Genomic DNA, 115,343 nt, shown 5'->3' with positions numbered 1-115,343 from the left:
AAGGCATTGGCGAAATCACGGTACGTTCTTCTCTTACCGATTTTACTTTTGCCGTAAGCGACACCATACTAAGCAAACAGGCCGAACTTATAAACAACATCAACCAGAATCCGGATGTGTTTTATACTTCGTCACGTGGCGTAAACGAAACCAATATAGTGGTAAGCAGCAGCATGAACCATATTGTAGACCGCCTTTTTGCAGAAGAAAAAAAGATAGAACGCAATGACAACCTTGCTTCTATTACTGTAAAGCTACCTAAGGACAACATTAATACTCCTGGTATATATTATTATATCTTCCAAAGGCTTGCATGGGAAGGTATAACCATCATTGAAGTGATTTCTACATCATATGAATTTACCATACTGGTAAACGAAGACGAGGTAGACTTAGCATTTAAGGTAATAAAAGACCTTAAAACCACACACTAAAATTTTTAGTTTAGATTATACGGCGCCTTAATGGCGCCTTTTTTTATGCGATTTATTAGAAAAGTATTGAAAAACAGTGACTACTTTGTTAAAGACTTCTTAATATATTACAAATAACTATACATTTGCTTTTCTGAACTTAAGATAATAAAACTCGCTAATGAAAAGAATTACCCTGCTTATGGCGCTTTTATGTGCCGTAACATTATTTGGGCAGCAACGTATCCCTGCACATGTACAGCAGCTCATAAATAACAAAACAATATTCAGGCCGGTAAGTCCGCTAAGCGTTTCTGCCACAAGAAATGCTAAAGCTGATGCCGTAGTAACTGAGGCTACCTATGCCTCATTAAACACCGCTGTAATAAAGGACATTGCCAAAAACAAGTATGCAGCAATAGAACTGAGCATACCCTACAACAACAGTACTGTAACTATGCAGCTGTATCGTGTGGAAGTTACTGCAAACGGATTTCATATAGATACAGACAAAAAGCAGAATATAGCCTACGCAGGCGGCGCATATTACAGGGGTATTGTAAAAGGTGATCCTAAATCAGTTGCAGCGTTTAGTTTCTTTGATAAGGAAATGGCCGGTGTGGCATCATCTGAACAATTACACAACCTTGTTGTAGGCAGGCTTCGTACAGCTGACAACTTTAGCAACTACATAGTGTATTCGGACAAAAACATGACTGTAGCCAATAACTTTGTGTGTAATACCGAAGACAATAATGTAGTACCGGGCTTTATGCCTCATGGAAAATCAGTGCAGGAAGTAGAAAGTACACGTTGTGTTACTGTGTATTTCGAAATCCGTTACAAGCTGTTTGAGCAAAACAACTACGACACCACACTTACCAGCAACTGGCTTACGGCGATGTTTAACAATGTACAGACCCTGTACGACAACGACGGCATAACCACAGCCATTAAATCGGTTTATATATGGACAGAGCCCGACACCTATGATGCCACTTCATCGGGCGATTACCTGATGCAGTTTTACTACACCAGGCCGGTTTTTGATGGCGATGTGGGTCAGCTTATGGGTGTAGACGATGGCGGCCTGGGTGGTGTAGCCATTTCTATAGACGGCTTGTGTACCGATATGAACGTAAGCTATGCTGATACGTACCTTTCTTATGAAACCGTACCTGTGTTTTCATGGACCATAGAAGTGGTAACACATGAGTTAGGCCACCTGTACGGCTCACCACACACACACGGCTGCTACTGGAACGGTAACGACACCGCTATAGACGGCTGTGGCACGTCGGTAGGTTATGTAGAAGGTACCTGCGAAGAGGGTTACATACCTTCTGCCGAAGAAGGCGGCACCATAATGAGCTACTGCCACCTTGTAAATGGAGTGGGTATTAACTTTGCTAATGGCTTTGGACCGCAGCCGGCACAACGCATACTGGATAATATTGCAAACTCGCAGTGCTTAAGCACCGACTGTATTAATACCTGTATCAATACGGTAACAGCGCTGTATGTTATGGACAGCTCTATGACTACCGCTACCCTGCAATGGGAAGACGGTAACAGCGGGCCATGGCAGGTGGGCTATGCCCCTCTTGGCGAAGATATAACTTCATGGACTGAGGTTACAACAACATCGTATACTATTGAAGGCCTTGATGCCGATAGCTACTACACATTCTCGGTGAGGCCAATGTGCAACGAAACACAGATACCGGCAGATACCGGCATTACCTTCGGCACAGAAGCTGATGACTGGTGTAATGGTGCTTCGTGGACAGATACCGGAGGAATTTTGGAAGATTATCCAAACAAGCAGCACCTGGTACGTATTATTAAGCCGGGCGTGGCAGGAAATAATATACAGGTTTCGTTTGATAGTTTCGAACTGGAAAACGACTACGATTTTATGTACGTATACGATGGTATAGGCACCACAGCTCCGCTTTTGGGTTCATTTACCGGTAGCGATATACCGGGCCCGTTTGAGGCTACAAACGCAGACGGAGCACTTACATTTGAATTCATTTCAGACGAATACCTTACCCGTTCGGGCTGGGAAGCTACCGTAAACTGTACACTTGGCACTCAGGAAAACACGTTTAGTAACCTAAGCTACTACCCTAACCCTGTAAACGGCAACCTTACCATAACCGCAAGTGAAGGCATTACCCATATAGCCATCTACAACATTGCAGGGCAACTGTTAGCAGAAAGGCAGTTAAACGCTACAACCTCTGTTACAGATATGTCGGGTTATGCTACCGGGGTTTACTTTATAAAAGTGGACAACGGCCGCAACACGGCAAACCTTAAAGTTGTAAAAGAGTAATTACTATATAATCTCACAAAAATGCGGCGCAAACAGCGCCGCATTTTTTATTTATGTCCGTCCTTTATAATCAGTACGGGTATTTTTACTTTGTGTCGTACAGCATCTACCGTAGTACCAAACACAAGATCTTTAAAAAAGTGATGACCATGTGCTCCCAGTATCAGTATATCAAACGTGCCGTTATCATTAACAACCTTAGGAATCTGCTTTTTAGGACTACCAAAGCTTAACTGAGTATCTACAACATAGCCTCTTTCAGAAAGGCTGGTTTTATAGCGGGTAAGGTACTCCATATCAGTATTAGTTTCATAATCCTGTGCCTGGTCTCCGTGCAGCATAGCGCCCACGGTTTCCACTATGTGTATCAGTGTATACTTCGCCTCTTTTCCGCCAAGCTGTAACGCGCTGGAAAGTGTTTTTTCATCAGTACGGCTAAAGTCGAGCGCCACGGCTATGTTACGGTACATTTGCTTTTCGGGCAAAGTGCGTATTGCAGCCGGGGTAAGGTGCGGCACTATACTTTCTACCGCCCTGCCCTTGCGCACTAATGGTTCTATGGTTATGTAAAGCAGTAAAACAGCCGCTGCAACAGCTATTGGCACCACAAACACCCATATATATACCGGGTGGGCAGAAGTTTCGACCCAGCCCTTTATTTCATCAAAGACAAGCTTTACATTCAGTCCTACAATAACCAGCGCAATACTCCACGAGGCTATTTTTGTAACCGTGCCAATGGCAAACTCATTCATGCGGCTTTTATCGCTTACAAAATGAATCAGTGGTATTATGGCAAAGCCGAGTTGCAGGCTCAGCACCACCTGGCTTAAGACCAAGAGCTCTCCTGTAGCCGAATCGCCAAAATACACTATGGCTATAAAAGCCGGTGCTATAGCTATAAGGCGGGTTACAATACGGCGCACCCACGGCTGTATACGCAGGCTCAGGTAGCCTTCCATTACTATTTGCCCGGCCAGTGTACCCGTTACGGTACTGCTTTGCCCTGCGGCAATAAGCGCCAGCGCAAACAGTACGGCTGCACTGCTGCCCAGCATGGGTTCCAGTAGCTTGTGGGCGTCCTGTATATCGGCTATTTCATGCAGACCGTTGGTAAAAAAGGTAGCCGCAGCAAGTATAAGTATCGCAGCGTTTACAAAAAATGCAAGATTAAGTGCTATAACCGAGTCGATAAGATTATAACGTATGGCCTGTTTTATTCCCTGAAACGACCGGTCGAACTTTCGGGTTTGTACCAATGATGAATGCAGGTACAGGTTGTGCGGCATTACCGTAGCGCCTATAATACCTATGGCTATATACAATGCAGCGGTATTAGGCAACGAAGGTACCAGCCCTTTTACAATCTCGGCACCATCGGGTTTGGCAAAGAACATTTCTGCCAAAAATGAAAGCCCTATAATACTGATTAGCCCTATAATAAACGCTTCCATTTTTTTAATGCCCTTATTCATAAGGAACAGCAGCAAAAATGTATCAAACATGGTAATGCCTACTCCCCACAGCATGGGTAGTTTAAACAATAGGTTAAGCCCTATGGCCATACCCAGTACTTCGGCAAGGTCGCAGGCAGCAATAGCCACTTCGGCCAGCAGGTAAAGGAAAAAATTAATGGCTTTAGGATAGGTTTCCCGTGATGCCTGAGCCAAATCGCGACGGGTAACAATACCCAGGCGTGCACTGAGGCTTTGCAGCAGCAGCGCCATAATGTTGCTCATAAGCAAAACCCATATAAGGGTATACCCAAATTGGCTGCCTCCGGCTATATCAGTGGCCCAGTTTCCGGGATCCATGTACCCCACGCTAATCATGTAGGCGGGGCCAAAAAAGGCAAGAACTTTTTTCCAGCCTGTAACATTCTGGCCTGCGTTTACCGACTCGTGTACTTCCTCAAGCGAGTGAGAGTTTTTGTTTGGCATAAGCTAAATGTTATACGGGTTTTACAAAAAGGTTTCCGGCAATTTTATTAGACACGGTAAGTTCCCGGTCTTTAATCCGGATGTTTACCGAAAGGTCGAAATCCTCGCGCCCCAGCACATGTATGGTTGCGCCAAGGGCTATCTGCTGCTTGTCCAGGTATTGCAAAAACGGTGCTGAGCTGTCCTTTACCCCCACACAAATCACGTTTTTACCTGCTGCAACTTCAGAAAGCAGTTTCTTTTCTACCGATTTTATATTTCCTCCGGCATCGGGTATAGGATCGCCATGCGGGTCTTCGGTAGGGAAATCCATAAACTCATCCAGCCGGTTTATCAGCTTGTCCGATTTTATGTGTTCAAGCTGTTCGGCCACATCGTGTACTTCATCCCAACTAAAACCTAATTTTTCCACAAGGAAGAGTTCCCACAGGCGGTGTTTGCGCACTATCATCAGCGCGGCAAAGGTACCTGCCTCGGTAAGCTGTACGCCCTGGTATTTGACGTAGTTTGCCAGGCCTTTTTCGGCCAGTTTTTGCACCATATCTGTAACCGATGACGGCTTGCTTTCCATAAGGCCGGCAATGGCATTGGTGCTTACTCCTTTTCCCGTTTGTTGAGAAAGGTGGTATATTATCTTTAGGTAATTCTCTTCAGAATGTGTCATTTATAATAATGCAATAAAAACAAATGTACCTAAATATTTTCTGCTTTAAAAATATTTTTAGATTAAACTAAAAATATGTTAGTGCCATAAAAAAAGCAGCTTAAAGCTGCTCTTTGATTTTTTTAATATCCTTTTTATTTATCCAGCCTATTTTTTCATCTGCCAGTTGTATCTTATCCCAGTTATCTTCGCTTTGCAGAACATTCACTTTCGTTCCCGAATGCAGTATAAAAGCATCCTGTGCATTTTCTCTTGGCTCGGCCTTAACCGAAACCACTTCGGGGAATACTACAGCGTAATTCTCACGGTTCTTCTGCGATTTAACGTATATGGCAGATATAACACTCAGTACCAGCAACCCGGCTGCCACAAACATTCCCACAAAGAAAATACGCTTAAGCAGTGTACTACCCGAAAAGTAATACCCTATAAACAGTGCAAGGCACAAAAAGGCAAAACTCACCGCTATCCACCCCCAGGTATTGTAATGATAGCTGCCGGTAGCATTGTAAATCATTTTAGAAAAGCCCACCCGCGGTGTAGCCTTTATGTCGTCTATGGTCATTTTCTGGGCAAAGCCAAGATTTATTTGGGCATCTTTATTACCCGGATCCAGCAGCAATGCCTTTTCAAAATAATAAACAGCCGGAGCCACCTGGTTCAGCTTATAATAAGCATTACCCAAATTAAAATACACCTCAGCCGATTCTTTACCCTCTTTTAGTATACCCTCATACTGAGCCGCAGCGCCTTTGTAGTCGCCCTTTTTGTACAGGGCATTACCCTGGTCAAAGCTTTGCGCCATAACCAACTGGGTTATAAAGAGTATTATGTATGCTATATTTTTCATGCTATAATGTCCCGTTAATTACTCTCCTCAAACCATCTTTGAGTAATATAACATTAAAATTTATTAAAAAACCTAATTTACAGCCCGATAACTTCAGATAAGTCAGTAACTGTGCAAGATGGATGTCATGGACTTCTTCAACAGATTTAACTTCGATAATAAACTTGTTCTCTACTATAATATCTGTGCGGTATCCGGTATCCAGCTTTATTTCTCCATATTGAAGCGGCATTGGCTTTTCTTTTTCAACATATAAACCTGACTTGTATATTTCATAGCACAAACATTCGGTATAGGCACTTTCCAGAAGTCCCGGGCCAAGAGCCTTGTGAACTTTGAGCGCACAATCAAAGGCTATTTTTGCTATTTGGTTTTCTGTCATAAACATTCTTGTTAGCCTTACTCTTTATTTTTTTACCACAAGGTGCACAAAGTTTTTTCACTAAGCACACTATGTTATTGACCACAAGTACCGACTTCGTCAGCGTACAAAGTACACAAAGCTTTGCGGTGCAGAGCTTGGAGCTAGGCTCCAAACCTTTGTGAACTTTTAAGTACTATATTTTGTTATTCATTTACCTTGTGAACTCCGTGAAAAAACTTTGTGCATCTTGTGGTAAAAATATCACGAAAAAGCCCTATCACTTCGCACTTAATTCTATCTAAGAAACCTGTTTTGCTAAACTCGTTATTACACTCACCGCACTTTCGTAATCCTGGTTCATAGCCGTATCTGACGATGGTGCATAACGTGCAAACTCACAACTGTCCATAATACGGCTAAACGCGTCTACCGTATCCGGGTTAGCATTGCGCGAAAGTAAAAGCTCGCGTATGTTATCGCGACTCAGCTCGGCAGTTTCAATGCGCAGTTTTGCTTTCAGGAAGTTGTGCAGGGCTTTTTCAAGCGCCAGGTAGAACGGCTCTTTGTTGCCCAACTCTTTCCGTGCCGCAGTAAGGTACTTTTTAGCCAGCTTATTGTTGTTTCGTATCTTGCTGCCTTCCACATCACTATCGTAGGCTTCTTTCTTCTTACGTGCCAATACAATTACCGGGATGAATGCAAACGGTGCAGCTAACAGCACATAGAAAAGCGTAGAACCGTAAAAATCCTCATTGGTCTGCGCCCTCAGCGTTGTCTGGGTAGCTATGTAGCGGAAGGTTTCACCCGCGGCTACTTTCTGTTTGCCACCCTGTGCTTTGTTAGATGCCACTGTGCCTTCCGGTACGCTAAGCACATCTATCATTATCTCATCGCTGGTTTTGCTGTAGTATTTGCCTGTAGCAGGGTCAAACCACGAGAACGTCATGGCTTTTATTGGGTACTTGCCTTTATTGTTTGGCACTATCGTGTACACATCGCTTATACTACCTGTCATACCTGTAAGCGGCGTTTGAACATCTTCTTTATGTTCAGGGTCATACATTTCCAGTGCGGCAGGCACTTCGGGCTTCGGCAGGCTAAACAGTTTCAGGTTACCCTTACCGTTAACGCTTACCGTAAGCTTAATCGACTCACCATTTTTGCTTGTGGTTTTATCTGGCGTAACCTTAAAATCGAATTTACCTACAGCTCCGGCAAAGTCGGCCGGCTTACCCGCTTCCGGCAACGCCCTTACGTTAATATACTGCTTGCCGGTACTCACCGTCATTTTAGTCTCCTTCATCTGCACACGCCCAAAGAAATCAGGGCGGCCAGCTACTATCTCTGCGCCAATTTCATCAATCAGCGGCTCTAATAGTAATTTCCCGCTTTTCTGCGGATACAATACCGCCTTACGCACTACTATATAATGCGCAGGTTTGCCTTTGTAAGTACCCTCTTTCAGTTGAATTTTCTCTCCTTTAAGCAAGTCCACCTGGCTCCAGAAGTCGTTATATTTCGGGGTAGTCTTTTCCTGCCACGATATATTACCCACATTACCACCTATGTACAACTTGTATACTACATTAACCGGTTCGTTTACATACGGGTTTGTATTTTGCACTTCAGCTACAAGATGTACCTCGTCTTTCGGATCTATATTGATGTTTTGCTGCTGTTGTTGCTGTTGCTGCCTGCGCCCAAACGGGTCAAACGGATTGAAAGGGTTGTATTGCGGCGCCTGCTGATCCGGATCGGGTTCTGCCACGGCGTTGCCCACCGTGATTTTAAACGGTGTTGTTTTGTATTCTACCCCCGCTATTTCTATAGTAGCCGAACCAATGGTAAAAGTACCTTTAGCAGTAGGCGTAAGCAAGTAATTATAGCTTTTGCTAAAAGTATGTTTACCGTTTACCCAAGAGTTATTAATGCTTTGCCCCGGCCCCGAAACCTTAAATCCCTGAAACGATGGCGGCACAAAGTTATCACCGTCTTGGTTCATGGTAAACTCTACACGTACGTGCTCATTCACCCCTATCTTGCTGCGGCTGGGTGTGGCTTTAAACTCCACCTGGGCGTATAGCCCCTGGAGTGCTAAAAGGAATAATAAGATTAAATACTTTTTCATTACGTTCGTTATTCCGCTTTCAGGCGGTCAGTTTCCTTTTTTGCAAAAATAGCATTTGTGGTGGCTATTACCAGTCTTTTTCAGGTTTTACCTGCTGGCCACGCACTTTTTTACCGTTTTTCAGTTTATCCTGAACTTTTTTCTCTTCGTTGTTCATAGCATCGAGCATGCGTTCCATCTGGTCTTTGTTAGGGCTGGCACCGCTTGGTTTAGGGTCGCCGCCTTCATTCTTATCCTTGCCGTTACCGTTCTTTTTATCTTTATTATCGCCTTTATCCTGGTTGTTATCCTGTTTATCTTTTCCGTCTTTCTTATCCTTGTCCTGGTCTTTTTTATCGTCACCTCCACCTTTGTTAGGATCCTGGTTTTTGTTGTCCTTGTTTTTATCCTGCTGGTCCTTTTTGTCCTTATCGTTGTTCTTTTGCGGTGGTGGCGGAGGGTTTTGCTTCAGCATTTTCTTAGCCAGGGCAAAGTTATAACGCGTTTGCTCATCGGCCGGGTTATTGCGCAAAGCATTTTTATAGGCTTCCACCGCGTTTTGATAATCCTTTAATTCCATAAGCGCATTGCCCATATTGTGGAAAGCACGGTGCTTGTCCTCCTTGGTCTTAGCCATTTCTATGGCACGGGCATACGCAAAAGCCGATTCAGCCGGTTTCTTCTGCCTGTAAATGGCATTACCCAAGTTGTATGAGGCTATCGACTTGCCCGGTTCATTACTACCCGAAATGCGGTATTCTGCTTCGGCAGTGGTATAATCTTTACTGTCAAAGGCTTTATTACCCTTCGGCAGGTTCCTGTCTTTTACCTGAACCTGTTGTGGCTGCTTTTCCTGCGAAAAAGCCGTAATGGCACCAAGCAGCAGGCATACTGTAAGTACTCTTTTCATTATTCTTTTTCGTTAAACAGGTTAAGTTTTGTAATCCAGGCCGTTTTCCTGTCCAGCAGAAAGATGTCTATAAACAGGAGCAAAAACGCTGCTCCTAAAAACCACTGGAACTGCGACTCGTATAGCGCTACCTCTTTAGAATCGAATTCCTTTTTTTCTATGTTGTCCAAAGCCTTTTTTACATACTCGGTTACCTCGCGGGTTGTACCACCGTATACATAACCACCATCGGTTTTTTCGGCTATGGTTTTCAGGGCTTCCGGGTATAGCTTTGTAATTACTGTTTCGCCTATATTATCCTGTTTATACCCCTGAAGCTTGCCGTTTTCACGCAGTGGTATAGGCCCTCCTTTTTCGGTACCCACACCTATGGTAAGTATCTTAATGCCTTTTTCTTTTGCCTCAGCAGCCGCGGCTTCACTATCCTCTCCGTGGTCTTCACCGTCCGAAATCAGTATCAGCAACTTGCTGGTCTGGGGGTCGTCATAATACGTTGAAGCAAGATGAATAGCATCGGCTATAGCAGTACCCTGACTCGAAACCATATCGGTATTCATGTTCTGCAAAAACATCTTTGCCACACTGTAGTCAGTAGTAATGGGCAGTACCGGATAGGCACTACCAGCATAACCGATGATACCAATGCGGTCGGCACCCAGGCTGTTGATGATTTGCGATGTGATTTGCTTCGCCTTTTCCAGCCTGCTTGGGGCTATGTCTTCGGCAAGCATACTTTTACTTACGTCTATGGCAAAAACAATATCTACACCCTGGCGCTTCACCGTTTCGGTACGGGTACCCACTTTTGGGTTTACCAATGCAAGGATTACGGCAGCAATGGCCAGTGATACCACGGTTAGTTTCAGTGCCGGTTTAAATACCGAACTGTCGGCGCTGAGCCTGCGTACCAGCGTAGGGTCGCCAAACTGGCGCTGCTTCCTTTTTTTCCACCACAGGTTGAATAAAAAAAGCGCTACAAGCACCGGGATAATACCCAGCAGGTACAAATATTTTGGTTCGTCTAACTCGTACATAGTTTATATAAAGCTTCTGTAAAGTGTTTTACGCGCAGCTGCCTCCAGCACAAGCAGCCCCAGGGCGGCCCATACCCACAGATGGAACTTTTCGTCGTAATTATAAAACTTTTGTTCTTCTATCTCGGTTTTCTCGAGCTTGTTTATCTCTTCATAAATAGCCTTAAGCCTGCTGTTACTGGTAGCCCTAAAGTAGGTACCATCGGTTTTCTTGGCTATTTCTTTCAGCAGCGCCTCGTCTATTTCTACCGGCATCATCTGGTACACAAGCTTACCCGTACGCGGATCTTTAGCATACGGCATCATGGCGCGGCCGTTGCTGCCTATACCTATGGTGTACACCTTTATGTTGTGCTCCTTAGCAAAGTCCGATGCCATACGCGGGTCTATAAAACCCGAATTGTTTACACCGTCTGTCAGCAGTATAATGATGCGGCTTTTTGCCTTGCTTTCCTTCAGCCTGTTTATGGCAGTAGCAAGTCCTACGCCTATACCTGTACCGTCCTGCAGCACCTGGTCGTCGTATTGTATTTCGCTTATCGATTGTTTTACAAGCTCCTTATCGCTGGTTACAGGTACACGGGTATAGCTTTCGCCTGCGTAAACCACCAGGCCTATACGGTCGTTAGGGCGATTGTCTACAAAATCCTCTGCTACTTTTTTAAGTGCTTCAAGGCGGTTTGGTTTAAGGTCTTTGGCAAGCATACTGCCCGAAACGTCTATAGCCATAACAATGTCTATACCCATGGTAGAGCGTATCTTGTTGTTGATGTCTACCTTACGCGGACGGGCAAGCCCCACAATAATACAGCTTAGTGCCAATAGCCTCAGTGCAAACAACACCGGCTTTAGCTTAGCAAGCATAGATGGTGCCGCCTTAAAACCGTTTAGTGAACTAACCGTAAGTGCTGCGGTTTGTTTTTTCCTTTTCCAGATGTACCAGCCAATAGCCACAGGTATTGCCGCAAACAGCCAGAAGAAACCGGGATTTAAAAATGTTACTTCGTTCATATTATTGCGGTTGCTCTTGTTGCTCTTGTTGTTGCTGATTCGGGTTCAGGTTCCTCATTTCTATCGAATTCTTTATGCGCTCCATTATTTTAGGGGCATACTCGTCGCCTTCTTTATGCAGTATGGTTATTTCCTGCAAGCCCTGTTGCTGCCCAAAAACATACACCTCATAATACAGCCTGCGCGACTGCTTGGTAAGCGGATCAGGATAGGCCATGGTACCGTAAGCACGCTTTCCGGTAATACCGTTTGGTGTTCGGAATTCTTCATCCTTAACCAGGATATCTTCTGCGCCGTTTCCTTCCCATGTTTTTATAACGCCTTCTATCACCGTACCCAGGTCTACATCCTTAGGCTCTTTCATGTTTAGGGTAGCTACCGCAATATAAAAATCACCAAAAGGCTTACCGTCGCCAAACATGGCCATATCCTTAAACAGCGCATAGCTGTCTTTTGGCATCAGTGTCGATGGATCAAGGCGTTTTAGTACGTGTGGGGTTTCTATAGTAACACCCGGCACACCATATTCGCTTTTTACCCAGCTGCCTTCCAGCATTTCTTTGGTAGACTCACCGTACAGCAGGCCTCTCACAAAAGTGTAACCAAAATATCCGGACACGGCAAAAACCACTACACAAGCACCTACAATGACCATATTGCGCCTTTGTTTTTTGCGTTTGGCTTCTTCCTTTAGGCGTTTGGCTTCCAGCCATGCCTGTGTGGTATCTTCTTCATCCGGCTTATCTTCCGGAATACTTCGGTCTATAACCACTATGGTTTGTTCTATACGGCTGCGGTCGTCGGCAATTTCAAAATCCAGCGGTCGCGATTTGGCAAACTTCACCATATCGGCAGTCCGCAGTACTTTCTCAAGCTGCTCAAAGGTTTCCTGCTTCAGTACCATTTTGCGGCGTTTTATGGCTTCGCGCATGGCTTCTATCAGTTCGCCTGTGGTGCTTTCCATAGCCGGTACGTGTATGGCTTCTTCTATATACATACGGGCTATATCGGCCAGTTCGCTATAGTATTCTTTTACAGCCCCCTGTTGCAGTAGTTCTTTCTTTTCAAGATTTTGCAGTTCGGCAGTAGCCTTTTCTATTGGCGAAACAACAACCTCAGGTTTTTTCTTCTCTGCCGGTTTCTTGTTACGAAGGAAAAACCACCATCCGGCAAAGCCCAATGCAGCCAAAACCACTATGCCCAATAGTATCCATACCCACATCGGGGTAAAGGATTCGCCAGTAGCTACAGGTTTAATGTCGTACATTTTTTGCTTCAGGGTATCTACCTGTACAGGTGCTACCTCAAGCACTAATGAATCGGTTTGCAGGGTTTTGTTATTTATAACTACCGGAAGGCGTGGTATTACATATCTCCCGCTGTCAAACTGGGTAATGCCGTATTTTTTTACCAGCTCATAGATGCTGCCTTTTTTCACAGTATCTACCGGGTACGACTCCAGTACTTCCAACTGTCCGAATACTTTACCTTCGGGGAAGTTTACCCTGTCTTTGCTGTTTACGGTAGCCTTAAGGGTAAGGTTAGCCTGCGCCCCTATTTTTATCTTAGCTGAATCGATACTGGTTTGTATAGGATTTTGCTGCGCAATGGCGGCAAACCCTATAAACAGCGCCAGTAAGGCATACAGATAGTTGTTTTTTGTTACTCTCATGGTTTTAACCTGCTTATGCCCGGGCCTTAAAATAGCCCAACAGTTTGGTTACATACGATTCGTCTGTGCGGGTGCTTACCGTACCGGCACCGCATCGGCTAAATGTTTCCTGGAAATATTTTACCTTTTCCTGATAATACTTTTCATATTGCAGGCGTACCTTTTTGCTGCCGGTATTAACCAGCAGGGTCTCACCGCTTTCGGCATCGGTCATTTGCACCATACCCAGGTTAGGCAACTGTTCCTCACGGGTATCATACACGCGCACCCCGGTAATATCGTGCTTTTTAGCAGCTATTTTTAAGGTATGGTCATAACCATCGGCCATAAAATCAGAGATAAGGAATACAATAGCCCTCTTTTTCAGCACGCCCGACAGGAATTTAAGCGCCTGGCCTACATCAGTCTTTTTGCTTTTCGGCTGAAACTCTATCAGCTCACGGATGATGCGCAGCACGTGGCTCTTCCCTTTTTTGGGAGGGATAAACAGCTCTATCTGGTCTGAGAAAAGTATAAGGCCTATTTTGTCGTTATTCTGCGTAGCCGAAAACGCCATGGTAGCCGCAATTTCGGTAACAATATCGCGCTTAAAAGCGTTTTGTGTACCAAAGCTTTCGCTACCGCTCACGTCGGCCATAAGCATCATGGTAAGCTCGCGTTCTTCCTCAAAAACCTTAATGTACGGTTCGTTATAGCGCGCCGTAACGTTCCAGTCAATGTTACGCACGTCGTCGCCAAACTGGTACTGGCGCACCTCGCTAAAGGTCATACCCTTACCTTTAAACGACGAGTGGTACTCACCGGAAAATATGTGGTTGCTGAGCCGCCGGGTCTTTATCTCGATCTTGCGGACCTTTTTTAATATATCTTTTGTATCCATTTTTTTAGTTTCAAGTTTAAAGTTTCAGGTTTTTTTGCCGTTCTGTACATCTTTCTTCAGGTTCCACAACTTGAAACCTGAAACCTGAAACAAGTAAAACTAATTGCTATGGCACTTCTACCTCGTTTACAATTTTGTTGATAATATCAATCGAAGTGATGTTTTCGGCTTCGGCTTCGTAGGTAATACCTATACGGTGGCGCAGTACATCATGCACTACAGCACGTACATCTTCAGGTATTACATAACCACGACGTTTAATGAAGGCATAACACTTGGCAGCAGTGGCCAGGTTAATACTACCCCTTGGCGATGAACCAAAGCTGATAAGCGGCTTAAGGTTTGCCAACTTATATTTTTCAGGATAACGGGTAGCAAAGATGATATCAAGAATATATTTTTCTATTTTTTCGTCCATGTATACCTCACGAACTGCTGCCTGGGCACGCAGTATCTGGTCGGTAGTAACTACAGGGTTTACTTTTTCGAAAGCCCCTTTTAGGTTGGCACGTATTACCAAGCGCTCGTCTTCCATTTTAGGATAGTCTATAACCGCTTTCAGCATAAAACGGTCTACCTGCGCTTCCGGCAGCGGATAGGTACCTTCCTGTTCTACCGGGTTCATGGTAGCCATTACAAGGAATGGTTTTTCCAGCTTAAAGGTTTCGTCGCCTATAGTTACCTGCTTTTCCTGCATGGCTTCAAGCAGCGCCGACTGCACTTTTGCAGGGGCACGGTTAATCTCATCTGCAAGCACGAAGTTAGCGAAGATAGGCCCTTTTTTTATGGTAAAGTCATTTTGCTTAATGTTGTAGATAAGGGTACCCACCACGTCGGCAGGAAGCAGGTCAGGCGTAAACTGTATACGGCTAAAGCTGCCCTGGACCGCCTGGCTCAGTGTATTAATAGCCAGCGTTTTTGCAAGCCCCGGAACACCTTCCAGCAATATGTGGCCCTGGCCTAATAAACCGATTAGCAGACGCTCTATCATGTACTTCTGTCCTACGATAACCTTGTTCATTTCCATTACCAGCAGGTCTACAAAAGCGCTTTCCCTTTCTATCTTTTCATTAATCGCCCTTATGTCTAAGGCGGCAGTATTTCCTTCCATAATTTATGTCGTTGTTTTAAGGAGTGTAATTTAACAAATGCTTTTAACACCACAAATTCATTGCCGAATTTATACAGTTTACCGCGCATAGCGTGTTAATATGTTGTTAACGGGTTTTATAGTTGATGCAATTTACTGAATTTCAAAAACATAAAAACAAAACTATTATTAACTACATTGTTTTCGCTATGGTACAGGCAGTGTTAAAACGGAATTATCCCGGTTTAAGTATATTTTTGTTAATTTTGCCGGCAAATTTAATGCACAAACCAATGAAGCAATTATTATTTATTATTACCTGCCTGTTTATAACTACAGCGCAGGCGCAGGAACATTGCGGTACAGATACCTACCACCAAAATTTAGTGGCAACTAATCCTGAATATGCAAAAAGAATGCAGGAATTTGATGCAAAACCCCATAGCCGGGTAGCCTCTAAAAATGAGTCTGAAAATCCAATTTATGTTATTCCGGTTGTTTTCCATATTATGCACAAAGGAGAACCTGTGGGTGAGGGGGTTAATGTAACTGACGAGGCAATAAAGCTAAAAATTAAGCAGTTAAACGAGTCGTACAGGAAAGTCGCCGGGTCTTTAGGCGATGGAGACGGTGTAGATACCGGACTGGAATTTGCTTTGGCTGTGCGCGACCCGCAGGGAAACTGTACTAACGGTATTGTAAGGGTAGACATGACCCAAAATACTGAGTATATGAACAATGGTGTGGCTTACGACAGTTCTGGTATAGGTATAACCAATGCAAGCCTTAAAGCCACAAGCTTTTGGGATTCTAACCAGTACTACAACATTTGGATAATTTCAGAAATTGACAACGGCACCTCGCCATTGGGAGGGTATGCCCCATACGCTTCTGCACACGGTACAGCCATTGACGGCACTGTAATGCTATATTCACAAGTATTATCAACTACTGGTATAACCCTTCAGCATGAATTGGGGCATGGGCTTAATCTTTATCATACATTTGAAGGTGATAATGACGGTGCATCTTGCCCTCCGGTAGAAAATGGTTGCGGAACAGGAAGCGGCGATTGCTGTGCCGATACAGCGCCGCATATACGGTTTGCTTCATGCGATGCCTCGTTTAACGCTTGCGCCCCTAATAGTAATAATTTTAGTTTTGCTAAAAATTACATGACCTACGCACCCCAAAGTTGCCAGAATTCGTTCACGCAAAACCAGAAAGAACGCATACAGGATGCTTTGATAATACGCCAGTCTTTATTGGCAGAAAATGGTAATCTCAGTCTTGTATCTCCTTTAGTTCCACAAGTTGACTTTAAGCTTACTAGCGATGTTTTCTGTGAAAGTGAAACCGTACGCTTGTTGGATGATTCTGCATGCTCTTCAAATACTTTTATTTATAACACCGTAATGCCAGGCACTACGTTTTTATGGACTATAAGTAGCGCAGAAAACACGTATACATCAACCTACCAGAATCCGGAATTTACCGCTGCCGCAGGTACTTATGATGTATCGCTTACCGTAACAAATGCGCAGGGAAGTGCTACTTTAACAAAAAATGACTTTTTTATAGTATCGCCCGCAGGCCCACAAACTTTTTGTATTCCTACAAGTGTTGCTAACGGTTTTTTTGACCTTACCATAAGTAATGTTAGCTTTAATACTATTAACAGGGCAACAGACAAGAGGGTAGGCGGCCCTTATGTAAACTTTATGTGTACAGATAATACGGTTGTTACGGCGGGGCAAACCTATCAGCTGCATGTAACAACAAAAGCGTATCCGCAGGAAAGGATGACATTTGCAGTGCTGATAGATTTTAACAACAATGAGCTTATTGAAGTAGAAGAAATGATATTTTACGGGCAGAATGAAGATAATTATGAACAAACATTTGATATAGATGTTTTAATTCCGGAAACGGCTGTAACAAATACGCTTTTGCCTATGAGGATATGCGGAAACGGATCTCAACAGTATCTTACTTGGGAGCAGATTACATGTGAGAACAACCTATTGATTGGCGATGTGGAAGACTACGGTATTTACATTACGCCAACATTAGGTAACGAGGACTTTGAACAAAATAAAGTTGTTATTTCGCCTAACCCGGCAGCCGATATCATAAACATTAGCGCCGGTAAGCCTGTAGACAATATCATTGTTTATAACATGCTGGGCCAGGTTGTTGTGCAGCAAAACATCAACGCCGCTTCGGGGACTGTAAATATTTCAAAGCTGAGTAGTGGTACTTATTTGGTGTCTGCCACATCAGGGACGGAAGTTTACAAACAAAAAGTTATAAAAAAATAAAACTTTCAAGCCTCGCGAATGCGAGGCTTTTTTTACAAATTATGCAACGGATTTATGTGTAATTTTACAACGTTTGTAACCCTACAGAAAATAAAATGGACGTACATCTTTCGCCTGTAATAGCCGGAGCCATGAACTGGGGCGACTGGCATGCGAAATTCTCCCCTGCACAAATGGCTGCGCTGATAAACGACTGCGTAAGCTATGGCATCACCACCTTTGACCACGCCGATATTTACGGGGGTTATACCACCGAGGCTGATTTTGGACGAGGCTTTGCCGAAAGCGGCGTTAAGCGTGAAGACATACAGCTGATAAGTAAATGCGGCATACAGCATACCGTTGGCAACCGCGAAAACAAGGTAAAACACTACGATTACAGTAAGGAATATATTATTTGGAGTGCAGAAAACTCGCTTAAGTTCCTGCAAACCGACTACCTTGACGTACTGTTGCTGCACAGGCCAAGCCCGTTAATGCACCCGGACGAGATAGCCGAAGCGGTAACCAAACTGAAAAGCGAGGGTAAGATCCGCGCCTTTGGTGTAAGTAACTTTACCAACAGCCAGACCGACCTTATACGCAGCCGCACCGAGGTGTTTTGTAACCAGATAGAATTTTCGGCGACTGCTTTTCAGCCGATGCTGGACGGTACGCTGGATTATATGATGGTAAACAACATTAAGCCATTGGCATGGAGCCCTATAGGAAGCGTGTTTAAGCAGGGTAACGAACAAAGCCGCAGGTTAAAGCTGCTGCTTATGGATATGGTGGTAAAATACAGTGCCCCGGTAGACGTAATACTGCTGGCCTGGATTATGCAGCACCCGGCGGGCATTATACCGGTATCGGGCTCTACCAGCAGCGACAGGCTGAAAAGCCAGATGAAGGTTACCCAGATAAAACTGGAACTTACCGACTGGTTTGCCATTTGGACGGAGAGCATGGGGAATAAGGTGCCCTAAGCAGTTATAAAGTTAAAAGTCATAAAGTTTGAAAGTTGTTGATGTCACAAATCCGGCAATCCAATAATCTAAAACTCCAAAATAACCATCAAATGAAGAAAACAGTATTGATAACAGGCGCTACAAGCGGTATAGGCAGGGCCACAGCACGACTGCTGGCACAAAATGGTTACCGCCTTATTATATGCGGGCGCCGCGAAGACCGCCTTACCGAACTACAGGATGAATTTGCCGAGCTTACCGATGTAACAACCCTGAACTTTGACGTAAGGACTAAGAAAGCGGTGGCAAAGGCTATAGCATCGCTTCCTGCTGATTTTATAAACATAGACGTGCTGATAAACAACGCCGGTAACGCACACGGCCTGGACCCCATAGAAAACGGCGACGTAGACGACTGGGACAGCATGATAGACATTAACGTTAAAGGCCTGCTGTATGTAAGCAAAGAAGTTATACCAGGCATGGTAGAGCGCCGTAGCGGCCATATTATTAACATAGGCTCTATTGCCGGTAAAGAGGTGTACACTAATGGTAATGTATACTGCGCTACCAAGCATGCTGTAGATGCACTTAATCAGGGTATGCGCATGGATCTTAACCAGTACGGTATTCGCGTAGGGGCTATTAACCCGGGTATGGTAGACACCGAATTTAGCGAGGTACGATTTAAGGGAGACCGCGAGCGTGCCGAAAACGTATACAAAGGCCTGGAACCACTGCATGCTGAGGATATAGCTGATATTATTCAATTTGTAATATCGCGCCCGTACCATGTAAACATAGCCGACCTTACCGTGCTGCCTACTGCACAGGCCAGCGCTACTATAGTAAACAAAGCGTTGTAAGCTTACACTATAAAAACGATAAAGCGGGCTATGTTAGCCCGCTTTATCGTTTTATTCCATTTCGACGATAGGAGAAATCTCTTCAGATTAATATTTTGAGATGTCTCCGCTGCGGTCGACATGGAAATGCTTAATTACACTCGCCGTCTACTGAGCAACTGTCGCCCTCTATAACGGTAAGTTGCGGATGTGCTTGCTGCCATTCCTCAAAAGACCTTTCCAGCGTTTGTAAGAAGACTTCAGGGGTTTGTGCACCCGATACCGCATACTTACGATCGAACACAAAGAACGGCACGCCACGCACGCCTATGTGCTGTGCTTCCTGTATATCGGCTACCACATCGTTTACGTAAGCATCACTACCCATAGCCTGCGTAAGCGCAGCTACATCGAGTCCGAGTTCCTGTGCTATGGCCATCAGCGTTTGTGCATCGTCTATGTTTTTACCTTCGGTAAAATAGCTTTTAAACAATATTTCCTCCGCTTCGTTTTGTTTGCCGTGCTGCTTGGCAAAGTGCAAAAAGCGGTGGGCATTAAAGCTATTGGCCGGTATGGCTTTATCAAAATCATATTTCAGGCCTACAGAAGCCGCCATTTCGGTAACATAGTTATTCATGCCCTTGGCTTCCTCCAGCGAAATGCCCTTGTGTTCCGCCAAAAACTGGTGGATGTTCTTAGATGGATCGGTTTTCATATCCGGCGAAAGCAGGTAGCTTTTCCATTCAATCTCTATATTTTGGCTGTTGCCAAACTGTGCCAGCGATTCTTCAAAACGGCGCTTGCCGATGTAGCAGAACGGACACATAATATCACTCCATATCTCAACTTTCATAGTCGTACTGTTTTATTATGCAAAGGTACGGCAATTTATAGTAACGAGCTGCTATACTTGAGGTAAGGGGGCTTACGTTCTTTTGCTTTGTCTGTCATCGTGGTGGGGCGCTCCCATTGCGCCCTGTCTTTGCGAACGCAGCGCAGCGGAGTGTGGCAATCTCAACTCTTAATGAAATTAGATTGCTTCGTCGTGCCTCCTCGCAAAGACGGTACGTGAAGAAAGTAACCTAATCCGGTGTGATGTACGGGCGTTCCATTCCGGCCGCAGTGCAGCGGAGCGAAGGAATCTCACAGTTACGCCTTAAACTTACGGAAGGCCTGTATCATTTCGTAGATGCCGAATGCTATGACTATTTTGCCAAGAATGAGGACTATATTTAGATATTCTCAGTCAAATTGAATGGTTCAAATTTTTCAGGAAGTGATTGATTTGTGTTGATTATTTCTTTTATGTGATATTTCTCACGTAAGAATGACGAGGAGATATTTGATGTTGGTTTTGCAACTAAATGAAAACTCATATTGTCTTTATCTTCAATATTGGTTTTATCATAACTATAAAATCCTTTCCCAGCCATTTCTATAAAACTTACAAGATAATTATTTAATCCATCTTCTGTTAAATTTAATAATTGGCTTAGGTTAGGGTTTATCTCTATTTCAAATTCAGGATTAATGCTTGAGATAGACTCAAGAATTTGGTCGTTATAATTATCAGTTGCGGTTAAAAGAACAGGCAGGATACCTCCACCTGAGGCCAAGTGAATTAATTTTATACCATCAGAAAAGAAAATATCCAAATCTCTCGTTATTTGTTCAATTTCAGAATAAGCCATACTGATTAGATATTAAAAGTCAGTTTACAATTTTTACATGGCGGCATTTTTTGCATCGTTCTCGGTCTTATTGCACTTGAGAAATTTACTTCCTCAGGATTCAAATGTTTTAATTTTAGCATAACGTGATTTGCTGCATTTACTTCGGCACAATATCCTATAAGATTACCATTCTGTTTTGAATGAATATCCCCTATTGTTAATAGTCTTAATCTTAATTTATTTGAAATGCATTGCGAATCAAAGGGTTTTGATCTGTCGACTTTCTTGTAATAAGATTTTCCTGCACAAATTATTGCCGCAGGATATAATTTTCGCGTTTGGAGACCTAAGGCAAACTGATGGGCTCTTCTCTCTAAAACAGAGGACTTTCTATACATAAGCCATTTTTCTACTAAATTAAACAAAAAACCCGGCACAACTTGTACCGGGTCTTTCATTCAAAATTTATAATTTAAAATTCAAAACAGAATTTAATCGTTCAGCTTCAGTACCGCCATAAACGCTTCCTGAGGTATCTCTACGTTACCCACCTGGCGCATACGCTTTTTACCTTTCTTCTGTTTTTCAAGAAGTTTACGCTTACGGGAGATGTCACCACCGTAACACTTGGCGGTAACGTCTTTACGGAGTGCTTTAACCGTTTCGCGGCTGATAACCTTAACACCAATAGCCGCCTGGATAGGAATATCAAACTGCTGGCGTGGTATAAGCTCTTTCAGCTTTTCGCACATTTTTTTACCAATGTTGTAGGCGTTATCCTCGTGGATAAGTGCCGACAGTGCATCTACACCCTGGCCGTTAAGCAGTACATCCAGGCGTACCAGCTTAGAGGTACGCATACCTATAGGCGAGTAGTCAAACGAGGCGTACCCTTTAGATACGGTTTTTAGCCTGTCGTAAAAGTCGAATACAATTTCGGCAAGCGGCATATCAAAGTTAAGCTCCACACGCTCTGTAGTAAGGTACGTTTGATTGGTAATAATTCCACGCTTTTCTATACACAGGCTCATTACGTTGCCCACAAAGTCGGCCTTGGTAATAATGGTTGCTTTAATATACGGCTCCTCTACATGGCTCAGTTTGCTTGGCTCAGGCAGGTCGCTTGGGTTGTTTACAACAAGTGGTTTTTCCGGTTCTTTTTTAGTATACGCAAGGTAGCTAACGTTTGGTACGGTAGTAATTACCGTCATGTCAAACTCGCGCTCCAGGCGTTCCTGTATAATTTCCATGTGCAGCATGCCCAGGAATCCACACCTAAAACCAAAGCCCAGTGCCGCAGAACTCTCAGCAGCAAACACCAGCGAAGCATCGTTTAGCTGTAGCTTCTCCATAGAGTTGCGCAGTTCTTCGTAGTCCTCTGTATCTACAGGGTAAATACCTGCAAATACCATTGGTTTTACGTTTTCAAAACCGGCAATCATATTTGTTGTAGGCGTTTTGGCATCGGTAATGGTATCACCCACTTTTACCTCTTTTGCCTCTTTAATACCAGATATTAGGTAACCAACGTCACCAGCGCTTACTACTTGTTTTGGCACCTGGTTTAGTTTCAGTGTGCCTATTTCGTCGGCAAAATATTCATTGCCTGTAGCCATGAATTTAATCTTCTGGCCTTTTTTAATTTCTCCGTTTATAACACGGAAAATAACCTCAATACCACGGAACGGGTTATATACCGAGTCGAAAATCAGTGCCTGTAGCGGCTCTGCAGGATCGCCCTTAGGAGCAGGGATACGCTCTATAATGGCTTCAAGGATTTTATCTACACCAAGTCCTGTTTTACCCGAAGCCGGAATAATATCTTCCAGTTTACAGCCCAGCAGGTCTACAATATCATCACTAACTTCTTCAGGGTTAGCGCTTGGCAGGTCTATTTTATTTAGTACAGGGATAATTTCCAAGTCGTTTTCCAGCGCCAGGTACAAGTTGCTTATGGTTTGTGCCTGTATACTCTGGGCAGCGTCTACAATAAGCAGTGCGCCTTCGCAAGCTGCAATGGAGCGTGATACCTCGTAGCTAAAGTCTACGTGACCCGGAGTGTCTATAAGGTTAAGGATATATGTTTCGCCGTTGTGGGTGTATTCCATTTGTATGGCGTGGCTTTTTATGGTAATGCCGCGCTCACGCTCCAGGTCCATATTGTCCAGCAGCTGTGCTTGCTTTTCACGCGCCGTTACGGTTTGCGTAGCATCAAGCAGTCGGTCGGCCAGGGTACTTTTACCGTGGTCAATATGGGCAATAATACAAAAGTTCCTAATGTTCTTCATCTTCGTCAGTTATCATAGTTTGTGCCTGGGCACGGGTACGTATAAAGATACGCGTTTTAATCGGCAAATATAGTTAAAGTTAGCGTGTTTCAAAGCGCCATTTTATAAGTGGCATAAAAAACAAACGCCGGCACTCAGCGGCCGGCGTTTGTTATAATGATTAGCAGTAGCTAAAACTCTTTTTGTTTAGGGTATACGGAATAAGGATAGGGTCTTTCTTTTTCTTTCTTATCCTCATCCTTTTTTCTATTTTGCTTTCAGCAATTTCTTTATCTGTAAAATAGGCAATCAAAACATTATTTATGTTTTTTTGTGCTACAGCATTAAACGTAGTGTTTACGGCCTTTTCGGCAGGCTCTGTCACTTTATTCTCCTGCGCGGCAGCCTTACCGGCAGTGAGTGTTAAAACCACTAAACTTAATTCAAAAACTCTCTTATTTAACATTTCCATTTCTTAATACTATCTTCTGGTGGGTAATGCAAAGATAATGAGTTAGTTAAAATATTAATAATTAATTAACGACAAAATGCACTTTTTACCCGACGAACCGCATTTTACTGGGGGTTTCGCGTAAGTCAACCATTAAATATCAGGGATTTTACTTACAAAACACCTGTTGAACGGCGTTTTCTACCCGACGAAACAATTATTTATATTTTAAATAACTATTTAACATAAAATCTAACGCTCTTAACAGTCCTATATATATAATGGGATGCCCTAAAGCGTTATTATATTAATTTGTACTTTTGCACAAAATGTAGATGATGGTAAAGATTGGAAACATAGAACTGCCTGAATTCCCGCTGCTTCTGGCTCCGATGGAAGATGTAAGCGACCCGCCTTTCCGTAGGTTGTGTAAAACACATGGTGCCGACATGATGTTTAGCGAATTCATTTCGAGCGAAGGCCTTATCCGCGATGCTATAAAAAGCCGCCAAAAACTGGATATATTTGACTATGAACGCCCTGTGGGTATACAAATATTTGGTGGTGATGAGGAAGCCATGGCCATGAGTGCCCGTATTGTGGAAACCGTAAACCCCGATCTTGTAGATATAAACTTTGGCTGCCCTGTAAAAAAGGTGGTATGCAAAGGCGCCGGTGCCGGTGTACTTAAGGATATTGACCTTATGGTGCGTCTTACAAAAGCTGTTGTAAACAGTACGAGCCTGCCTGTAACCGTAAAAACGCGTTTGGGTTGGGACGAAAACTCTATTAATATAGACGAGGTAGCCGAACGCCTGCAGGACGTAGGCATAAAAGCCCTGAGCATACACGGACGTACACGCGCCCAAATGTACAAGGGTGAAGCCGACTGGAGCCATATAGCCCGCGTAAAGAACAACCCGCGTATACACATACCAATCTTTGGAAACGGCGACATAGACAGCCCTGAAAAGGCGCTGGAATATAAAAATAAATATGGTGTAGACGGACTTATGATAGGCCGTGCTGCTATAGGATACCCTTGGATTTTTAACGAAATAAAACACTTCTTTAAAACCGGGGAACACCTACCTGAACCTACTATAGCAGACAGGGTTGAAGCTGCCCGAAATCACCTGAAATGGTCTATAGAATGGAAAGGCGAGCGTGCCGGTATAAACGAAACACGCAGGCACTATACTAACTACTTTAAAGGGATACCTAACTTTAAGGAATACCGCCAAAAGCTGGTTACAAATGATGCCGCCGAAGATGTGTACGCTGCATTTGAAGAAATCCTGCAAAAATTTGGCGAAGGTCAACCGGTATAAAAAAGAACAAAGCCTCACATTGTGAGGCTTTGTTCTTTTTTATGGGTATGGTTTCTTAGTTCCTGCTTTGCAGTTTAGAAAGCAGCCTTAAAAACTCGACATAAAGCCATACCATAGTAATTACCAGCCCCATGCCTGCAAACCATTCCATATATTTTGGCAGCTGGCGGCGTGCACCCTGTTCTACAAGATCAAAATCAAGTATAAGGTTTAGGGCAGCTATTATGATTACAAATATGCTGAAACCAATACTGACCAGTGAATTTCCATGGTGAAATAATGAGATACCGAATATCCAGCCTAATAATGCCGAGATAAGATAGTAAGTGCATATTGCAAGGGTAGCCGCAATTACAACCGATTTAAATTGTTCGGTCACTTTTACAACCCCAAAGCGATACAGCGCCAAGCAAACACCAAATGTAACAAGAGAACCTGCAACAGCCTGTATAACTATACCAGGATATTTTGCTTCGAATATTAGCGAAACAGTACCAATAAAAACACCTTCAAACAGAGCATATGCAGGTGCCGTATATGGTGATAATTTTGGTGAAATACTACTAACAACCACCATAATGATGGCCACAATAACACTACCTACTGCTGCCGGATAAGGATTTATTCCCTGTAAAAGCATATAGAATGGAAGAATTGCACCAGCAAAAAGCAACGCAAACAAAATAAACGTCTTATTAACAGTGCCTTTCACGGTCATTATTTCATAGTCAGCCGCATAAACATCGGTTGCTGACTTGTACGACTTTCCTCCAAAAAATGGGTTTCTTGATTTTAGTTCCATTGGTTCAATTAATTTATGATGTAAATATACTTTTAAATTCAAAACTTAAAAAACACACTTACATTTTTGGCAATAAAAAAAGGGAAAACAGACCGTTTTCCCTTTTTTGCCCCCAAAAATACCGTAAAACTTAATTTTACTAATGCTATTTTACTGGAGCAAACTTATGTTAGTTTTTTTGTTGCTGCAAATAATTTAGACGTACTCTAAATAAATCCGATGAAATGCTTCATTTATACATAATGAGAACTTTACATCATCCTTTTATCTGTTTTAAGGAGGTTTTTATCCCCTTTATAAGCGACGAGCTAAAGCCTTCGTGTTCCATTTCATTCAGTCCGGCTATTGTACAACCCTGCGGAGTGGTTACCTTATCTATAAGCTGCTCCGGGTGGGCGCTTTCTTTCAGCAGCATTTCGGTAGCTCCCAGGGCAGTCTGCGCTGATATTGCTAAAGCAGTTTTGGCATCAAAGCCTATTTCTATTCCCGCCTGCATACTGGCACGTATATAGCGCAGTGCAAATGCAGTACCACAGGCGCCCAACACCGTAGCGGCATCCATCAGCTTTTCATCGATAATTACAGCCGTACCCACTTTATCAAACAGGTCTACAATTGGCTGTGCCTTACTTATATCTTCTGCCTTAGCCGAAACACAGGTAGCCGAAGCTCCGTATTGTGCAGCTATGTTTGGCATAATACGCACCACGGTATTTGTACCGGCTATTTTGGCGTGCAGCTGTTCCAGTGTTACCCCGCTTGCCGCCGAGGCTATAATTTTACCCGAAACGTGTGGCAATAGTTCACCCAGTACAGCATCTACCTGCCAGGGTTTTATGGCCAGCATTAAAATATCGGCATTGGCTATCCCATCGGCATTATCTGCCGATGTGTTTATACCATATTGTTTCAGGTTATCTATAAGCTTTACGTTTCGGCGGGTTACAGTAATAGTGTTTCCTGTAGTAAACTGCGCCAACCCTATGGCTATGGCGGCACCCAGGTTGCCTCCGCCTATTATATGAATGTTCATTGTCTATACTCTATTGATTATTGATTCTATTTTTAAAGATATGGAATTTAAGATATTGCAGTACCCAAATTTTACTATAAACAAAAAGGGGATAACCACAGATTATCCCCTTTACGATTTCTATGATTATATACGTTTACTATCTTCCCGGGAAATTAGCTTTTCTTTTTTCAATAAAAGCAGTAGTACCTTCCTTAAAATCCTCAGTACCGAAGGCTTCACCAAAAGCCCTTATTTCGCTTATAAAACCGTTCACTCCGGCTTCATAGCCTGCATTAACAGCTTTAATAGCCTTGCTTATCGCTACGGGCGAATTCTTCATTATTTTAGCTGCAATACCTTTGGTAAAGTCAAGCAGCTCTGACTGTGGCACTACGTGGTTTACAAGCCCCCACGCCTTAGCATCCTCGGCTGTAACCATACCTGCGGTCATTATCATTTCCATAGCACGACCTTTTCCTATAAGCTGCGGCAGGCGTTGTGTGCCACCATATCCGGGTATTACACCCAGCGACACTTCAGGCAGCCCCATTTTGGCATTGTCACCCGCTACACGGAAATGGCAGGCCATAGCCAGTTCAAGACCGCCGCCCAGCGCAAAGCCGTTTACAGCAGCTATTACCGGTGTACCCAGGTTTTGCACAAAGTCAAACAGCATGGCTTGTCCTTCGGCAGCCAGGCGCTCTCCTCCCTCTACCCCAAAATGGGCAAACTCAGCAATATCGGCTCCGGCCACAAAAGCCTTTTCACCGCTACCGGTTACTATGATTACTTTTACTGTAGCATCTGCATCAAGCACCTTAAACGCTTCATGAAGCTCACCTATGGTATCTTTATTAAGGGCATTAAGCTTTGTGGGCCTGTTTATGGTTATCTGTGCTATACCGTTATCAGTTTCGGTAAGTATGTTTTCAAAAGCCATGGTTATAGTATTTTGTTTTTTATTTTTCTTTGGTTATAGGCAACGTTACCGTAAAGATAGTACCTTTTGTGGGAGTGCTGTCAAAAGTTATAGTACCGTGGTAGCTTTCTACTATATTTCTGATAATACTCAGGCCAAGCCCCATACCGCTTGACTTGGTGGTAAACTTAGGTTCAAAAATACGGCCACGGTCTTCAGTGCTTATACCCTTACCATTATCTGCTACGGTAATTTTTACTTTTTCGCCTTCACGGATAATCTGCACCGCCACACGCGGATTTGGTTTATCTTCATCCAGTGCCTGTATAGCATTCTTTACCAGGTTAGTAATAATACGTATCAGCTGCGTACGGTCCATACGCGTAATAATAATGTTTTCCTCAGTATGAAAGCTTATGTAACTTTCATTAAATATGTCCAGTGCCAGCTTCACAATTTCTACAACATTCAGCGTTTCATTCTGCTGCGCCGGTAGCGAGGCAAAGTTGCTAAACGCCGATGCCACAGACGTCATGGTATCTATTTGCTGTATAAGGGTGTTTACAAACTCGCCCAGTTTCTCACGGATGTTCGGGTCAGCAGGGTCAAATTTCCTTTGGAAACTCTGCACCGTAAGACGCATGGGTGTTAGCGGGTTTTTTATTTCGTGTGCTACCTGTTTGGCCATTTCGCGCCAGGCCTCCTCACGTTCTTTTTGTGCCAAAAGCGCCGCACTTGCCTCCAGGTCGTCTACAAGGCTATTGTAAGCATCTACCAGCAGGGTAATTTCCTGCGGGGCTTCGTCCATGTGTATCTTTTCGTTTACCTCATTCAGGCTGGCTTCTTTTATACGGACACTGACTGCCTTAATACTCTGGGCAATGTAGCTACTGAGGAAGTAGGCAATAATTACCGAAATAATAAGCATAAACGAATACACCTGTATAAAACGGGCTATAAAGTTGTTTATCTCTTTTTCGTAATAGCCATCATCTTCCATGTAAGGAAGGTTAAGGATGCCCAGCGGTTTAAACTTAGTGTCTTTTATATAGCTGTATGAAGAGCGAAACTTTTTATTATCTGTAGTGGTACCTGCCTCTACATAACGCTTTTCGGGGTTGGTACGAATGGAGTCGAGAATTTTTACCGGTAAATCCTGGTTGATGGTATCTACCGAAAAAGCCGCTTTGCTTGACTTGAGTAATTGCCCATTAAGGTCGTAAATATTAATTTCGGTACCCTGAATGTTTGCCAGTTCGTGAATACGGTCGCGAAAAATGAGCGGAAGATTCTCGGTAGTAAGTGGATACGTAGTGTTGGCCAGCACATAGCTGATGTGTTCCTTTATGGAGTTTTCCTTGCGCTCCAGGCGGTCCTGGTGGTACTCTTTTGCCTCGCGGTTAAACTGGTAAATAGACACCAGCGCTATAAGAAACGATGCTATAAGGGTAATAAATATCATGGATATAAATATCCTTACCCGTAATGACCACCGTTTTATTCCGAATTTGTCTTTCATGCCTCAGGAGCCGTTTTTCTCCCTTATTTTTTTATAGAATTTATATCCCAACATCAGCAATATGCTAAACAGGATAATGCCCACCACACCGTAAATCCAGTTTACAGCATTTTTTAAAATTACCAAAAATACCACTGCAAACAAAATCAGGGTGGCACCTTCGTTCCACAAACGCATAAAGCCGGTAGTATATTTCACCTCATCGCGCTGTAATTGTTTAAATATCTGGTGGCACTTAAGGTGATACAGGTACAATAGGAACACAAAAGTAAGCTTTACGTGCATCCAGGGCTGGGTAAGCAATGCGTTACCCGTAGGGGTAAAAAACAGCATCCAGTACGCAAAAATGCTTGCCAGCACCGCACTGGGCCAGGTAATGATATACCATAGCCTGTACGTCATTAGCTTATACTGCTTTATCAGGATTTCCTTTTCGGGTGATGGCTTACTGTTAGCCTCTATATGGTACACAAACAGCCTTACAATATAAAACAACCCGGCAAACCAGGTAATTACAAAAATAAGGTGCAGTGATTTTATGTAGTTGTAGTCCATTTATTTCTGTGTGAGCCTTAGCCATTCTAAATCAATTCTATCCAAATCGTCCTGAGACAAAACCTTGTTGTTCTGAATGTCATCTTCACTCATATTGAGCATGAAGATTTGAGATTCTGAAAGCCGGATGATACTATCTTCAGCTGTCATGATGCAATTGATTTATACAAATTTATGTAATCTTATGTTTATTCCCACCGGTACTTGTGGTAAAGTTGAACGAATAACAAAAAGGAAGCCAATATTTTCGACTTCCTTTTTATCAGTGCTTTTATTTAAGAACGTTTTAGGCAGGCACCTCAGCATTAGCCCACTCATTTATCCAGTTGGCTACCACGTTTACCCATTCGTCGCCATCGTTAAGGCACGGTATAGCATGGAAGTTTTCGCCGCCGTGTTCCACAAAATCCTCATTGGCACGCATGGCTATTTCCTCCAGCGTTTCCAGGCAGTCTGATACAAACGCCGGGGTAACCACCGCAAGGTTTTTAATACCTGCTTCAGGCATTTTGTTTATTTCTACATCGGTATACGGCTCCAGCCATTTATCACCAGCAAGGCGGCTCTGGAACGTTAGCGAGTATTTATCTTCAGGCAACCCCAGTTGCTCCACCACAAGCCTGGTGGTTTCGTAGCACTGGTGGCGGTAACAAAACTTATGTGCCGCCGATGGTGTAACGCAGCAGGTACCGTTTATTTTACAGTGCGACTTGGTTACATCGGTCTTACGGATGTGACGCTCCGGTATACCGTGGTAGCTAAACAGCAGGTGGTCGTACTCAAAGCCTTCAAGCCCTTTTTTAATAGAATTAGCCAGCGCCGTAATGTAATCGGGTTTGTTGTAAAACGCAGGTACATCGGTAAAGCGCATGTGCGGGAATTTCTTTTTCCTGATTTCCTCGGCAAGTACCAGTATGGTTAGCGTAGAAGCCATGGCATACTGCGGATACAACGGAAACAGCAATACATCGGTAACACCCTGGTCAGATAGTTTTTGCAATCCGCTTTCTATAGACGGGTTGCCGTAACGCATGGCCAGCTCTACGGGTATCTCTGTTTTAGGAGCTACTTTTTCCTGTAGCCTTTTACTCAGTACAATAAGCGGTGAGCCTTCTTCCCACCATATTTTAGCATACGCGTGAGCCGATTCCTCAGGCCTTTTGCGCAGTATAATACCACGAACAAGCAATGCCCTTAGCAGAAACGGCACGTCTATAACGTACTTATCCATAAGGAACTCGTCCAGGTACGGTTTTACATCTTTTGCGGTAGGGCTTTCCGGTGAGCCCAGGTTAATTAAAAGTACTCCTTTCATTACTTTTATTTTTGTTTTATGGTGTCGCTGTTGGGTGCAAATATCGCACAACAGACTGTATATGTTTTTTATTTAACTATTGTTCAATGCAGATTACAGTGCAAATTTCGCGTCTTAAGCCCTGCTATATACACTTACTTAATACTTTTAGTTTATAATGGATTAGTTTAAAACTATTGTCCATTTGAGCAGATTTGTGTTTTAAAAACCTTGTAGGTTGTTACCGGTTTTAAAAATCACTACCGATTATACCTGATGGTGGAAGATTAAAAAACACTTTACCTGTTTTTATATCTTCATATAGACGATACACTACTGTGTTTAGCTCATCTTGTTCACAGGCATATGTGCCTATTTCTCCATACTTTGAATACGAAGAAACATTAAATCCTTCTTCAATGTCATTATACCAAAGTACTTGCCTGCCAAAAATACCCACCACCCAAAAACCGCTACCTTCATTTCCATATTCTGTTTCCTGCCATTTTTCAGGGGTAATTTTTATATAGTGCCATAGTGCAAGCTCTGTAATACTCATATTTGCAACTGCTTTACTAATGTTTGCATTAAGCGCTTCTAATGGTATAGGTTGCCAAGTTTTCATCTGTTTTCGCGTATTTATTCCATTTCCTACAAGGTTTTTAAAACCTTGCAGGTTGCTCGCCCCGTCTATTATCTTACGTCTATCATCTGTAAGTCTTCCTTACACCTTCTCCGTAATACTCATCAAGTACTTCTTAGGAGTGGTGCCAAATTTCTTTTTAAACGCCGCTATAAAGTGGCTTGCGGTACTGTAGCCTATGCGCAGGCCCACTTCGTTTACGTTATACGAACCGCTGTCCAGCAGTTTACGGGCGTAGTCCATTTTATAGTCGAACAGGAAACCGTACACACTATCACCATAAATCTGACGGAAGCCCATTTTCAGCTTTTTCAGGCTGATGCCCACCTGTTCGCTCAGTTCTTCAAGTCCCGGCGGTTCGGCCATATTGGCTATTACAATATCTTTAGCGCGGCGAATTTTCAACACATTGTCCTCATCTATCAAGAAAGGACATTGCTCAGCATTAGGGTCTTCCGCACGATTAAAGTAAAGACTAAGCAGTTCGTAAACCTTACCCTTAAAGTACAGCTTCTTTATAGAAGGATGCATATTAAAGTGGAACATCTGGCTCAGTACTATAGCCATAGATGGGTTTATGGTATCGTCTTTATAATACTTCCTGTCTATATTCCCGGGACTAAGAAACGGTATATGACCTGCCTGTTCTGAGAAAAATCCGTGAAACTTTTTGATGGAAATCAATACCGATATTACCCAGCTGTGCGGTGCTACTTCCAGCTGCATGGGAAGGCTGATTTGTGGATTATAAAGGAATAGCGAAACCTCCTCGCGCAGGTCAAGCGCATAGCGGCCTTCATTAAATATAAACTTACCCCGGCCCTTAATCCCGAAGTGGAATTGTATAAGCTCAGTGCCTGCTTCCCTTGTAAAATGGGAGGTTTCGTCGCTGTTGTTTTCAAACTTCAGCACATAAAAACCATCTTCAATCATTATCTCCTCATGCGAACCCATAGCGATATTTTTTCATCAACTAAAAACACAAACCAGTTTGTTTTTATTTAGAATGTTTCTAAACTATGTTTTTGTAAAGCATTGATATTAGTGCAAAGTTACAGGAATTCGGTAAAAAATAACGCTACAGGGTCAAAATATCCCACAGCGACACAATTAGGACGTAGAGCGTTATTTTTTAAAACTGCCTTGTTATACTTTTGTTAAACTTTTTAGGTAAAAGTGTATATGGACAAAAACAACATGCACAGGCATCAGTACTTTTATGCTGTGGGACTTAGTTTCAGGAAAGCTGACGCCGAAGTGAGAGGAAAATTCAGCCTTGACGCACAAGGCCGTGCAGCTGTATTAGCACAGGCTGCCACCGAAGGCATAGAAAGCCTTGTGGTAGTAAGCACCTGTAACCGTACAGAAATATATGGGTTTGCTCAACACCCATTTCAGCTTATAAAACTACTTTGCGATAACAGTAACGGCTCGGTGGAAGAATTTCAGCGCGCCGCTTTCGTATTTAAAGGCCCTGAAGCCATAGACCACGTGTTTCGTGTAGGCACCGGGCTGGATAGCCAGATACTGGGCGACTTTGAAATTATAAGCCAGATAAAATCCAGCTTTGTAGAAAGTAAAGAAGCCGGACTTGCCAACGCGTTTATAGAACGATTAGTAAACAGCGTAATACAAGCCAGCAAGCGCATTAAAAACGAAACCGAATTGAGCAGCGGTGCCACATCGGTATCATTTGCATCGGTGCAGTATATGATGGCCAATGTAGTAGACATCCAAAACAAGAACATACTACTTTTTGGAACCGGAAAAATAGGCCGCAATACCTGCGAAAACCTGGTAAAGCACACTAAGAACAACCACATTGTACTTATAAACCGTACACGCGAAAAAGCCGAACAGGTAGCCGGTAAGTTTAACCTTGTGGTTAAAGACTACGACCTGCTTCCGCTGGAAATAGAAAAAGCCGATATACTTGTTGTAGCCACTGGAGCACAAAAACCTACTATAGACAAAGATATCCTTGCCTTAAAAAAGCCGTTACTGATACTGGATCTTTCGGTGCCTATGAACGTGCACGAAAATGTACGCAGCCTTGAGGGTGTTACCGTAGTGCACCTGGACGACCTGAGCAAAATTACCGACAGCACGCTGGAAAACCGCAAAAAACACATTCCAGCAGCTGAGGCTATTATTACTGAGGTAATGGACGAATTTATAGACTGGACAAACGCCCGTAAATTTGCCCCTACCATAAACGCCCTTAAAGACAAACTGAACTCTATAAAAGAGGGAGAAATTGATTTTCAGCGCAAAAAACTCCGTAATTTTGATGAAGAGCAGGCCGAAATCATCAGCCAGCGTATCATCCAGAAAATTACAACGCATTTTGCCAATCATCTTAAGGACCACAATACATCGGTAGATGAAAGCATAGAGTGGATAGAAAAGGTGTTTAAACTGGAAACCAAAGAACAAGCTACTTAAACCATAGCTTTTACGATGTGATTTTTCGGCTGAATCAGTAACCTGAAACCTGTAAACCTGAAACTTGGAACAAAAAACAATACGAATAGGCACCCGTGACAGCGAACTTGCCCTGTGGCAGGCACACACGGTAGAACGTAAGTTAAACGACCTGGGCTACGCCACCGAAATTGTAGCTGTAAAAAGCACAGGCGATATTATACTCGATGTGCCGCTATACGAACTGGGCATTACCGGTATTTTTACCAAAACGCTGGATGTAGCCATGATAAAAGGCGAAGTGGACATAGCCGTGCACAGCATGAAAGATGTACCTACCGCATTGCCAAAAGGCATAGTTCAGGCGGCGGTACTACCACGTGCCAACACCCACGATATTTTAGTACATAAAGGCAACGACGGCTTTTTTGCCGATGCCGCAACCATTGCTACCGGTAGTCTTCGCCGCCAGGCACAGTGGCTGCACCGTTATCCTAACCATACCATTACCGACCTTCGTGGCAACGTAAACACCCGCCTGAAAAAACTGGCCGAAAGCACTTGGGAAGGTGCCATTTTCGCACACGCAGGATTGGAGCGTATTAACGTGCTTCCGGGTAATTACATTACGCTGGACTGGATGATTCCTGCCCCGGCTCAGGGTGCCATGGTAGTAGTTGCCATGGAAAACGATACCTACTGCCGCGAAGCCCTTGCACAACTAAACGACACCCCTACCGAAGTAGCCACGCATATAGAGCGCCAGTTTCTACGCAGGCTGGAGGGTGGCTGTACTGCCCCAATAGGCGCTTTGGCAACTTATGTAGATAATGAAATCCGTTTTGAAGGGGTATTGCTGAGTATAGACGGCAAGCAACGCCTGCACATAGAAAAGACCCTATCGGCAAGTGCCGATTACAGTAATCTGGGCAACGAATGTGCGGATGAGATACTACAAAACGGTGGTGCTGAACTGATGGAACAAATTCGTACCCAACTGAAAAAATAATGGCGTATAGAGTACTGTCTACCAAAAAACTGCAACCTAACCAGAAGCTGTATCTGCTTAATGCAGGGCTTTCGGTTATAGAAGCTGATTTTATTGGCATTCAGTACAAGCCTTTTGAAATAAACAACACTGCTGATAATCTTATCTTTACAAGTCAAAATGGCTTTAAAGGATTTTTACAGCATATAGCCAGTGGTGTATTTGCAGGCAGTAACGTGTTTTGCGTAGGCGAAAAAACAAAAAGCTTTATAGAGCGTCACGGTTTTAAAGTGGTAGAGGTGGCAAACGATGCTGAAAGCCTTGCTATTATTATCACAGAGAAATACGCTACAGAGCGTTTTATGTTCTTTAGCGGAAGTATACGCAAGGAAACCCTGCCCGATACATTGACCAAAGCGGGCGTAGCCTTTACCGAAACACAGGTGTACGATACAGTGCTTACACCACACAAAATAGAAACAAAACTGAATGGTATACTGTTCTTTAGCCCATCGGGCGTAGAGAGTTACCTGAAAGAGAATACAATTACCGATGAAGCCTGTTTTTGCATTGGGCAAACCACTGCAAATGCGCTTACAGGTGTAACAGATAAAGTAGTTGTGGCACACAAGCCGAGCATTGAAAATGTAATAGTGCAGGTGCGTAATTACTGGTCTCACAGAAACAATGAATAAAAATTAGTGCCATTCGTGAAATTAGTGGCAAAACATAAAAACAAACAAATGAGCATAAAAAACGACCTATTTTTAAAAGCATTACGAAACGAAACCGTAGAACGTCCGCCGGTATGGATGATGCGCCAGGCAGGCAGGTATTTACCTGAATTCCGTGCCCTGCGCGATAAATACGATTTCTTTACCCGTTGCCAAACGCCTGAGCTTGCTGCCGAAATTACGGTACAGCCCATCCGTATTGTAAAACCCGATGCGGCTATTTTGTTTAGCGACATCCTTGTGGTACCGCAGGCTATGGGTATAGAAGTGCTTATGAAAGAAAGCGTAGGTCCGTTTTTGCCTAATCCTATCCGCTCGGCTCAGGATGTAGAAAAAGTAATAGTTCCGGATATCCACGAAACACTTGGCTACGTTATGGATGCCATAAAACTGACCAAGGAAATGCTGAACGATGAAGTTCCGCTAATTGGTTTCGCGGGCAGCCCGTGGACGATTTTCTGCTATGCCGTGGAGGGTAAAGGCTCTAAGAGTTTTGATACTGCCAAAGGTTTCTGCTTTAGCCAGCCGGAAGCAGCACACGCGTTACTTCAGAAGATTACCGATACTACCATAGCCTACCTGAAAGAAAAAGTAAAAGCAGGTGTAAACGCCGTACAGGTGTTTGACAGTTGGGGTGGTATGCTAAGCCCGGTAGATTACCAGGAGTTTTCATGGAGGTACATCAACCAGATTGTAGAAGCACTTGCCCCGGAAACTCACGTTATAGTATTTGGTAAAGGCTGCTGGTTTGCACTGGGCGATATGGCACAGAGCAAAGCTTCGGCACTGGGTGTAGACTGGACGTGCAGCGCACGCAATGCCCGTTACCTGAGTGGTGGCCGCATTACCCTGCAGGGTAATTTTGACCCAAGCCGACTGCTATCGCCTATACCTACCATTAAAAAAATGGTACACCAGATGATTGATGAGTTTGGCAAAGACAATTATATCGTTAATTTAGGACACGGCATTTTGCCAAACATTCCGGTAGACCACGCTAAGGCGTTTGTAGATGCCGTGAAGGAATACAAGAAATAGTTTTTGGTTGATGGTTGTTAGTTATTGGAAAAACAAAAGCTGGCTAACAACTAACAACCATCAACTGACAACTAAAAACACACTAAAAATGAAAACGTGGTTTACCGACAGGATAAGCAATGTAAAACCAACGGAGTTCTTTTCGCTGATAGAAAAGAACAAGGTACATATTAACCACACTTTCCCGGTTACTGTTTCGCTGTGTGACACACTTGATAAGACTACTGCGTTTTTTATAAAGGCCACAAACAACGAAGAGCGCGGCGAAAACTATTATTTTTTCCTGCGCGATGCCTCCAGTAACTCGCTTATAGGGTATGTATGTGTAAAGAACATCATACTGAGCATTATGAAGGCAGAGCTGGCCTATTTTATAGATGCCACTTACCAAGGCAGGGGAATTATTACCAGAGCAGTATCGGAAGTAGCCGATTTTTGTTTTAACACACTCGGATTTAATAAAATATACATTTGCGCAAACCCCGAAAATCACGGCAGTAAAAAAGTAGCCCTTAAAAACGGTTTTATACAAGAGGGCATACTCCGCAATGAGTTTAAGAACATGCACGGCGTACTGGAAGATGTGGTATACTACGGGCTGTTGAGATCGGAATACAAAAACAATGAAAGATAAATTTTACGCATACATACAACAATTACAAGACACTATAACTGCCGGTCTTGAAGCGGTAGACGGTAAGGCAAAATTCCGTGAAGACCTTTGGCAACGCCCCGAAGGTGGTGGTGGCCGTACCCGTGTGATAGAAAATGGCAACGTGTTTGAAAAAGGCGGGGTTAACATCTCAGCCGTACACGGGCCGCTACCCAAAGCCATGCAGGCGTATTTTAACGTGGGCGATGTTGACTTTTTTGCCTGCGGACTTAGCCTAGTTATCCACCCGAAAAGCCCAATGGTGCCTACCGTGCATGCCAACTGGCGTTATTTTGAAATGTACGACAAGGCCGGGAATGTAGTAGACAGTTGGTTTGGCGGCGGTCAGGACCTTACGCCGTATTACCTGTTTGATGAAGATGCCGTGCATTTCCATCAAACCTGTAAAACAGCCTGCGATAAGCACGATGCTACTTTTTACCCGCGCTTTAAAAAGCAGTGCGACGAGTACTTTTGGAATGCGCACCGCAATGAAGCCCGTGGTATAGGCGGCCTGTTCTTTGACCATTGTAAGGCTACTGAAAATTTCAGTATGGAGCAGTGGTACAACTTTGTAACCGAAGTAGGTAACAGCTTCCTGCAAGCGTATGTGCCTATAGTAGAACGTAGGAAAGATATTCCGTACACGGATGCAAACCGTACCTGGCAGGAAATCCGCCGTGGGCGCTATGTGGAGTTTAACCTGGTGCACGATAAAGGCACGTTGTTTGGCCTTAAAACCAACGGCCGTATGGAGAGTATCCTTATGAGCCTTCCGCCACACGTGCAGTGGGTGTATGACCACCATCCGGAAGTGGGTAGCGAGGAGGAACGATTAATAAAGATTTTAGCGGAGCCGAAAGAATGGGTAAATTAGTTTACGGTTAACAGTTAACAGTTGCTCATAATAATGGTTAAGAATGATTGATTACAGGAAATATTTAGTTTGGCAAAAGTCACATCAGTTGGTGCTCGATATGTATCGGGTTACCGCAACGTTTCCTAAGTCTGAGCAATTCAACCTAATTTCTCAAATAAACAGAGCTTGTCTCTCAATCCCTACAAATATAGCTGAAGGCTGTGGAAGGGAAACTCAGAAGGAACTAATTCGGTTCCTATATATTTCATCTGGTTTTGCACATGAACTCGAATATCTTTTGCTTGTTTCTAAAGATTTAAACTTTATAAATGGCGATACTTATATTAAACTAAATTCAGAGGTTAACGAAATAAAGAAAATGCTGGCTTCACTCATACGTAAAGTAGCTCAAACTGTAAACCGTTAACTGTAAACTTAAAACTAAATTATGTTCCCAATACACAGAAACCGCAGACTACGTGTAAACGAATCCATCCGTTCGTTAGTACGCGAAACCATACTAACACCAAATGACTTTATGTTCCCGATGTTTATTGCTGAAGGAACCAATATAAAAGTGGAAATACCAAGCATGCCGGGTATTTACCGCCGTTCTATAGACCTTACCGTACAGGAAGTAAAAGAGCTGTGGAGTCTGGGTATTAAGGCAGTAAACATCTACGTAAAGGTAGACGACAGCCTTAAAGACAACGCCGGCGTAGAATCGTGGAACCCTGACGGACTGATGCAACGCACCATAAAGGCCATTAAAGACGCCGTACCGGGTATGATAGTAATGCCCGATGTAGCACTCGATCCGTTTTCTATATACGGGCATGATGGTATTATTAAAAACGGCGACATTGCCAATGATGAAACGGTAGACGCATTGGTACGCATGGCGGTTTCTCAGGCCGAAGCGGGAGCCGACTTTGTAGCACCCAGCGACATGATGGACGGTCGTGTTATCCGCCTGCGTGAAGGACTGGATAGTGCCGGTTTCCATAACGTAGGTATTATGAGCTACTCGGCTAAATACGCGTCTTCATTCTATGGGCCTTTCAGGGATGCACTGGATAGCGCACCTAAAGAGGGTGGAGAAACTGCACCTAAAGACAAAAAAACCTACCAAATGGACTATGCTAACCGCATTGAGGCCATTAAGGAAGCCCTACACGATGTAGAAGAAGGCGCCGACATAGTTATGGTAAAACCGGGTATAGCTTATCTAGACATAGTACGTGAGGTTAAAAATGCTGTAAACGTTCCGGTATCGGTATACCAGGTGTCGGGTGAGTACGCTATGGTTAAGGCAGCTGCCGAACGTGGCTGGCTGGATCATGATAAAATAATGATAGAACAGCTGCATTGCATAAAACGCGCAGGTGCCGATATTATCAGTACGTATTTTGCCAAAGAAGCGGCTATTTTACTGAATCAGTAATATATTTGCCCTGCCTTTCCGAAGGAAAGCTTAGTGGCCTCATTTTTTGTTCAACCAAAGATTTGTGTACTTCGTGAAAAGCGTTGTGAGCCTTGTGGTAAAACATACCTCGCAAAGCCGCGAAGCCGCAAAAATTTTGGCAATAAAAAATAAGGAAAAGGAAAAACAAACAACGATGAAAAAGCTACTGACTATAACCGCAGCCTTAAGCCTTATGGCGTGCGGTGGTAAAAAAGCCGAGGAAAGCACTTCGGGTACCGTTGAAGTTTCTGAAGGTGATATTGCAAAACTAACCCCTCAGGAAACCCTGGGCCAGGAGATATTTGACGGTAAAGGCAACTGCTATACCTGCCATAAACCCGACGGGCCGGCGATAGGCCCCTCGATTAAGGAAATAGCGAAAGTATATCGCGAAAATAACGGCGATATGGTTACGTTTCTTAGAGGAAATGGCAAGCCAATTGTAAAACCGGAGCAGTACGAGGTAATGAAAACCAATTTCTACCTCACAAAAACCTTCTCAGACGAAGAATTAAAGGCAATTGAAGCCTACATGCACACCTACAAATAAAAAACGCGGAGAAAGGCTTCTCCGCGTTTTTATACTTTATTAGCTACTGTTAATTCAGTTCCCGCCACCACTGCGGTGTGGTATTTACTTTATCCAGATAAATCTTCTCCCCTATAATGGGTGTTACTATAGGTTGTTGTTGCTTTTCGGCTTCGGCTACCGCCCTGTTTATAGGTTCGTCCCAATCGTGTAATGCAAGTGAAAACTTTGCCCAGTGTACAGGCAAAAGCATTTTGGCACGCAACTGTCTTGCAGCCGTAATATTCTCTTCGGGCATCATGTGTATGTAATGCCACGCATGGTTGTACTGCCCGCACTCCAGTATTACAAGGTCAAAAGGGCCATACTGCGTGCCAATTTTTTCAAAATGGGTATCAAAACCACTATCGCCGCCCAGGTATAGCCTGAATGACGGCGTTTGCCATACTGCCGAAATGAATAGTGTGCCGTTTCGTTTAAAACCGCGTCCGCTAAAATGTCGGGCAGGCTGCGCAATGAAAGTAAAACCATCAAGAGTAGCACTTTCATACCAGTCAAGTTCGGTTATACTGTTAGGGTTGTAGCCCCAACGCTCCAGATGTGCACCGGTACCCAGGCCTGTTATTACCCTTTTTACTTTGGGCAACAGTTTTTTTATGGTTTTGTAATCCAAATGATCCCAATGGTCGTGTGACAGGAACAGGAAGTCGATTTCAGGCATGTCTTCCGCTGTGTAGGCATCACTACCTTTAAACGCTTTTACGTTTCCTATAGGCGAAGCGTTTCCGCTAAATACAGGATCGGCAAGCAATGTTTTCCCATCTGCCTGAATGAAGTAAGAGGAATGCCCGAACCAAAACAGTATGTTTTCATCCTTTGACAGGTTTTTCAGGTCGTGCTTTACAGTTGGGATAGGTTGCGCAGGCGCAGCCCTTTTGCTTTTGTTAAAGAAAAACTCATACATCACCTTCGGCATAGAAGCACCTTCGGCGAGCTGGGGAGTGTGGCTTAGGTTTTCAAAAGCGCCATTTTTGTAATGAGGGGAGGCAAGCATGCGTTCAAGGCGTTTGCCGGTAGGTTTTGCACCAAACAGAGGTTGCTGCATAAACAGGTATACTGCAAGTACTAATACCGCAATAACCACAATAAAAATAATCATGATACGATGTGTGTGATGGTAATAATAATGTCAAAATTACCTAAAAAACTGACAGCTTTACTTTATTTGGCAATTTCTATAGAAACTGTAAGCTTGCCGTGCGTTTTTTTATCGGAAATTTCCATGAAAGCTTTTTTGGTCAGGTCTAAATCGTAGCCTTTAGTAAAAGGGCCACGATCGTTAACAGTAACCACTACCGACTTTCCGTTTACTTTATTGGTAACCCTAAGCTTGGTACCAAAGGCTAATTTGGGGTGAGCAGCTGTATATTTGTTATTGCTGAATACTTCTCCGCTGGCGGTCTTTTTACCGTTAAACTTATCGGCATAGTACGTGGCCACGGCACTTTTTTCATACATGGAAAAAGCAGCTTTTTTAGCACTGCCGCAACTTGCAAGCACAAGCGATACAACAAGGAATAAAAAAACTGCTTTTTTAGCCATATTATTTTTTACCGATGATTTCTATTTTCACCTTAAAGCTGCCGCTTCCTTTTTTAGAAGCAATTTCCATAAAAGCCTGTCGGGTAAGGTCTATCTCGTATTTTTTGCTGTACGGGCCGCGGTCGTTTACCTTTACATCTACTGATTTGCCGTTGCTTTCATTGGTTACCCTAACCATGGTACCAAAAGGCAGCCTCATGTGTGCAGCAGTGTATTTTGAATTGTGGAAACGTTCGCCACTGGTTGTCTTACGCCCGTTAAACTTATTGGCATAGTAAGTAGCCAACACGCTTGTTTTATACAACGTAAGGTTATCTGAAGTTTCTTTAACTTCTTCGCATGCCGAAGCCACCTCAGTGGTGTCGGGCGATTTTGCAGTAGTACTTACTTTAGCTGGTACCGTTTCGGGTACCGCAGTAAAGGCAGTCAGTATGAAAAGGAGCACTGCTGTACTGAAAATAATTATGCTATTCCTCATAGATAAAATATTTTTGTCCGTTAGTTACACAATTACCATACCAAAGAACATATACGGCCTGAAAAGGCCACAAAAAAGAGCTTAACCTATCCAGTTGCTCCACGGTATTCTGCTTAGCAGCAATACCAGTCCGATGGCATAAAGCACGGCTATCTTTTTAAATTTAGCCGCGTCGCCCTCTGCTTTTTTATGTTTAGACCAGCCTATGGTTATCAGCGCAAGCGCTATAATGTTTATGGCAGGGTGCTCTACAAGCAAAGGCCTGAACGTATCGTTCATAATACCGCCTTCAGCATGAGCTGCATTTGCCCAAAGAGGCGATATGGCAAGCATTATTAAACCAAGCAACAACTGTACGTGCGAAAAAATAAGTGCAAACAGGGCTATTTTACGGTCGTTAGCTGTAAACGGCTTCTTTCTGGAAAGCCCAACAAACGAGTTTAGCGATGCTATAAGCAACAGGCCCAACACTCCGTAGGCCCAAAATGAATGCAGTTCTTTAATTGAATCGTACATAGTTTTCTAAATATTCAGGAACGCAAATATAGGGATTAGAACGAGAAAAAACCGCAAACAATTGCCATGTATTCAGAAAAGTACGTTTTTTTATATTCATTCTAAATAATAACAAGTCTGTAAATCAACACTTTAACTAAATCAAGAAAGAATGTTAATTTATAGGATAAAAAAGCTGTTTTAGTGGCATTTACAGTCGTCATCGCCACAGCCGACTTTCTTTTTTTTGGGCAAAAAGAACTTTTTTACCAAAAAAGCAGCAGCCAAAACCACCAACGCGTATGTGATAATATCTTGTATCATAACTTAAAAATAAACGCCCCCTCCCAGGGATAAAAAATTGTAATGCTGCGAAGCAATAACCTGCTTCTCAAAACCGCCGTTCACGAAAAATCGTTTTATATGGTAGCGAACACCCAAATCGTAGGCATGCACCGGTTTACTATTAATCCACGACCATTTAGTAGAAGCCAGCAGGCTGATGTTTGCCGGCAAAAACATTTCGCCGTTAAAACCAAAACTGAAACCGCCACGGTCTACCCCACTACCTACATAACTCATGCCAATTGTCCAGCCCAGGTTAAGCTGTGCCATACGCAGGCGATCGTACCCAAAATTAAAATAATACAACGCCAGGTCGTGATTACCTGTAGCAGTCTGTTGTTCAAAGATATGATAATAATCGGCATCCAGGTGAAATGCATGGTGCGGCCTTACCTTAACCGCCAGATGGTTCGCAAAAAGATCACTGTTCCTATACAGGAAATTATCCTTTACATCTACCCTGAACCTGTATTTGGTTTCGGGCTCCACCTCATCAAAGTTACCCGTAAGTTCGGTGCAATATGGGTAAGCCGAAAGATTGTTGTACAAGTGGTCTTCGGTGCTGTATTTACCAATAAGCCCGTAACGAAAAATCCCCAGGGTAATATCAACAAACAGACTAACATTTTCAGGGTCTGCATCGTCGTCGCCATCTTCATCACTGCTTTTACGCGAAGTAGCAGTGTTTCCAGACGAAGAAGAGGATCCTCCCGATAGTTCTTTCTTTGAAGTTTCTACTTTACTCTGTGCTACAGCGCTGTATGGCGCACAGAAAAGCGCAAGTATTGCAATGAAAATGGTTGGTTTCATGGTTTATTTTAAGAATTGGTAGGCTAATAACGACACTATGTAAGCCATTGAACTCATGCTTACTAATTGTATTAACGGCCATTTCCATGAATTAGTCTCTTTCTTTGTAATAGCAAGTGTGCTAATACACTGCATAGCAAATGCGTAAAACAGCAATAGCGACACACCAGTAGCAAAATTGAATACTTTTTCGCCGGTTGCGGGGTTTACTTCCTGTTGCATACGCTGGCGTATGGTTACCTCACCTGCGTTTTCATCATCGCTACTGCTACCAATATTGTAAATGGTGGCAAGCGTACCCACAAACACCTCACGCGCAGCAAATGACGACACTATGGCTACGCCTATTTTCCAATCGTATCCTAACGGACGAATGGCAGGTTCTATGGCCTTGCCGGCTATACCAATGTATGAGTGCTCTAAGCGGTAAGCATTTACGGCATCGTCTAATTGTTTTTGCGGCAGTAGTTGTAGTTGAGGATTTTGATTTACTATCTCGGCAGCATTTTTAAAATCGTTACCCGGCCCATGCGAACCCAGAAACCATATTACTACTGACAGCGCCATGATAATTTTTCCGGCACCAAAAACAAAAGCCTTGGTTTTTTCTACCACAGTTATGGCTACATTTTTAGCTAACGGAAGCTTATAATTTGGCATTTCGGCCACAAAAAAGCTTTTATGTTTCAGGTCGAGTATCTTATTCAGTATCCACGCTGCCAGTACTGCTGCAACAAAACCCAGCAGGTACAAGCCCATAAGCACAAGCCCCTGAAGGTTAAATATACCCAGTATGTTTTTTTCGGGAATAATTAGCGAAATAAGTATAGTATATACAGGCAGGCGGGCACTACAGGTAACAAAAGGTGTTACCAGCATGGTAATAAGGCGCTCGCGGGCGTTTTCTATATTACGAGCCGACATAATGGCCGGTATGGCACAAGCCGTACCCGAAATAAGCGGCACAACACTCTTGCCGTTTAGGCCAAAGCGTTTCATTATCTTGTCCATTAGGAATACCACGCGGCTCATATAACCGCTTTCTTCCAGCAGGGATATAAAGAAGAATAAAAAAGCAATTTGCGGAATAAAAATAACTACCCCTCCTATACCGGGTATAATACCCTTTGAAATCAACTCGGTAAGTTTACCGGAAGGCAGGTTAGCCGAGGCAAAATCACCCAGCCAGGCAAATCCTTCATCTATAAGATCCATAGGCACCTCGCTCCACGAGAATATACTCTGGAAAATAAGCATCAACACCGCAACAAATATCACATAGCCAAATACCTTGTGGGTAAGCACCCTGTCCAGCCTGGCGCGCAGGTCGTTTGCCTTACCTGCATCTATGGTTTGGCCCACCTTAAGCACGCTGTTTATAAACTGGTAGCGCTTTATGGTTTCCTGTTGCTGCATGCGCTTCAGGTCCGATTTGCTTTTGGTTACCGATGTACCCTGAATTTCTTTCCTGTCCAGCCTCCCGAAATTAACATCCTGGGTAATAACCAGCCACAACTTGTACAACAACTGGTTAGGAAACTGCTTCCTTAAACGGTCAAAATACTCAGGGTCTATACTGCTGGCATTAAGGCAAGGCTCAGTGCTCAGGCCTTTATAGTTAAGCAACAGGTCTTTAAGGTGGTCTATACCGGTACCTTTACGGGTACTTACCAGCGCTATACGGGTTTTAAGATGGTTTTCAAGGTAAGGAATATCCAGCGAAATACCTTTTTTATCCATACGGTCGGCCATATTAATAACCAGTATGGTAGGTATTTCCAGGTCTTTTATCTGGGTAAACAGCAGCAGGTTACGCTTCAGGTTCTCCACATCGCTTACAACAACGGCTACATCGGGGTAGTCCTTGTCGTTTTTATTCATCAGCAGCTCTATAACTACGCTCTCGTCCATTGAGCTGGCGTTAAGGCTATAGGTGCCGGGCAGGTCTATTACCTCGCCCCTTATGTTATCAGGAAGTTTACAAACGCCGCTTTTACGCTCTACAGTAATACCGGGATAGTTTCCCACCTGCTGGTTAAGCCCGGTAAGCTGGTTAAAAACTGAGGTTTTCCCTACGTTTGGGTTGCCTATAAGGGCTATTTTTATAGTAGTACCGGCCATTAAAATTACTGCGTTATAATGATAACGTCTATTTCGGCAGCGGTTTCTTTGCGAATGCTAACGTGGCTGTCGCTAACGTTAATGTATATAGGATCTCCCAGCGGGGCTATTTGTAAAAGCTCTACTTCATTTCCGGGCAGGCACCCCATTTCCAGTAGTTTAAGCGGAATAGCATCCACATTAAAGTGGGTGATTACGGCTTTCTGGCCTTTGCGAAGCTGGGCAAGATTCGTTTTCAACTTTTATTTAGAATAAATTCAGATTGCAAAAGTAACTAATAAAACTTTACCATCAGTCATTTTCGCGTAACCATTTAATGTCTTCCAAAAGTTGGGTTACGTTTTTTGTATCCCCTTCAGTAGGCTTATCCAGATTAGTACCGTCGTAGAAGCCACGGATGCGGCCTTTTTTATCTACCAGTATAAAATTCTCGGTATGTACCATATCATACAGTTCACTACTATCGGTAGTTTTTACAGCAAGGTAGCTTTTACGGGCTATGTAGTAAATATCTTTTTTATTGCCGGTAACCAGGTTCCATTTACCATCTATGGCACCTTTTTCATTGGCATAGGCACGCAGCACGGGTACGCTGTCTATATCAGGCGTTACCGAGTGCGACAGCAGCATTACATCGGGCATGGCTTTAATTTTATCCTGTAGCCATGTCATGTTTTTGGTCATTTTAGGGCAAATGCTCTGGCAGGTAGTAAAAAAGAAATCGGCCACATATATTTTGCCTTCATAATCTTTATTGGTTACCACTTTCCCGTTTTGATTGGTAAAGGAAAATGGTGCTATATGATGGTGGTGCGCTATGGCCACAACGCTACTATCGGCAAGCTCCGGGTTTACATCGGCAGGGCTGTATATTTTAAGGGTCTTTTGTGGCTTAAGTGCATTATAGAACAATGTAAGGATAACGGCAGAAAGCACAACAAATATCCCTATAACAATGCGGTATTTTTTAAGAGATGATAACATTCCCGTATTTTTTTTGCAAAGGTACAACAGAGCGGTATTGCACAGGCTGATTTGCAGATTTTTTTGAATATTTATCAACCCTCGTTAAACCTTTTTAAGTATTAACTGTCTTTTAGTGTAACTTTTGCCGTTATATTTGCACATATGTTACTAAAAACAAAAACAATGAAACGACTACTAAACGCAAAATATGCCGCTGCCATAGTTGTAGCCGGTAGTGCATTTTGCAGCCACCAGGCCGCTGCCCAGCAAAAACCGGGCATTAACCTGCAGTATATGGACACATCGGTAAAACCGGGTGACGACTTTTTTAGGTACGTAAACGGTAAATGGGTAGACGCTACCCAGATTCCGGGCGACAAAACCCGTTGGGGAAGCTTTGATGAGCTGCGCGAAAACACAAACAATGATGCGCTGGCTATTCTTAAAGAAGCTGCAGCAAACAAAAGCCTTAGCGCTACCAGCGACCAGGGTAAAGCAGCTAACATGTACCGTACCATTATGGACACCGTGGCGCGCAACAAAGCGGGTATTACTCCACTGAAACCGTATCTTAAACAGATTGACGCTATTAAAGACGTAAAATCGCTACAGGCGTTCCTTGCACAAATGGAGCTTGAAGGCGGTATCGGTTTTTTTGGTATTTACATAGGCGCTGATGCAAAAGACAGTAACAAAAACGTAATTACCCTTGGTCCGGGCAGGCTTGGCCTACCAGACAGGGATTACTATACCAGTGAGGATGCCGACTCTAAGGAAAAACGCGCAAAATACGAGCAGCACGTAGCACGTATGCTTAAATACATAGGCTATAACGAAAAAGACGCTACTGCCGCTGCAAAAAGGATTTTGGCACTGGAAACCGCTATGGCAACACCAATGTTGGACAAAGTAGCGCTACGCGACGACCGTATTACATATAACCCGATGACAGTTGCCGAGCTGCAAAAGCTTACACCATCTGTAAACTGGGATGCTTTCTTTTCGGCAATAGGATTAGGAAAACCGGAGACCATTATTGTAGCGCAGCCAAAATACATGACTGAGCTTGAAGCCATCTTTAAGCAAAAAAATGTAGCTGCATGGAAAGACTACCTTAAATGGAGCGAATTAAGAAGGTCTGCCGGAAAGCTTTCTACTGATATAGAAACCGCTAACTGGGAGTTTTACAGCAAAACCCTTCGTGGTGCCCTTAAGGAAGAAAAACGTGATAAAAACGCACTTCAAACCATAAACGGCGCGCTGGGTGAAGCTCTTGGACAATTGTACGTAGCTAAAAAATTCCCGCCGGAAGCAAAAGCTAAAGCCGAAGCCATGATTAAAAACGTAATGCTGGCTTTTGAAAACCGCATTAACCGCCTGCCATGGATGGCAAAATCTACAAAGGAAAATGCTGTACAAAAACTGCGTAACCTTACGGTAAAAATAGGCTACCCGGATAAGTGGAAAGACTACTCCGCACTAACCATTGCGGCACCGGAAAAAGGCGGTACTTATTTCTCTAACTCGGTTAACATTGCAAAATGGAGCTGGAAAGAAGATGTAGCCAAACTGAAAAAACCGGTAGATAAAACCGAATGGGGTATGGCACCACAAATTGTGAATGCTTACTTTAACCCATCATATAACGAAATTGTGTTCCCAGCAGCTATACTACAGCCACCTTTCTATGACTACCGTGCTGATGAGGCTGTTAACTACGGTGGTATAGGCGCTGTAATAGGCCACGAAATTTCGCATGGATTTGACGACAGTGGCGCACGCTATGATGCTAACGGTAACCTCGTAGACTGGTGGAGCGAAGAAGACCTGAAACAATTTACAGGCCTGGGAGGCGACCTTGCCGGACAATACAGTGCACTGCAACCGCTACCGGGTATTTATGTAAACGGTAAGTTTACCCTTGGCGAAAACATAGGCGACCTTGGTGGTGTAAACGCTGCTTACGACGGCCTTCAACTGTACCTTAAAGAACACGGAAATCCGGGACTTATAGACGGATTTACACCGGAGCAACGCTTCTTTATTTCATGGGCTACGATATGGCGTACAAAAATGCGCGATGAAGCCCTGAAGAACCAGGTAAAAACAGACCCACACTCGCCGGGTATGTACCGCGCTTACGTGCCGCTGCAAAACGTAGATGCCTTCTACCAGGCATTCGACATTAAACCGGGACAAAAACTATACGTAGAACCTGAGAAAAGGGTGAAAATATGGTAATTTAAAAAGGCCGCTCGTTTAACTGAGCGGCCTTTTTTTAATGCGTTCGGCAAGCACTTTCTTCATTTTGTTATAAATGATTCCAGCTTCATTATAAGCAGCTTCAATTTCAGTATTTTAAGATTTTATTAACCATTAACCCAAAAGCAAATCCATAAATTTAACAACATCAACAGCCATAGGCTTGCAAATTTTAACAGCCTGATAACAAATCATAAGAAAATGGTTACATTATTTATTAGTAATAACGATTTAATTGCGGATTTTCCGCAACTCACGTATTTGTATAAGCCGTAAATTTGCATTGCCAATAAATAAACCGCCCCAATTGAGCAACATATTACACGTCATTGCAGTAGACGACCATACGGTGGTTTTAGAAGGATACCACTACATGTTTCAAAACCTTGATCACAAAAATGATCATCTTAAATTTGTTAAGGCCCGCAATTGCGAAATGGCCTATAACACCGTAATGGCGCATAGAAATGAACCCTTCCATCTGGCGCTGCTTGATTACAGTATCCCGCAATACGAAGACCAAAAACTGTCATCTGGAGCCGATGTGGCCATGCTGATACGCAAAACCATGCCCAGATGTAAAATAATCCTTATGACCATGCATAAGGAAATAGATATTATAGCCAATATACTGGAAACCGTAAAACCCGAAGGCTTTATAAACAAAAGCGATTGTAGCACCGAAGAACTTCAGCACGCGTTTAAAGAAGTGCTGGATGGTAATATTTTTTACAGCAAAGCCATATCTAACTACCTGAAAAGAAAAGAAAAAGGCATAGTGCTGGAAGATATAGACGTGCGTATTATACTATTGCTGGCCAAGGGTATAAAAAACAAAAACCTGAGCAACTATATACCGCTTAGTGACAGCGCTATAGAAAAACGTAAGTACCGTATAAAACGCTTACTGGATATAGAGGGAAACGACGAAGACCTTATACACGAAGCCCGCTCGCAGGGGTTCATTTAATAATATTTAGCTCACAACCTCCAATGTATTTTTAGCCTGACAATATTGTTCAGGCTTTTTTTATTTTTCAAACGAAAAGCCTAACAAGTCCATCAATTTATCTTGTCCTTTTACAAACTTGCCTTTTAATGAACCCTCTACAAAATTTGGTAACGGCAAACCTAATTCAGCTGCTTTTTCGGTATAATACTCTTTACGGTTCTTTGTTTCAGGATGAACCGCAGTAAACACTTCACCCCAACAGTTTTTATCAATAACCGCGGTAAGAATGGCAAGGCATTCCTCTCGATTAATTAAGTTTACCGGCCCTTCAGGATTTTCCAGGTTCTGCCTACCTGCCAGGTGATATACCGGGTGGCGCTCCCCGCCTGTTAGTCCGCCCAGGCGTACTATAGTGGTTTTAAAATCGGTACACAACGCCAAAACCTGCTCCGCGGCCAGTACCTGCTTGCCGCTTTCTGTTTCCGGAATGGGTACAGTAGTTTCATCTACCTGTGGTAGCGCCTCACTTTCGCCGTAAACCGATATAGAGCTTGTAAAAAGCACTTTCTTTATTCCTACCGAAACAATATACGGCAAAAGGTTATTAAGCTTCTCAGGGTAAGAAATACCCGTTTCGGCACGCAGTTTCGGCGGAATGGCTATAACCAGTACATCGCTGCCTTGCAAAAAGGCTGTAATGGTACCTTCATCGGGGTTGTTTAGGTCAATACAATACGGCTGAACACCTGCTGCCTGTAGTGTAGCCAGCTTTTCGGGTGTAGTTACCGAACCTTTAACCGTATGGTTTTTTACTAATGTTTCTGCCAAAGGAAACCCCAACCAGCCACATCCTAATATAGAAATTTGCATTAAAACTCTCTTTTTACCAGTATATAAAAATCATTATCAAGCGGCATATACCCCTGTTCGTACACAAAGAAATAAGTATTACCGGTTTTGGTCTGCAAGATATTGGTAAAAAAATTAAAGTCAAAACCCCGCTCGTCCAGCCTGCTGCGGGTAGTTTTGGTTTTACCGTCAACATTCAGCTCACACAGTATACGGTAATTGCGGCGCAACTTATTGTTTACGTTGCGCATATAGTTATTGCTATCCTTGTTAATCTTGTTGTTCCAGGCATTCCGGCAGGCATCGCTGCAAAACTTTTTGTCTTCGCGGCCTATTATCTTATCGCCGCATTCCGGGCAGGTTTTTTCCATACTTGGTTTACTTATTTGGTGTTTTACGCGATGGTTTTGTGGTTTTCGGGGCTGTGGTTTTTACCTGCTTTTCGTCGGCCGGTTTGGTGTCAGCTTCTTTTTCCGCCTTAACCTCATCCGAAAGTTTTTGCGATGCAGCCGTTTTCTTCAGTTTGTACAGGTCGTGCCTGCGGTCTTTTAAGATACGCACACTACCAAACTCGTGCAACTCCTTAAGTAAATCCAGGTCGCAGTCTACAATAATGGTCATTTCGGTATTGGGGGTAGCTTCGGCTTTTATGCCGTTACTGGGGAAACTAAAGTCAGACGGTGTAAACACCGCCGTTTGCGCATACTGTATGTCCATATTGTTAACCCCCGGCAGGTTACCCACACAGCCTGCTATGGCCACGTAGCACTCGTTTTCTATGGCGCGTGCCTGGGCACAGTGGCGCACACGGGTATAGCCGTTTTGGGTATCGGTAAGGAATGGCACAAACAGTATCTCCATACCTTCGTCGGCCAGCAGGCGACTCAGTTCCGGGAACTCCACATCGTAGCAAATAATAATGCCTATTTTGCCACAATCGGTATCAAAGGTTTTTATTTCGTAACCGCCTTTCATACCCCAGTAGTTCACCTCGTTAGGGGTAATGTGTATTTTGGTGTACATTTCGCTGGTACCGTCGCGCTTGCACAGGAAGCCCACGTTGTACAGCACGCCGTCTTCCACCAGCGGCATACTTCCGGTAATAATATTTATGTTGTAAGAAATGGCCATTTCCTGGAAGCGCTTACGTATCGGTTCGGCGTAGCGGGCTATTTCGCGTATGGCATCGGCTTCGCTAAGGTGGTTAAAGTCGGCCATAAGCGGCGCCACGAACAATTCCGGGAACAAGGCAAAGTCACTACCATACCCCGAAACCGCATCGATAAAAAACTCGGCCTGCTCAAAAAGCGCCTCTACATTTGCCAGCGGACGCATTTGCCACTGTACCAATCCCAGCCTCACCACGCTCTTACGAGCATTGATAAGCTTAGGTTCTTTTTCATAGTAAATATTGTTCCACTCCATAAGCACAGCGTAATCCTGACTGTCTTTATCGCCCTCCAGGTAATTGCGCATTATCTTAATCACGTGGAAATCGTTGCTTAACTGAAACGCCAGCACCGGATCGAATATCTCCTTTTGGCGTACTTTATCAATGTATTCTTTAGGGGTAATTTCGTCGGCGTGCTCGTTAAAATGCGGCATACGCCCCGCAAAAATGATGCTCTTTAGGTTCAGCTGCTCGCACAGTTCTTTACGGGCATCGTACAGGCGGCGGCCCAGGCGCAGGCCACGGTAGGCCGGGTCTATAAACACGTCGATTCCATACAGCACCTCGCCCTCATAGTCGTGCGTATCAAAACTATAGTTGCCCGTAATTTTTTCGTACGTATGGTTAGCGGTGGCCTTTTTCAGGTCGACAATAAGGCTTAAGGCACTGCCCACTACTTTACCGTCTACCAGTACCACCAGCTGTCCTTCGGGGAATATTTTTAAAAGGCGTTTTATATCGCTCAGGCCCCAGTAGGGTTCTTCCATATCCATTTCGCTGCCTGTATAGGCGTGCTGCATGGAAAGGCGGAGCTCTTTATAGTCTTCTATACGGAGGTTTCGTAATTCTACTTTGCTAATTTCTGCTTGCATAGGGGTTTCTTCTTTGACCTAAAGATACAAAAACCTTTCCGCTTGTAAACGTTTGTTGGTGGTTAAGAGGGTGTTAATTATTGCTTGGGGCACACAAGTTCCATCATTTTTTTGTTGAAAATATCCATAAACAGTTGCATTTCAACAGTTGCACATTTACATCCATCACAAAGAACAACTAAAGTAAACGTCCTATTGCAGCGAAATGCTTCGGAAATACGATTTTCGGGTCCCGAAGAATAGCCCCACGAACACAAAATAATCAGGTTGTTTTCGGCATAGAATGTTGTTGCCAAACTTTCAGCAGCAGCTTTAGCCCACACCTTATCATTTTCGGAAAATCGGTCAGCATTATCAAATAACTCCAAAAGAGACACAATGGAATTAACCGGATAGTTTTTCCACTTTTCGGGAGCGTTTTCCACTACCAATTTCTTAGGCACATGATGCACAATTTTACTAAAATCAGCAAGATACGGTTTTGCAACAGTGTCTACTTCAAACTCCTGAGAGAATACAGATACTGATAACAACAAACTGAAAACAAGTAAAATTGACTTCATAATCAGGTTAATTGCAAAAGGTTAGTTTGTTTGCATATATAGTAATCATATTTGTTTTCCAGTCAAAAGAGAACTCCTTTATCTGCTTTTGTACACCGTTACAGGTAAGCAGTATATAATCTTTATCTAAAAGCGCTTTGTGTTCATACCCCAGGAGATTTGCATAATGGTACACCGGATAATAATCGTTCTTTTGCTCGGCTGATAGTAACTCGTATTGCCTTAAGTCAATACTTTTTCTTCCGGGTAGTTCTATAATTCCCAAATTAATCTTGTATAAATCCTTAGGAATATTTACAATCTTAAACTTAATATTGTATACTTCAAATATAAGCTCTCTAACGGAGTTATCAGTTGGTAAATTGACTGAAAAATTACCGTCAAAATCTACATTGCCAAATGGGTCGATAACCGGCACACCAAATCCATCGGTGTAAAACTGCCCGCTGATTTGGGCAGTAGTCAGATATGAAAGGCCGCAGAATATTAATGTAAATAGAAACTTCATATTATTTCAACCCAAGTTGTTCCCTAAAGTGTATTGTAAGACCGTAATGTTCCTCAACCGGAACAGCTTTACGTGAAGATTTATTAATCTCTTTTCCTTCTTTGGTCCATAGATACGGGTAAAAACTAAACATTTTATCTCCACCAAGTGTCTGGATATCTTTTTCCCAGCCCGTCCAACGCAGGTTTTCATAAAAAGCATTTAAATCGCCACTGAAACAGAAAATAATAAAATCAGTATACGATGAATCCAGCGGTTCATACTCTAATGAATCGGGTGCCAGATAATATATTTTACCGATATCTGAGCCTAATCCACCACCGTTTAGCAGGAAAAAACCACCTACAGCATCGTCTGCCACTAACCAAAACGGGGCTGCCTGCCCGTAAGTCGTGATTGATTTACCCAGATTCCAGCCGGGCAACGACCGGTTTAAGCGGGTACTTCCCGAACCCAAAATCCTAATCCATCCGCCGTCGATAAGAACACCACCAGTTTCGTAGATAATTGCACCCATAGGCGAACGTGTAGTAACCTGTATGTTAAATAGTGCTTCTGTAGCTTTGGCCTTGTCAACAGGTAAAACTTCGACCTTGTTTTTAGCTTCTTTTATCCATTCTGAAATGAGTACCCAGCCCGGGTCCTCTTTATTTATCAGGTCATTTACTGGACGCATATTGTTTTGTGAAAAAGAAATCATAGAAACAAAAAACATTAAAAATACGTACCTCATTTTAAGCGTTGATTCTAATAGTACTCTGTTATTTCAAATTATAAAAACAATTACTTCCTATAGCACCCCCACCATACTCCAGCGCTAACCTGCTGTTTACATAAATATGGGTACAGCCATCGTTGTATTGAGTTTTTAAACTATCGTTCATTGGCTTATCAAAAACTATAAAGCTATACATACCCATACCACAGCGCTTAAAGTTAATTTCGGTGGGTTTTCCACTGGCAATACCTATACAATCGGCAGCATCAAGTTTTTCCTTTAACTTTATTAATGTCTCCCTGTTCCAGCCCAAAGGTTGAATTAAACTATCCATGTGTTCCGTATCGGTATCAATATTCCACTCGGCAACTCCATCTTCATAGCCATTATCTGTAAGGTTTGAAAATCCGAACCTGTTTAGCGTATTGTCATCGTCAAATTCGATGTATACAGATTTATCTTTTTTAACTATGGATTTAAAATACCTTTTCAGTTCATAGATTTCGGTTTTTTTACTCTCAAAATGTTCTTTCAGTTCCGTTACGCTATAATCTGTATCAAACATTCCGGCTATTGCCAAAAAAGAAACAACGAAGTACCCTATATAGATAACCATTCCAAGGCAGCCTAACCCCGCCAGCCATTTTAAAATATTCTTCATCAGCTGTTTTATATGGATTTTGTTACTTCACTCCCCCAAAAGCCCCGAAGCACATATTCTTGTGCAGGATCTCGGTTTTGGTAAAGCCTACGCGTTTCATTAAATCGAGTTGGTACGTCATGCTGCGGGGTGAGTCTTCCATGGCTATGTAGTCCAGAACATGCTTGCGGTAGTCTGCACCGTTTACTCCCTCCAGGTAATCGCCGTAGCGCTCCCAGGTATAGCCGGTTATAGCATCGGTTTCCTGAATAATCAGGTCGCTAATCATCAGGCAGCCGCCGGGTTTCAGCAGGTTGTACAGCTTGGTAAAGGTGGTTTCCCAGTCGGCATCATCGCGAAGGTGGTGCAGTACCGCCCCTGCCAGTATAATATCATAGCTTCCTTCTTCCAGTCCCGCTTCCCTGATATCGGCACACACGGTGGCTACACTGCCCGTAGTGTTTGGGCTAACGCGTTCTAATGCCCTCGTAAGCATGGGTTGGCTCAAATCGAGCAGGGTGCAGTTCAGGCCTGGCAGCTTGCCCAACATCATCAGGGTATAGTTGCCCGCACCGCAGCCTACATCAAGTAAATTTATGGCATTGGGTACAATGCGTTTAGCCGATTCGGTTATCAGCTCCAGCGATATTTTGGCATCGATGGTGCTTATCTGCCCGGTATCGAGGTTGCTGAAACGTTCCACATCGTTATCAAAACGCTCGCGTATTTGTGCTACGGTAGATTTTTGCATAGTTATTTGCTTATTTCGTAGATGATGGTAACCTCTTCTTCCACTTCCTTTTCTGTCAATTCCGTGTTTCCTAAAACTGTGCCGTCCATATAGCGCGGCGACCTCGACACATATTCATAAGATTTACTACCCCTATAATAACGTTCGTTGTTGCCCGATTTAGAGATACTCTTCACTCCTGAAATATTTACGCCCAAAGCCTTGGCCATGTTATCGGCATTGGCACGGGCATCAGCTATGGCTTTTTCTAAAAGTTTTACCGATGTGGCTTTCTGTAATTCCTCAGACAGTCCTGTGGTATAGTTTACCGACACGTCCTGGTACTTGCCCGACTGTAATTCAGTATACACCATATCAAGCAGTTTGTTATCCAGCTGCATTTCTATGGTAAGCGATGCAGATGCCGTATACGATTTCTTTTCCGGGGCAGAACTGTTGTAGCGGTCGTTACTGCTTACAGAATATTCGGCAATTTTTATGGCTTTATCCGGCACACCCGATTTTACAAGGTATTGTTTCAGGGCAGTGGTTTCGGTATTCAGGGCTTTTAGAGCCTCCGCTTCTACATCGTTGCGCTTGCGTACATCAACTTTAAGGGTTACCACATCGGGTTTTACCTTAACTTTTGCCTTACCCTCGGCTACAAGTTCGCTACCGGTTTTAGGCGTTTGCGCAAAGGCAGCACAGGTAACAAATAGTAATAAGAAGAAGTGTTTTTTCATGGGTGATAATTGGTTTTTATTATTCATACAAACGTTTACAAATGGCTACAACCGATAATAAGCGGTTAACTACCGATTGTGGGTTGGCGGTTGGCGCAACTTTGCAATGTGATTGAAAGATACACAGATAACCAATACATATAACGTTAACTTTTTAATTTCTTATACGCCATGAATACATTAAAAAACAGGGTACAGCTAATAGGCAATGCGGGTAACGCACCGGAGATAAAAACCTTTACCGACGGTAAAAAGCTGGCACGCCTTACCGTAGCTACTAACGAAAGCTTTTATAACGACAAGGGCGAAAAGGTAACCGATACACAGTGGCACAATGTTACCGCCTGGGGGAAAACCGCAGAGATTGTAGAAAAATACGTGACCAAAGGCAAGGAGCTTGCCCTGGAAGGAAAGCTTACCTACCGCAGCTACGACGCCCAGAACGGTGAAAAGAAATACATTACTGAAATAGTTATCAGTGAAATTATTTTATTCGGGAGATAGCAAAACCAACCGCGCTTAACAACCCAACCAATTTTTAATGCCTTGTTGCCCAACAGTACCAACCAAATGTAAAAAAGCACGGGCTGCACACAAACCGTTATGGGTAATGATGCAGTCCGTGCCGGGTGACAATGGACAAAAAAAGTTATTGTTATTCCTCTTTGGCTACATAGCGCTCATCAGTAGGGAGTACGTGCCCGCAACTTTTGCAGGTACGCAGCGCTTCCGAATTGTAAAAGTGCTTGTAGTGCGGCAGGAAGTCTTTTTCTATGTTGTGCAGCTCAAAGTATACTTCGTGCAGTTTGTGGTTGCAGTTGTCGCAAAACCAAAGCAGCCCGTCGGTAAAGCCGCGGCCTGCCCTTACACGCTCTATTACCAGGCCTATAGAGCCTTCACTGCGTACAGGGCTATGGGGTACTTTGGCCGGATGCAGATACATATCCCCGGCGTGCAGTTCCATTTCCCTGCGTTCGCCTTCATCCTGAACAATTACCTTTATACTGCCCTCCAGCTGGTAAAACAGCTCTTCGGTTTCATTATAGTGGTAGTCTTTACGGGCGTTTGGGCCGGCTACTACCATAACTATATAATCATCAGAAAGCGGGTATATATTTTTGTTGCCTACCGGTGGTTTTAGCAGGTGGCGGTTATCATCAATCCATTTATTCAGGTTAAAAGGCGGTGTTAGTGCCATAGTATTTTCAATTTGGAATTATAAATTATCAGTTACGAATCTAAGCAGTGAAACAAGCACTGTAAACTCCTCATAAAATTACGGCTTTCTGCCGCACCACCGCTGATTTTTATCAGTTTTTTGGCGGTATGCCAAACTTCTTTAAACAACAAAAGCGACCTTTTTCGGGTCGCTTTATTGCTTTTTGTATGGTATACTACTTATTACTTGCTTTCTTTCAGTACCATATCTATGGTTACTGCGGCAGAAATAATAGCTATACGTGTTCTTTTGTCTTCCAGAGCGCCACTAATGTGTACGTGGTATTTATCAGCCGTAGTGAACAGCTCTTTAAGCGCACCTGCCCACTTTTTGTTTACCACACCTATCGGTTGGTTTTTAGCATCGGTGATTTTAAAGTCCCACGCTACAAAGTCGCCTTTAATATACCCCAGCGAAATACCGGCCATATCCATAATATTAAAAGCAGGTTTTAGCAGGGTAAACTTTTGCTTAATCTGTCCTACAGGCGTTCCGGTTGCATCGGCAATTACGATTTTAGACATAAAGAATGTCCATCCACGAGAAATAGTAGCCTGAAGCTGTCCTTGTTCGTCACGGATTTCCAGCAGGAACGGTAGCATTTTTTTGTTTAGCAAAAGCCTTAGCGCTTTTTGTCCGCCGGTAAGTTTCTGGTTAATGTTACCCAGTTGTTTGCCTTCGCCATCGTATAAACGGTAGGCGTTTTCAAATTTGAACATGTTTACTTTTTCATCAATAAAGTACGTGTTCCCGTCAAAGAAGGTTGATTCCATAATAGGTGGTTGGTTAAAAAATTGAACTTTTTAAAAAATTAGCAGCGCTAATATAACTAAAAGAACAACATAAACGGTTTTTTGTTAAAAAAAAGAAGCCTCCCCAGTGGTGTAGGGAGGCTTCCGGTAATTGGAAAATAGTTGAAAGAAAATCCTTGTTTGTTACGCAGGTACTGCAACCTGCGCTGTGGAGGCGCTCTTTGTTTCCTTTACTACATTAATAAGTATAAAAGAAACATCGGTGCCGTATTGTTGTTGTAGTTGTTTCAGGTTATTTAGTGTAATATCTCCTGTAATGTAGCCTTCGCTGTTGTTCAGGTAGGCTTCCTCTACGGTATTAAATTTCAGTTTCAGGGCTTCAGCGTCGTCCTTTTGGTGGCGCAGCAGCACCTTAAGCTCGGCATCGTTGCTCAGGCTAAGGTTTTCCTGACGTAGTATTTTCTTGTATTCATAACGGTAATCGTAGCTTAGTGCCGAAATATCAGACAGCACCGCCGATGCCGTAGGATACGCCCCTGCCCCACGCCCCACAAAGAAGTGCGTATCGGCAAAGTAGGTTTTGGTAAGTACGCCGTTAAACACGTCGTCTACGTTATACAACCTGTCTTCAGGAGTTACAAACTTAGGGGTTACAAACGCCGAAATGGTATTGTCTGCACCTTTAAAAGCCTGTGCTACCAGCTTAATTTTTAGGCCTTTTTCTTTAGCGTATTTCAGCTCCAGCTCACCTATGTTGTCTATACCCAGGTTAAATATCTCATCCGGGGTGGCTATGTAACCAAACGAGTGCGCAAGCAGTATCTGTAGTTTGTATTTGGCATCAAAACCGCCGGTATCCAGTATTGGGTTGCTTTCGGCAAAGCCAAGATCCTGTGCCTGTTTCAGCGCGTCGGCATAGCTAAGGTTTTCCGAAAAAGTCTTGGTAAGTATATAGTTTGTACTACCGTTTACAATACCCTCAATAGAATCCAGCAGGTCGTTATCATAATACTCCTCCAGGTTTCGGATTATTGGCATACTGGCACATGCAGCTGCTTCATACAGCAGCGGCACATTGTACTCGCGTTGCAGTTGCAGCAGTTCGGCAAAGTGTTCGGCCACCATCTTTTTGTTGGCACTTACCACAGCCTTTCCTTTTTTTAGTGCAGCCGTTACAATTTCGTATGCAGCATCGGCATCGTCTATAAGCTCTACCACAACATTAATGCTGTCGTCGTTAAGGATGTCGTTTTTATCGTACGTAAAATTTTCCGGGCCTATTTCACGCTGCTTGTTCTTGTCTTTTACGCAAATGTTCTTGATTGTTGCCTGAAGGCCCGGAGTTTTTTGCAGTACTTCATATAAGCCATGCCCTACTACACCAAACCCAAATAAGCCTATATTCAATTGTTTTCTAGCCATTTTTCCCTATCCTGAGGTGATTTTATTTTTTCTTTTTATTAAACGGTCGCTGTAGCATTTTCCTGAACGCTTACTGCTACTGCAAAAGCCTGTTTCAGGTCTTCAATAAGATCGTCTGCATCTTCAAGGCCTACGCTAAGGCGTATAAGGCTATCTGTAACACCTGCCTGGTAACGCTTTTCTGCCGGGATAGACTTGTGGGTCATTTCACACGGTAAACACAGTAGGCTCTTCACACCACCAAGGCTCTCGGCAAGCTTAAACAGCTTAGTGCTGCTTACTATTTTGCTGGCAAGTTCTTTGTCGTCTATAACCAGATCAAACGTTACAACACCGCCAAAGTACTTTTGTTGTTTTTTAGCAATTTCGTGGTTGTGGTGCGTGGCAAGGCCTGGGTAGTATACGTTTTTAACCAGTTTTTCTTCAAGAAGGTATTCGGCCACTTTCTGTGCATTTTCGGCATGTGCCTTAATACGCAGGCTAAGGGTTTCTATACCGCGGATTACTAACCAGCTGTCAAACGGCCCAAGGATAGCACCCGAAGCATTTTGTATGAATTTTATCTTATCGCCAAGTTCCTGTGTAGCGGTTACTACAAGGCCGGCAATAAGGTCGCTGTGGCCCGAAAGGTATTTTGTAGCGCTATGTACCACGATGTCGGCACCAAGGTTAAGTGGTTTTTGTGCTATTGGCGAAGCAAAAGTGTTGTCTACGCAAAGTAGTATGTTGTTTGCTTTGGCAATTTTACCAATAGCCTCAATATCAGAAATTTTTAGTGTAGGGTTTGTAGGCGACTCTATCCAGATAAGTTTGGTTTTGTCGGTTACGGCATCGGCTACGTTTTGTGCGTTTGTAGTATCTACGTACTTAATGCTGATGCCAAATTTTTGGTACACATGTGTAAACAACCTGAAAGCACCACCGTAAATATCGTCTACTGCAATAACCTCATCACCGGCGCTAAGCAGTTTTATAACAGCATCAATGGCTGCAAGGCCGCTGGCAAAAGCATAACCGTTAGTACCGTTTTCAAGTTGGGCAATAGTATCTTCAAGTACCTTACGGGTAGGGTTGTTGCTGCGGGCATAGTCAAAACCTTTGTGTACGCCTGGTGCATCCTGCACAAATGTTGAAGTTTGGTAAATAGGCACCGAAATACTTCCGGTTAATGGATCGATAGGCAGGTTGTTCAGGATTGCAGTTTGTTCTTTCATCTTTTCGAATTAATTTTTGTTAAACATTTACGTTTCTCAAAAACTATTCAAAGCCAGGTATCGAAAAGGCATAAAATAAAAAAAGCCTTCCCGACAAGTCAGAAAGGCATATATGTGTAATTATATAATTGCTGTTTCTTACTTATCTTTCCCTACCAAAGGCAGGGTTGAATGTGGCACCTTATTTTTCAACAGGTTGCCAAGACGTCATCGGGTCAATTCCCTCGGTCTTTCTGGATAAGAATAATTTTGAAGAACTTGCAGCAAAGGTAAGGGAGGAGTTTTTTATTTTCCAAACATTTTTTGAAAAAAATTTTCAACCTCTTTTGAATTTAATCCACAAAACACTAATTAACAAACATTTACACTATTTAAAAATTTGCGACAATGTAATGAAAATTATTGCCAACAGTGCCAGCACTATTCCGATATAATTTTTAAATGTAAGTTTTTCCTTAAACAAAAATACCCCGGTAAGACTACCCAAAACAATAACCCCCATGTTCATGGAAGCAAAAACCGTAGAAGGATTTTCGGCAAAAGCCTTATGCGCTTTTAGGTAAAAAAGGATATTCCCAAAGTTAAAAATGCCTATAAGTAACCCGTAGGCAAAGTTAATGGGTTCTATTTTTTTGCGCTGAAAAACCGCTTCGTATACCGTAACGGCAAAAGTTACCACCAATGCCCCCGCAAATATTATAAACAACGATGTGGTATACCCCGGTTTTTGCAGCAGCGCCACCTGTTTAAACAAGGTGTCTACAATACCGAAACCCAGTAACACTACCGCCGGATACAGCCAGTCGCGCCCCGATTTTCCGGCTTCGCCTTTCTTGCTAAGTATCAGCAGCAGTGCAGGAAAACCTACTGCAAGCCCCAGTATTTTCCAGCCGTTAAATGCCTCCCGAAATATAAGCCATGCGGCCAGTATGGGTATAAACAACGACAGCCTTTGGGCAGCATCGGTTTTTACAATGCCCACATGTTTTACAGAAGCAGCCAGGAACAGGAATATAGACGGTAGCAGCACCATAAGCGCACCGTACAGCGCCCAGTGATCCTGAAGGTAAGCAACATTGGTTTCGGGTTCAAAGAAAAGGTAGCACAGTAGCAGTGCCACTACATAATTGCACAATATCAGCTGGGTACTGCGGCGTGCATTTTTGCCTGCAATTTTAAAAATAACCCCTACCGATACGCTGCATAGTATGCTCAGCATTAAGTACAGCATCTCTAAAAAGTTTTAAACGCGCTAAAATAGGCTTTTAAAATTTGATGGCGTTATAAATCGTATATTTGAAAGCCTAATCACAAAAGTACGGTATAGTGTTACGTTTGTAGCTTGTGGTTTAAGGAATTAAAGATTGCCTTATGAAAAGACTTTGCATACTGTTGTTTATACTTTTTGTTTCGCCTGTATTTGCCCAGCAGGATGCCTGGGTATATTTTACAGACAAACCGGATACCGACTATTACCTGGCAAATCCGCTGGAAATGCTGTCGCAAAAAGCGCTGGACAGGCGTACTAACCAAGGTATAGCCTTAGACGAAAAAGACGTACCCATACACCCTGAATACATAGACGGCGTTACTACCGCAACGGGCATTACCGTTATGGCAAAAAGCAAATGGCTAAATGCCATGCACGTTCGTGGTACTATAGAAGATATTACCGCCCTTACCTCACTTTCGTATGTGGCATCTGTAGATTTTGCCGACGACACCCTGAACGGAAAACCTGCCAAGGCAAAAACAAAACCCACTAACAAACAGTTGGAAACTCAAACCGAGTACAACTACGGTACAGGGGCTACGCAGATACAGATGCTGAACGGGCACCTGCTGCACCAGGCGAATTTTACCGGTACGGGCATGACTATTGCCGTGCTCGATGCGGGTTTCCCTAATACTGACAGTTCTCCGGTAATGCAGCATTTGTACGACAACAACCTGGTACTGGGCGGGCACAATTTTGTAGAAAACTCAGACAACGTATATACAGGAGGCTCACACGGCACTATGGTACTGAGCACTATGGGCGGATATGCAGACAACCAGCTTGTGGGTACCGCGCCCGATGCGTTTTACTATCTTTTTGTAACCGAAAGCATGACGTATGAAAACCCCGTGGAAGAATCGTTTTGGGTGGAAGCCGCCGAAGAAGCCGACAGCCTGGGTGTCGATGTTATAAATACTTCCCTTGGATATTTTACCTACGAAAATGCTGCTTACAGCTATACTTACGACGAAATGGACGGACAAACAGCCTTTATTTCGCGAGGCGCAGATATTGCCTTTAGCCGTGGTATGTTTATAGTCGTTTCGGCGGGTAACAGTGGCTTTGGGGCAAACCCGCACATAGGCGTTCCTGCCGATGCGGTAAACGTGCTTACCGTAGGTGCTGTAGACAGTAGTGAGCAGTATGCGTACTTCAGTTCGATAGGGCCAAGCGCCGACAACCGCATAAAACCCGATGTTATGGCTATGGGCCTGGGCAGTGCTTATGCTGCTACCGATGGTAATATCTACACGGGTAACGGCACTTCGTTTTCCAGCCCCATAACAGCCGGGCTTGTGGCTTGTTTGTGGCAGGCATTGCCCGACCTGACCAATGCCGAATTGCTGCAACTTATAAAACAATCAGCCGACCGGTATACCACGCCGAATGCCTATTATGGCTACGGCATCCCTGATTTTTGGGCGGCATACCAAAGTACACTCGACACTCCAAAGGCCGATAAAAATGGCATAACTGTGTACCCGAATCCGGTGAATGATGTAGTAAACATCAACCTGCCGGAAGGTGAAGCAGCTTATTTTGTGCTGTACAACAACCTGGGGCAAATAGTGATGAAAACTCAACTAACAACTGCCAAAAACCAGGTAGATATAAGCAGGTTATCTGCCGGAATATACAACTACCGCATAGAAAACGCCTTAGGCAACAGCACCGGAAAGCTGGTAAAAAACTGATACTATAACCCAAACCCATGAATAAAATAACCCAACTGTTTAACATTAAATATCCCATTATCCAGGCCGGGATGATATGGGCCAGCGGATACAAACTGGCAAGCGCCGTAAGTAATGCCGGTGGCCTGGGCATTATAGGCGCAGGGTCTATGTACCCCGAGGTGCTGCGCGAACACATACGCAAGTGTAAGGCCGCTACCGATAAGCCTTTTGGCGTAAACGTACCCATGCTGTACCCTAACATTGAGGAAATCATGCAGATTATTGTGGAAGAAGGCGTGAAGATTGTCTTTACCAGCGCCGGAAACCCCAAGACCTGGACCGCTTTTCTTAAGGGAAAAGGCATTACGGTAGTACACGTGGTAAGCAGTGTAAAATTTGCCCTGAAAGCGCAGGAAGCGGGGGTAGACGCCGTAGTAGCCGAAGGCTTTGAAGCCGGAGGACATAACGGCCGTGAGGAAACCACCACCTTTACCCTGATACCCATGGTTAAGGAACAGCTGAGCATTCCGCTTATTGCAGCAGGTGGTATTGCCACAGGTCGTGGTATGCTTGCAGCTATGGTACTGGGTGCCGACGGCGTACAGGTAGGCAGCCGTTTTGTGGCTACACCCGAGGCATCATCGCACCAGAACTTTAAGGATTTGATTGTGAGAATGCAGGAGGGCGATACCCACCTTACCCTGAAAGAACTGGCTCCTGTAAGGCTGATAAAGAATAAATTCTACAACGACCTTATGGCGCTGTATGCCAAGGGGGCAACTCCCGATGATCTTAAAACACTATTGGGTCGTGCCCGTGCCAAAAAGGGTATGTTTGAGGGCGACCTGGAAGAAGGTGAACTCGAAATAGGCCAGATTGCAGGGTTGATTCATGATATAAAACCTGCTGCCGATATAGTAACCGATATGATGGCAGAATTTGAACAGGCTAAGGCTGAGATAGCTTCGCTATAAACACAGAACCGCAGTTATTTACTGCGGTTTTTTATTGTATAGCTAAAAAGCTTGATTACAAATATAATTTGTGCTACCACAAAGGATATTATGGCAATACAGAATAACGGAATGCACACATAGAGTATGTTGCCAAAAAAATTAGAAAGAGATAACAATGCATCACATAAAATGAACGGCACCGTCATAATTAGATAGGTATACGCGGTAGTACTACTGGTTTCTTTTCGCAACAAAAAGAAATAGATTAGTAAAACCACAACGAACCAAAGCCCCACAATACGGGTGAATAGCATTTTTGGAAATAGTATTGTATTCCATCCGGGAATTATGGAACTCAGATAGTCTGCGGAGCTACTTTGCATCAATACAAAAGTTATGACCATCAGGGCAATTGTACCGATTATGGTTTTCTTATGGCGCAACATAGGTTCCGGCTATTGTTTCAAGCAATTCACTGTCGTAAACATCCTTAGGGGAAATTACTTTTTCATCCATAGGGATATTGTTGCCATAACGTTCCTTAAGCTTTAGCTTTACAGGCGGGGCAGTAAGGTCGAAATCCTTGAGCTGTTTCAGGTGCCCTATTTCCAGCCCCGTAGATTCTTTGTAGAGTTTCCATACCAGTTCGCTGCAATAAATACGGTCGTTATTCCATTCAAAATAGAGGTCGTAATCCTTGCCGTTCATGGTTTTTGCTACCGCCTTCATCTTTTTCAGTGCCGATGGCGTAAGCGCAGTAGTGTCCTTAAGGCGCTTTATTACATACCTGTCGTTTTGGCCACGGTCTATCCAGTCCTCGAGCGGTGTTTTCTTTACCGGTTGTACGGCTTCAAACACGTACCACTGCCCGTCATCTTCATAGATAACCCCACAATGCGAGTATTCCGAATGTGTAGCCAGTTGAATCGCCTTGCTTTGCGCGGATGTAGACGTCTGGAAAATAATGTCGCCGTTGTGTAGTTTATCAGCGTGGACTACATGATTCTTTTTGCAGGCAAACGTAACACTACAGATTATTATGAGCAGCAGTATTTTCTTCATAATTTTGACGGTAAATGGGTAATATTTCGGCTAATCTTTTTGGCTTCAAAGACATATAGCTAATTTCAATTTTTTCATCAACTCCCCGGTTTTTAAATTCAAGAAAGAAAGATGAGCTGTCGCTGTTATCATTTTCAGTCATCCTTTCGTCTGTTATACATTCCCAGGAAACAAAACCTGCTTTTTCAGAATCTATGCCTTCAGCACTAATAATTATTTTAGGTTTCTGGTCTATAATAAGCTTAAGTCCCTTAAACAATGTGAAAACAGCAATTGCTATCATAATATATAGAAAGAAGCCTTCCTGAGCTGATTTCTGGTTGCCGGAAGCTAAAACAATAATTAGGGCAACAAGAGCAAACAGGACTAAAAATATGCCCATTGTATAGCTGTTCCTAATGATAAATTTTTCAGGTACTTTGCGGATTGTTGCCATGTTGGGTTGGTTATAAATAAAAAATGCCGCGCTGTGAGCACGGCATCTAATATAGAAATTTTCTGTGTTAAAATCTTCAGCTTAATTCGAAGCTTTTTGCATACTCCTGAATCGGTAAGTGTCTAACAGGTTTGTAAATGCCGTGGGCTTAACACCTATTTTTCCGGTAGGTATCGTAGTCATCTTTCCCTTATATTGAAAACGAAGTGTCTCAGTGCCTCCCCAGGTAAGGTTAATATCAGATATATCGCTCCATAGCATTATAGGCTTGTCCGGTAGTTTTAAACCTTCGTCGTTTAATATAAGCTGCGGCTCTTTGTTGTTCAAGCCTTTATACGCCTGGTAAAAGAATAACAGCGCAAATACAGGCGCAGCGTACATTATAACATTCTGTTTTCTTGCATCTAATGCTGAACCCGATTGCTCACTAAAGAATAAGATTACGGCACTTACAAGAAATACTACACCCAATACAATTTTTACATACATACGGGTTTTTGAGATATAAATGTACGTTGTTTCCGGCACCGCCGGATTGTCTGAAAAAGTCTTCATAAAGTTGGTTATAAATAAAAATGCAACGTTATAAACGCTGCACTTAATATAGAAATTATTTGTGTTAAAATTTATCTGTTTATAACAGGAATCCCCTAAAACAGGCTTTGCTGTATGGGCGGGGTTTCGTGCTCCAGCAGCCATTTTTTGCGCCACAATCCGCCTGCATACCCGGTAAGCGAACCGTCTGAGCCTATAACCCTGTGGCAGGGCACTACCACCCATAGCGTGTTTTTACCGTTAGCCGATGCCACCGCACGTATGGCTTTTACATCGCCCAGTTTAATGGAAAGTTCCTGGTACGACGTAGTTTTACCATAAGGTATATTTACCAACTCCTGCCATACCTTTTTTTGGAAATCGGTCCCCTGAGGGTTTAAAGTAAAGGTGAACTCCTGCCTGCTGCCCGAAAAATACTCTTCAAGTTCCATTACCGCAGCCCTTAAAGCAGCCGGAACCTCAGCAGCAATTTCTTCTGGGGTTTCATCTAAGATACTAATGCGGCAAATGCCTTCATCATTGCCTTCAATAATTGCAATGCCGAGCGGGGTTTTAAAATAAGCCTTTACGGTTTCCATAATGCTAAGGTACAAAAACTATTCGCCTTCCTCTAAGGTAAAAATATCGTTTACACCCACACCAAACAATGCCGACAACTTTAATGCCAGTACCGTACTGGGCACATACTTACCCGCTTCCATGGCATTTATGGTTTGGCGGCTTACCCCTATTTTATCGGCCAGTTCGGCCTGGGTAAGGTTGTGTATGGCACGCTGTACTTTTATGTTATTCTTCATGGGAGGCCAATGTATTAAAACGGAACATATTGATACGAAATATTATAATATAAAACAGCAGAGGGCTAAACGTTGTAAAATATAGTACTATATATACACTCATTCCATATACTAAAAGATAAGAAACAAAAAGAGCTAAGTAGTTTATCCCCATAGCTATTGCCAAGCTTTTAAATCTAATAGCGGCCACCATTTCATCTTCATTTTTCTCCGCTGAAAATCCATAAATCAATCCTGAAATAATTGCAAGGCTTACAAAGATTTCATCCAAAAAGAGATCATAAAAAGGGTTTGGTTTTATTATACCACCTCGGTAATAACCAAAAAAGTTAATTATTTTTATTTTCAGATTGTCGTCGCATAGAATATCGGCAAAGAGAAGTAATAATAATGAAATGACGCTTATAACAAACACAATGCCGCTTACCCATTTGTAGCGGTACGGAAATAAATACGCTGTTTTCATAACGGTTGATTTTTAAAGTTGAATCAAATGTAAAATATATTTTTCATAAAGTAAAACAAACTTTACATTTTTTAAAACGAACCGGTCAGGATATTTATTGTACAGAGCATAAAAAAACCGCCACACTATGTGCGACGGTCATTATATAGTAAGCTTACCTAAATTATTGGTTAGTAGTTGCTGGAGCAGCAGGAGCTTCCGGAGCGTTTACTTTACCTTTAATGGTAAGGATTTTGTTCTGGTCTGTATCATTAGTAGTTACAGTGATAGTTTTAGTGAAAGGACCAGGGTTAGCAGCGTTGTAAGTAGCTGTTACGTTTCCTGTTCCGCCTGGTTTAATAGGCTCTTTTGTCCAGTTTGGAGTAGTACATCCGCAAGAAGCCTTCACGTTAGTAATAAGGATGGTTTCTTTTGAAGTGTTTTTAAAAGTAAACTCATAAGTTACCGGTTTACCTTTTTCGATATCACCAAAGTTGTGTTGGTCTTCTTTAAAAGTAAGTCCTGTTGGTTTCTGAGGAGCAGGTGCAGCAACAGCAGCAGGAACCGGTTTAGCCTCAGCTTTCTTAGCAACTTCCTGAGCACTTACTGTAGCTGATACAAAAAGTGCGGCAGCAGCTAAAAATGTTAGTTTAAGGGTTTTCATAATTAATTAAATTACTATTAGTTAATAAATTCTCTTCAATTTTCAGTATCACAAATATATTACCTTATCGGTTGCTTTTTGTTAACCGCTTTCAAAGTCTTGTTAATGACATGTTAACGGCTAAACAATTTCACTGCAAAAAAGGCAATACCTGCAATAAAGACGCTATTGGGGCAAACAAATAGTGTTCCAAAAAAACCGGCTTCCGTTTATATCCCATGGGTACCTGCAAAACTAAGCAACACTTATTCATACCTTTGTTAACAGCTTTCAAACGCTTGTTAACTACCTGTTAACGGTTTTGGGCAAATAAACTTTATCAAAATATAAGTGCATATTTGTGTACTAATTCTTTTAGGAAATTGAAATTTAATAAGCTAAATATCATTGTTTTCATAGGCCTTATAGCCATAATAGGTGTTATTACCATGCAGCTTATAATGCTTAGGGAAGCCTATAACTTTGAACGCAAGGAACTGGGCGATAAAATACACTTTGCCCTCCAGGATGTGGTGTCTAAAATTTACACAGACAACAGTACCGAACCGCCGGTAGACAGCCCCATAAAAAAAATAGCCGACGACTACTATGTGGTAAACGTTAACGACCAGTTTGAAGCTGGGGTCTTGGACTACTACCTTAAAAACCAGTTCCTGAAGGTAAAGCTGGACATGGACTATGAGTATGCCGTTTATGACTGCTCTGGTGATGAAATGGTGTATGGCGAATATATAAACATGGAGGGTCAGCAGGTTACTAACGAGAACCTGAAATGTGTAAACTGTTTTACCAAGCGCCCCGGGCTGGTGTATTACTTTGCGGTACGTTTCCCTAAAATGACGCACAGCTACCTTAACTCGCTGGGGCAGTACTGGATATATACGGGGGTATTGTTCCTGGTACTGGTTATTTATGTATACTCGGTATTCCTGCTCCTGAAGCAAAAACGCTATACCGAACTGCAAAAGGACTTTATTAATAACATGACGCACGAGTTTAAAACCCCGTTGTCGTCTATCCTAATAGCCAGTAACTACGCAGTAAAGCAGCACGAAATAGAGGATAACCCTAAACTGAGCCGCTACCTTAAAATAATAATAGACCAAAGCAACAAGCTAAACCAGCACATAGAGCGTATTTTATCTGTTGCTAAAAGCGACAGTGGTATAGGCAGGCTGGAGAAAAAGCCTTTCCTGCTGGCCGATACACTGGAACTGGTTAAGGAAAATGCATCGATTAAGTTTGAAAAAGCGCATATTTCGCTTACCATGGACAGCCGGGAACACAGGGTTAACGCCGATGAGTTCCACATTTACAACATTTTGTACAACGTGGTAGAAAACGCCATAAAGTACGGCACCGAGAAACCCGAAGTGTTTATTAACCTGAAACCCGGAGGAAAAGGACTCCTGATACAGGTAACGGATAACGGCCCGGGTATAGCACCCGAGCATATAGATTTTGTATTTGACCGTTTTTACCGCATACCGCGCGAAAATAAAAAGGATGTAGAAGGCTTTGGCATTGGGCTTTTTTATGTAAAAAAGATTTGTGAACTTCACGGTTGGAAAATAACCATCCGTAACAACCATCCCACAGCGGGCGTTACGGTAAGTATAGAAATACCCAAAAACAGCCTTGCATGAAAAAGAAGATACTCTATGTAGAAGACGACAGCACCCTGGCATTTCTTACCGCAGATAACCTGGAGCAGCACTATGATGTAGCCCATTTTGAAAACGGCAGGGAAGCTTTTGATGCGTTTAAAAAAGGCGGGTACGACCTATGTATACTGGATGTAATGCTACCCGAAATGGACGGATTTGAAATAGCGGCCTCCATACGCACTATAGACATAGAGGTACCCATTATATTCCTTTCGGCGAAAACGCTTAAAGAAGACCGTATAAAAGGCCTTAAACTGGGTGCCGATGATTATCTTGTAAAACCGTACAGCATAGAGGAGCTTATTTTAAAGATTGAAGTGTTTTTACAACGCAGCCAAAAACAAACGGTAGTAAAGAATACTACCTGTACTATAGGCAGTTTTACATTCGATCCGGAGAACTATTCCCTGAACCGCGATGGTGAAACCATACAGCTTACCGAACGCGAAAGTGCCCTACTGAAACTTTTTATAGACAACAAAAACGCCATACTGAAACGCGAACGCATACTTACTGCACTGTGGGGCACCGACGATTATTTTATGGGCCGTAGCATGGATGTGTTTATTTCGCGGCTGCGCAAAATTTTCCGTGAGGATGAAAGTATTCGTATAGAAAATATACCTAGGGTGGGTTTTAAGCTGGTAGCGCCGTAAGTTGTTTATTGTTTATTGTTTATTGTTTATTGTTATTCCTCAAACCGTAAAGAAATTAAAACGGATTCTATACTTTTGATAGTAACCAACACAACTGTAAAATGAAACCACGTGTATTAACAGTCTGCCTGCTACTCATAGGCATGGTAATCTTTGCTTATTCACTAACATTACCTTATTACAAAAACAATAAGGCTCCTTATGAGGTAGTCCCAGACGATTCTGTAAACTACAAAGACGAGTACTACAAATACGAAGAAACCTACCGCACAAATAAAACCGACCTTATGGATTTCGGTTCCGGGCTTTGCATTGCAGCAACCTCGTTTTTGTTTTTCCTGTTAGTTACAAAAACTACCCGCTTTTCTGATTTCAAACAAATAAACACTCACGGAAAATGGGGCATCTTTTTCGGGGCAAATATTGTGTGGTTACTCACCATACCCGGGACCTACTGGTACTATATCTTTCGGGCCGGCAGAGGCGACTACCCCCCTTTTGCCGACAGTATAGGTATAGCAATATCTGAAGAGGTTACTTTTTTTATGTTCTTTTTTATTCCCCTCAATATCTTTATACTTTTTTGTATTGTCGCCTCAAACCTCCCTGCTCCCTTGTTTATAAAAGTAAACCAGTATAATGCAGGTAGGATTTTATTAGAAGTATTATTTGGCTTTCTTATGTTTATAAATCTGTTCTGTTTCATAATTGAACTAATAAGTGGCCATCATTTCTTAATAGCTGTGAGCATGTATTTTGTTTATGTGATTTTATCATTGCGCGCGGGTATCGTTCATAGGTGTAATACTAATGACTCACTTACTATTAAGGAAGTGGGTGTATAATAACGTTCCCCAACTTTTTCCACAAACAATTCTACATGTTTCTACAACTGTGGCAATTTTCCCCATAGAGAAATTTGGCAACTCTAATCGCGTGCTAAATATAACCATTTGTAAATAAGCAATTTAAGGAATTGCTTTCAAATCCCGGCATCATTTAAAAACCTCAGGCACTATCCTTGTTCTTTTCTAATCAACCTTATGATACTCTAAAAGAAAACACATGCTGGAAATATTTTTAATTGTACTGATGCTGACGGGAATTATTGTTTTCTCAATTCAACCGACTGATAAAGAGACTAATGATAGCACCACAGTGATAAAACACTCTGCCACTAAAATTGCACAGATAAAAGATGCTACATCGTTAAGGTTAGCTTATGCTTCCGAAACGACTAAGAAATAACCCAAGGTTTACTAACCCTGCTAAAAAAATCTAAGTAACAGCATTAAGAGACTTTTTAGCGCCTATTTATATATACACTTCAACACCCTCACAGGTTTTCAATCTATTTTGACCTGCGAAAACCCCTGATACCATTCAGGGGTTTTTTGTATTAAAAAAAGCCGCAACCTTTAGCGGTTGCGGCTTCGTGCATTTTAGATAAAACCTGTATTAATTGGTTTTAATATAAGCATTGTCTTCCATATTTACATCGGCCATGGTTTCGGTAGGGTCTATAACTAATACCTTAATGGCATCCTTACCTTTCGGCAGGGTAAACTCGTAAGTAGGGTGTGCCCAATCCCAGTTTTTTAGCACTGTACGCTTCAGGTTCGGGAATGGGTTGTCTTTCTGGTAATGCATTTCGGCAAGTGGCACATACAGGCTTTCCTGTGTACCGTCGTTATACACCACAATCAGGTCTATAGGCATAGGCATACGGCCTTTGCGCTCCAGGGTTACCTTAGTGGCAGTACCGTTTTCATCCTTCATTTCCTTTATGGCATAGTCTATGGTATTTGTGGTTTGGCACCAGTCTACCAGGTACCAGTCCAGCTGGGCACCACTAACGCGCTCTGCGGTACGCTTAATATCGTTTGGCGTAGGGTGACTAAATTTATAATCGGCATAGTAGCGTTTCAGGGTTTCGGCCAGCTTGTCCTGACCTATTACATAACCCAGCTGTGCCAGGAAAATTTCGCCTTTACTATAGGCCGCTATACCATAAGCGGTAGACGTATCATACCTGTCGGCATGCGTAGTAAGCGGTTGTTCCTTACCTGTTTTTACAAGGTAAAAATAGTTTTTGTAGGCCCCTGCAAACGGACTTTCAGGCTCCTCGCCTTCTTTTACCTTTGCCGGAAGCACAACTTCCATGGCCAGGTCGCTTATATAACTGGTAAAGCCCTCATCCATCCATTCGTGCTTGCTCTCGTTACTGGCCAGCAGGTGCTGAAACCACGAGTGCGCAAACTCATGTGCTGTAACGCCCACAAGGCTGCCGTAGCTGCGGTTTCCGGTAATCAGAGTACACATGGCATACTCCATACCACCGTCGCCGCCCTGCACTACGCTATATTGCTTATACGGGTACACACCCACATTTTTGTTGTAGAACTCTAACAACTCGACAGTTTTCGGCTGCATCCTCTTCCAGTTTTCTACATACTCCGGATTGTTTTTGTAGAAAAAGTGAAGCTCGGTACCGTTAGGGCTTATCAGTTTATCGTGAATATATTCCGGGTCGGCTCCCCAAGCAAAATCATGCACATTTGGCGCCACAAAATGCCATGTAAGCGTTTTGGCCTTTTTAGGGTAGGTAACGGTAACGCCGGCATCTTCATAGCCTTTTCCTATTTCGTTTTTATTTTGCAGGTAACCGCTGCCCCCTATGGTGTAACTTTTATCTATGGTAATGTTTACGTCAAAATTTCCCCACACACCCTGAAACTCACGGCCTATGTATGGGTCGGCATGCCAACCCTCAAAGTCGTATTCCGCCATTTTAGGATACCATTGTGTCATGCTCAGGGCTACATTTTCGCTGCTGTTTCGTCCGCTGCGGCGTATTTGTAACGGCACCTGTCCTTCAAAATCAAGGCTTAGTGTGGTACTCTTACCCGGAAGCAGTGGCTGAGCCAGGTCTACTTCAAGTACGGTGCCCGCTGTATTAATCTTGGCAGTAGCGCCATCCTGTTTAAAATTGGTAATGTTCAGGTAGCCCGTTTCATTTGGTTTAAGGGTAGCTATACGGCTTTCGGTAACGGTTTTATCGCCACTCTTAAAGCTCTTTACCATACGTTTATCAGGGTCGGCTATGGTTTGCAGGCGCGCATCCATTTCGCTGCCCGGCTGAAACGCATTAGGGTACAGGTGGTAAAACACCCTGCGAAGGGTATCGGGCGAATTATTGGTATACACCAGTTGCTGCTTACCCGTGTACTTGTACGTTTTTACGTCCATGTTCACGTCCATTTTATAATCTACATGCTGCTGCCAGTACCCGGGATTAGGGTTGTGCTGCTGCGCGAAAAGGCCTGTGGCCGACAGTAGGGCTATTCCGATAAATGTTCTCATGTGGTAAAAATAGGGAAAGTTTATAAAAGGTGGATTTGTTGATCGGTGGATTTGTTTTTTTAACCTTAGAAAAGTTTACATTTGGAGCAACCAATCAACCAAAACATGAACACAGAAAAGCCAATCTTCGGAGATAACCAAGTTATAATAACCTCAGCCGTTTTAACCGTATGGCTTATTAGCCATTATTTTAACGGAATGATGATGAACCTCCTCTTTTGCTGGTTCATTATATTACCGACTTTGGTAGTACATATTATATCACTTTTTACTACAATCCGGAGTGCATTTGTAAACTTAAGAGCAACCAGACTAAAACTTTTTTGCCACGGATTTGTATTATTACTGGCATTAGGCATCAGGGTAAAGGAATCTGATTTGTTTAAATCGGAAAGGGTACTAACCGCCATAAAAAGTGATGACCATTATTATGAAACACTAACTCTCAGGAAAGACGGCACCACCGAGATATACGGAACCGGTTTGACAGGAAATACTGACACCTATAATGGAAGTTATAAGGTTAAAGGCAATCTGATCATTTTTACAAATAAACCGTTTGAAACAAAGGTTTATTTCCCGGACACTTTGTATTGGGATAAAAAACAAAAGACGCTTTTTACATCAAAAGATTCATTGGGGAACTTCATAACAAAACGGTCTTTTTTAAATTACTATAAAATAATGAATTGATACAAAAAAAAGCCGCTAATCACTTAGCGGCTTTGATATTTAGAGATTTCTCGACTCCATTGCGTTTCGCTCGGAATGGAAACCCATCGGAATGGAAAACTACAGCTTTTGTCCTCTTGAAACTTTGTCAGCAAGGATAATGGCGTTGTAAGCATTTACAATTTTACCTGAACGGCATACATCCTTAAACTGGCGCGTAGTGTTTTCGTCGCCGCCAAGTGCTACTTCAAGCGGAATAGCAATACCCGACTGCATGATGATTTGCTTCACTTCTTTAGCCGTAAGCTTAGGGTAGAATGCACGTACAAGCGCAGCTACACCGGCAGCATTTGGCGATGCCATAGAAGTACCTTGCAGGAACTCAAATTTATCGTTTGGCACAGTAGCGTAGATTTGTACACCCGGAGAGAATACGTCTACCTTAGTTTTACCGTAGTTACTAAAGTCGGCTACAAGCTGCTTGTCAAAACTGTAAGTAAGTGCACCTATGGTAAGTACGTTATCAGTATACTCAGTTAGCGTGTTTTTGTCGTCGTTAGGGTAACGCTCGCTCTTATCGGCATCAAGGTCTATGCCTTCATTACCGGCAGCAAATACTACAAGTACGTCTTTTTCGCCTGCATATTTCAGTGCGTCGTATACCCACTGGCTGTGTGGAGAGTAGTATTTACCAAAACTACCGTTGATTACCTTAGCACCGTTGTCTACCGCATAGCGGATAGCAAGAGCTACGTCTTTATCGTACTCGTCGCCATCTGGCACGGCACGTACAGCCATAATTTCTACATACGGAGTAGCTACACCGTCGCCGCCTACATTGTTGTGGCGTGCCTGGGCTATAATACCTGCTACGTGTGTACCGTGCTTAGCACCTTCTTTTTCAGGACCTATTACGTTAGCATTACCGTAGCTTTTAGCATTCCAGTCGTCAGCGTTATCCTTAAGGATGTCTCTACGCGCGTTATAGTCTTTATTAAGGTGGTATTTCAGTTCGCTCTCATAGTGCTCATAACCGTCTTTCACCTGACCAAAAAGCTGCTCGTAAGGCACCTGGCTAAGGTACATAGCAAGACGATCCCTTACCATGCTAAGCTGCTGATCGTCTAATTTCAGGGCTTTAAGGTCTTGGGCAGTATATTCGCTCTTACCGGTTTTTTCCTGGAATGTTTTATCTGCTTTTAGGATAAATTCCATGCGCTGCATATTTACCTGCGCCTGCTTAGCCTCATCATCATACTCGGCTACCGCACGCTTGTAAGCATCAGATCCGTCGTCGCCTTTTTTAATGATACGCACAAACTCCATGTTTTCGTGCTCTATATCACCCAAAAAGTTCCATCCGTGGATATCGTCTACATAACCGTTGTTATCATCATCTATACCGTTTCCGGCTATCTCTTTCTTGTTAGTCCAGATAACGTCTTTAAGCTCCGGGTGCTCTATATCCACACCGCTGTCTACCACACCTACAATTACTTTAGTAGCTTTACGGTCTTTAAGCAGCTCGTATACACGGTCTACGCTCATTCCCGGAATGGTATCTTTAAACAGGTCCAGATGGCTCCAGCGTTTTTCGTCGGTTTCTGTAATATCAGCTTTTTTGGCTGTAATCGGCGTAGTAATGGCCAATGGCTCTGCCGTTATTTTCTTAGCACCACAGCTTGCCAAAAACAGGGCCAGCGCTGCGGTAAGATAAATAGATTTGAATTTCATCAGTTCAGAATTACTGTTTAGTAAAAAATTTGTCTAAAGTATTACCAGTTTGTTACACAAAGGTAGCAATTAACATTACATTAATACATCGTCGGCCCTTAAAACCTCTTTAAGACGCACGCCTTTATCGGTATGCTGCACCGTAATAATTTCATTGTGCGCATCGTGCCCCAGTATCAGGTAGTAGCCCTTATCGGCTGCTTCATTAAGAAATTTACTCTTTTCATCCAGCGTAAGCAGCGGGCGGGTATCGTACCCCATAACATAGGGTAGCGGCAAGTGCCCTACTGTAGGCAGCAGGTCGGCCATAAACACAAAGGTTTTACCGTTGTGCTGTATTACGGGCATCATTTGTTTTTCGGTGTGGCCATCGGCAAACAGCACCCCAAAACCGGCCTCGGTTTCTGCCTTAAAATCTCCGGTTTCAGGACGGGTAATAAACTTCAGCTGACCGCTCTCGTGCATTGGCATTATGTTTTCGGGCAGGAAAGAAGCCTTTTCTCGGGCATTGGGCTTGGTTGCCCATTCCCAGTGGTTATCATTCGTCCAGAAATGTGCATTTTTAAAGGCTGGTTCATAACCTGTGCGGTCTTTGTTCCATTGTATGGCACCACCACTATGGTCAAAATGCAGGTGGGTAAGAAAAACATCGGTTATATCATCGCGGTGGAAACCGTGTTTTGCCAGTGAACTGTCCAGGTCATTATTCCCCCAAAGCGAGTAATAACCAAAAAACTTTTCGCTCTGCTTATTTCCCATACCCGTGTCTATAAGGGTAAGACGGTTGCCGTCTTCTACCAGCAGGCAGCGGGCAGCCATATCTATCAGGTTATTTTCGTCGGCAGGATTTGTTTTGTTCCAAATGGTTTTTGGCACTACGCCAAACATGGCGCCGCCATCGAGCTTAAAATTTCCGCTCTCTACAGTATATAATTTCATTACAGGTCTTTGTTATCGCAATGCAATTTACGTCAATTTATTAGTTTATGCATTGGGCATTTAAATCATTTTTTTGCGAGAGGTCTTATCGTAAATTATCTTTGTATCAAAAAGCGCAAGGATGTTCCCTATAGCCTACCACCCTATTTACAGGCACCCATTACCCGAAGGCCATCGTTTCCCGATGATAAAGTACGAGCTGCTGCCCCAGCAACTTTTACTGGAAGGCATAGCCGAGCCAAAACAGTTCTTTCAGCCCGGCCTACCCGATATGGCACACATAACAGCAGTGCATAAGGCTGATTATGTAACCCAGCTTATTAACCTTACGGTAGATGCCCGCGCAGTGCGAAAAACGGGTTTTCCGCTTTCGGCGGAACTGGTAGAACGCGAGCTGCGCATAGCACAGGGTACCATTATGGGTGCTGAAATGGCATTGCAAACCGGAATTGCCTTTAATATAGCGGGGGGCACCCACCATGCCTACTCCACCCACGGGGAAGCCTTCTGCCTACTGAACGACCAGGCCATAGCAGCACAATACCTCATTAAAACAAAAAGGGCTAAAAAGGTACTTATTGTAGACCTTGACGTACACCAAGGGAATGGTACCGCCGAAATTTTCACCGGAAACAACGCTGTGTATACTTTTTCTATGCACGGAAAAAGCAATTACCCGTTTAAAAAAGAAACGTCCGACCTGGATATAGCCCTACCAGATAACACTGGCGATGATGAATATCTTGCTATTTTAAAGGACACCTTGCCAAAACTTATTGACACCGAAAAACCCGATTTTATTTTTTACCTGAGTGGCGTAGATATACTTGCCACCGATAAGCTGGGCAAACTGGGCTGTACCATAGCAGGCTGTAAACGCCGCGACGAACTGGTTTTAGAGCTTTGCCACAAGCTGGGCATACCCCTACAATGCAGCATGGGTGGTGGCTACAGCCCCGACATTAAAATAATAATAGAGGCCCATACCAACACGTATCGCGTTGCTAAAGACCTCTACTATTGATTATTTTTTATGTTCAATGCGAAGTTACCCACCCCGACCTTCGGTCACCCCTCCGAGGGAGGGGAATACCACTCAGCCGTTTATTGAAAACTGCGACTGAATATTATTCGAAACCAAGCTTTTCCCTTACACGAGCCAGTACGCTGTTTGCCTGTGCAGCAGCTTTTTCGGCACCTTTGTTCAGTTCGGCATCAAGCTCGTTTAGGTTAGCCATATAGTAGGCATACTTTTCACGAACGGTTTTAAACTTCTCGCATATCAGCTCATACAACGCTTGCTTAGCATGGCCGTAACCGTAGTTACCCCCAAGGTAGTTGGCGCGCATGGCTTCAGTTTGTTCCGGTGTGGCAAGCAACTTGTATATTGCAAATACGTTATCAGTTTCCGGGTTCTTAGGGTCTTCTAGCGGGGTACTGTCGGTTTGTATACCCATTACCTGCTTGCGCAGCGCCTTATCTTCCTGGAATATGTTTATAAAGTTGTTACGAGATTTACTCATTTTTTCCCCATCAGTACCCGGAACAATCTTGGTTTCATCACTGCTTATTGCTTCAGGCAGTACAAAGGTATCGCCCATTTGGTGGTTAAAACGGCTTGCTACGTCGCGCGTTATTTCCAGGTGTTGCAGCTGGTCTTTACCCACCGGTACAAACTCGGCATCGTACAGCAAAATGTCGGCAGCCATAAGCATCGGGTAAGTAAACAGTCCGGCGTTTACATCGGCTAAACGATCGGCCTTATCCTTAAACGAATGCGCCAGCGTAAGCCTCTGGAACGGGAAAAAACAGCTTAGGTACCAGCTCAGCTCGGCTGTTTGCGGTACATCGCTTTGGCGGTAAAATACAACCCTGTTAGTATCAAGCCCACACGCAAGCCAGGTTGCCGCTACGCTGTAAGTATTTTCGCGAAGCGTTTTACCATCTTTAATCTGCGTTACCGAATGTAAATCGGCTATAAACAGAAACGACTCATTTTCGGGCTTATTGGCCATCTCTATGGCCGGCAATATAGCTCCGAGCAGGTTGCCCAAATGCGGTGTGCCTGTACTTTGTACACCGGTTAATATTTTTGCCATTATAAAAGTTTGAAATTTTCACAAAGGTAACGGTTTTCATACATTATTCACGCCGAATTGCTACATTTGGGCAGTATGAAGCCCTTTAAGTATATTTTCTGGACACTGTACCGTATATGGTTTTATGTAGTAATGGGCATTCCCATTATCATATTATCGCCGTTTCTGGTACTTTCATTGCTTTCCGAACGCACCTACCCTATCTTCTTCCTCATGGCACGTGGCTGGGGCAGGTTTATACTGTTTTGTATGGGCTTTTGGGTAATCCTGAAAAAAGACCAACAGTTTGAACCCGGCAAGAGCTATATGCTGGTAGCCAACCACACCAGTATGACCGATATTATGCTAATGCTGGCCATTTGCCCTAACCCGTTTGTATTTGTGGGCAAAAAGGAGCTTGCCAAAATACCCGTGTTCGGGTTCTTTTATAAGCGCAGTTGCATACTGGTGGACCGAAACAGCAGCAAAAGCCGTTTTGAGGTTTTTCAGCGTGCGCAAAAACGCCTGCACCAAGGACTTAGCATTTGTATATTCCCCGAAGGCGGCGTACCCGACGACGAAAGCATATTGCTGGATGAGTTTAAAGACGGCGCATTCCGCCTGGCCATAGACCACCAGATTCCCATAGTACCCATGGCATTTGCCGATAACAAAAAGCGTTTCAGCTTTACGTTTTTTAGCGGCAGCCCGGGCAGGATGCGTGCCAAAGTGCTTCCGTTTATCCCTACTGAGGGCTTAACCCAGGATGACAAAAAAGAGCTGAAAGATAAAACATGGCAGGTAATTTATGGGCAGCTGAGTGAATTTGAGAAAGGATAATTTTTTAGGAAACCTACAAGGTTAAAAAACCTTGCAGGTTAGCAACCTGTAATAACGCTCATATCCTGCAAGGTCTCAAAGACCTTGTAGGTATATATAAATCCATCAATTATGCCCAAAAGAACCCTAATCTCATCTGGCTCAGCATTTGAAAAACAAATAGGCTATTCCCGTGCTGTGGTACAGGGCGACTGGATATTTGTAAGTGGCACCACGGGTTACGACTATGCTACCATGACCATATCTGATAATGTGGCAGAGCAGGTAGAACAAACCCTTAAAAATATTGTCCACGCATTGGAACAAGCAAATGCCACTCTGGCCGATGTAGTGCGTGTACATTATATTTTGCCTAATGCTAAGGATTTTGAAGCCTGCTGGCCTGTTTTAAGAAAATACTTTGGTGAGGTATTACCGGCAGCAACCATGTTCTCGGCAGGGCTGGCTAACGACAAAATGAAAATAGAGATAGAGGTTACGGCACTGCGCCAACCGCAATAAAAAAACGCCCGTCTTGGCAGAGAGGCGTTTTTTCTTAACTTAACTAAATGGCCGTAAACTGCGGCCTATCAACTAAAAACTAAAACTAATACCCGAATATAAGCCTATAAAATACGGCTTAAAGTCTGTAGCGTCGCGGCTGTAAGTGTTTACCTGGTACTTAAACGTAGGCTCAAAGTTGGCCTCAAATGATTTAAAGAACCTGTATCTGAACCCTACACCCAGGTTAGTACTAAAGTGTACATTATTAAGGTTTTCGGCCTCGCCTACGCTTGTAGCCAACCCCTGTGTACTTACTACGCTTACATTATTTTCGTTAAGGAACAGTGTACTTACACCACCTATAACCTGTATACCAAATTTCTTATTCAGCAGCGCATACGATAGCTCCATAGGCACCTCTACATAACCTGTGGTTTGCACCATAGAACCCTCATAGGTGTCCTTAGCAAGCGAATTAGTTGTAAGCGAACCCATTTGCCCTTCTGTCTTGTCGCGCACCACTATATTAGCGTTACGGCCTTTTGCTACGTTGCTGGTAGAGGCATCTAATGAGGCATAAAACTCTATACCCTGGGTGGCGTAGTTAAGGTTTACAGTATTTACACCCGTGCGTATGCTCAGGCGGTTGTTTACCGCATAGTTAACGCCTATACCATAACTAAGGTCTTTGTCAAAATTCTTTGTGTTACCGGCAAACTGTGCGTCTATAGAAGACCCATTACCCATAGCACTGTAGAAAACCGGGGCCAACTGTGGTTTTACATTCCACTTAGGCGAAGAAACCTCCGCTACCTGCTTGTCTTTATCTTTACCTTCCTGTTGTTCCCTTAGCAACTTTTCAAGCTCATTCTCGGGCTTGGTTTTTACCGTATCTGTAGTAGCTTCGGCAAGCGCAGTTTCATTGGCTATAGTAACATTTTTATCAATTACAGCAGTGTTGTTGCTTTCAGCGCTGTTACCTGTATTGTTATTATTAGCATCCTTACCGGCAGTACTATTATTTTGCGCGACAGCGTTTTGGTTAGACCGAAAAACCTGACTACCTGTACTCTTATCAGCAGTAAGTGTATTACCGGGATTTAAAGCAGGATTTTTGCCGTTTACACCCGAATTTTTATCCGATGCATTCCTGCCGGTTTTATCATTTTGGGCTATTGCCGTATTGTTTTGGTTAAACGGTTCTCGGTTTATAGTATTGCCGTTAGGCGCAGTTGTATTGTGCTGTTGTGTCGCCTTGTTACGGTTGCCACGTTTTTTACTATTAGCATTGTGGGCAGCCACAGCATTTTCATTAGCTGTTGCACCCATAATACCGTCTTTACCCTGACCTGGTGCAACCTGAGTGTTATTATGGTTTTGGTTACGGCCTTGGTGCGCTTTTATACCTTCACCCGAAACCACTGCATTATTATATTTTTCATACACAGCATTCTTGCTGCTGTTAGTATCTGCCGATCCTGTTCCCGAACCTGTACCACCTTTTCCGGATTGCTTGCCCTTGTCGTTATCTTTTCCGGCTATCGCATCATCATTGCCCAGGCTGATGTTTCCTTTATCTTTGCCCGAACCTATAGTTCCGGCAGGACGGTCAAGGGCATTAGTATCTTTGCCCACACCCATCGGTTGCTTAGGGGCAGTAACCACAGCGGGATCAGCATCATGCGATACACCATCGACACCTGAAAGGTATTGCCACCCAAAAAACGCAGCCAGCACAAGTCCTGCCGCTATGCCCGAATAACGGAACCACAGCGGAACAGCGCGGCGTTTTTTCTTCTCTTCCAGCGCTTCGCGTACGTTTTCCCAAACGTACTCGGGCGGATCTGCTTCAAAATCTTTGAAGCGCTCCCGGAACAGCCTTTCTAAGTCTTTCTTATCATTCATTTTGCATGCGGTATTTTATTACCGTGTTGGTATGCTTCTATTTTTTCTTTCAATATCATCCTTGCGCGGGCAAGGTTCGATTTGGATGTACCGTCGGATATGTTCAGCATTTCCGATATTTCCTTGTGCGAATACCCGTCTGTTACATACAAATTAAATACCATCCTGTAACGGTCCGGTAATTCCTGTATAATTTTTAACAGGAAATCCATAGGCACCTCATCATCATCCACTACAACATCCAGTTCTTCAGGCATGTTTTCACTGACGAGGTCAAATATACCGTGTGTGCGGTACTTTTGCAACACATTATTGACCATCAGCCTTTTGGCCCATCCTTCAAAGGAGCCCTGAAAACGGTACTGGCCTATTTTTTCAAAAAGCAATATAAAACCGTCCTGTAAATTATCTTCTGCGTCTACCCGGCTTCGGCTGTACTTAAGGCATACTGCAAAAAGCTTTGGGGCCAGCAGGCGGTATAGCTGCTCCTGGGCCCTGATGCTGTTTGCCTGGCAATCTTTTATGATTTGATCTAAGCCCAATAGTATGCACTTAATTTTTACCGTTTATTGTTCAATTGGCACTTCTACTTCCAGGTAAGTATCTGTCCCGTGATCGTCACCCTTATAAAACCTGAATAAGTAGCTGTCATATTCATCTAAAGGCACCTCAAAGTTAAACGTAGCCACATCGGCAGTAAAACTGTCTAAAGGACTGCAATTATCGCTATCAAGCACCATGTTTTCAATAGCTACCGTACGTGTATTGGTGTTCTTATCATAATAAAACCCATTAAGGTAATAGCAGTTGTTAGGCCTATGGTAGTACATTGTTATCGGGTAAGTTTGCCCACGAGCCATAGAAGCCGGTAAGCTCACGCTATCTGTAGGCATATACTCAAGATGGAAATTAATCTCGGGCGCATTATCTACCGAACAGGCCACCGCAATTATCCCGGTTACAAATACTATAAACACTAAAAAACTCTTTCTCATAATTTCCACGAAAATTTTCTCCTTGTTAGTAAGATGCAAAGTTGCTCAAAAGGTTGCGTTTACGCTTCATGAAGTTACGAAAATATTTTCTGGCACGCAGTTTGGATATATACCAATAAGCAACAATAAAGGCCTGTTGTTGCCAATATGAAAAAAACAAGGACAAAATCCGGTAAGTGTATCGGATGAAGTATTAAAAAAATCAATTAATAAAAATACCATTACTGAATCATGAAAACCGTTAAGAACATATTTGCTGTTGCGCTTGGCTTTACTGCCATGGCGGCTACAGCACAGGAAGCAACAGTTTCCGGAGGATATAAAGGTGAAGGCTTTAGCCTGGAAGGCGCACTGGCCATGTTTAAACAGGCGAAATCTCCTGCTGAATTTGAGAAACTGATAAACGAAGAAGGTAATAATGTAAACAACCTGGATCTTAACAACGACGGGGAAACAGACTATATTACCGTAACCGACATTAAAGACGGAGATGCGCATGCAGTAGTGCTAAGCACCTACCTGGATAACAACGAAAAACAGGATATAGCTACCATAGGTATAGAAAAAACAGGTACCGAAAGGGCTATACTGCAAATAGAAGGTGATGAAGACTTGTATGCCGATGGATCAATCATAGAACCACAGGATATTAAAACCACGGTAAAAGGTGGTAAAGGCCCCGATATGGGCGTAACCGACGTACATGCCATAGTAGTAAACGTGTGGATATGGCCGGTAGTACAGTTTATTTATGAACCGGCTTATGTGGTGTATGTATCACCATGGCACTGGAGGGCATACCCGGTGTGGTACCGCCCGTGGAGGCCTGTACATTATACAGTATTTTACGGACATTGTGCCCCTTACCGCACTTACTACAGGCCGGCCCCAAGCCGTAGGGTTGCAGTAGCCTACAGGGCTTATGCCCCCTACAGAAGAACGGCCGTAGTAGTACACAACAGCAGCCCACGCAGGTATGCGCCGGATTCAAGGCAAAATTCTTACCGCAATAGCTCTACACGAAACAACGCCTACACAGGTCGCAACAATGGCAACTACAACACCAGGAACAACAGTCGCAGCACTAACAACAGTCGTGGCTATAGCCGAAATAATACAGCTGTTACCGGCAGGAACAATGCACCAACACGCACCATGAACCAGGGTAACAGTATGGGTAACCGCAACACTGCTATAAACTCAGGTAGAAGTAATACTCCAACCCGTAACATGAGCCAGGGCAATACCTCAGGCAGCAGGAATATGGCTATGAACAGCGGCAGGAATATAAACCGCAACAACATGGCAACTAACAACGGCGGCGGCAGCCGTAATGCAACCATGAGCAGCAGGAATACAAGCCGCAACAATGGTGGCGCAACTGTAAGCCGTGGCGGAGGTAGTCATAACAACGGTGGCGCAGCACGAAACGGCGGCGGCCATGGCAGGAACTAAAGATTTCACCACATTACAGATAACGAAAAACGCTGCCTTATAGGGCAGCGTTTTTGTATTTATTATTGTTGTGATTCTTCCTTGATGGCTTCTTTTATACGAAGTTCCAGTTCTTCGGCAAGTTCAGGGTTGTCTTTAAGCAACGCCTTAACCGCATCACGACCCTGCCCCAGCTTGGTATCGCCGTAGCTGAACCATGAGCCCGATTTCTTGATGATTTCAAACTCTACCGCAAGATCCAGGATTTCGCCTGTTTTGCTTACGCCTTCGCCATACATAATGTCGAACTCAGCAGTTTTAAACGGTGGCGCTACTTTGTTCTTAACCACTTTTACCTTAGTACGGTTACCTATAACGCTGTCGCCATCTTTAATTTGCGATGACTTACGGATATCTAACCTTACCGAAGCGTAAAACTTCAGTGCGTTACCACCCGTAGTAGTTTCAGGGTTACCAAACATCACCCCTATCTTCTCACGAAGCTGGTTGATGAAGAATACCGTACAGTTGGTTTTATTAATAGTAGCCGTAAGCTTACGAAGCGCCTGGCTCATAAGGCGTGCATGCAGACCCATTTTAGAGTCGCCCATTTCACCTTCAATCTCGCTCTTAGGCGTAAGTGCCGCAACCGAGTCGATAACCACAATGTCTATGGCTCCCGAACGGATAAGGTTTTCGGCAATTTCAAGTGCCTGCTCACCGTTATCCGGCTGCGATATGATAAGGTTTTCTACATCTACACCCAGTTTTACTGCATAATGACGGTCAAACGCGTGTTCTGCATCAATGAATGCGGCAATACCACCTGCCTTTTGCGCCTCTGCAATGGCGTGTAGCGTAAGGGTGGTTTTACCCGATGATTCCGGACCGTAGATTTCTATGATCCTGCCACGTGGGTAACCGTTTACACCCAGTGCAAGGTCAACCCCAAGCGAACCCGATGGTATGGCTTCTACTTCCTCTACCGCCTGGTCGCCCAGTTTCATTACGGTACCTTTACCGTAGGCTTTATCCAGTTTATCCAGCGTAAGCTGTAACGCTTTTAATTTAGCTTCTCTTTCTCCACTCATGGCTATATACTATTTTGAGTAAAATTAATTCTTTTTTCCTTCTGCAATATTAAGAATATTTTCTTAGTTACAAAATTATTTTCTGATAAAATTTTTTATTTGCTTAGATAATCGATTAAGCGTATGAATTTTTGTTAAATTTATTTTCTAATCACACCAATATGAAAAAAATTTATTTCCTTTTGTTTTTGTTCTCATTAAGTATTAATTCACAAGAAAAACCTAATGAGAAAATCAAAAATTTAGAAGAGACTGTCCAAGAGTTAAAAAACGAAAATGAAATTCTAAAAAACAATTACAATAATTTATCTGTTAACTATCAACACACTAACGATAGATTAAATAATTATTTAACTTACACAGGGTTTATTGCATCAATTTTCGGAATAATTATCGCTGTCGCCGGTATATATATAGGATTCGAAAGCCTTAAATCTCAAAATCGTCAAAAATCTGCGATTAAAACCCTTGAAGAAGCAAAATCTTACGTGAATGGCAAAAAAAATGATTTTGATATATTAATCGAAGATAAAAAGACATTATTACAACAAGAGTACGATAAAATAACTACTCTTTTTAAAGACAAGCTTTTAAGTGATATCGAAATAGAAACATCAAAAGTTAAAGAATTAGCGGAAAGAAAAACGGAAGAGATACAAAATGTTTCGATAGATTCTAGCAACAAAACCATTGAATTATTGGAAAAAAGACTGGAATTTTTTGAAAATGTAAGTATTCCTGATGACCCTAAGATTTTATTTTCTAAAGCTCAGATATTACGGGATAAAAAAATGCATTCAGATGCCATTTCCCTTCTTGAGAAAGTTATTATGAAAGAACCAATGCATAATGAGGCATATTGGTATCTTGGTTTTGAATATGCTGAACTTAAATATCATGATAAATCTATACAGAATTATCTTAAAGCTTTAGAAATAAGTCCTAAGAGCTCATCTGCCTATAATAATATCGCATTACAGTATGCTATTAAAGATAATCCTCTAGAAGCCCTTAATAATTTTGACAAGGCCATTGATATTGATAATAAAAAAGAGCTTTATTATAATAATCGTATTGAAGTATTAAAAAAGCTAAAAAGTAACGAAAGGGTTATTGCTGATTATTTAAAACTAATTATTATCAATCCAACTAATGAAGATTATTACATTAAATTAATTCAATTATTCGAAGGAGAAAAAAAGTTTAGCGATGCTATCGAATATTCCAATAAGGCTATTGAACAGTTCCAAATGGATAATGAAAAAGTGAATAATTTTAAATATATAAAAGCCTTATTATTAGAAAATAATGGTAGAGAAAGTGAGGCAGTAGATATTTTGCAAAACCTCATTGATAATAGTTACAAAATTGAAAATTGCTATTTTAAAATAGCCGACTTAAAAAGTAAATTAGGTCAGATTGAGGAAGCTATATCGATTTTAGATAATGGCTTATTAAACAATTCTCTTTCATCCAATTTATATATATATAAAGCTTTCATACAATCACAGGAAAGTATTAATAGTGCAAAAGAGACGATTGATCAGGGTGGACAAAAAATTAACACCGAATCTTTTTATTTTTTAGCCGCTCGTTTTTTTAGCAATAAAGAGAGGAGAGAACTAGCAAATTACTGTTATGAAGGTGTGCTAAAAATGATAGAACAAAAGATTAGTATTAATAAAGCGGAGGAAGGGGATTTTTTGAATTATTATGAAACAAAAATTATTCTCGAAAAATCTGTAACCGATTTTAATGACAATTTTAGAGTTCGAATTACTAGTGAAAAATATCAAACTGTATTAAATATTTTAGACATAATTATTGAATTATTAGAAAAATTCGATAACATAGAAAAAATTAAAGCTATTGAAAAAATTAAGAACTTAAATCTTGAAGCTAAAGACAAATCTTTATACAGTTGGAACTTTACAGATCTTTTGTCGTATATTAAAGAAAAAAATAACAACAATTTATTCCTTTTCGTGAAAAATATAGACTTGTACATGTCGCAAACGATACGAATTGAAGAACTTTAAGTATAAAAATTGTCTAATTTTTCTCCCCAACCACCTCAAACAGCAACTCCGGCTCATTAGTAGTAATATACTCAACGTGTTGTTTAATAAGGTTTTCCATGTCGGCGCGGTCGTTCACCGTCCAGGCGTTTATGGTAAGACCCAGCTTGTGCGCTTCGGCAATGTAATCAGGGTGTTCGTTGTACACACTAAAATGGTAGTCTAAGCCCGTATAACCCGCAGCCTTGGCTTCGGCAGGAGTTTTGTCCCCGGTTAGGTATTGTACTTTTGCTTTTGGGTCAAGCTCATGGATACGGATGCCCACTTCCCAGCCAAAAGAAATGTACTCTACCCACTTCTGGGCCTTAAGTTTCTTCACCATAGCCACAGTGGCATCGGCAACTGCAAGGGCGCGTTCGGGGCTTATGCGGCTGGTTTTAATTTCCAGTATCAGCTTGGTTTTACGTTGTTTCATGCCTTCTTTCAGGTAGGCTTCCAGTGTAGGGATACTTTCGCCGTTAGGGTGTTTTTTGGTCAGCAGTTCGGCATAAGTGGTTTTTTCTATATCTAGGCCGTAAAACTCGTGGTCGTGGTTTACCACCAGTACGTTATCTAAGGTTAAATGCACATCAAACTCGCTACCGTGGCAACCCTCGGCAATGGCCTGTTTTAACGATGCTATACTGTTTTCGGGCAGGTTGTGGGTTTTCCAGGCGCCGCGGTGGGCTACTACTATGTTGTTGTTAAACTGGGCAAAGGTTGTCAGCGTAAACAACAATACGGCACTTAGGCTAAGCAGTTTTTTCATTTTCGGGAATGATATTTGGGTTTTGTGGCGGCTAATTTAATCTAAAATAATAGCAACCAAAGTTATGAGGGGGTTATTTAACATGTACTAACTTTACTCTATATCCGTTATAAGAAAAAACCACCGCCATGTACCGATTGTTATTTTTCATATTATTCTTAAGCGTTAACTTGTTCGGACAAGAAAACTGCATTAAAATAAAGCTCAACCTTACACATAACGAAGATTATACTTTCACCTATGAAAATGCCCGGCTTATCCTTACCGGAAACGGGCGTAATGATACACTTCGTCCAAACCGTGAACTGGAGTTTAATATGGAAAATCTCACAAAAGGTGATTACCAGTTTCGTATTATTCCTAACAACAGTTTAGACAGAACTACTGAGCATTATTACAAATTTCATTTTGATACACCAGCCCAGCAAAAACATCCTTTTGAAATCACTTACAGTCCTTTTTGCCCCTACAGTATAGAAAACAAAACCTGTCCCGTATGTTGTACGGAAAAACACGTAATACCTGTTAGATATGGTTTAATTGCCGTTATAGAGAAAAGAGATAAAAACGGCAATATTATTAATGATGATAAAAAGAAGTTTAAAGCAGGCGGCTGCGTAGTTAGCGATTGCGACCCTCAGTGGTACTGCGAACAGGACGATGTGAAGTTTTAACCACCGAAGCAATCACTCATAGTGCTTTAATGCCTTATTAAATTTCTGAATCAATCGCTGCCTTAAACTTTCGGGCTGTATCACCCGCAGCGAATCGCCAAACCCCAGCAGCAATCGTTCCAGTTCGTAATTAATTTGCACGCATATTTTAAAGATTGTTCCTCCTTTTTTTTCTTCCACTACCACCTGCGAATGATGAAACGGTTTTGTTTTTACATAAGGCGCATTAAGCTTGTCTACAAAGAAAATGATGTTCCTGCCCCGTTGCCTTTCCGAAACAGTAACCCCTATTACTTCGCTGAAAAAGTTGTCCGGGTCAATTTTTTTGTCCTCATAAATCTCCTCATCTAAAACATTTATTTGTTCCATTCTGTCTAATGCAAGGTTAACTATCTTACCCTGCTTGGTACAGAACAGGAACCAGCGGTTGTTGTATTCTTTCAGGAACTGCGGGTGCACTACAAACTGGTTAAAATCTATAGCTGAGAAACTTTTGTACGTAATATCCAAGACTTTTTTCTCCAATATACTCTGGTACAAAACATCTATAAACTCAAGCCCCTTTAGCCGGTCATTCTTATCAAGATGTATTATCGATTTTTGCTGAACCGAATGAATGGAATTTTCCAGCTTTTGCAGCACACCGTTCATTTCTGCAAACATCGAAAAATCTTTAAACTGCTTCAGTATCTGTATGGCATTGTTCATTGCCTTTAAATCATTCTCGTTAACCGATATGTTATGAATGCTATACTCAGGATCGCTATATCTGTAGTATTTTTTCTCGTAAACCTCAATCGGCGCTTCATAACCAAACTTTTCGCTGCGCATATTTTGCAAATCGGCCTGCACGGTACGTTTGCTTACATAGGCTTCCTTTCCTTCAAACTCAAACAGCGCTTCCGAACATTCGTCTATAAGATCATCCAGGGTGTACTTTTTAAACCGGTTACTTAGGCATTTGTCCAGTGTTTTGTAGCGTATCAGCGCGTTTTTGTTTGACGACATTTCTTTTTTTTTTTATAAAACTACTAAAATTATTTCAACTACGCAGATACATTGCGCAGTTGCTATATTCCTTTGCATCAGAAAAATAATAAAGACCATGAAAACAGTTAGCGGAAATGAACTGATTGCTTTAGGTTACAGACCCGGAAAATGGTTTGCCGAAGCACTGGAGCACATCAACCAGAACAATTTAAATGAAGAAGAAATGCAGGCATACCTGGAGCAGTTTAAATCGCCCGAGCCATTGCCACTACATGCACAGCCGCAAGAATTTGTAATTAACATACGGGCAGAGCACGAAAGCGAAGCCGATAACGTAGACAAAGTAATAGGTACCATGAACGTACTTATGAAAACACCTACACTGGTTAAAGGAGCCATTATGCCCGACGCCTGCCCTACCGGCCCCGAAGGCCATATACCCGTGGGTGGTGTGGTAGTAGCAAAAAACGCCATTCACCCGGGATTTCACAGCGCAGATATTTGCTGCTCTGTAATGCTTACCGATTTTGGAAAAGTTGAACCCAAGACTGTTTTAGATGCGGCACATGCGGCTACGCATTTCGGTTACGGCGGAAGGCCACGGGGAGAACAAATGCCCATGTCGCAGGAATTGATGGACGCTTTTAGAGGGAATTATTTCCTTAATGAAGAACGACTAATAAGCATAGCCCGCTCGCATATGGGTACCCAGGGTGACGGTAACCACTTCTTGTTTGTGGGTATCTCCAAAAACACCGGAAACACCATGCTGGTTACCCATCATGGGTCGAGAGCGCCAGGCGCCATGCTGTACGATAAGGCTATGAAAACAGCCAATCGTTTCAGGATGGAACTTTCGCCGGACACGCTAAAGGAAAATGCGTGGATTCCGTTTGAAACCGAAGAAGGTAAACAGTATTGGGAAGCATTGCAGTTAATCAGGAATTGGACAAAGGAAAACCACGAATCCATTCATAACGCGATCTTGAAAAGCCTTGACGTTGAGAAACAAGACAGGTATTGGAACGAACATAACTTTGTATTCAGGGATGGTGATTTATTTTACCACGCAAAAGGGGCAACGCCACTGGACGATAAATTTTTGCCGGATATTACAGGACCGAGGTTAATTCCCCTGAATATGGCAGAGCCTGTATTGATTGTTCAGGGAACAACAAACGACAGAAATTTAGGTTTTGCCCCTCACGGAGCAGGTAGAAACTTCAGTAGAACGTTTCACAAAAGATCATTAGCGCACAAAACCACCGAGGAAATCTTTAATGAAGAAACTCAGGGATTAGACATCAGGTTTTTTAGCAATGAAATTGATATTTCTGAATTGCCCAGCGCCTACAAAAGCGCCAAAAACGTAAGGGCGCAAATTGAGGAATACGGTCTATGCGAAGTACTGGACGAGGTGATGCCGTACGGATGTATTATGGCAGGAGACGTGCAGAAAAACGCGCCCTGGAAGAATAAAAAGAAGTATAGAGCCAAAAGCTAAATGATTTACAAATAACTACTTAACACACCAACCAACAAACTTCCTGACTTTTCAGGAAAATTATTACCTTTGCTGCGGTTCCGCCAATAGGAGCCGCAGTATTTTTTTTATTTTCTCAACTTAAACTGTGATAGCATGCAACTGTATAACACTTTAAGCGCCGAGGAAAGGGCCGCACTTATAGAAGAAAGCGGCAAGCAGCGCCTTACGCTGTCTTTCTACGCGTACGCAAACATTGAAGATCCACAAGCTTTTCGCGACAGCCTTTTTGTAACCTGGAACAAACTCGAAGTCCTGGGTCGTATCTACGTGGCCAAAGAAGGTATTAACGCCCAGCTTTCGCTTCCGGCCGATAACTTCTACGCGTTTAAAGACCACCTGGACACCATCCCTTTCCTTAAAGACATCCGCCTTAATGTGGCTGTAGAGCAGGACGATCTTTCGTTCCTAAAACTGACCATTAAGGTACGCAACAAAATTGTTGCCGACGGACTGGACGATGCTACGTTTGACGTAACCAACAAAGGCGTACATCTTGGTGCCAATGATTTTAATAAAATGCTGGAAGACCCTAATACCATTGTGGTGGACTTCCGTAACCACTACGAAAGCGAAGTGGGTCATTTTAAAGGCGCGATTACGCCCGATGTAGAAACCTTCCGCGAGTCGCTGCCTATTATTGAGGAGCAACTACAGGATTATAAAGAAGATAAAAACCTACTGATGTACTGTACCGGCGGTATCCGCTGCGAAAAGGCTTCGGCATTCTTTAGGCACAAAGGGTTTAAAAACGTGTACCAACTTGAAGGAGGTATTATAGAATATACCCGCCAGGTTAAGGAAGAAAACCTTGAAAGCAAGTTTATAGGTAAAAACTTCGTGTTTGACGGCCGTCTGGGCGAACGCATTACCGACGATATTATTTCGCAATGCCACCAGTGTGGTAAGCCGTGCGATAACCATACGAATTGTGCCAACGAAGCTTGTCACCTGCTCTTTATTCAGTGTGATGACTGTAAGGCATCTATGCACAATACCTGTTCGGCAGAATGCCTTGAAGTAATTCAGCTGCCTGAAGAGGAACAAAAAGCACTACGCCGTGGCGTAAATAAGGGCAACATGATTTTCCGCAAAGGCAAGTCAGACAAGTTGACCTATAAGCACAGTGGTGTACTTAGCGATACTCCTATAGCTACAGCCACAAAACCTGTGCGTGCACGCATTCGCAAAACGCTTATTGGGAAAGGCGAGCATTACTACCCTAAAGCGGGTGTAGGCCAGTTTACCATAGAGCAGGGCGAACTGAAAGCCGGTGATAAAATCATCATTTCGGGCCCTACAACAGGCGAACAGCAACTCACTGTAGAGAATATGCGTGTAAACGGAAATGAGGGCGCTGTGGCCACCGCAGGCGATAAGGTGACGTTTAACCTGCCGTTCCGTGTGCGTTTGTCTGATAAACTGTACAGAGTTTTATAAAACCCTATTCTACAATACTGAAAAAAGCTCCCTATTGGGAGCTTTTCTTATATAATACAAGTACGTTTTTACTTAGCAATCCACAATGCCGGGTTTTGTAATTTACTGTTTTGCGACACAATAAACTTAAGCACCGGCCTGCCATCAAGCTCCTTACCCACAGTACCTATTTTTTGATGGATAGATACCTTATCGCCTGCACTTACACTTATATTGTCAAGGTTAGAGTATACCGTAAAATAATCACCATGCTGTATACATACAATATAATTTCCACTCCTAAGTTTTTGCACACTTGAAACCTCGCCTCCAAAAACAGCTTTTACAGATGCGCCTTCTTCGGTAGTAATGTCTATCCCTTTATTGTTTACATCTATTCCATCTATATACGGGTGTGGGTGTGTACCAAAACTGCTGGAAACATAGCCTTTTTCTACCGGCCATGGCAGGTGGCCTTTATTAGCCCTAAAGTTGTCTGATACAACCTTACCCTCTTTGGTAAGAACAATTTTCTCTGAAGACACCGTGCTTTTTGCAGGAGCTGACGACGTTGTAGCCCCCGAAGATTTACCCGACGCCTTAGTAGATTTTGAAGATGATTTAGCAGCTACAGCAGCGGCCTCTTTCTCCTCTGCGGCCCTTTTAGCGGCGGCCTTACGGTTAGCTTCGGCAATTGCCTCGCGTATTACTGCATCAATCTTACGGTCTATTTCGCGGCTTTCGCGTTGTTTTGCTTTTACTTCGGCAGTGTATTTCTTTTTATTTTTCTGAATGTCTTTTACAAGCTTCTGCTGTTCGCCTTTGTCTTTTTCCAGTTCGTTCTTTTCTTTCTGGCTCTCGGCAAGCAATTTTTGCTTATCTTTTTTCTGTACGCCAAGCTTAGTTTGCAGGTCTTCAAGCTCGGTCATTTTACTGCGAATTTCATCGCCCTGTACCTTACGGAAACTGGCATACTGCTTCATGTACTGTACCCTTTTGTAAGCCTCAAGAAAATCCTTAGACGAAAGGATAAACATGATACGGCTTTGGTCTGAACGGCTCTGGTACGCCTTAAGAATCATTTTGGCATAATCATCTTTAAGCACTTCCAGCTCACGGTTCAGCTTGTTTATTTTAAGCTGGTTCAGGTAAATATCATCAGTAAGCAGGCGGGTTTGCTTCTTGGTAGTGCTAATTAGTTTTTCGCTAAGCTTTATTTTGGCATCGCTATCCGAAATCTTTGTTAACACAGATTTCTCTTTAGAGCTTTGGTCATTGATAAGGCTTTTAAGCGCCTTAATCTCTTTTTGTATCTGCTCTTTGCGCTCTTCCAGTTTTCTTTGCTGGTCGCCGCCCTGGGCCAGTGCCAGGGTGCTGCAGCCTATAAGGAAAAATATTAGCAAAAGTTGTTTCATCGCCTGTTATGGGTTAATCTACCGATATTTGTTCGTAGCCGTTTGGTATGTTGTACGGAAACGTAAGGTTTTCGTCAAATTTTACCGCTGTGTAGCTTATATCTATGTTTACTTTGTCTTTTTGTGTAGCCAGTATTTTAATCCCGGCCGGCAAAACCGCCTTAGTGTAATCCTGGTATCCGGTATAATTAACCTCCAGCATGCGGGGCTCAGCTCCGGCCTGGTTAATCAGTTGTTGTTTTAGCAGGTATTTATCACTTTCAAACAAAAAATCTTTTTGCAGTCCGGTACTTTTTCCGCTTAACCTGTACAGCCCGTTTTCTACAGACGACTTATAACCGCCCTGGTTAAGATCGTACAACGCACGGCCTACAAGCAGGTTCTGTACCTTGTTATAATCCAGCTCAGTACCCAGCCACTTGCTCAATACTTTATAATCGCCCTTAAAGTACGTACTGTTCAGTATTTCGTAGTACGAAACTTCATCGGGAGTAATTAGCGCCTTAGCCATGGTAACAAAGGCATAGCGCACCATAACCAGTATCTTCTGGTCTTTTAATATGCGTATTTCGGCTGTAACATCCTGCTCGTTCTTAGCATCCTTATACGACACATCCGAACGGATAACCAGGGTCTTATAATTTTCAGGGTTTTTATAATGCCCTGCAATAATCTCTTTTGCCGTTTTATCTTCTTCGGCTACTCCTGTCGTCACCGCCTGAGAGGCTGTTTGCTTGGTTTTACAAGAAACCAGTAGTGTAACAGCAATAATGCCGGTTATTAAAATCCTTTTCATATAGCATTTGTTAGTTTGGGCATTAAATTTTGCCCGCGGCCTTTTTAGCAATATCAAGCTGTTGCTTAAACTTTGTTGTAAGGGCGGCATCGTCTACAATAAAATCCTGTCCGCTTTCCAGCCATTCCTTAGCCTTACTATACTGCTGCTGCCTGTTGGCCGCAAGGCCGGCATAGTAGTACAGTATGGGCTGTGTAGGGTACAGATCAATATATTTTGTAGCCAGTTTATACATTTTATCATTTTGCCCACCCTCTGCATAGGTATACAGTAGCAATTCTACCCCTTCGGAGTCATCATCCTGCTGTGCAAGGCCTTTTTCGAAATAGCGTATGGCTTCGGCATAGTTCTTTTTATTAAAGAAAAACTTACCCACTTCCTTCGGTACATTAACCTTTCTATCAGCTCCGAAATACGTTACAGCTTTTTCAAGTGTAGGGAGATAAGCCGGGTTATTATTAGCATATATCAGGAATTCATTCAGCACGCGGTGCTTTATTTTTCCGTCTATTTTTTTGCTCCCCAGTATCTGCATCATGTTTTGCGAAGCCTTTTCACCGTCATTGTTATTCAGGTTGAATTTAAAAAGGCTCACCTGTGCCCAATCGCTGGTGGGTATTTCCTTTTCCAGCCTGCGAGCCACCTCCTCTGCCTTGGCTTCCTGGTTACTTTCGCTGTACAGGTAAATCAGGTCGATGTAATTTGCCTCGTTCTTCGGGTCTTTTTTAATGGCTTCTTCCAGCGTTTCCTTCTTTGGTTTAGAGTAGCGGCTGTCAGCCAGGATTTCCAGCCTGTAGGCTTCGCGCTTTTCGCTCATGCCCACGGTCTGCTCCATTTCATTAATCAGCGCCAATGCCTTATCATACTGCTGTGTGTACATGTACAGCGACACCAGGTCTTCCTGGTAATACTCCTTGCGCCATTCCATAAGCTTTTGCACTATGGTTATGGCACGGTTAAAGTCTTTCTGCTCATAGTACACATCATAAAGCCCTTGCCAGTACCAGCGGTTTTTAGGGTCTATTTCGGTAGCCTTTTTATAGGCCTTCTCCGCCTCAAAATAATTCTTCTGTGCAAAATAATTTTTACCCAACTCATGGTATACCACGGCATTATCCGGTTCTGCATTCAGGCACTTTTGCAATGATGCTATGGCTTTGTCGTAATTTTCCATACCCTTTTGTTTCAGGGCCTCATAGAAATTATCTTCAAACTCGTTGTTTGCCAGTGCTATTTCCTCGGGTTCCTGTTGGGCAAATGCAGCTACAGGCCCCAAAAGAGAGCCTGCAAGCACTATACCGCCAAAAAGGGCTTTTATTTTCATGTTATGTTATTCTAAAACACAATAGTCGCCTATGCTTACGGCTGTAAAATGACCGTTAAACACCGCATGGTTTCCTATCATGGCGTTATCCAGGTTAGCGTCTTTAATAGCCGCGTGGGTCTGTATAAGGCTGTTTTTTATGTTACTGTCTGTTACTACCGATTTATCTCCTATCGATACATTAGGACCTATGGTACTGTTTTTTATTACTACCCCCTCACCTATATAGCAAGGTGGTATTATAGTACTGTCATCAAGCACTACGGTATCTGAAACAAGGTTCAGTCCATCCTCGTAAAGGAAGTTCAGCATACGGCTGTTGGTTTCTACCGTAACGTCTTTATTACCGCAGTCCATCCAGTGCTCTACTTTACCGGGAACAAATTTCATGCCTTTCTGCTTCATATTTTCCAGGGCATCGGTAAGCTGGTACTCGCCGCCTTTCATAATATCATTATCCAGCAGGTATTGCAACTCACTACGAAGTGTTTCACCACTCTTAAAGTAATAGATACCAATGATGGCCAAATCGCTTACAAATTCCTTCGGTTTTTCTACGAAATCTACTATCTCATTCTTTTCGTTTAGCTGTACTACGCCAAAAGCGCTCGGGTCGTCTACGCGTTGTACCCATATAACACTGTCTGCTGTTGTATCTAACGTAAAATCAGCACGGAATAGTGTATCAGCATAGGCAACCACTACGGGGCCGCTCATGCTTTCCTTGGCACTCATAATAGCATGGGCAGTACCCAGCGGCTTATCCTGATAATATATAGAACCTTTAGCACCAAGTTTTTTGGCTATGGCTATAAGTTCTAAAGGCACTTTGTCTCCAAAGTCCTTGTGTATAATAAAGGCAATTTCTTCAATTTTCTGGTCCAGTACTGCTGCTATGTCTTCTACCAAGCGGTGCACTATGGGCTTACCTGCTATAGGAATAAGCGGTTTAGGTACTGTAAGTGTGTGTGGGCGCAGGCGCGATCCCCTGCCTGCCATGGGTACAATGATCTTCATCCTTATTTACTTCAAATCAATTTTATATTTCTTGGCCGCATCCAGAATAATCTGCAACTGCCCTTTTTCCTTTAAATCCTGATAAAACGCAGAGAGCATTTTCTCTGCATCTTTTATATACGGCGACCTTATTTCGTTGTAAATTAAATACGCCTGAAACATATAGTCGCAACCTTTTTGGTAATCGCCTGCAAAATAAAACGACCTGCCGGCACCATAATACCCTTCCGGATCCTGATCGTTTGCCTCAACAAGTTTCTCATATGTCTCTGCCGCCTGCTTATAGTCCTGTTTGTATTCATACACTATGGCCATATTTTGCAATGGCATAGTTCCGTAGGGATCTATTTCCAGCGACTTTTTATAGCACTTAAGTGCTTCGTCATAATTTCCCGCCTTACGGTAAGTAAGTCCTAAATCGTCCCATGCAAATGCAAATTCAGGATCTATTTCTAAAGCTTTCTTAAAACTGGCTATTGCTTTATCATACTTCTCTTTCGAAAAATAATCCTCCGCCTCATGGTAATATTTCAATGCCTCAGGATTCTTTGACATGGACTTATCCGATTGCAAATCATCACTGGCCACAAGTACCTTCATGCGCGGGCAATCCTCCATCATATAATCCTGTATTTCCCTAAAGTTCTTATCGCTCCTTATTTTTACAGTTATATTTTTGTTTGTGCCTACAATGGTATCGCCTTTAGCCGTTAAAGCAGCTTTAAGCAGTGCATCTATCTCCTTTTTCGTCTCCTTCATCTCATCAGAGTCCGGATCTGTCTGATGCCTTATAATAGACGAAGTAATGCATTCATTTATTTTTTCAAGCACAACTTCCTTACCCAGAGTAGCCGATATACCATCAAGACAATTACATGCCTCTTTTGCTACTTTTTTAATGAACTTCTTTTCCTTCTTTGCATCCTGCGCATGCATCAGGCCTGTTGTAAAGCCCAGCACTACAAGCATTACAACGCTAAATTTTAATTCCAGTTTCATGATGGTTGGTTTTTTAGGGTTATTATTTGGTTCCGGTACTCCCGAAGCCTCCTGCACCCCTGCTGGTATCGCTTAACTCCACGGTTTCCAGCCATTCGGCACGCTCGTGTTTTGCAATTACAAGCTGGGCTATGCGCTCACCATGCTCTACGGTAAACGGCTCATTTGATAAATTTACTAAAATTACACCAACTTCGCCCCTGTAGTCGGCATCAATTGTGCCGGGGCTGTTCAGTACTGTAATACCAAATTTTGCTGCAAGGCCGCTGCGTGGGCGTACCTGCGCCTCATACCCTACCGGAAGCTCTATAAAAAGCCCGGTTTTTATTATGGCACGCCCCAGCGGGTTTAGCACTACGGGTTCGCTTAGTACGGCGCGCAGGTCCATACCGGCACTAGCTATGGTTTCGTAATTAGGCAGGCTGTGGCCTGATTTATTAATAACTTTTACAGTAACTGACATTATTTTTTGACAAGTTTTAAGATTGATGTTTTTTCTTTTTTATACACAAAAACAAGGAATCCGATGAAGGCAACGTAGCCAAACACATAGGTTTCCCTTAATACAGGCACATAGAACGAAATTGCGGAAAGAACTATTGCCAGCCCCATATAGGTTCCTGTGGTTTTAAGATCGTACGGTATAGGGTAGTATTTTTGGCCGATGATGTATGAAACTACCATCATGGTGCCGTATGCCGACACCGTAGCTACTGCCGAACCCATATAGCCCCAAACGGGTATCAGTGCAAAATTGAACAACAGGGTAATCGCTGCACCAATACACGAAATATAAGCGCCCATTTTGGTTCTATCCGATAGCTTGTACCAAACCGAAAGGTTAGTGTATATACCAAGGCAGAAATTTGCCAGAATAATTATCGGCACTACATTCATCCCTTCCCAAAATGTTTCTTTTTGAATGATCATTACCTTCAATAAATCGGCAGAGGCTATTACGCCAAGCAGAATGATGGAACCCAGTATAACAAAATATTTGGTAATAGTAGCGTAGGTTTCGCGGGCGTTTTGCTTATCGGCATGGCTAAAGAAAAAAGGCTCTACCCCCAGCCTGAACGCAGTAGTAAACAGCGTCATGAATATGGCCAGCTTATAACAGGCAGAGTATACGCCTATCTGATGCTCGGGTATATTCAGGTATTTTAGTAGTGGCCTGTCGAAGGTTTCATTAATGGCAAAGGCAATACCCGCCACCATAACTGGGAGGGAATAATGCATAATCTTTTTCCACAACTGGTAATTAAAGTGCCATGAAAGTTTAAAGTAATGTGGCAACAGTAGTAAAAAAGCAGAAAGGCTGGCCATAACATTTGCCACAAAAACGTAGCCCCCCTGAAAATCTTCTACATAAATGCTGCTCCATATTCCGCCCGGATACGCCTTAGAAAGCTTGGGCAGAAACACCAGGAAAAAGAAGTTTAGAAACAGGTTTAAAGCCACGCTTCCTACTTTTACAGCAGCGTAAAACACCGGCCTGCTATCGGCACGCAGTTTTGAAAACGGAATTATACACAGCGCATCCAGCGCAAGTATCCAGATGTTATAGGTAATGTATTCTTTGTCTATCTCCAGAACCGATGCAAGCCCGTTACGGAACACCAATGCAAGGACAAGAAATGCTAATGACGACCAAAACAATGAAATTGTGGTAGTACTTATTACCTGCTTTTTATCTTCAGTATTATAGAACCGGAAAAAAGCCGTTTCCATACCGTACGCCAAAACAACATTAAAGAAAACCAGCCATGAAAAATTTATAGAAACCTCCGCGTACTTTTCTACATCCATAACACCGGATGTGTGCAGGGGTGTAAGTATAAAACTGAACATACGCGGCACCACAGTAGCTATACCGTATATGGCCGTTTGCTTAAAGAGTTTCTTTTGAAGGCTCAAGTATTGGTCTTTTTTTAATAATCAGCAAAAATAACGATATTTTTTTTGTGCAGGCCAAATTACGTTAACTATCATTACTAAATGTAACACTATTAAAAAACAACACCCCCGGCTTTTCAGCAGGGGGTGTTACTATTTGTATGCTTTGGTTTCGTTTGTTTAACTGTGATTATTGTTTCACGATGATAAACTCACTACGCCTGTTTTGTGCATGTTCTTCTTCAGTACACTTATCGCAGGCAACTTTAGGCTCGCTCTCGCCATAACCCTGACCAGAGATACGCTCTTTAGCTATACCTTTTGATATAATGTACTGTACTGTACTCTTAGCCCTACGGTTAGAAAGGCTCATGTTGTACTGGTCTGTACCACGGCTATCGGTGTGAGATTTAACCATAACAACAATATCAGGGTACGTTTTCATAGTTTCTATGATCTTATCAAGTTCAAAGGCAGCTTGTTTAGTAATGTTGCTCTTATCGTACTCGAAGTAGATGTTTTCAAACGTAATGATAGGTGGATTTGGTATCTCTACCGGTTTCAGCTTAGCATCAACCTTAAGCTCACCTCCAGGGTTTTTAGCTATAGGGAATGTACCACCTTCGTAACCCGAAGCTGTAGCCTGTACAGTGTAAGCCTTATCACAGTCGATGTTGTACGTAAGGTTACCATCTGTACCTGTAGTACGGGTTTCTATTACGTTACCTTTGTCATCAAGTATGGCTACAGTTGCTAATGCAATAGGAGCTCCTGTCTTAAGGTCACGAACCATTACAATAGCTTCTACACCACATATTGGAGTAGCAAGGTAAATTTTATCAAAACCTTCCCTGTTACTTGAGAAAAGACCTACTTTTTTAGTATCGTTAAAGCTGAATGCGAAGTCGTCTTTACCAGAGTTGATAGGAAGACCTACGTTTTTAGCCTCAGTACCTTTTTTAAGGTCGATTACAAACACGTCCAGAGATCCGAAACCTTTACGACCGTCTGATGCAAAGAAAAGTTTGTCTGAATCAGTGATGAAAGGGAAACTCTCCCTACCCTCAGTGTTGATCTTCGGACCAAGGTTGATAGGCTCACCGTAGCTGTTAGGGCCTTTTACCTCCACTTTCCAGATGTCAGTACTGCCGCCCATAGAACCTTCCCTGTCTGAAGCAAAGTATAGCCATTTGCCATCCTTGCTTATTGAAGGGTTTGCGGTACTCCATTTCTTATCGTTAAATGGTAGTTCCTCTATATTGTCCCATTTACCTTTAACTTTGGTCGCCTTGTAAAGATAAACCTGGCCTTGCTTAATGTTAGCCTTTTTATCTTTTACATACTCTTTTTCTACAAAGCTTTCGCTGGCAAAGTACATGGTGTTACCGTCTGCAGTTACTGCAGCAGGACCGTCATGCCACTTACTGTTTACCTCGCTTACTGGAACCGGCTCGCTTACAGTACCATTTTCATTGTAGGTAGCCTTGTAAAGGTCAAGGTACGGTTGCTCATCGGCGCCGTATTTTTTCCTTGTAACGTTACGCGCGCTGGTAAAGTAGATGGTGTTATCATCTGTAAGTACTCCACCAAAACTGCCGTATTTCTTGTCGTTAATGTCCAGTGCCTTCTCGTCAAACATCTTTGCCTGGCTCTGAAGCTTCGGCAGATAGTTAGGATCCTGCTTGAAAATGATAGCACGCTGATCGTTTGGAGCAAGGCTGGCAAACTTCTGCATCTGTGCATTAGCTTCCGCGTACTTGCCTTCTGCTTTCAGCATCTGGGCATATTTGTAGTACGTCTCGGCATCCTGCTGCGTTTTAGTAAGCTCTCCATACCATTTTACAGCTTCCTTGCTGTTAAAAATGTTGTAGTAGCTCTCTGCAAGTTGCTTCTTTACATACTCGTCTTTGTCTTTTACTTTTAGGTAAGCCGTAGCCGCATCAACATACTCCATGCGGGCATAAAGCTTGTCTGCATCCTTGGTGGCATCGCTCTGAGCCATTACTGAACCGGTAGCCAGCATAAAACCAAGGGTAATATATAGATTTCTCATATCTTCTTATTTTATGGTGCTTTAGGTTAGAAATAACGTGGTGAACGTGATACCTTTTTCGGGAAGTTCAGGTCAAACAGTACCATGAATTCGTGCGATGCAGGTGTGGTTACCTTTAGGTCGCTTACAATGTGGTCGTAAGCATAACCAATCCTGATGTTTGGCGTAATGGCATAGTTTACCATACCACCCCAGCTGTCATCAAGCCTGTACGTAGCGCCTATCTCAAACTTCTCGAAGAACAAAGCGTTCAAAGAGCCGTCTATCGATGGGTCTACACCAAAGGCCGACTTAAACATAAACGATGGCTTTAGCTTAAAGTTATCAGTTATCTGGAATACGTAACCTCCCGTTACAAAGTAGTGTGATACTTCTGAACCAAAACGGTAATCTGTACCGGTTTGCGTAATATCAAGGTGCTTGCTCTTAATCATGTTCGGCACCGAAAACGCAAGGTAGTAGTTATCGCTGTAGTAGAAGATACCCGTACCAAGGTTAAAGTACGCGTTGTTAACATTCTCCTGGAATGCAGGGTCACCCGGATCCGGTACAAAACCGTTACCTATATCACTGTATAAACCTACTTTGTGGAAGGTAGCTCCGGCCTTTAAACCAAGGGCTAGCCTGTGGCTACCACCAAGCTTAAGGGTGTAGCTGAAATCTCCGTAAACGTTCGTCTCGTTTACAGGGCCTATCTTGTCGGTAATCGCAGAAAGTCCCAAACCTACGTTTTTGCCCGCAGGGCTGTGAACCGATAGCGTACCTGTACTCGGCGCGCCGTCTATGTCTACCCACTGCTTGCGGTACAGCAAGCCGATAGCCATATTCTCTTTACTACCAGCATACGCCGGGTTAATTACGTTCATGTTGTACATGTACTGGGTGTAGTGAGGGTCTTGCTGTGCATAAGCCCCATACAAACTGCCCAGTGCAACTATTGCCGCCAGGTATAGTTTTCTCATTGTATGTGTTTTTCTTTTAAAATTTATGCGGTTAATGATAAAAGCCGTTAAAACGGGATGTAAATATCATAAAAAATCGGTCAATAAAAATTGTTTTATTTGAATTTTACGATAATTAACAAAAACTTTAATTAGTGTTAATTATTAACACTCCTAAACCACACTATTGGAGAGCCGGCCTGCCAGTATATACAGCAGGCCATTTCCCAATATAATTTATTTTACTTCTCTGTTAATATAAACCCATCCGGTTTTGTTTTCACCAGTATTTCGGTGAAGCATGTAGAAATAGGTACCTGTTGGTAGCTCTTCTCCACCGCTTGTTTTACCGTTCCACTGGTTAGTGTAAGCGCCATTAAAGCTGAACACTTCTTTACCGTAACGGTTAAATATTTCCAGTTTGGTAACACCATAACCAGTAAGGTCGAACGTATCATTCAGTCCGTCATTGTTCGGTGAAATACCGCGCTGAACTTCACAGATAGTGTTTGCCACAACAATTTCTTGAGTTACAGGACAAGCTGCGCCAGTTTCCGGAGTTATAGTTACATAGTAAGTACCACCTTCGGTAATTACTACAGTTTCATCTGTACCGATAACAGGACCGTTTACAGAACCTGACTGCCAAGTAATAGTAACATCGTCAACACCATAAACAGGATCATCTGTCAGTACTACAGCAAGAGTATACTGAGTACCATCACAACCTTCTGTATAAGCTATAACAGGAAGTGCTGTTACAGTTACAGTTACAGGGTTACTTACTACTGTAGGACAGTCATCAGTACCTGTAATGGTGTTAATTACAGTATATGTACCCGGTGTACTGTTGTCCAGGTCTATAATACCTGTAGCAGCATCTATAGCAAGACCTGCAGGAGTAGCGGTAAACGTACCTGCATCGCCAGCAAGTGCCGGTTCAGGGATATCATCACCAGCCACACAGTAAGCAGGAGCGCTATAAGTAAACTCAGCTACCGGAGCAGGAGTTATAACTACTGTAAATGTATAAGTACCCTCACAACCTGCAAATGCAGTAACCGTGTTAGTAACAACATATGTACCAGGAGTACTGCCCGCAGGAGTAATAACACCTGTAGCACTGTCTATATTAAGGCCTGCAACATCTACTGTAAATGTGCCTAATGTACCAGCATCTACAGCCACAGGGCTCATTGTGCCTGCGTTATCACAAACTGTAGGGTAGCTGTAACCAAACTCAGCACTTGGCTTAGCAGTAATCATTATACCTGTTGCAGTAGCAACTACAGCATCACAACCACCAGCAGCTGCTATAGTGTAAGTAATATCATAAGTGCCAGGAGTACTTGCAGCAAGATCTATATCGCCTGTTCCGGCAACAAATACAACACCCTCAGGAGTGCTTGTATAAGTACCTGCCGTAGCACCAGGACCTGTAGATGTAAGCTGAACTGTAGCAATACCGGCATCTGAACAGAACTGGCTTGCGCTATATGCTATTGAAGCAGTAGGCAATTCATTGATTACAATTTCTACCGGGCTAGAAACAACCGGTGCACAAGCTGTAGAACCAGGAGTAGTATAAACTACCTGATAAGTTCCGTAAGCACTTGCCGCAAGGTCTACTTCACCGGTTGAAGCATTAATTGCTAATCCGGCAGGGGTAGCTGTAAACACACCATCAGGAGTACCTTCGGTAGTAATAGTTACAGTTGCAGTACCATCATTAGAACAGTAAGGCCCACTGTAAGTAAATTCAGTAGCTACCTGTGCAGGCTCTATAACCACAGTTGCAGGAAGCGATGTAAAATCACTACAAGAATCGTTAGCAGCTATAAAGTAAACTATTTCATAAGTTCCTGGTGTACTCTCAGCAAGAGTTATTTCACCTGTTACAGGATCTATAACAAGACCCTCGGCAGGAGTAACCTGATACACACCGTTTGAATCACCGGTTAGTACTGGTGTAGCAACACCACCGTCTGTACAGAATGGAGCTGTACCGTAAGTTATGGTTGCGCTGTACGCTTCGTTAATAACAACTGTAATTGTTATTGGCGCACCGCTACAAGGGCCGCTTGCAGGTGGAGTATACGTAACTGTATGTTCGCCAACTGTGCTAAGCGTAAGATCTATCTGACCAGTAGTTGGGTCTATTACAAGACCGGAATCACCAGCAAATGTACCTCCTGCAATACCTGCGTCAATCGTAGGATCGGCAACGCCGGCAGTATTACAGTAAGGACCACTGTAAGTAACAGAACCTGAAAGCGGCTCGAATATAGTTACAGTAACCGGCTCTGATACAAATTCAGGACAGGTTGCTGTAGCAGCTATTGTATAAATAACCTGATAAACACCTGCTGTACTTTCTGCTGGGGTTACAGTACCCGTAGCAGCGTCTATAGCAAGTCCTTCCGGGGTAGCGCTAAACACACCACCTGTACTACCTACTACTGCAGGAGTTACAGGGTCGCTGGTAGTACAAAGCTCGGCAGGAGTATAAGTAACTGTAGCTGTAGCAGCATTAGTTACGTTTATTTGAAGTGTAGCTACTTTTTTACAAGTAGGCACGGCTAAATCCCAAACAGCAATATATAGTGTTTGTCCACTTCCTGTTACCGTAAACGGCACCGAAGTATCTATAGGGTTAGTACCTGTGTTAGCATTTGACTGAGAAGCATAAATAGCTCCACCATACATTGTTGAGTCAAGTGTACCAAGAGGGTTAACACCCGAAAGGTCGGCCTGAGAAGATGTGCCGTCGCCACAAACAGTTACTGCATCGAATACCGGAGCAGTAAACGGATGGCTTATAGCTATGGTTACAGTATCAGTAACAGGATCAGGAGAAACCGGTATTGGCATACTTACAACCACAGTATACACGTGGCTACCTTCTTCAGTAACCGTTATTGTTTGGCTATCTGATGTTGTGGTAACAACTGTAGGCGTAAATTCAACACCGTCCATAGACCATGTATAAGTGTATACCTGAGGGTCGCCAGGGTTGTTTACTGTAGCAGTAATGTTGTGCGAATCAGTATCACAAAGTACAAGGTTCGGGCCAAGTTCTACAGTCGGCACACAACTTACATCTGGCCCAGATGTCTGGGTGATGGTTGTAGTACCCTGAGAACCGTTAAAGTTAGTAACAAGTAGGGCAAATACATCGCCAGGGTTACCGGTTACGTTAATGGTTTCTGTAGCAGAAGCAGAGTAGCTACAGTCTACAATATAAGAAGTGTTAGGAGGGCTACCTATTTGGTAACAAGCTTCACCTAACGAATCAAACGGACCAAATGCAGCAAAGTCTACGTCGATAGGAGTACCGTTGGTGTTTACCTGAGTAAGGTTTAGCACAACTTCTCCTGTACCACCCAGGGTAACATAGTACCATGTAGGGTTAGGAGTACTGTATAAACAGCCTACCTGGCCATAAGCCGGTACGGTACCTCCGTAGTTGCTACTTTGAGGCACAGCAAGAATACCCGCACATAGTGCCTGGGCCTGACCTGCAGATACCACCGGAGTAGTAAAGTCTAATTCAACCCAAGAGCTGTAGCCATCTACAAGCTCACATACCGCCCTTACGTAGAAGGTGTACTGGGTGCTTACTGAAAGGTTTTCTACATAGTAAACCGGCTCAGTTACCACAGTGCCTGTTGTAGGAACCGGAGATGAAGCAGTTACTACGGCAACTTCCCATGAAGTTTCACCGGCACCTGCCTGCCATGTAAAGGTAGCACTTGTAGAATCAAGACAGTGAATTTCTATGTTTGTAGGATCCGGACAAAGCGGAAGCGTTTCAAATGTGTAAGGACCTGCCCATGAACTGGTGCCGTTTTCACAAATTACACGTACATAAAAATCATATTGAGTACTGGCATTTAAGCCTTCAATAGTTACAGGGTTTTCTGTAGTAGTTATTACGTTAGTTTCTGTATCACCAGGAGCAGCATTACCTGCGCCGGTATAGTACACTTCCCAGTTACCTGTGGCAGAGCCTCCCCAGCCTACCGTAGCAGAGTATGTAAGTGTAGTAGCATAAAGACCACTTGGAGGTAAACATTCAGGAGTATCACAGTCTACATTACCTGTATATAGCAGGGTGTTTTGTAAGCTGGTGCCCGGTGCATGGGTATATAGTGTTTGAGCAAAGTTGTTTTGCACAGATACACCTACCTCTGTAGCCCAGCTTCCGCCCGAGTTCCAGAACAGGGTGAAAGGTATACCGTCACAAAGCGGTACGGTTACAGTAACAGGACCTGCACCCGAAGCCAGGTTAAGTGTGCCTACTACAATACCATTTTGCATTACAGACATAGTATTACCATTCCATCCGTCACCAAAAGAGTCGGTAAGGATAAAGCTGTATGAACACTGTTGTGCAGGGTCGCATATAGTAGTGTTAAAGTTAGCAGAAGCAGTCCAAAGACTCTTATCTGTATCACTACATATAGCCCTTACATATGCTTTGTAAAGTGTACCCGATGTAAGACCGGTTACAGTATATGGGTTAGTAGTAACCACAGTACCTACAGAAGAAGCTGTAGGAGCAGCGTCTGTAGCGGGCTGTACTATTACTTCCCATGAAGTAGCCGTACCCTGATTTGTCCAGGCTACAGTAGCTTCGCCGGCAGTAATGTTACTTACAAGAACGTTTAACGGTTGCGGACAAGTAATAAGTGTAAGGTTAATGTTGTCTATAGCGCCCGGAGGGTTACTACCACCCGAACCGTCATTACGCCACTGGAAAATAAGCCTCATAGTTCCGTTAGCATACGCAGAGGCATTAAATATTTGGCTGTAAGTTGTCCAGTTACTGTTACCTACAAAGTTGGCACCAAGTTGTATACCGTTTGTAGGCAGCGTACCTATCATGGTACCCGGCGTAAACACAAAGTTAGTAGGTACAGCATATACCCTTATAAAGTCCCAACCGGTTTCACCAAGGTTTTTCCAGTCAAATGAAAAGCTTACATCTGTAGCACCCGCAGGTATTGCAATATCGCGATATGCGTGTACTATAGAAGTACTGTTGTTTGTGTATGCGTTAGATACACCAGCATCGTTTGTTATATATAATGAATGCGTAGGGCTGTTACTTGTAGCGGTACCGTAAAACCATTTATTAGTTTGTGTACCGTTAAGAAGTGTCCAGCTAAGACCGCCTTCAAAATTTTCAGTAAAGTTTAGCTGTGCAGGTATTTGCGTAGTAGTAAAACTATAAGGACCTGCCCACGTACTTGTAGTACCGCCATCGCAAATAATCCTTACATAGTAGCTATAACCTGTACTTGCAGTAAGGCCTGTAACCGTAACCGGCTGAGTAGTGGTAACTACACCTGTGCTGCTCGCGGTTGGTGCAGCAGAACCGGCAGTAACAAGATAATATTCCCAGTTACCTGTTGTGGCACTACCCCACCCTAAAGAAGCAGTAGTCTCGGTAATGTTAGTTGCAGTAAGTCCGCTTGGTGGTAAACAAAGTGGCGTATCACAATCTACAGTACCTGTATACAGTAATGAGTTTTGTGTTCCAGATCCTGCAGCTTTGGTATAAATAATCTGTCCGAAGTTGTTGCTTACAGAAACACCTACTTCAGCAGCCCAGGTACCTCCGCTGTTCCAGTATAGCGTAAACGGAATACCGTCACATAGCGGAACGTTTACAGTAGAAGCACTTCCCGAAGCAAGGCTAAGGGTGGCCATAGTTATTCCGTTTTGGGCTACCGTCATGGTATTGCCATTCCAGCCGTCACCAAAAGAGTCGGTAAGGTTAAATACGTAAGTACACTGCTGAGAAAGTTCGCAGGTAAGGGTACTAAACGTAAAAGGTCCCGCCCAGGTACTGTTGTTACCTGAAGGAGAACAAAGAGATCTTACGTAATATGTGTAAGTAGTAGTAGCAGTAAGGCCTGTAGCAGTATACGGTAGAGTACCTGTATATACTACCCCCGAACCTGTAGGGGTGTTACCCGGGGCTACTACTTCTATTTCCCAAGAACCGGCGCCAGAGGCATCAGTCCAGCTAAGCTGCGAAGAAGTTGTAGTAGCATTAGATGCAGTTAAGTTAGTGGGAGGAGAACATAACTGCATTACACTAACGTTGTCTATAAGCCAACGATCGCCGTCATCGCCCATCATTACAAAGGCAAGGTAACGTTGCTGTCCGTAGTTAGCAGCAGGAAGATCAATGATTTTTTCTTCATACTCTTGCTGTACGGTGTTTAGTGTAAGTTCGGTCCAGTTTGTAACCTGTGTAAACGTTGCGGTGTTTGTAGGGTCTGTACCTATCATTAATTTGTAGGCCGTTCCCTGGTCACCGTTTACGGTAAGCCTCGAGAAGAAGTGAAGCTGTCCGTTAGTAGGCACAGTAAACTGTGGAGTAATTAACCAGTCTTCAGACTGAGTACCTGTTGCAACGTTTTCTTTGTTAAGAAAAGCTGCATGTACACCCTGGTAGGCAGGCTGTGCGGCAGTGTTATTTGCCTGCTGCCATGTTTGGGCCGGGCCGGCCACATTGATTATCGACCATCCTGTGGGTCCCTGACCGGTGGTCCAGGTTCCCTCGAAATCCTCTAAGGCAAGCTGCGCAAAGCTGCAAAGGGATGTCAGAAAGGCGAAAATCACGAACGTAATTTTCTTCATAGTTTTTCGTTTAGGTAAATTTAATTCCCAAATTTAAAAAAATATAACATATACTTAACTTATCTGTAAAATTTAACAAATCTTTTTCAGAATCGCTTATATTGACACAACAATAAATTTAATAGGATTTAATTTTTGTATTTTTGCTAAATCATTAAAATTCTTATGCTCGAAAAAGAAAATACAGTATACGAAAAAACCGTTGTAGCAGGCATAATTACCCAGCAACAAAGTGAGGAAAAACTTTCAGAATATCTGGATGAGCTCGAATTCCTGACTTTTACTGCCGGGGGAGAGGTTATAAAACGCTTTTCGCAACGTATGGATAAACCCAACCCAAAGACCTTTCTTGGGACCGGTAAAATAGACGAAATTCACCTCTACATAAAAGAAAACGACGTAAAAACCGTAATCTTTGACGACGAGCTTACACCAGCACAACAAAAAAACCTGAACAATATACTGGATTGTAAGGTGCTGGATCGTACTAACCTTATCCTGGATATTTTTGCACAACGTGCAGAAACATCATACGCCCGTACACAGGTAGAGTTGGCACAATACCAGTACCTGCTGCCACGCCTTAGCGGTATGTGGACCCACCTTGAGCGTCAGCGCGGCGGTATAGGTATGCGTGGCCCCGGTGAAACGGAAATTGAAACAGACCGCCGTATAGTGCGCGACCGTATAGCACTACTTAAAGAACGTATAAGAACCATAGACCGGCAAATGGGCGTACAGCGCAGTAATCGCGGCGCCATGGTACGTGTAGCCCTTGTAGGGTATACTAATGTGGGTAAAAGCACACTGATGAATGTGATTAGCAAAAGCGAGGTGTTTGTGGAAAACAAACTCTTCGCCACGCTTGATACTACAGTACGTAAGGTAGTAATAAAAAACCTGCCATTCCTGTTGTCTGACACGGTAGGGTTTATCCGCAAGCTGCCTACCCAGCTGGTAGAATCGTTTAAAAGTACACTGGACGAGGTACGTGAAGCCGACCTGCTGCTGCACGTGGTAGATATTTCACACCCTGATTTTGAAGACCATATAGCATCGGTAAACCAAATTTTGCAGGACATAAAAAGTAACGACAAGCCTACCATAATGGTGTTTAACAAAATAGACGCCTATAAACCGCTTGTGATTGACGAAGATGACCTGGTTACCGAAAAAACCAGTCGCCACTATTCGCTGGAAGAATGGAAACAAACCTGGATGAGCAACGTGGGTGAAAAGAACGCCCTGTTTATCTCAGCTACCAACAAAGAAAACTTTGAGGAATTCCGCGAAAAGGTATATGAAGCCGTAAGGGAAATACACATTACACGTTTTCCTTATAACAAATTTCTATATCCGGACTACAAGGAAAACCTTGCAGAAGAAAAAGAATAATTTTGTTTGGGGTTATAGACTTGGTAAACACATATTGACGAACAAAACCATACTATCATTGTGAAAAATTTTATCCTGTCTATTATACTCCTTTCAGCTCTTTTTAGTTGTAAAAAAGATAGCGAAACGCTCAATCCCTCACAACCACATGATTCAGGCACCGGCACAACAAAACAGGCTGTTGTGCCAATAAAACGATTTGAGCCGCAACATAAAAGCACTGAAACAGTTGGCACAGTTAGACTTAACAATACTTCGTATACTGTAACTACAGAGTTTACTGATGCTGTTGTCTTTAAACAGGATGCGGTAAACGTACAGGGAAAGCCGGATGTGCTGAATTATCGTGAAAAACTGGTACATCTTATTGATAACAGAAAAGATACCATAACCTTGAACAAAGAGCTTTTTAAAAATCATTTACCTGATTATGAGAGCATGACACTACAAGGGGTTATGCTAAATCACCCGCTGAAAAAAGGTTTTGCACCTCTTATTGTTTACTTTTGTATGCCTGATTCTGATTATTGTTATCGTTTTGATGTACGTTTAGATTCCTCTGGCACAATTCTCCCAAACGAAATTGATGACGATGACTTTGGGACTGAGGAAGAATAACTGCTAAAAAAATAATATCGATTTTTTAAAAGTGAATGAACATTCATTTATATTTGCATCGTCAAAATATAAATCAATGCGTACCCGTAACACCGATAAAGAAGCCCTTGTAAAACAAAAAGCTATAGAACTACTTGTAGAACTTGGCTTTGAAGGCTTTAGTATGAACAAACTGGCCAAAGCCTGCGGCATATCGGTAGCTACATTATATATCTATTACGCAGACAAAGACGACCTCATCAAAAAAATAGGGATAGAGCTGGGCAAAGGTTTCTTTGAAGGTGCCTTAAAAGGCTTCAGCCCCGAAATGCATTTTGCCGAAGGGCTGCGCATACAATGGAACAACCGCCTGAATTATACCTTAGAGAACAAAGCCGCCATGCAGTGCTGGGAGGTCATCCGCCACTCACCACACAACGACTATGTGCTGCAAAACAGTGTGGGCAACTTTAAGGAAATCCTGGGAACATTTACCAAAAATGCAAGAGATCGCGGCGAACTGGTTCACCTGCCTTTTGAGGTGTTCTGGAGTATAGCCTACGCCCCTATGTACACCCTCCTTCGTTTTGAAGCCGAGGGAAAAAGCATGGGAAACAAACCCTTTAAACTAACCGAAGAAATGAAAGACCAGGTGTTTACTGCTGTAATCAAAGCACTAACACCCGATAAACAATAAAGTTCAATCATCATTTATACACACATCACATCTTAAAAACGAACAGTTATGAAAACTAAATCAAATGACAATCCGCTTTCGGGTTACCAGAAGCTGGTCATTTTTATCCTGGCCATGACCCAGTTTACGGTAATACTGGACTTCATGGTTATGTCACCCTTGGGCACCATTCTTACCAAGTCCATGCATATGACCCAAAGTGAGTTTGGTATCGCCGTATCGGCTTATGCATTCAGCGCCGGTATATCGGGCTTGTTAGCAGCGGGTTTTGCCGATAAATTCGACCGTAAAAAACTATTAGTATTTTTCTACGGAGGGTTTATAATAGGCACCTTCTTTTGCGGTATAGCCAATACTTTTGCTACGCTGGTAGCCGCCCGTATTTTTACAGGAATTTTTGG

111 protein-coding genes and 1 riboswitch (2 of these 112 cut by a window edge) are annotated in these 115,343 nt (G+C 43.0%); of the genes, 37 read left to right on the top strand and 74 right to left on the bottom strand.

The window, feature by feature from the left end; all coding sequences use genetic code 11:
* Positions 1-434: the 3' portion of an aspartate kinase gene (locus ACLI1A_RS03075; protein ID WP_411405971.1), read on the top strand. Its footprint begins 229 nt before the window's first position; the window shows 434 of its 663 coding nt (coding positions 230-663); the start codon falls outside the window, past its left edge; the stop codon is at positions 432-434.
* Between the two features lie 160 nt (positions 435-594).
* Positions 595-2,754: a T9SS type A sorting domain-containing protein gene (locus ACLI1A_RS03070; RefSeq protein WP_411405969.1), complete on the top strand. Its 2,160-nt coding sequence runs from the start codon at positions 595-597 to the stop codon at positions 2,752-2,754.
* Positions 2,755-2,801: 47 nt separating this feature from the next.
* On the opposite strand, the gene ACLI1A_RS03065 is transcribed toward ACLI1A_RS03070, so the two are convergent.
* The 11 genes from ACLI1A_RS03065 to ACLI1A_RS03015 all read right to left on the bottom strand — a co-directional run bounded on the left by ACLI1A_RS03065 (position 2,802) and on the right by ACLI1A_RS03015 (position 15,297).
* Entirely contained in the window at positions 2,802-4,694 is a 1,893-nt protein-coding gene (locus ACLI1A_RS03065; RefSeq protein WP_411405967.1) for an Nramp family divalent metal transporter, read from the bottom strand.
* A gap of 10 nt (positions 4,695-4,704) precedes the next feature.
* Positions 4,705-5,358 carry a metal-dependent transcriptional regulator gene (locus ACLI1A_RS03060; protein WP_411405965.1) on the bottom strand — a complete coding sequence of 218 codons (654 nt, stop codon included), beginning with the start codon at positions 5,356-5,358 and terminating at the stop codon, positions 4,705-4,707.
* Positions 5,359-5,458: 100 nt separating this feature from the next.
* Complete coding sequence (locus ACLI1A_RS03055; protein WP_411405963.1) at positions 5,459-6,208, bottom strand: tetratricopeptide repeat protein; 750 nt, start codon at positions 6,206-6,208, stop codon at positions 5,459-5,461.
* A gap of 1 nt (position 6,209) precedes the next feature.
* Positions 6,210-6,590: a GxxExxY protein gene (locus ACLI1A_RS03050; RefSeq protein WP_411405961.1), complete on the bottom strand. Its 381-nt coding sequence runs from the start codon at positions 6,588-6,590 to the stop codon at positions 6,210-6,212.
* A gap of 280 nt (positions 6,591-6,870) precedes the next feature.
* Positions 6,871-8,700 (bottom strand): BatD family protein, encoded by a 1,830-nt coding sequence (locus tag ACLI1A_RS03045; protein ID WP_411405959.1) that lies wholly within the window; start codon positions 8,698-8,700, stop codon positions 6,871-6,873.
* 67 nt (positions 8,701-8,767) lie between these two features.
* Positions 8,768-9,589 (bottom strand): tetratricopeptide repeat protein, encoded by an 822-nt coding sequence (locus ACLI1A_RS03040; protein WP_411405957.1) that lies wholly within the window; start codon positions 9,587-9,589, stop codon positions 8,768-8,770.
* Complete coding sequence (locus ACLI1A_RS03035) at positions 9,589-10,623, bottom strand: vWA domain-containing protein (RefSeq protein ID WP_411405955.1); 1,035 nt, start codon at positions 10,621-10,623, stop codon at positions 9,589-9,591. The genes ACLI1A_RS03040 and ACLI1A_RS03035 overlap by 1 nt, the downstream gene beginning before the upstream one ends.
* Positions 10,624-10,626: 3 nt before the next feature.
* Positions 10,627-11,634, bottom strand: coding sequence for a vWA domain-containing protein (locus ACLI1A_RS03030; protein WP_411405953.1), 1,008 nt, complete (start codon positions 11,632-11,634; stop codon positions 10,627-10,629).
* Position 11,635: 1 nt separating this feature from the next.
* A complete protein-coding gene (locus tag ACLI1A_RS03025; RefSeq protein WP_411405951.1) occupies positions 11,636-13,306 on the bottom strand; it encodes a hypothetical protein in 1,671 nt (556 codons plus the stop codon).
* Positions 13,307-13,319: 13 nt separating this feature from the next.
* Positions 13,320-14,186, bottom strand: a complete 867-nt coding sequence (locus ACLI1A_RS03020; RefSeq protein WP_411405949.1) for a DUF58 domain-containing protein — start codon at positions 14,184-14,186, stop codon at positions 13,320-13,322.
* A 106-nt stretch (positions 14,187-14,292) separates the two neighbouring features.
* On the bottom strand, positions 14,293-15,297 hold the full coding sequence (locus ACLI1A_RS03015; RefSeq protein WP_411405947.1) for an AAA family ATPase: 1,005 nt from the start codon (positions 15,295-15,297) through the stop codon (positions 14,293-14,295).
* 272 nt (positions 15,298-15,569) lie between these two features.
* On the opposite strand from ACLI1A_RS03015, the gene ACLI1A_RS03010 reads away from it, so the two are divergent.
* From ACLI1A_RS03010 to ACLI1A_RS03000, 3 genes are all read left to right on the top strand, one after another.
* Entirely contained in the window at positions 15,570-17,597 is a 2,028-nt protein-coding gene (locus ACLI1A_RS03010; RefSeq protein WP_411405945.1) for a M43 family zinc metalloprotease, read from the top strand.
* A gap of 95 nt (positions 17,598-17,692) precedes the next feature.
* Positions 17,693-18,562, top strand: a complete 870-nt coding sequence (locus ACLI1A_RS03005) for an aldo/keto reductase family oxidoreductase (protein WP_411405943.1) — start codon at positions 17,693-17,695, stop codon at positions 18,560-18,562.
* A gap of 92 nt (positions 18,563-18,654) precedes the next feature.
* Positions 18,655-19,410, top strand: a complete 756-nt coding sequence (locus ACLI1A_RS03000) for an SDR family NAD(P)-dependent oxidoreductase (RefSeq protein WP_411405941.1) — start codon at positions 18,655-18,657, stop codon at positions 19,408-19,410.
* 130 nt (positions 19,411-19,540) lie between these two features.
* Here the strand turns inward: ACLI1A_RS03000 and ACLI1A_RS02995 are convergent, their stop codons facing one another.
* The 5 genes from ACLI1A_RS02995 to ACLI1A_RS02975 all read right to left on the bottom strand — a co-directional run bounded on the left by ACLI1A_RS02995 (position 19,541) and on the right by ACLI1A_RS02975 (position 23,762).
* A complete protein-coding gene (locus ACLI1A_RS02995; RefSeq protein ID WP_411405939.1) occupies positions 19,541-20,242 on the bottom strand; it encodes a DsbA family oxidoreductase in 702 nt (233 codons plus the stop codon).
* 379 nt (positions 20,243-20,621) lie between these two features.
* Positions 20,622-21,080, bottom strand: coding sequence for a hypothetical protein (locus ACLI1A_RS02990; RefSeq protein ID WP_411405937.1), 459 nt, complete (start codon positions 21,078-21,080; stop codon positions 20,622-20,624).
* Between the two features lie 5 nt (positions 21,081-21,085).
* On the bottom strand, positions 21,086-21,520 hold the full coding sequence (locus ACLI1A_RS02985; RefSeq protein ID WP_411405935.1) for a hypothetical protein: 435 nt from the start codon (positions 21,518-21,520) through the stop codon (positions 21,086-21,088).
* A 33-nt stretch (positions 21,521-21,553) separates the two neighbouring features.
* Positions 21,554-23,350, bottom strand: a complete 1,797-nt coding sequence (lepA, locus tag ACLI1A_RS02980; RefSeq protein ID WP_411405933.1) for a translation elongation factor 4 — start codon at positions 23,348-23,350, stop codon at positions 21,554-21,556.
* Between the two features lie 160 nt (positions 23,351-23,510).
* Positions 23,511-23,762, bottom strand: a complete 252-nt coding sequence (locus tag ACLI1A_RS02975; RefSeq protein ID WP_411405931.1) for a hypothetical protein — start codon at positions 23,760-23,762, stop codon at positions 23,511-23,513.
* Positions 23,763-24,118: 356 nt separating this feature from the next.
* Here ACLI1A_RS02975 and dusB point away from each other — a divergent pair, with 356 nt between their 5' ends.
* Complete coding sequence (gene dusB / locus ACLI1A_RS02970; RefSeq protein ID WP_411406475.1) at positions 24,119-25,111, top strand: tRNA dihydrouridine synthase DusB; 993 nt, start codon at positions 24,119-24,121, stop codon at positions 25,109-25,111.
* A 55-nt stretch (positions 25,112-25,166) separates the two neighbouring features.
* Here dusB and ACLI1A_RS02965 read toward each other — a convergent pair whose 3' ends face one another.
* The 9 genes from ACLI1A_RS02965 to ACLI1A_RS02925 form a co-directional block, all read right to left on the bottom strand.
* The gene (locus tag ACLI1A_RS02965; RefSeq protein WP_411406473.1) at positions 25,167-25,913 is read right to left on the bottom strand and encodes a Bax inhibitor-1/YccA family membrane protein; all 747 of its coding nucleotides are present in this window, start codon (positions 25,911-25,913) and stop codon (positions 25,167-25,169) included.
* A 256-nt stretch (positions 25,914-26,169) separates the two neighbouring features.
* Positions 26,170-26,946, bottom strand: a complete 777-nt coding sequence (gene proC, locus ACLI1A_RS02960; protein WP_411405929.1) for a pyrroline-5-carboxylate reductase — start codon at positions 26,944-26,946, stop codon at positions 26,170-26,172.
* 139 nt (positions 26,947-27,085) lie between these two features.
* Entirely contained in the window at positions 27,086-27,868 is a 783-nt protein-coding gene (locus ACLI1A_RS02955; protein ID WP_411405927.1) for an enoyl-CoA hydratase/isomerase family protein, read from the bottom strand.
* Positions 27,869-27,887: 19 nt separating this feature from the next.
* Complete coding sequence (locus ACLI1A_RS02950) at positions 27,888-29,366, bottom strand: sensor histidine kinase (protein WP_411405925.1); 1,479 nt, start codon at positions 29,364-29,366, stop codon at positions 27,888-27,890.
* A 3-nt stretch (positions 29,367-29,369) separates the two neighbouring features.
* Positions 29,370-29,921, bottom strand: a complete 552-nt coding sequence (locus tag ACLI1A_RS02945; RefSeq protein WP_411405923.1) for a CopD family protein — start codon at positions 29,919-29,921, stop codon at positions 29,370-29,372.
* Positions 29,922-30,071 carry a hypothetical protein gene (locus tag ACLI1A_RS02940; protein WP_411405921.1) on the bottom strand — a complete coding sequence of 50 codons (150 nt, stop codon included), beginning with the start codon at positions 30,069-30,071 and terminating at the stop codon, positions 29,922-29,924.
* A 136-nt stretch (positions 30,072-30,207) separates the two neighbouring features.
* The gene (hemH, locus tag ACLI1A_RS02935; protein ID WP_411405919.1) at positions 30,208-31,236 is read right to left on the bottom strand and encodes a ferrochelatase; all 1,029 of its coding nucleotides are present in this window, start codon (positions 31,234-31,236) and stop codon (positions 30,208-30,210) included.
* Between the two features lie 229 nt (positions 31,237-31,465).
* Positions 31,466-31,840 (bottom strand): hypothetical protein, encoded by a 375-nt coding sequence (locus ACLI1A_RS02930; protein ID WP_411405917.1) that lies wholly within the window; start codon positions 31,838-31,840, stop codon positions 31,466-31,468.
* A gap of 99 nt (positions 31,841-31,939) precedes the next feature.
* Positions 31,940-32,812, bottom strand: a complete 873-nt coding sequence (locus tag ACLI1A_RS02925) for a helix-turn-helix transcriptional regulator (protein ID WP_411405915.1) — start codon at positions 32,810-32,812, stop codon at positions 31,940-31,942.
* Positions 32,813-33,040: 228 nt separating this feature from the next.
* On the opposite strand from ACLI1A_RS02925, the gene hemA reads away from it, so the two are divergent.
* The 9 genes from hemA to ACLI1A_RS02880 all read left to right on the top strand — a co-directional run bounded on the left by hemA (position 33,041) and on the right by ACLI1A_RS02880 (position 40,568).
* Positions 33,041-34,303, top strand: coding sequence for a glutamyl-tRNA reductase (gene hemA, locus ACLI1A_RS02920; RefSeq protein WP_411405913.1), 1,263 nt, complete (start codon positions 33,041-33,043; stop codon positions 34,301-34,303).
* Positions 34,304-34,367: 64 nt separating this feature from the next.
* Positions 34,368-35,291: a hydroxymethylbilane synthase gene (hemC, locus tag ACLI1A_RS02915; protein ID WP_411405911.1), complete on the top strand. Its 924-nt coding sequence runs from the start codon at positions 34,368-34,370 to the stop codon at positions 35,289-35,291.
* Positions 35,291-35,965: a uroporphyrinogen-III synthase gene (locus ACLI1A_RS02910; RefSeq protein WP_411405909.1), complete on the top strand. Its 675-nt coding sequence runs from the start codon at positions 35,291-35,293 to the stop codon at positions 35,963-35,965. The genes hemC and ACLI1A_RS02910 overlap by 1 nt, the downstream gene beginning before the upstream one ends.
* Positions 35,966-36,013: 48 nt before the next feature.
* A complete protein-coding gene (gene hemE / locus ACLI1A_RS02905) occupies positions 36,014-37,042 on the top strand; it encodes a uroporphyrinogen decarboxylase (protein WP_411405907.1) in 1,029 nt (342 codons plus the stop codon).
* A gap of 88 nt (positions 37,043-37,130) precedes the next feature.
* Positions 37,131-37,676: a GNAT family N-acetyltransferase gene (locus ACLI1A_RS02900; RefSeq protein WP_411405905.1), complete on the top strand. Its 546-nt coding sequence runs from the start codon at positions 37,131-37,133 to the stop codon at positions 37,674-37,676.
* Entirely contained in the window at positions 37,666-38,571 is a 906-nt protein-coding gene (gene hemF / locus ACLI1A_RS02895; RefSeq protein WP_411405903.1) for an oxygen-dependent coproporphyrinogen oxidase, read from the top strand. Before ACLI1A_RS02900 ends, hemF begins: the two co-directional genes overlap by 11 nt.
* 43 nt (positions 38,572-38,614) lie before the next feature.
* Positions 38,615-38,980: a four helix bundle protein gene (locus ACLI1A_RS02890; protein ID WP_411405901.1), complete on the top strand. Its 366-nt coding sequence runs from the start codon at positions 38,615-38,617 to the stop codon at positions 38,978-38,980.
* Between the two features lie 21 nt (positions 38,981-39,001).
* Positions 39,002-39,997 carry a porphobilinogen synthase gene (gene hemB, locus ACLI1A_RS02885; RefSeq protein ID WP_411405899.1) on the top strand — a complete coding sequence of 332 codons (996 nt, stop codon included), beginning with the start codon at positions 39,002-39,004 and terminating at the stop codon, positions 39,995-39,997.
* 175 nt (positions 39,998-40,172) lie between these two features.
* A complete protein-coding gene (locus ACLI1A_RS02880; protein WP_411405897.1) occupies positions 40,173-40,568 on the top strand; it encodes a c-type cytochrome in 396 nt (131 codons plus the stop codon).
* A 49-nt stretch (positions 40,569-40,617) separates the two neighbouring features.
* Here ACLI1A_RS02880 and ACLI1A_RS02875 read toward each other — a convergent pair whose 3' ends face one another.
* The 8 genes from ACLI1A_RS02875 to ACLI1A_RS02840 all read right to left on the bottom strand — a co-directional run bounded on the left by ACLI1A_RS02875 (position 40,618) and on the right by ACLI1A_RS02840 (position 47,382).
* Positions 40,618-41,706 (bottom strand): MBL fold metallo-hydrolase, encoded by a 1,089-nt coding sequence (locus ACLI1A_RS02875; protein ID WP_411405895.1) that lies wholly within the window; start codon positions 41,704-41,706, stop codon positions 40,618-40,620.
* 62 nt (positions 41,707-41,768) lie between these two features.
* Positions 41,769-42,149 (bottom strand): septal ring lytic transglycosylase RlpA family protein, encoded by a 381-nt coding sequence (locus tag ACLI1A_RS02870; RefSeq protein ID WP_411405893.1) that lies wholly within the window; start codon positions 42,147-42,149, stop codon positions 41,769-41,771.
* A 1-nt stretch (position 42,150) separates the two neighbouring features.
* The gene (locus tag ACLI1A_RS02865; RefSeq protein ID WP_411405891.1) at positions 42,151-42,627 is read right to left on the bottom strand and encodes a septal ring lytic transglycosylase RlpA family protein; all 477 of its coding nucleotides are present in this window, start codon (positions 42,625-42,627) and stop codon (positions 42,151-42,153) included.
* Positions 42,628-42,708: 81 nt separating this feature from the next.
* Positions 42,709-43,143 (bottom strand): hypothetical protein, encoded by a 435-nt coding sequence (locus ACLI1A_RS02860; protein ID WP_411405889.1) that lies wholly within the window; start codon positions 43,141-43,143, stop codon positions 42,709-42,711.
* Positions 43,144-43,449: 306 nt separating this feature from the next.
* On the bottom strand, positions 43,450-44,277 hold the full coding sequence (locus ACLI1A_RS02855) for a hypothetical protein (RefSeq protein WP_411405887.1): 828 nt from the start codon (positions 44,275-44,277) through the stop codon (positions 43,450-43,452).
* Positions 44,278-44,280: 3 nt separating this feature from the next.
* Complete coding sequence (gene feoB, locus ACLI1A_RS02850) at positions 44,281-46,398, bottom strand: ferrous iron transport protein B (RefSeq protein ID WP_411405885.1); 2,118 nt, start codon at positions 46,396-46,398, stop codon at positions 44,281-44,283.
* Between the two features lie 5 nt (positions 46,399-46,403).
* A complete protein-coding gene (locus ACLI1A_RS02845; protein WP_411405883.1) occupies positions 46,404-46,637 on the bottom strand; it encodes a FeoA family protein in 234 nt (77 codons plus the stop codon).
* Between the two features lie 52 nt (positions 46,638-46,689).
* Positions 46,690-47,382: an SCO family protein gene (locus ACLI1A_RS02840; RefSeq protein ID WP_411405881.1), complete on the bottom strand. Its 693-nt coding sequence runs from the start codon at positions 47,380-47,382 to the stop codon at positions 46,690-46,692.
* A gap of 165 nt (positions 47,383-47,547) precedes the next feature.
* Here ACLI1A_RS02840 and ACLI1A_RS02835 point away from each other — a divergent pair, with 165 nt between their 5' ends.
* The gene (locus ACLI1A_RS02835; protein ID WP_411405879.1) at positions 47,548-49,605 is read left to right on the top strand and encodes a M13 family metallopeptidase; all 2,058 of its coding nucleotides are present in this window, start codon (positions 47,548-47,550) and stop codon (positions 49,603-49,605) included.
* A gap of 328 nt (positions 49,606-49,933) precedes the next feature.
* On the top strand, positions 49,934-50,596 hold the full coding sequence (locus ACLI1A_RS02830; protein ID WP_411405877.1) for a response regulator: 663 nt from the start codon (positions 49,934-49,936) through the stop codon (positions 50,594-50,596).
* Between the two features lie 60 nt (positions 50,597-50,656).
* Here the strand turns inward: ACLI1A_RS02830 and ACLI1A_RS02825 are convergent, their stop codons facing one another.
* From ACLI1A_RS02825 to ACLI1A_RS02785, 9 genes are all read right to left on the bottom strand, one after another.
* On the bottom strand, positions 50,657-51,448 hold the full coding sequence (locus ACLI1A_RS02825) for an NAD(P)H-binding protein (protein WP_411405875.1): 792 nt from the start codon (positions 51,446-51,448) through the stop codon (positions 50,657-50,659).
* The gene (locus tag ACLI1A_RS02820; protein ID WP_411405873.1) at positions 51,448-51,798 is read right to left on the bottom strand and encodes a hypothetical protein; all 351 of its coding nucleotides are present in this window, start codon (positions 51,796-51,798) and stop codon (positions 51,448-51,450) included. The genes ACLI1A_RS02825 and ACLI1A_RS02820 overlap by 1 nt, the downstream gene beginning before the upstream one ends.
* 7 nt (positions 51,799-51,805) lie before the next feature.
* Complete coding sequence (locus ACLI1A_RS02815) at positions 51,806-53,470, bottom strand: GNAT family N-acetyltransferase (RefSeq protein WP_411405871.1); 1,665 nt, start codon at positions 53,468-53,470, stop codon at positions 51,806-51,808.
* A 77-nt stretch (positions 53,471-53,547) separates the two neighbouring features.
* A complete protein-coding gene (locus tag ACLI1A_RS02810) occupies positions 53,548-54,033 on the bottom strand; it encodes a hypothetical protein (protein ID WP_411405869.1) in 486 nt (161 codons plus the stop codon).
* 7 nt (positions 54,034-54,040) lie between these two features.
* Positions 54,041-54,541, bottom strand: coding sequence for a hypothetical protein (locus tag ACLI1A_RS02805; RefSeq protein WP_411405867.1), 501 nt, complete (start codon positions 54,539-54,541; stop codon positions 54,041-54,043).
* 1 nt (position 54,542) lies between these two features.
* Positions 54,543-55,217, bottom strand: coding sequence for a DUF2625 domain-containing protein (locus ACLI1A_RS02800; RefSeq protein WP_411405865.1), 675 nt, complete (start codon positions 55,215-55,217; stop codon positions 54,543-54,545).
* An 85-nt stretch (positions 55,218-55,302) separates the two neighbouring features.
* Complete coding sequence (locus tag ACLI1A_RS02795; protein ID WP_411405863.1) at positions 55,303-55,920, bottom strand: hypothetical protein; 618 nt, start codon at positions 55,918-55,920, stop codon at positions 55,303-55,305.
* A gap of 22 nt (positions 55,921-55,942) precedes the next feature.
* The gene (locus ACLI1A_RS02790) at positions 55,943-56,650 is read right to left on the bottom strand and encodes a class I SAM-dependent methyltransferase (protein WP_411405861.1); all 708 of its coding nucleotides are present in this window, start codon (positions 56,648-56,650) and stop codon (positions 55,943-55,945) included.
* A 2-nt stretch (positions 56,651-56,652) separates the two neighbouring features.
* The gene (locus tag ACLI1A_RS02785; RefSeq protein WP_411405859.1) at positions 56,653-57,372 is read right to left on the bottom strand and encodes an SIMPL domain-containing protein; all 720 of its coding nucleotides are present in this window, start codon (positions 57,370-57,372) and stop codon (positions 56,653-56,655) included.
* 171 nt (positions 57,373-57,543) lie between these two features.
* Here ACLI1A_RS02785 and ACLI1A_RS02780 point away from each other — a divergent pair, with 171 nt between their 5' ends.
* Complete coding sequence (locus ACLI1A_RS02780) at positions 57,544-57,876, top strand: single-stranded DNA-binding protein (RefSeq protein ID WP_411405857.1); 333 nt, start codon at positions 57,544-57,546, stop codon at positions 57,874-57,876.
* A gap of 151 nt (positions 57,877-58,027) precedes the next feature.
* Here the strand turns inward: ACLI1A_RS02780 and ACLI1A_RS02775 are convergent, their stop codons facing one another.
* The 5 genes from ACLI1A_RS02775 to ACLI1A_RS02755 all read right to left on the bottom strand — a co-directional run bounded on the left by ACLI1A_RS02775 (position 58,028) and on the right by ACLI1A_RS02755 (position 63,210).
* A complete protein-coding gene (locus ACLI1A_RS02775) occupies positions 58,028-58,570 on the bottom strand; it encodes a 3-hydroxyanthranilate 3,4-dioxygenase (protein ID WP_411405855.1) in 543 nt (180 codons plus the stop codon).
* Between the two features lie 203 nt (positions 58,571-58,773).
* The gene (locus tag ACLI1A_RS02770) at positions 58,774-59,364 is read right to left on the bottom strand and encodes an LURP-one-related/scramblase family protein (protein WP_411405853.1); all 591 of its coding nucleotides are present in this window, start codon (positions 59,362-59,364) and stop codon (positions 58,774-58,776) included.
* 162 nt (positions 59,365-59,526) lie between these two features.
* Positions 59,527-60,750: a homoserine dehydrogenase gene (locus ACLI1A_RS02765; protein ID WP_411405851.1), complete on the bottom strand. Its 1,224-nt coding sequence runs from the start codon at positions 60,748-60,750 to the stop codon at positions 59,527-59,529.
* 53 nt (positions 60,751-60,803) lie between these two features.
* A complete protein-coding gene (locus tag ACLI1A_RS02760; RefSeq protein ID WP_411405849.1) occupies positions 60,804-61,979 on the bottom strand; it encodes a trans-sulfuration enzyme family protein in 1,176 nt (391 codons plus the stop codon).
* Positions 61,980-62,118: 139 nt separating this feature from the next.
* Positions 62,119-62,223, bottom strand: a riboswitch (SAM riboswitch).
* A gap of 123 nt (positions 62,224-62,346) precedes the next feature.
* A complete protein-coding gene (locus ACLI1A_RS02755; RefSeq protein WP_411405847.1) occupies positions 62,347-63,210 on the bottom strand; it encodes an EamA/RhaT family transporter in 864 nt (287 codons plus the stop codon).
* A 140-nt stretch (positions 63,211-63,350) separates the two neighbouring features.
* Here ACLI1A_RS02755 and ACLI1A_RS02750 point away from each other — a divergent pair, with 140 nt between their 5' ends.
* Together ACLI1A_RS02750 and ACLI1A_RS02745 are read left to right on the top strand one after the other, a co-directional pair.
* The gene (locus ACLI1A_RS02750; RefSeq protein ID WP_411405845.1) at positions 63,351-64,952 is read left to right on the top strand and encodes a S8 family serine peptidase; all 1,602 of its coding nucleotides are present in this window, start codon (positions 63,351-63,353) and stop codon (positions 64,950-64,952) included.
* A gap of 17 nt (positions 64,953-64,969) precedes the next feature.
* Complete coding sequence (locus ACLI1A_RS02745) at positions 64,970-65,908, top strand: NAD(P)H-dependent flavin oxidoreductase (RefSeq protein WP_411405843.1); 939 nt, start codon at positions 64,970-64,972, stop codon at positions 65,906-65,908.
* Between the two features lie 414 nt (positions 65,909-66,322).
* Here the strand turns inward: ACLI1A_RS02745 and ACLI1A_RS02740 are convergent, their stop codons facing one another.
* The 7 genes from ACLI1A_RS02740 to ACLI1A_RS02710 all read right to left on the bottom strand — a co-directional run bounded on the left by ACLI1A_RS02740 (position 66,323) and on the right by ACLI1A_RS02710 (position 69,849).
* Complete coding sequence (locus ACLI1A_RS02740) at positions 66,323-66,952, bottom strand: YiiX family permuted papain-like enzyme (RefSeq protein WP_411405841.1); 630 nt, start codon at positions 66,950-66,952, stop codon at positions 66,323-66,325.
* Positions 66,918-67,388, bottom strand: a complete 471-nt coding sequence (locus tag ACLI1A_RS02735) for a hypothetical protein (protein ID WP_411405839.1) — start codon at positions 67,386-67,388, stop codon at positions 66,918-66,920. Before ACLI1A_RS02735 ends, ACLI1A_RS02740 begins: the two co-directional genes overlap by 35 nt.
* Before the next feature lie 81 nt (positions 67,389-67,469).
* On the bottom strand, positions 67,470-67,943 hold the full coding sequence (locus ACLI1A_RS02730) for a hypothetical protein (RefSeq protein WP_411405837.1): 474 nt from the start codon (positions 67,941-67,943) through the stop codon (positions 67,470-67,472).
* Positions 67,944-68,038: 95 nt separating this feature from the next.
* Positions 68,039-68,521 carry a methylated-DNA--[protein]-cysteine S-methyltransferase gene (locus tag ACLI1A_RS02725; RefSeq protein WP_411405835.1) on the bottom strand — a complete coding sequence of 161 codons (483 nt, stop codon included), beginning with the start codon at positions 68,519-68,521 and terminating at the stop codon, positions 68,039-68,041.
* Between the two features lie 18 nt (positions 68,522-68,539).
* On the bottom strand, positions 68,540-68,740 hold the full coding sequence (locus tag ACLI1A_RS02720) for a helix-turn-helix transcriptional regulator (protein WP_411405833.1): 201 nt from the start codon (positions 68,738-68,740) through the stop codon (positions 68,540-68,542).
* Positions 68,730-69,206: a hypothetical protein gene (locus ACLI1A_RS02715; RefSeq protein ID WP_411405831.1), complete on the bottom strand. Its 477-nt coding sequence runs from the start codon at positions 69,204-69,206 to the stop codon at positions 68,730-68,732. The genes ACLI1A_RS02720 and ACLI1A_RS02715 overlap by 11 nt, the downstream gene beginning before the upstream one ends.
* 163 nt (positions 69,207-69,369) lie before the next feature.
* Complete coding sequence (locus ACLI1A_RS02710) at positions 69,370-69,849, bottom strand: DUF1573 domain-containing protein (protein ID WP_411405829.1); 480 nt, start codon at positions 69,847-69,849, stop codon at positions 69,370-69,372.
* 362 nt (positions 69,850-70,211) lie between these two features.
* Between ACLI1A_RS02710 and ACLI1A_RS02705 the strand changes: the two genes are divergently transcribed.
* The 4 genes from ACLI1A_RS02705 (at position 70,212) to ACLI1A_RS02690 (ending at position 73,420) form a co-directional block, all read left to right on the top strand.
* Positions 70,212-71,495, top strand: coding sequence for a sensor histidine kinase (locus tag ACLI1A_RS02705; RefSeq protein WP_411405827.1), 1,284 nt, complete (start codon positions 70,212-70,214; stop codon positions 71,493-71,495).
* Positions 71,492-72,172: a response regulator transcription factor gene (locus tag ACLI1A_RS02700; RefSeq protein WP_411405825.1), complete on the top strand. Its 681-nt coding sequence runs from the start codon at positions 71,492-71,494 to the stop codon at positions 72,170-72,172. The genes ACLI1A_RS02705 and ACLI1A_RS02700 overlap by 4 nt, the downstream gene beginning before the upstream one ends.
* 101 nt (positions 72,173-72,273) lie before the next feature.
* Positions 72,274-73,017, top strand: coding sequence for a hypothetical protein (locus ACLI1A_RS02695; RefSeq protein WP_411405823.1), 744 nt, complete (start codon positions 72,274-72,276; stop codon positions 73,015-73,017).
* Positions 73,018-73,237: 220 nt separating this feature from the next.
* Complete coding sequence (locus ACLI1A_RS02690; RefSeq protein ID WP_411405821.1) at positions 73,238-73,420, top strand: hypothetical protein; 183 nt, start codon at positions 73,238-73,240, stop codon at positions 73,418-73,420.
* A gap of 210 nt (positions 73,421-73,630) precedes the next feature.
* On the opposite strand, the gene ACLI1A_RS02685 is transcribed toward ACLI1A_RS02690, so the two are convergent.
* Positions 73,631-75,535, bottom strand: a complete 1,905-nt coding sequence (locus tag ACLI1A_RS02685; protein ID WP_411405819.1) for a M1 family metallopeptidase — start codon at positions 75,533-75,535, stop codon at positions 73,631-73,633.
* A 105-nt stretch (positions 75,536-75,640) separates the two neighbouring features.
* Between ACLI1A_RS02685 and ACLI1A_RS02680 the strand changes: the two genes are divergently transcribed.
* A complete protein-coding gene (locus ACLI1A_RS02680) occupies positions 75,641-76,228 on the top strand; it encodes a hypothetical protein (protein ID WP_411405817.1) in 588 nt (195 codons plus the stop codon).
* A 99-nt stretch (positions 76,229-76,327) separates the two neighbouring features.
* Here ACLI1A_RS02680 and ACLI1A_RS02675 read toward each other — a convergent pair whose 3' ends face one another.
* Both ACLI1A_RS02675 and ACLI1A_RS02670 read right to left on the bottom strand, forming a co-directional pair.
* Positions 76,328-77,941, bottom strand: a complete 1,614-nt coding sequence (locus tag ACLI1A_RS02675) for a S8 family peptidase (RefSeq protein ID WP_411405815.1) — start codon at positions 77,939-77,941, stop codon at positions 76,328-76,330.
* Positions 77,942-78,016: 75 nt separating this feature from the next.
* Positions 78,017-78,880, bottom strand: a complete 864-nt coding sequence (locus tag ACLI1A_RS02670) for an MBL fold metallo-hydrolase (protein ID WP_411405813.1) — start codon at positions 78,878-78,880, stop codon at positions 78,017-78,019.
* A gap of 121 nt (positions 78,881-79,001) precedes the next feature.
* Here ACLI1A_RS02670 and ACLI1A_RS02665 point away from each other — a divergent pair, with 121 nt between their 5' ends.
* The gene (locus tag ACLI1A_RS02665; protein WP_411405811.1) at positions 79,002-79,904 is read left to right on the top strand and encodes a histone deacetylase; all 903 of its coding nucleotides are present in this window, start codon (positions 79,002-79,004) and stop codon (positions 79,902-79,904) included.
* 103 nt (positions 79,905-80,007) lie between these two features.
* Here ACLI1A_RS02665 and trpS read toward each other — a convergent pair whose 3' ends face one another.
* The gene (gene trpS / locus ACLI1A_RS02660) at positions 80,008-80,979 is read right to left on the bottom strand and encodes a tryptophan--tRNA ligase (protein ID WP_411405809.1); all 972 of its coding nucleotides are present in this window, start codon (positions 80,977-80,979) and stop codon (positions 80,008-80,010) included.
* Positions 80,980-81,054: 75 nt separating this feature from the next.
* Here trpS and ACLI1A_RS02655 point away from each other — a divergent pair, with 75 nt between their 5' ends.
* Both ACLI1A_RS02655 and ACLI1A_RS02650 read left to right on the top strand, forming a co-directional pair.
* Positions 81,055-81,798, top strand: a complete 744-nt coding sequence (locus ACLI1A_RS02655) for a lysophospholipid acyltransferase family protein (protein WP_411405807.1) — start codon at positions 81,055-81,057, stop codon at positions 81,796-81,798.
* A gap of 111 nt (positions 81,799-81,909) precedes the next feature.
* A complete protein-coding gene (locus ACLI1A_RS02650) occupies positions 81,910-82,299 on the top strand; it encodes a RidA family protein (protein WP_411405805.1) in 390 nt (129 codons plus the stop codon).
* A gap of 72 nt (positions 82,300-82,371) precedes the next feature.
* Here the strand turns inward: ACLI1A_RS02650 and ACLI1A_RS02645 are convergent, their stop codons facing one another.
* Genes ACLI1A_RS02645 through ACLI1A_RS02635 form a run of 3 tightly spaced genes read right to left on the bottom strand, consistent with a single transcriptional unit; the run spans position 82,372 to position 85,181 of the window.
* Positions 82,372-84,186: a hypothetical protein gene (locus ACLI1A_RS02645; protein ID WP_411405803.1), complete on the bottom strand. Its 1,815-nt coding sequence runs from the start codon at positions 84,184-84,186 to the stop codon at positions 82,372-82,374.
* Positions 84,183-84,728: an RNA polymerase sigma factor gene (locus ACLI1A_RS02640; RefSeq protein WP_411405801.1), complete on the bottom strand. Its 546-nt coding sequence runs from the start codon at positions 84,726-84,728 to the stop codon at positions 84,183-84,185. Before ACLI1A_RS02640 ends, ACLI1A_RS02645 begins: the two co-directional genes overlap by 4 nt.
* A 24-nt stretch (positions 84,729-84,752) precedes the next feature.
* Positions 84,753-85,181 carry a hypothetical protein gene (locus tag ACLI1A_RS02635; RefSeq protein WP_411405799.1) on the bottom strand — a complete coding sequence of 143 codons (429 nt, stop codon included), beginning with the start codon at positions 85,179-85,181 and terminating at the stop codon, positions 84,753-84,755.
* Positions 85,182-85,412: 231 nt separating this feature from the next.
* On the opposite strand from ACLI1A_RS02635, the gene ACLI1A_RS02630 reads away from it, so the two are divergent.
* Positions 85,413-86,636, top strand: a complete 1,224-nt coding sequence (locus ACLI1A_RS02630; RefSeq protein ID WP_411405797.1) for a hypothetical protein — start codon at positions 85,413-85,415, stop codon at positions 86,634-86,636.
* A 62-nt stretch (positions 86,637-86,698) separates the two neighbouring features.
* Here ACLI1A_RS02630 and recA read toward each other — a convergent pair whose 3' ends face one another.
* On the bottom strand, positions 86,699-87,706 hold the full coding sequence (gene recA / locus ACLI1A_RS02625; protein WP_411405795.1) for a recombinase RecA: 1,008 nt from the start codon (positions 87,704-87,706) through the stop codon (positions 86,699-86,701).
* A gap of 161 nt (positions 87,707-87,867) precedes the next feature.
* On the opposite strand from recA, the gene ACLI1A_RS02620 reads away from it, so the two are divergent.
* Positions 87,868-89,745, top strand: a complete 1,878-nt coding sequence (locus ACLI1A_RS02620) for a tetratricopeptide repeat protein (RefSeq protein WP_411405793.1) — start codon at positions 87,868-87,870, stop codon at positions 89,743-89,745.
* Between the two features lie 13 nt (positions 89,746-89,758).
* Here the strand turns inward: ACLI1A_RS02620 and ACLI1A_RS02615 are convergent, their stop codons facing one another.
* Positions 89,759-90,532, bottom strand: a complete 774-nt coding sequence (locus tag ACLI1A_RS02615) for a glycerophosphodiester phosphodiesterase (RefSeq protein WP_411405791.1) — start codon at positions 90,530-90,532, stop codon at positions 89,759-89,761.
* Positions 90,533-90,660: 128 nt separating this feature from the next.
* Here ACLI1A_RS02615 and ACLI1A_RS02610 point away from each other — a divergent pair, with 128 nt between their 5' ends.
* Positions 90,661-91,206 carry a hypothetical protein gene (locus tag ACLI1A_RS02610; protein WP_411405789.1) on the top strand — a complete coding sequence of 182 codons (546 nt, stop codon included), beginning with the start codon at positions 90,661-90,663 and terminating at the stop codon, positions 91,204-91,206.
* 12 nt (positions 91,207-91,218) lie between these two features.
* On the opposite strand, the gene ACLI1A_RS02605 is transcribed toward ACLI1A_RS02610, so the two are convergent.
* Positions 91,219-92,214, bottom strand: coding sequence for a helix-turn-helix transcriptional regulator (locus tag ACLI1A_RS02605; protein ID WP_411405787.1), 996 nt, complete (start codon positions 92,212-92,214; stop codon positions 91,219-91,221).
* Positions 92,215-92,311: 97 nt separating this feature from the next.
* Here ACLI1A_RS02605 and ACLI1A_RS02600 point away from each other — a divergent pair, with 97 nt between their 5' ends.
* Both ACLI1A_RS02600 and ACLI1A_RS02595 read left to right on the top strand, forming a co-directional pair.
* Positions 92,312-93,700, top strand: a complete 1,389-nt coding sequence (locus ACLI1A_RS02600; RefSeq protein ID WP_411405785.1) for an RtcB family protein — start codon at positions 92,312-92,314, stop codon at positions 93,698-93,700.
* 135 nt (positions 93,701-93,835) lie between these two features.
* Complete coding sequence (locus ACLI1A_RS02595) at positions 93,836-95,179, top strand: rhodanese-related sulfurtransferase (RefSeq protein ID WP_411405783.1); 1,344 nt, start codon at positions 93,836-93,838, stop codon at positions 95,177-95,179.
* 68 nt (positions 95,180-95,247) lie between these two features.
* On the opposite strand, the gene ACLI1A_RS02590 is transcribed toward ACLI1A_RS02595, so the two are convergent.
* The 10 genes from ACLI1A_RS02590 to ACLI1A_RS02545 all read right to left on the bottom strand — a co-directional run bounded on the left by ACLI1A_RS02590 (position 95,248) and on the right by ACLI1A_RS02545 (position 112,253).
* Positions 95,248-96,573, bottom strand: a complete 1,326-nt coding sequence (locus ACLI1A_RS02590; RefSeq protein WP_411405781.1) for a murein hydrolase activator EnvC family protein — start codon at positions 96,571-96,573, stop codon at positions 95,248-95,250.
* Positions 96,574-96,586: 13 nt separating this feature from the next.
* Positions 96,587-97,369: a DUF4292 domain-containing protein gene (locus ACLI1A_RS02585; RefSeq protein ID WP_411405779.1), complete on the bottom strand. Its 783-nt coding sequence runs from the start codon at positions 97,367-97,369 to the stop codon at positions 96,587-96,589.
* 22 nt (positions 97,370-97,391) lie between these two features.
* On the bottom strand, positions 97,392-98,693 hold the full coding sequence (locus ACLI1A_RS02580) for a tetratricopeptide repeat protein (protein WP_411405777.1): 1,302 nt from the start codon (positions 98,691-98,693) through the stop codon (positions 97,392-97,394).
* A 6-nt stretch (positions 98,694-98,699) separates the two neighbouring features.
* Positions 98,700-99,710 (bottom strand): sugar phosphate nucleotidyltransferase, encoded by a 1,011-nt coding sequence (locus tag ACLI1A_RS02575; protein WP_411405775.1) that lies wholly within the window; start codon positions 99,708-99,710, stop codon positions 98,700-98,702.
* Between the two features lie 6 nt (positions 99,711-99,716).
* On the bottom strand, positions 99,717-100,709 hold the full coding sequence (locus ACLI1A_RS02570) for a tetratricopeptide repeat protein (protein ID WP_411405773.1): 993 nt from the start codon (positions 100,707-100,709) through the stop codon (positions 99,717-99,719).
* A 22-nt stretch (positions 100,710-100,731) separates the two neighbouring features.
* Entirely contained in the window at positions 100,732-101,172 is a 441-nt protein-coding gene (gene dut / locus ACLI1A_RS02565) for a dUTP diphosphatase (protein ID WP_411405771.1), read from the bottom strand.
* Complete coding sequence (locus tag ACLI1A_RS02560; protein WP_411405769.1) at positions 101,172-102,626, bottom strand: lipopolysaccharide biosynthesis protein; 1,455 nt, start codon at positions 102,624-102,626, stop codon at positions 101,172-101,174. Before ACLI1A_RS02560 ends, dut begins: the two co-directional genes overlap by 1 nt.
* A 169-nt stretch (positions 102,627-102,795) precedes the next feature.
* Positions 102,796-104,658 carry an OmpA family protein gene (locus tag ACLI1A_RS02555; RefSeq protein WP_411405767.1) on the bottom strand — a complete coding sequence of 621 codons (1,863 nt, stop codon included), beginning with the start codon at positions 104,656-104,658 and terminating at the stop codon, positions 102,796-102,798.
* Between the two features lie 26 nt (positions 104,659-104,684).
* Positions 104,685-105,620: a type IX secretion system membrane protein PorP/SprF gene (locus ACLI1A_RS02550; RefSeq protein ID WP_411405765.1), complete on the bottom strand. Its 936-nt coding sequence runs from the start codon at positions 105,618-105,620 to the stop codon at positions 104,685-104,687.
* Positions 105,621-105,836: 216 nt separating this feature from the next.
* Positions 105,837-112,253 carry a fibronectin type III domain-containing protein gene (locus ACLI1A_RS02545; protein ID WP_411405763.1) on the bottom strand — a complete coding sequence of 2,139 codons (6,417 nt, stop codon included), beginning with the start codon at positions 112,251-112,253 and terminating at the stop codon, positions 105,837-105,839.
* 165 nt (positions 112,254-112,418) lie between these two features.
* Between ACLI1A_RS02545 and hflX the strand changes: the two genes are divergently transcribed.
* The 4 genes from hflX to ACLI1A_RS02525 form a co-directional block, all read left to right on the top strand.
* Entirely contained in the window at positions 112,419-113,648 is a 1,230-nt protein-coding gene (hflX, locus tag ACLI1A_RS02540) for a GTPase HflX (RefSeq protein WP_411405761.1), read from the top strand.
* Between the two features lie 60 nt (positions 113,649-113,708).
* A complete protein-coding gene (locus tag ACLI1A_RS02535; protein ID WP_411405759.1) occupies positions 113,709-114,266 on the top strand; it encodes a hypothetical protein in 558 nt (185 codons plus the stop codon).
* Positions 114,267-114,342: 76 nt separating this feature from the next.
* The gene (locus tag ACLI1A_RS02530) at positions 114,343-114,942 is read left to right on the top strand and encodes a TetR/AcrR family transcriptional regulator (protein WP_411405757.1); all 600 of its coding nucleotides are present in this window, start codon (positions 114,343-114,345) and stop codon (positions 114,940-114,942) included.
* Between the two features lie 48 nt (positions 114,943-114,990).
* Positions 114,991-115,343, top strand: the 5' end (the start) of a protein-coding gene (locus tag ACLI1A_RS02525; RefSeq protein WP_411405755.1) for an MFS transporter. It continues 931 nt past the right edge of the window; the window shows 353 of its 1,284 coding nt (coding positions 1-353); its start codon is at positions 114,991-114,993; the stop codon falls past the right edge of the window.

Source organism: Flavobacterium sp. RHBU_3, from assembly GCF_046613565.1.
GTDB lineage: Bacteria > Bacteroidota > Bacteroidia > Flavobacteriales > Flavobacteriaceae > Flavobacterium.
Note: the sequence above shows the minus strand (reverse complement) of the source record. Positions and strands in the feature narration are given on the sequence as shown.

Bases quoted from the DNA above. Each gene is read 5' to 3' on its own strand.
- ACLI1A_RS02835 (WP_411405879.1), top strand. From the start codon at position 47,548: ATGAAACGACTACTAAACGCAAAATATGCCGCTGCCATAGTTGTAGCC.
- proC (WP_411405929.1), bottom strand. From the start codon at position 26,946: ATGAACATTCATATAATAGGCGGAGGCAACCTGGGTGCCGCCATAGCC.
- ACLI1A_RS02910 (WP_411405909.1), top strand. From the start codon at position 35,291: ATGGCGTATAGAGTACTGTCTACCAAAAAACTGCAACCTAACCAGAAG.
- ACLI1A_RS02865 (WP_411405891.1), bottom strand. From the start codon at position 42,627: ATGAGGAATAGCATAATTATTTTCAGTACAGCAGTGCTCCTTTTCATA.
- ACLI1A_RS02590 (WP_411405781.1), bottom strand. From the start codon at position 96,573: ATGAAACAACTTTTGCTAATATTTTTCCTTATAGGCTGCAGCACCCTG.
- ACLI1A_RS02550 (WP_411405765.1), bottom strand. From the start codon at position 105,620: ATGAGAAAACTATACCTGGCGGCAATAGTTGCACTGGGCAGTTTGTAT.
- ACLI1A_RS02930 (WP_411405917.1), bottom strand. From the start codon at position 31,840: ATGAAAACTTGGCAACCTATACCATTAGAAGCGCTTAATGCAAACATT.
- hemF (WP_411405903.1), top strand. From the start codon at position 37,666: ATGAAAGATAAATTTTACGCATACATACAACAATTACAAGACACTATA.
- ACLI1A_RS02820 (WP_411405873.1), bottom strand. From the start codon at position 51,798: ATGGAAAAAACCTGCCCGGAATGCGGCGATAAGATAATAGGCCGCGAA.
- ACLI1A_RS02620 (WP_411405793.1), top strand. From the start codon at position 87,868: ATGAAAAAAATTTATTTCCTTTTGTTTTTGTTCTCATTAAGTATTAAT.
- ACLI1A_RS02580 (WP_411405777.1), bottom strand. From the start codon at position 98,693: ATGAAAATAAAAGCCCTTTTTGGCGGTATAGTGCTTGCAGGCTCTCTT.
- ACLI1A_RS02870 (WP_411405893.1), bottom strand. From the start codon at position 42,149: ATGGCTAAAAAAGCAGTTTTTTTATTCCTTGTTGTATCGCTTGTGCTT.
- ACLI1A_RS03065 (WP_411405967.1), bottom strand. From the start codon at position 4,694: ATGCCAAACAAAAACTCTCACTCGCTTGAGGAAGTACACGAGTCGGTA.
- ACLI1A_RS02785 (WP_411405859.1), bottom strand. From the start codon at position 57,372: ATGAAAAAACACTTCTTCTTATTACTATTTGTTACCTGTGCTGCCTTT.
- ACLI1A_RS03005 (WP_411405943.1), top strand. From the start codon at position 17,693: ATGGACGTACATCTTTCGCCTGTAATAGCCGGAGCCATGAACTGGGGC.
- ACLI1A_RS02645 (WP_411405803.1), bottom strand. From the start codon at position 84,186: ATGAATGATAAGAAAGACTTAGAAAGGCTGTTCCGGGAGCGCTTCAAA.
- dusB (WP_411406475.1), top strand. From the start codon at position 24,119: ATGGTAAAGATTGGAAACATAGAACTGCCTGAATTCCCGCTGCTTCTG.
- ACLI1A_RS02685 (WP_411405819.1), bottom strand. From the start codon at position 75,535: ATGAGAACATTTATCGGAATAGCCCTACTGTCGGCCACAGGCCTTTTC.
- ACLI1A_RS02670 (WP_411405813.1), bottom strand. From the start codon at position 78,880: ATGAAATTATATACTGTAGAGAGCGGAAATTTTAAGCTCGATGGCGGC.
- ACLI1A_RS02810 (WP_411405869.1), bottom strand. From the start codon at position 54,033: ATGAAGTCAATTTTACTTGTTTTCAGTTTGTTGTTATCAGTATCTGTA.
- ACLI1A_RS02695 (WP_411405823.1), top strand. From the start codon at position 72,274: ATGAAACCACGTGTATTAACAGTCTGCCTGCTACTCATAGGCATGGTA.
- ACLI1A_RS03015 (WP_411405947.1), bottom strand. From the start codon at position 15,297: ATGGAAGGAAATACTGCCGCCTTAGACATAAGGGCGATTAATGAAAAG.
- ACLI1A_RS02790 (WP_411405861.1), bottom strand. From the start codon at position 56,650: ATGCAAAAATCTACCGTAGCACAAATACGCGAGCGTTTTGATAACGAT.
- ACLI1A_RS02805 (WP_411405867.1), bottom strand. From the start codon at position 54,541: ATGAAGTTTCTATTTACATTAATATTCTGCGGCCTTTCATATCTGACT.
- ACLI1A_RS02595 (WP_411405783.1), top strand. From the start codon at position 93,836: ATGCAACTGTATAACACTTTAAGCGCCGAGGAAAGGGCCGCACTTATA.
- ACLI1A_RS02665 (WP_411405811.1), top strand. From the start codon at position 79,002: ATGTTCCCTATAGCCTACCACCCTATTTACAGGCACCCATTACCCGAA.
- feoB (WP_411405885.1), bottom strand. From the start codon at position 46,398: ATGGCCGGTACTACTATAAAAATAGCCCTTATAGGCAACCCAAACGTA.
- ACLI1A_RS02840 (WP_411405881.1), bottom strand. From the start codon at position 47,382: ATGTTATCATCTCTTAAAAAATACCGCATTGTTATAGGGATATTTGTT.
- ACLI1A_RS03000 (WP_411405941.1), top strand. From the start codon at position 18,655: ATGAAGAAAACAGTATTGATAACAGGCGCTACAAGCGGTATAGGCAGG.
- ACLI1A_RS02675 (WP_411405815.1), bottom strand. From the start codon at position 77,941: ATGAAATTCAAATCTATTTATCTTACCGCAGCGCTGGCCCTGTTTTTG.
- ACLI1A_RS02760 (WP_411405849.1), bottom strand. From the start codon at position 61,979: ATGAAAGAACAAACTGCAATCCTGAACAACCTGCCTATCGATCCATTA.
- ACLI1A_RS03040 (WP_411405957.1), bottom strand. From the start codon at position 9,589: ATGAAAAGAGTACTTACAGTATGCCTGCTGCTTGGTGCCATTACGGCT.
- ACLI1A_RS03020 (WP_411405949.1), bottom strand. From the start codon at position 14,186: ATGGATACAAAAGATATATTAAAAAAGGTCCGCAAGATCGAGATAAAG.
- ACLI1A_RS02730 (WP_411405837.1), bottom strand. From the start codon at position 67,943: ATGAAGACTTTTTCAGACAATCCGGCGGTGCCGGAAACAACGTACATT.
- ACLI1A_RS02740 (WP_411405841.1), bottom strand. From the start codon at position 66,952: ATGAAGAAAATACTGCTGCTCATAATAATCTGTAGTGTTACGTTTGCC.
- ACLI1A_RS03045 (WP_411405959.1), bottom strand. From the start codon at position 8,700: ATGAAAAAGTATTTAATCTTATTATTCCTTTTAGCACTCCAGGGGCTA.
- ACLI1A_RS02800 (WP_411405865.1), bottom strand. From the start codon at position 55,217: ATGCGTCCAGTAAATGACCTGATAAATAAAGAGGACCCGGGCTGGGTA.
- ACLI1A_RS02860 (WP_411405889.1), bottom strand. From the start codon at position 43,143: ATGTACGATTCAATTAAAGAACTGCATTCATTTTGGGCCTACGGAGTG.
- ACLI1A_RS02700 (WP_411405825.1), top strand. From the start codon at position 71,492: ATGAAAAAGAAGATACTCTATGTAGAAGACGACAGCACCCTGGCATTT.
- ACLI1A_RS02815 (WP_411405871.1), bottom strand. From the start codon at position 53,470: ATGCAAGCAGAAATTAGCAAAGTAGAATTACGAAACCTCCGTATAGAA.
- ACLI1A_RS03025 (WP_411405951.1), bottom strand. From the start codon at position 13,306: ATGAGAGTAACAAAAAACAACTATCTGTATGCCTTACTGGCGCTGTTT.
- ACLI1A_RS03060 (WP_411405965.1), bottom strand. From the start codon at position 5,358: ATGACACATTCTGAAGAGAATTACCTAAAGATAATATACCACCTTTCT.
- ACLI1A_RS02615 (WP_411405791.1), bottom strand. From the start codon at position 90,532: ATGAAAAAACTGCTTAGCCTAAGTGCCGTATTGTTGTTTACGCTGACA.
- ACLI1A_RS02940 (WP_411405921.1), bottom strand. From the start codon at position 30,071: ATGACAGCTGAAGATAGTATCATCCGGCTTTCAGAATCTCAAATCTTC.
- recA (WP_411405795.1), bottom strand. From the start codon at position 87,706: ATGAGTGGAGAAAGAGAAGCTAAATTAAAAGCGTTACAGCTTACGCTG.
- ACLI1A_RS02725 (WP_411405835.1), bottom strand. From the start codon at position 68,521: ATGGAAACCGTAAAGGCTTATTTTAAAACCCCGCTCGGCATTGCAATT.
- ACLI1A_RS02945 (WP_411405923.1), bottom strand. From the start codon at position 29,921: ATGGACTACAACTACATAAAATCACTGCACCTTATTTTTGTAATTACC.
- ACLI1A_RS02630 (WP_411405797.1), top strand. From the start codon at position 85,413: ATGAAAACCGTTAAGAACATATTTGCTGTTGCGCTTGGCTTTACTGCC.
- ACLI1A_RS02770 (WP_411405853.1), bottom strand. From the start codon at position 59,364: ATGGAATCAACCTTCTTTGACGGGAACACGTACTTTATTGATGAAAAA.
- ACLI1A_RS03010 (WP_411405945.1), top strand. From the start codon at position 15,570: ATGAAGCAATTATTATTTATTATTACCTGCCTGTTTATAACTACAGCG.
- ACLI1A_RS02735 (WP_411405839.1), bottom strand. From the start codon at position 67,388: ATGGCAACAATCCGCAAAGTACCTGAAAAATTTATCATTAGGAACAGC.
- hemE (WP_411405907.1), top strand. From the start codon at position 36,014: ATGAGCATAAAAAACGACCTATTTTTAAAAGCATTACGAAACGAAACC.
- ACLI1A_RS02755 (WP_411405847.1), bottom strand. From the start codon at position 63,210: ATGCTGTACTTAATGCTGAGCATACTATGCAGCGTATCGGTAGGGGTT.
- ACLI1A_RS02715 (WP_411405831.1), bottom strand. From the start codon at position 69,206: ATGAAAACAGCGTATTTATTTCCGTACCGCTACAAATGGGTAAGCGGC.
- ACLI1A_RS02575 (WP_411405775.1), bottom strand. From the start codon at position 99,710: ATGAAGATCATTGTACCCATGGCAGGCAGGGGATCGCGCCTGCGCCCA.
- ACLI1A_RS02655 (WP_411405807.1), top strand. From the start codon at position 81,055: ATGAAGCCCTTTAAGTATATTTTCTGGACACTGTACCGTATATGGTTT.
- ACLI1A_RS02985 (WP_411405935.1), bottom strand. From the start codon at position 21,520: ATGAAAGACCCGGTACAAGTTGTGCCGGGTTTTTTGTTTAATTTAGTA.
- ACLI1A_RS02555 (WP_411405767.1), bottom strand. From the start codon at position 104,658: ATGAGAAATCTATATATTACCCTTGGTTTTATGCTGGCTACCGGTTCA.
- ACLI1A_RS02875 (WP_411405895.1), bottom strand. From the start codon at position 41,706: ATGATTATTTTTATTGTGGTTATTGCGGTATTAGTACTTGCAGTATAC.
- ACLI1A_RS02600 (WP_411405785.1), top strand. From the start codon at position 92,312: ATGAAAACAGTTAGCGGAAATGAACTGATTGCTTTAGGTTACAGACCC.
- ACLI1A_RS02955 (WP_411405927.1), bottom strand. From the start codon at position 27,868: ATGGCTTTTGAAAACATACTTACCGAAACTGATAACGGTATAGCACAG.
- ACLI1A_RS02610 (WP_411405789.1), top strand. From the start codon at position 90,661: ATGTACCGATTGTTATTTTTCATATTATTCTTAAGCGTTAACTTGTTC.
- ACLI1A_RS02690 (WP_411405821.1), top strand. From the start codon at position 73,238: ATGCTGGAAATATTTTTAATTGTACTGATGCTGACGGGAATTATTGTT.
- hemB (WP_411405899.1), top strand. From the start codon at position 39,002: ATGTTCCCAATACACAGAAACCGCAGACTACGTGTAAACGAATCCATC.
- ACLI1A_RS02710 (WP_411405829.1), bottom strand. From the start codon at position 69,849: ATGAAAACCCTTAAACTAACATTTTTAGCTGCTGCCGCACTTTTTGTA.
- ACLI1A_RS02530 (WP_411405757.1), top strand. From the start codon at position 114,343: ATGCGTACCCGTAACACCGATAAAGAAGCCCTTGTAAAACAAAAAGCT.
- ACLI1A_RS02925 (WP_411405915.1), bottom strand. From the start codon at position 32,812: ATGGGTTCGCATGAGGAGATAATGATTGAAGATGGTTTTTATGTGCTG.
- ACLI1A_RS03035 (WP_411405955.1), bottom strand. From the start codon at position 10,623: ATGTACGAGTTAGACGAACCAAAATATTTGTACCTGCTGGGTATTATC.
- ACLI1A_RS02995 (WP_411405939.1), bottom strand. From the start codon at position 20,242: ATGAAAGTTGAGATATGGAGTGATATTATGTGTCCGTTCTGCTACATC.
- ACLI1A_RS02780 (WP_411405857.1), top strand. From the start codon at position 57,544: ATGAATACATTAAAAAACAGGGTACAGCTAATAGGCAATGCGGGTAAC.
- ACLI1A_RS02585 (WP_411405779.1), bottom strand. From the start codon at position 97,369: ATGAAAAGGATTTTAATAACCGGCATTATTGCTGTTACACTACTGGTT.
- hflX (WP_411405761.1), top strand. From the start codon at position 112,419: ATGCTCGAAAAAGAAAATACAGTATACGAAAAAACCGTTGTAGCAGGC.
- ACLI1A_RS02745 (WP_411405843.1), top strand. From the start codon at position 64,970: ATGAATAAAATAACCCAACTGTTTAACATTAAATATCCCATTATCCAG.
- ACLI1A_RS02545 (WP_411405763.1), bottom strand. From the start codon at position 112,253: ATGAAGAAAATTACGTTCGTGATTTTCGCCTTTCTGACATCCCTTTGC.
- ACLI1A_RS02890 (WP_411405901.1), top strand. From the start codon at position 38,615: ATGATTGATTACAGGAAATATTTAGTTTGGCAAAAGTCACATCAGTTG.
- ACLI1A_RS02605 (WP_411405787.1), bottom strand. From the start codon at position 92,214: ATGTCGTCAAACAAAAACGCGCTGATACGCTACAAAACACTGGACAAA.
- ACLI1A_RS02635 (WP_411405799.1), bottom strand. From the start codon at position 85,181: ATGAGAAAGAGTTTTTTAGTGTTTATAGTATTTGTAACCGGGATAATT.
- ACLI1A_RS02570 (WP_411405773.1), bottom strand. From the start codon at position 100,709: ATGAAACTGGAATTAAAATTTAGCGTTGTAATGCTTGTAGTGCTGGGC.
- ACLI1A_RS03055 (WP_411405963.1), bottom strand. From the start codon at position 6,208: ATGAAAAATATAGCATACATAATACTCTTTATAACCCAGTTGGTTATG.
- ACLI1A_RS03050 (WP_411405961.1), bottom strand. From the start codon at position 6,590: ATGACAGAAAACCAAATAGCAAAAATAGCCTTTGATTGTGCGCTCAAA.
- ACLI1A_RS03070 (WP_411405969.1), top strand. From the start codon at position 595: ATGAAAAGAATTACCCTGCTTATGGCGCTTTTATGTGCCGTAACATTA.
- ACLI1A_RS02795 (WP_411405863.1), bottom strand. From the start codon at position 55,920: ATGAAGAATATTTTAAAATGGCTGGCGGGGTTAGGCTGCCTTGGAATG.
- hemH (WP_411405919.1), bottom strand. From the start codon at position 31,236: ATGAAAGGAGTACTTTTAATTAACCTGGGCTCACCGGAAAGCCCTACC.
- hemA (WP_411405913.1), top strand. From the start codon at position 33,041: ATGGACAAAAACAACATGCACAGGCATCAGTACTTTTATGCTGTGGGA.
- trpS (WP_411405809.1), bottom strand. From the start codon at position 80,979: ATGGCAAAAATATTAACCGGTGTACAAAGTACAGGCACACCGCATTTG.
- ACLI1A_RS02650 (WP_411405805.1), top strand. From the start codon at position 81,910: ATGCCCAAAAGAACCCTAATCTCATCTGGCTCAGCATTTGAAAAACAA.
- lepA (WP_411405933.1), bottom strand. From the start codon at position 23,350: ATGAAGAACATTAGGAACTTTTGTATTATTGCCCATATTGACCACGGT.
- ACLI1A_RS02750 (WP_411405845.1), top strand. From the start codon at position 63,351: ATGAAAAGACTTTGCATACTGTTGTTTATACTTTTTGTTTCGCCTGTA.
- ACLI1A_RS02990 (WP_411405937.1), bottom strand. From the start codon at position 21,080: ATGGCTTATTCTGAAATTGAACAAATAACGAGAGATTTGGATATTTTC.
- ACLI1A_RS02720 (WP_411405833.1), bottom strand. From the start codon at position 68,740: ATGAAGAATAACATAAAAGTACAGCGTGCCATACACAACCTTACCCAG.
- ACLI1A_RS02900 (WP_411405905.1), top strand. From the start codon at position 37,131: ATGAAAACGTGGTTTACCGACAGGATAAGCAATGTAAAACCAACGGAG.
- ACLI1A_RS02775 (WP_411405855.1), bottom strand. From the start codon at position 58,570: ATGGCACTAACACCGCCTTTTAACCTGAATAAATGGATTGATGATAAC.
- dut (WP_411405771.1), bottom strand. From the start codon at position 101,172: ATGTCAGTTACTGTAAAAGTTATTAATAAATCAGGCCACAGCCTGCCT.
- ACLI1A_RS02680 (WP_411405817.1), top strand. From the start codon at position 75,641: ATGAACACAGAAAAGCCAATCTTCGGAGATAACCAAGTTATAATAACC.
- ACLI1A_RS02950 (WP_411405925.1), bottom strand. From the start codon at position 29,366: ATGAAAGACAAATTCGGAATAAAACGGTGGTCATTACGGGTAAGGATA.
- ACLI1A_RS03030 (WP_411405953.1), bottom strand. From the start codon at position 11,634: ATGAACGAAGTAACATTTTTAAATCCCGGTTTCTTCTGGCTGTTTGCG.
- ACLI1A_RS02965 (WP_411406473.1), bottom strand. From the start codon at position 25,913: ATGGAACTAAAATCAAGAAACCCATTTTTTGGAGGAAAGTCGTACAAG.
- ACLI1A_RS02855 (WP_411405887.1), bottom strand. From the start codon at position 44,277: ATGAAACCAACCATTTTCATTGCAATACTTGCGCTTTTCTGTGCGCCA.
- ACLI1A_RS02880 (WP_411405897.1), top strand. From the start codon at position 40,173: ATGAAAAAGCTACTGACTATAACCGCAGCCTTAAGCCTTATGGCGTGC.
- ACLI1A_RS02825 (WP_411405875.1), bottom strand. From the start codon at position 51,448: ATGCAAATTTCTATATTAGGATGTGGCTGGTTGGGGTTTCCTTTGGCA.